Annotated in this window: 125 protein-coding genes and 2 pseudogenes (1 of these 127 only partly in view); 67 read left to right on the forward strand and 60 right to left on the reverse strand. The window is 35.5% G+C overall.

Annotated elements, in window-relative coordinates:
* Positions 1–20 precede the first annotated feature (20 nt).
* The 6 genes from JCM15579_RS00005 to rsfS form a co-directional block, all read right to left on the reverse strand.
* Positions 21–284, reverse strand: a complete 264-nt coding sequence (locus JCM15579_RS00005) for an SEC-C metal-binding domain-containing protein (RefSeq protein WP_054713903.1) — start codon at positions 282–284, stop codon at positions 21–23.
* An 80-nt stretch (positions 285–364) separates the two neighbouring features.
* The gene (locus JCM15579_RS00010; protein WP_054713906.1) at positions 365–1,141 is read right to left on the reverse strand and encodes an SDR family oxidoreductase; all 777 of its coding nucleotides are present in this window, start codon (positions 1,139–1,141) and stop codon (positions 365–367) included.
* 85 nt (positions 1,142–1,226) lie between these two features.
* Complete coding sequence (locus JCM15579_RS00015; RefSeq protein ID WP_172677339.1) at positions 1,227–2,051, reverse strand: phosphatidate cytidylyltransferase; 825 nt, start codon at positions 2,049–2,051, stop codon at positions 1,227–1,229.
* Between the two features lie 224 nt (positions 2,052–2,275).
* Complete coding sequence (locus tag JCM15579_RS21100; protein WP_262493462.1) at positions 2,276–3,334, reverse strand: ATP-dependent metallopeptidase FtsH/Yme1/Tma family protein; 1,059 nt, start codon at positions 3,332–3,334, stop codon at positions 2,276–2,278.
* Position 3,335: 1 nt separating this feature from the next.
* Complete coding sequence (locus tag JCM15579_RS21700) at positions 3,336–4,208, reverse strand: AAA family ATPase (protein ID WP_262493463.1); 873 nt, start codon at positions 4,206–4,208, stop codon at positions 3,336–3,338.
* A 105-nt stretch (positions 4,209–4,313) separates the two neighbouring features.
* Positions 4,314–4,697: a ribosome silencing factor gene (gene rsfS, locus JCM15579_RS00025; protein ID WP_054713913.1), complete on the reverse strand. Its 384-nt coding sequence runs from the start codon at positions 4,695–4,697 to the stop codon at positions 4,314–4,316.
* A gap of 214 nt (positions 4,698–4,911) precedes the next feature.
* On the opposite strand from rsfS, the gene JCM15579_RS00030 reads away from it, so the two are divergent.
* Positions 4,912–5,661, forward strand: a complete 750-nt coding sequence (locus JCM15579_RS00030) for a biotin--[acetyl-CoA-carboxylase] ligase (RefSeq protein WP_054713916.1) — start codon at positions 4,912–4,914, stop codon at positions 5,659–5,661.
* Between the two features lie 74 nt (positions 5,662–5,735).
* Here JCM15579_RS00030 and JCM15579_RS00035 read toward each other — a convergent pair whose 3' ends face one another.
* From JCM15579_RS00035 to pyrE, 4 genes are all read right to left on the reverse strand, one after another.
* The gene (locus tag JCM15579_RS00035; RefSeq protein WP_054713919.1) at positions 5,736–8,021 is read right to left on the reverse strand and encodes a TonB-dependent receptor; all 2,286 of its coding nucleotides are present in this window, start codon (positions 8,019–8,021) and stop codon (positions 5,736–5,738) included.
* A 107-nt stretch (positions 8,022–8,128) separates the two neighbouring features.
* Positions 8,129–8,455 (reverse strand): hypothetical protein, encoded by a 327-nt coding sequence (locus tag JCM15579_RS00040; RefSeq protein WP_054713923.1) that lies wholly within the window; start codon positions 8,453–8,455, stop codon positions 8,129–8,131.
* Between the two features lie 83 nt (positions 8,456–8,538).
* A complete protein-coding gene (locus JCM15579_RS00045; protein WP_054713925.1) occupies positions 8,539–9,036 on the reverse strand; it encodes a hypothetical protein in 498 nt (165 codons plus the stop codon).
* A gap of 85 nt (positions 9,037–9,121) precedes the next feature.
* Entirely contained in the window at positions 9,122–9,754 is a 633-nt protein-coding gene (gene pyrE / locus JCM15579_RS00050) for an orotate phosphoribosyltransferase (protein WP_054713928.1), read from the reverse strand.
* A 93-nt stretch (positions 9,755–9,847) separates the two neighbouring features.
* Here pyrE and JCM15579_RS00055 point away from each other — a divergent pair, with 93 nt between their 5' ends.
* On the forward strand, positions 9,848–10,441 hold the full coding sequence (locus JCM15579_RS00055; protein ID WP_054713931.1) for an NUDIX hydrolase: 594 nt from the start codon (positions 9,848–9,850) through the stop codon (positions 10,439–10,441).
* A gap of 17 nt (positions 10,442–10,458) precedes the next feature.
* Complete coding sequence (locus JCM15579_RS00060; RefSeq protein WP_054713934.1) at positions 10,459–10,944, forward strand: hypothetical protein; 486 nt, start codon at positions 10,459–10,461, stop codon at positions 10,942–10,944.
* A 103-nt stretch (positions 10,945–11,047) separates the two neighbouring features.
* On the opposite strand, the gene JCM15579_RS00065 is transcribed toward JCM15579_RS00060, so the two are convergent.
* Positions 11,048–11,746: a Crp/Fnr family transcriptional regulator gene (locus JCM15579_RS00065; protein ID WP_054713936.1), complete on the reverse strand. Its 699-nt coding sequence runs from the start codon at positions 11,744–11,746 to the stop codon at positions 11,048–11,050.
* Between the two features lie 135 nt (positions 11,747–11,881).
* Here JCM15579_RS00065 and JCM15579_RS00070 point away from each other — a divergent pair, with 135 nt between their 5' ends.
* Positions 11,882–12,337: an OsmC family protein gene (locus JCM15579_RS00070; protein ID WP_054713939.1), complete on the forward strand. Its 456-nt coding sequence runs from the start codon at positions 11,882–11,884 to the stop codon at positions 12,335–12,337.
* 36 nt (positions 12,338–12,373) lie between these two features.
* On the opposite strand, the gene JCM15579_RS00075 is transcribed toward JCM15579_RS00070, so the two are convergent.
* The 6 genes from JCM15579_RS00075 to JCM15579_RS00100 all read right to left on the reverse strand — a co-directional run bounded on the left by JCM15579_RS00075 (position 12,374) and on the right by JCM15579_RS00100 (position 19,678).
* On the reverse strand, positions 12,374–13,780 hold the full coding sequence (locus JCM15579_RS00075) for a peroxiredoxin family protein (protein WP_054713942.1): 1,407 nt from the start codon (positions 13,778–13,780) through the stop codon (positions 12,374–12,376).
* Between the two features lie 21 nt (positions 13,781–13,801).
* Entirely contained in the window at positions 13,802–14,938 is a 1,137-nt protein-coding gene (locus tag JCM15579_RS00080; RefSeq protein ID WP_054713945.1) for a serine hydrolase domain-containing protein, read from the reverse strand.
* Between the two features lie 3 nt (positions 14,939–14,941).
* A complete protein-coding gene (gene coaD / locus JCM15579_RS00085) occupies positions 14,942–15,421 on the reverse strand; it encodes a pantetheine-phosphate adenylyltransferase (RefSeq protein ID WP_054713948.1) in 480 nt (159 codons plus the stop codon).
* Positions 15,422–15,455: 34 nt separating this feature from the next.
* Positions 15,456–16,259 (reverse strand): ABC transporter substrate-binding protein, encoded by an 804-nt coding sequence (locus JCM15579_RS00090; protein WP_054713950.1) that lies wholly within the window; start codon positions 16,257–16,259, stop codon positions 15,456–15,458.
* A complete protein-coding gene (locus JCM15579_RS00095) occupies positions 16,259–18,481 on the reverse strand; it encodes an APC family permease (protein ID WP_054713953.1) in 2,223 nt (740 codons plus the stop codon). Before JCM15579_RS00095 ends, JCM15579_RS00090 begins: the two co-directional genes overlap by 1 nt.
* 66 nt (positions 18,482–18,547) lie before the next feature.
* Positions 18,548–19,678, reverse strand: coding sequence for a DUF4369 domain-containing protein (locus JCM15579_RS00100; protein WP_054713956.1), 1,131 nt, complete (start codon positions 19,676–19,678; stop codon positions 18,548–18,550).
* Positions 19,679–21,050: 1,372 nt separating this feature from the next.
* Between JCM15579_RS00100 and JCM15579_RS00115 the strand changes: the two genes are divergently transcribed.
* A complete protein-coding gene (locus tag JCM15579_RS00115; protein ID WP_054713965.1) occupies positions 21,051–22,178 on the forward strand; it encodes a saccharopine dehydrogenase family protein in 1,128 nt (375 codons plus the stop codon).
* A 415-nt stretch (positions 22,179–22,593) separates the two neighbouring features.
* Here the strand turns inward: JCM15579_RS00115 and hydF are convergent, their stop codons facing one another.
* From hydF to JCM15579_RS00155, 8 genes are all read right to left on the reverse strand, one after another.
* Positions 22,594–23,820: a [FeFe] hydrogenase H-cluster maturation GTPase HydF gene (gene hydF / locus JCM15579_RS00120; RefSeq protein WP_245625769.1), complete on the reverse strand. Its 1,227-nt coding sequence runs from the start codon at positions 23,818–23,820 to the stop codon at positions 22,594–22,596.
* Between the two features lie 51 nt (positions 23,821–23,871).
* Positions 23,872–25,320: a lyase family protein gene (locus tag JCM15579_RS00125; protein ID WP_054713968.1), complete on the reverse strand. Its 1,449-nt coding sequence runs from the start codon at positions 25,318–25,320 to the stop codon at positions 23,872–23,874.
* 2 nt (positions 25,321–25,322) lie between these two features.
* Positions 25,323–26,486 carry a sigma-54-dependent transcriptional regulator gene (locus tag JCM15579_RS00130; RefSeq protein ID WP_054713970.1) on the reverse strand — a complete coding sequence of 388 codons (1,164 nt, stop codon included), beginning with the start codon at positions 26,484–26,486 and terminating at the stop codon, positions 25,323–25,325.
* A gap of 31 nt (positions 26,487–26,517) precedes the next feature.
* Positions 26,518–27,459: a Ppx/GppA phosphatase family protein gene (locus tag JCM15579_RS00135; protein WP_054713973.1), complete on the reverse strand. Its 942-nt coding sequence runs from the start codon at positions 27,457–27,459 to the stop codon at positions 26,518–26,520.
* 223 nt (positions 27,460–27,682) lie between these two features.
* On the reverse strand, positions 27,683–29,023 hold the full coding sequence (locus JCM15579_RS00140) for an ABC transporter permease (RefSeq protein ID WP_054713975.1): 1,341 nt from the start codon (positions 29,021–29,023) through the stop codon (positions 27,683–27,685).
* 16 nt (positions 29,024–29,039) lie between these two features.
* Entirely contained in the window at positions 29,040–29,963 is a 924-nt protein-coding gene (locus JCM15579_RS00145; RefSeq protein WP_054713978.1) for an ABC transporter ATP-binding protein, read from the reverse strand.
* Between the two features lie 188 nt (positions 29,964–30,151).
* Entirely contained in the window at positions 30,152–31,300 is a 1,149-nt protein-coding gene (gene dnaJ / locus JCM15579_RS00150; protein ID WP_054713982.1) for a molecular chaperone DnaJ, read from the reverse strand.
* Positions 31,301–31,332: 32 nt separating this feature from the next.
* The gene (locus JCM15579_RS00155) at positions 31,333–31,935 is read right to left on the reverse strand and encodes a nucleotide exchange factor GrpE (RefSeq protein ID WP_054713985.1); all 603 of its coding nucleotides are present in this window, start codon (positions 31,933–31,935) and stop codon (positions 31,333–31,335) included.
* 347 nt (positions 31,936–32,282) lie between these two features.
* Here JCM15579_RS00155 and JCM15579_RS00160 point away from each other — a divergent pair, with 347 nt between their 5' ends.
* Entirely contained in the window at positions 32,283–32,726 is a 444-nt protein-coding gene (locus JCM15579_RS00160; RefSeq protein WP_157471244.1) for a hypothetical protein, read from the forward strand.
* A gap of 81 nt (positions 32,727–32,807) precedes the next feature.
* Here JCM15579_RS00160 and JCM15579_RS00165 read toward each other — a convergent pair whose 3' ends face one another.
* The 5 genes and pseudogenes from JCM15579_RS00165 to JCM15579_RS22165 all read right to left on the reverse strand — a co-directional run.
* A complete protein-coding gene (locus JCM15579_RS00165; RefSeq protein ID WP_054713991.1) occupies positions 32,808–33,335 on the reverse strand; it encodes a TlpA family protein disulfide reductase in 528 nt (175 codons plus the stop codon).
* A gap of 85 nt (positions 33,336–33,420) precedes the next feature.
* On the reverse strand, positions 33,421–34,731 hold the full coding sequence (gene murA, locus JCM15579_RS00170; RefSeq protein WP_054713993.1) for a UDP-N-acetylglucosamine 1-carboxyvinyltransferase: 1,311 nt from the start codon (positions 34,729–34,731) through the stop codon (positions 33,421–33,423).
* 116 nt (positions 34,732–34,847) lie between these two features.
* Positions 34,848–35,477, reverse strand: coding sequence for a DUF4290 domain-containing protein (locus JCM15579_RS00175; RefSeq protein ID WP_054713996.1), 630 nt, complete (start codon positions 35,475–35,477; stop codon positions 34,848–34,850).
* A 262-nt stretch (positions 35,478–35,739) separates the two neighbouring features.
* Entirely contained in the window at positions 35,740–36,165 is a 426-nt protein-coding gene (locus tag JCM15579_RS22160; protein WP_373280228.1) for a hypothetical protein, read from the reverse strand.
* 81 nt (positions 36,166–36,246) lie between these two features.
* A pseudogene (locus JCM15579_RS22165) lies at positions 36,247–38,057 on the reverse strand (ATP-dependent helicase); the annotation flags it as partial.
* 171 nt (positions 38,058–38,228) lie between these two features.
* On the opposite strand from JCM15579_RS22165, the gene JCM15579_RS00185 reads away from it, so the two are divergent.
* Entirely contained in the window at positions 38,229–39,587 is a 1,359-nt protein-coding gene (locus JCM15579_RS00185) for a T9SS type B sorting domain-containing protein (protein ID WP_054713998.1), read from the forward strand.
* A gap of 474 nt (positions 39,588–40,061) precedes the next feature.
* On the opposite strand, the gene fusA2 is transcribed toward JCM15579_RS00185, so the two are convergent.
* On the reverse strand, positions 40,062–42,218 hold the full coding sequence (gene fusA2, locus JCM15579_RS00190) for an elongation factor G2 (protein ID WP_054714001.1): 2,157 nt from the start codon (positions 42,216–42,218) through the stop codon (positions 40,062–40,064).
* 406 nt (positions 42,219–42,624) lie between these two features.
* Here fusA2 and rpsL point away from each other — a divergent pair, with 406 nt between their 5' ends.
* From rpsL to eno, 34 genes and pseudogenes are all read left to right on the forward strand, one after another.
* Positions 42,625–43,002, forward strand: coding sequence for a 30S ribosomal protein S12 (gene rpsL, locus JCM15579_RS00195; RefSeq protein ID WP_054714004.1), 378 nt, complete (start codon positions 42,625–42,627; stop codon positions 43,000–43,002).
* 126 nt (positions 43,003–43,128) lie between these two features.
* Positions 43,129–43,605 carry a 30S ribosomal protein S7 gene (gene rpsG, locus JCM15579_RS00200; RefSeq protein ID WP_054714007.1) on the forward strand — a complete coding sequence of 159 codons (477 nt, stop codon included), beginning with the start codon at positions 43,129–43,131 and terminating at the stop codon, positions 43,603–43,605.
* 31 nt (positions 43,606–43,636) lie between these two features.
* On the forward strand, positions 43,637–45,751 hold the full coding sequence (gene fusA, locus JCM15579_RS00205) for an elongation factor G (RefSeq protein ID WP_054714010.1): 2,115 nt from the start codon (positions 43,637–43,639) through the stop codon (positions 45,749–45,751).
* Positions 45,752–45,779: 28 nt separating this feature from the next.
* Positions 45,780–46,084, forward strand: a pseudogene (gene rpsJ / locus JCM15579_RS00210) (30S ribosomal protein S10).
* Positions 46,085–46,123: 39 nt separating this feature from the next.
* On the forward strand, positions 46,124–46,741 hold the full coding sequence (gene rplC, locus JCM15579_RS00215; RefSeq protein WP_054714013.1) for a 50S ribosomal protein L3: 618 nt from the start codon (positions 46,124–46,126) through the stop codon (positions 46,739–46,741).
* The gene (rplD, locus tag JCM15579_RS00220; RefSeq protein ID WP_054714017.1) at positions 46,741–47,373 is read left to right on the forward strand and encodes a 50S ribosomal protein L4; all 633 of its coding nucleotides are present in this window, start codon (positions 46,741–46,743) and stop codon (positions 47,371–47,373) included. Before rplC ends, rplD begins: the two co-directional genes overlap by 1 nt.
* Positions 47,374–47,383: 10 nt before the next feature.
* Positions 47,384–47,674 (forward strand): 50S ribosomal protein L23, encoded by a 291-nt coding sequence (gene rplW, locus JCM15579_RS00225; protein ID WP_054714020.1) that lies wholly within the window; start codon positions 47,384–47,386, stop codon positions 47,672–47,674.
* Between the two features lie 6 nt (positions 47,675–47,680).
* A complete protein-coding gene (rplB, locus tag JCM15579_RS00230; protein ID WP_054714023.1) occupies positions 47,681–48,505 on the forward strand; it encodes a 50S ribosomal protein L2 in 825 nt (274 codons plus the stop codon).
* 19 nt (positions 48,506–48,524) lie between these two features.
* Positions 48,525–48,794: a 30S ribosomal protein S19 gene (rpsS, locus tag JCM15579_RS00235; protein WP_054714025.1), complete on the forward strand. Its 270-nt coding sequence runs from the start codon at positions 48,525–48,527 to the stop codon at positions 48,792–48,794.
* Positions 48,795–48,831: 37 nt separating this feature from the next.
* Positions 48,832–49,245 carry a 50S ribosomal protein L22 gene (gene rplV / locus JCM15579_RS00240; RefSeq protein ID WP_054714028.1) on the forward strand — a complete coding sequence of 138 codons (414 nt, stop codon included), beginning with the start codon at positions 48,832–48,834 and terminating at the stop codon, positions 49,243–49,245.
* Positions 49,246–49,250: 5 nt separating this feature from the next.
* Entirely contained in the window at positions 49,251–49,961 is a 711-nt protein-coding gene (gene rpsC / locus JCM15579_RS00245; RefSeq protein ID WP_054714031.1) for a 30S ribosomal protein S3, read from the forward strand.
* Positions 49,962–49,987: 26 nt separating this feature from the next.
* Positions 49,988–50,419: a 50S ribosomal protein L16 gene (rplP, locus tag JCM15579_RS00250; protein ID WP_054714034.1), complete on the forward strand. Its 432-nt coding sequence runs from the start codon at positions 49,988–49,990 to the stop codon at positions 50,417–50,419.
* 2 nt (positions 50,420–50,421) lie between these two features.
* Positions 50,422–50,619, forward strand: coding sequence for a 50S ribosomal protein L29 (rpmC, locus tag JCM15579_RS00255; protein ID WP_054714037.1), 198 nt, complete (start codon positions 50,422–50,424; stop codon positions 50,617–50,619).
* A 7-nt stretch (positions 50,620–50,626) separates the two neighbouring features.
* Positions 50,627–50,881, forward strand: coding sequence for a 30S ribosomal protein S17 (rpsQ, locus tag JCM15579_RS00260; protein ID WP_054714042.1), 255 nt, complete (start codon positions 50,627–50,629; stop codon positions 50,879–50,881).
* A gap of 2 nt (positions 50,882–50,883) precedes the next feature.
* Entirely contained in the window at positions 50,884–51,249 is a 366-nt protein-coding gene (rplN, locus tag JCM15579_RS00265; RefSeq protein WP_054714045.1) for a 50S ribosomal protein L14, read from the forward strand.
* A gap of 19 nt (positions 51,250–51,268) precedes the next feature.
* A complete protein-coding gene (gene rplX / locus JCM15579_RS00270) occupies positions 51,269–51,586 on the forward strand; it encodes a 50S ribosomal protein L24 (RefSeq protein ID WP_054714048.1) in 318 nt (105 codons plus the stop codon).
* Positions 51,586–52,140, forward strand: a complete 555-nt coding sequence (rplE, locus tag JCM15579_RS00275; RefSeq protein ID WP_054714052.1) for a 50S ribosomal protein L5 — start codon at positions 51,586–51,588, stop codon at positions 52,138–52,140. The genes rplX and rplE overlap by 1 nt, the downstream gene beginning before the upstream one ends.
* 4 nt (positions 52,141–52,144) lie before the next feature.
* Positions 52,145–52,414: a 30S ribosomal protein S14 gene (gene rpsN / locus JCM15579_RS00280; RefSeq protein ID WP_054714054.1), complete on the forward strand. Its 270-nt coding sequence runs from the start codon at positions 52,145–52,147 to the stop codon at positions 52,412–52,414.
* A 72-nt stretch (positions 52,415–52,486) separates the two neighbouring features.
* Positions 52,487–52,882, forward strand: coding sequence for a 30S ribosomal protein S8 (gene rpsH / locus JCM15579_RS00285; RefSeq protein WP_054714057.1), 396 nt, complete (start codon positions 52,487–52,489; stop codon positions 52,880–52,882).
* Between the two features lie 16 nt (positions 52,883–52,898).
* Positions 52,899–53,453 carry a 50S ribosomal protein L6 gene (gene rplF, locus JCM15579_RS00290; protein ID WP_054714062.1) on the forward strand — a complete coding sequence of 185 codons (555 nt, stop codon included), beginning with the start codon at positions 52,899–52,901 and terminating at the stop codon, positions 53,451–53,453.
* 18 nt (positions 53,454–53,471) lie between these two features.
* Positions 53,472–53,828 (forward strand): 50S ribosomal protein L18, encoded by a 357-nt coding sequence (rplR, locus tag JCM15579_RS00295; RefSeq protein WP_054714065.1) that lies wholly within the window; start codon positions 53,472–53,474, stop codon positions 53,826–53,828.
* A 5-nt stretch (positions 53,829–53,833) separates the two neighbouring features.
* Complete coding sequence (gene rpsE / locus JCM15579_RS00300) at positions 53,834–54,346, forward strand: 30S ribosomal protein S5 (protein ID WP_054714068.1); 513 nt, start codon at positions 53,834–53,836, stop codon at positions 54,344–54,346.
* Between the two features lie 10 nt (positions 54,347–54,356).
* Positions 54,357–54,533: a 50S ribosomal protein L30 gene (gene rpmD, locus JCM15579_RS00305; protein WP_054714072.1), complete on the forward strand. Its 177-nt coding sequence runs from the start codon at positions 54,357–54,359 to the stop codon at positions 54,531–54,533.
* Positions 54,534–54,562: 29 nt separating this feature from the next.
* On the forward strand, positions 54,563–55,009 hold the full coding sequence (gene rplO, locus JCM15579_RS00310) for a 50S ribosomal protein L15 (RefSeq protein WP_054714075.1): 447 nt from the start codon (positions 54,563–54,565) through the stop codon (positions 55,007–55,009).
* Positions 55,010–55,017: 8 nt separating this feature from the next.
* On the forward strand, positions 55,018–56,361 hold the full coding sequence (gene secY / locus JCM15579_RS00315; protein WP_054714078.1) for a preprotein translocase subunit SecY: 1,344 nt from the start codon (positions 55,018–55,020) through the stop codon (positions 56,359–56,361).
* A gap of 21 nt (positions 56,362–56,382) precedes the next feature.
* Positions 56,383–57,144 (forward strand): type I methionyl aminopeptidase, encoded by a 762-nt coding sequence (map, locus tag JCM15579_RS00320; protein ID WP_054714081.1) that lies wholly within the window; start codon positions 56,383–56,385, stop codon positions 57,142–57,144.
* Positions 57,145–57,166: 22 nt separating this feature from the next.
* Entirely contained in the window at positions 57,167–57,388 is a 222-nt protein-coding gene (gene infA / locus JCM15579_RS00325) for a translation initiation factor IF-1 (RefSeq protein ID WP_054714084.1), read from the forward strand.
* Positions 57,389–57,399: 11 nt separating this feature from the next.
* Positions 57,400–57,516, forward strand: coding sequence for a type B 50S ribosomal protein L36 (gene ykgO, locus JCM15579_RS00330; RefSeq protein ID WP_054714088.1), 117 nt, complete (start codon positions 57,400–57,402; stop codon positions 57,514–57,516).
* Positions 57,517–57,552: 36 nt separating this feature from the next.
* Positions 57,553–57,930 (forward strand): 30S ribosomal protein S13, encoded by a 378-nt coding sequence (gene rpsM / locus JCM15579_RS00335; RefSeq protein WP_054714091.1) that lies wholly within the window; start codon positions 57,553–57,555, stop codon positions 57,928–57,930.
* Between the two features lie 10 nt (positions 57,931–57,940).
* Positions 57,941–58,327, forward strand: coding sequence for a 30S ribosomal protein S11 (gene rpsK / locus JCM15579_RS00340; protein ID WP_054714094.1), 387 nt, complete (start codon positions 57,941–57,943; stop codon positions 58,325–58,327).
* 145 nt (positions 58,328–58,472) lie between these two features.
* The gene (gene rpsD, locus JCM15579_RS00345) at positions 58,473–59,081 is read left to right on the forward strand and encodes a 30S ribosomal protein S4 (protein WP_054714097.1); all 609 of its coding nucleotides are present in this window, start codon (positions 58,473–58,475) and stop codon (positions 59,079–59,081) included.
* A gap of 21 nt (positions 59,082–59,102) precedes the next feature.
* Positions 59,103–60,095: a DNA-directed RNA polymerase subunit alpha gene (locus JCM15579_RS00350; protein WP_054714099.1), complete on the forward strand. Its 993-nt coding sequence runs from the start codon at positions 59,103–59,105 to the stop codon at positions 60,093–60,095.
* A gap of 6 nt (positions 60,096–60,101) precedes the next feature.
* Positions 60,102–60,608: a 50S ribosomal protein L17 gene (gene rplQ, locus JCM15579_RS00355; protein WP_054714102.1), complete on the forward strand. Its 507-nt coding sequence runs from the start codon at positions 60,102–60,104 to the stop codon at positions 60,606–60,608.
* 202 nt (positions 60,609–60,810) lie between these two features.
* Positions 60,811–62,094, forward strand: a complete 1,284-nt coding sequence (gene eno / locus JCM15579_RS00360) for a phosphopyruvate hydratase (protein ID WP_054714105.1) — start codon at positions 60,811–60,813, stop codon at positions 62,092–62,094.
* A 65-nt stretch (positions 62,095–62,159) separates the two neighbouring features.
* On the opposite strand, the gene JCM15579_RS00365 is transcribed toward eno, so the two are convergent.
* Entirely contained in the window at positions 62,160–62,675 is a 516-nt protein-coding gene (locus tag JCM15579_RS00365) for a response regulator (RefSeq protein WP_054714108.1), read from the reverse strand.
* Positions 62,676–62,884: 209 nt separating this feature from the next.
* Here JCM15579_RS00365 and JCM15579_RS22400 point away from each other — a divergent pair, with 209 nt between their 5' ends.
* From JCM15579_RS22400 to JCM15579_RS21125, 6 genes are all read left to right on the forward strand, one after another.
* Positions 62,885–63,877 carry an ATP-binding cassette domain-containing protein gene (locus JCM15579_RS22400; protein ID WP_245625773.1) on the forward strand — a complete coding sequence of 331 codons (993 nt, stop codon included), beginning with the start codon at positions 62,885–62,887 and terminating at the stop codon, positions 63,875–63,877.
* On the forward strand, positions 63,862–64,572 hold the full coding sequence (locus tag JCM15579_RS22405; protein ID WP_245625774.1) for an ATP-binding cassette domain-containing protein: 711 nt from the start codon (positions 63,862–63,864) through the stop codon (positions 64,570–64,572). Before JCM15579_RS22400 ends, JCM15579_RS22405 begins: the two co-directional genes overlap by 16 nt.
* Positions 64,573–64,652: 80 nt before the next feature.
* Complete coding sequence (locus tag JCM15579_RS00375; RefSeq protein ID WP_054714111.1) at positions 64,653–65,006, forward strand: DUF4870 domain-containing protein; 354 nt, start codon at positions 64,653–64,655, stop codon at positions 65,004–65,006.
* 4 nt (positions 65,007–65,010) lie between these two features.
* Positions 65,011–65,352, forward strand: a complete 342-nt coding sequence (locus JCM15579_RS00380; protein WP_054714114.1) for a hypothetical protein — start codon at positions 65,011–65,013, stop codon at positions 65,350–65,352.
* 524 nt (positions 65,353–65,876) lie between these two features.
* Positions 65,877–66,851: a histidine--tRNA ligase gene (gene hisS, locus JCM15579_RS00385; RefSeq protein ID WP_245625775.1), complete on the forward strand. Its 975-nt coding sequence runs from the start codon at positions 65,877–65,879 to the stop codon at positions 66,849–66,851.
* A gap of 23 nt (positions 66,852–66,874) precedes the next feature.
* Entirely contained in the window at positions 66,875–67,237 is a 363-nt protein-coding gene (locus tag JCM15579_RS21125) for a His/Gly/Thr/Pro-type tRNA ligase C-terminal domain-containing protein (RefSeq protein ID WP_245625789.1), read from the forward strand.
* 58 nt (positions 67,238–67,295) lie between these two features.
* Here the strand turns inward: JCM15579_RS21125 and JCM15579_RS00390 are convergent, their stop codons facing one another.
* The 6 genes from JCM15579_RS00390 to JCM15579_RS00415 form a co-directional block, all read right to left on the reverse strand.
* A complete protein-coding gene (locus JCM15579_RS00390; RefSeq protein ID WP_054714117.1) occupies positions 67,296–67,781 on the reverse strand; it encodes a hypothetical protein in 486 nt (161 codons plus the stop codon).
* Positions 67,782–67,791: 10 nt separating this feature from the next.
* The gene (locus JCM15579_RS00395; RefSeq protein ID WP_054714120.1) at positions 67,792–68,181 is read right to left on the reverse strand and encodes a hypothetical protein; all 390 of its coding nucleotides are present in this window, start codon (positions 68,179–68,181) and stop codon (positions 67,792–67,794) included.
* A 93-nt stretch (positions 68,182–68,274) separates the two neighbouring features.
* Complete coding sequence (locus tag JCM15579_RS00400) at positions 68,275–68,805, reverse strand: RNA polymerase sigma factor (protein WP_054714123.1); 531 nt, start codon at positions 68,803–68,805, stop codon at positions 68,275–68,277.
* Between the two features lie 206 nt (positions 68,806–69,011).
* Entirely contained in the window at positions 69,012–71,075 is a 2,064-nt protein-coding gene (locus tag JCM15579_RS00405; protein ID WP_245625776.1) for a transketolase family protein, read from the reverse strand.
* Positions 71,076–71,233: 158 nt separating this feature from the next.
* Positions 71,234–72,610, reverse strand: coding sequence for a vWA domain-containing protein (locus JCM15579_RS00410; protein WP_054714126.1), 1,377 nt, complete (start codon positions 72,608–72,610; stop codon positions 71,234–71,236).
* Positions 72,611–72,671: 61 nt separating this feature from the next.
* Entirely contained in the window at positions 72,672–73,715 is a 1,044-nt protein-coding gene (locus JCM15579_RS00415) for a transglutaminase domain-containing protein (protein ID WP_083464479.1), read from the reverse strand.
* A gap of 183 nt (positions 73,716–73,898) precedes the next feature.
* On the opposite strand from JCM15579_RS00415, the gene ychF reads away from it, so the two are divergent.
* The 4 genes from ychF (at position 73,899) to JCM15579_RS00435 (ending at position 77,659) form a co-directional block, all read left to right on the forward strand.
* The gene (gene ychF, locus JCM15579_RS00420; RefSeq protein WP_054714132.1) at positions 73,899–74,999 is read left to right on the forward strand and encodes a redox-regulated ATPase YchF; all 1,101 of its coding nucleotides are present in this window, start codon (positions 73,899–73,901) and stop codon (positions 74,997–74,999) included.
* Positions 75,000–75,159: 160 nt separating this feature from the next.
* Positions 75,160–75,537, forward strand: a complete 378-nt coding sequence (gene crcB / locus JCM15579_RS00425; RefSeq protein WP_054714135.1) for a fluoride efflux transporter CrcB — start codon at positions 75,160–75,162, stop codon at positions 75,535–75,537.
* A gap of 56 nt (positions 75,538–75,593) precedes the next feature.
* Positions 75,594–75,944 (forward strand): DUF190 domain-containing protein, encoded by a 351-nt coding sequence (locus tag JCM15579_RS00430; RefSeq protein ID WP_054714137.1) that lies wholly within the window; start codon positions 75,594–75,596, stop codon positions 75,942–75,944.
* An 89-nt stretch (positions 75,945–76,033) separates the two neighbouring features.
* Positions 76,034–77,659, forward strand: coding sequence for an alkaline phosphatase family protein (locus JCM15579_RS00435; protein WP_054714141.1), 1,626 nt, complete (start codon positions 76,034–76,036; stop codon positions 77,657–77,659).
* A 468-nt stretch (positions 77,660–78,127) separates the two neighbouring features.
* Here the strand turns inward: JCM15579_RS00435 and JCM15579_RS00440 are convergent, their stop codons facing one another.
* The 5 genes from JCM15579_RS00440 to mutY all read right to left on the reverse strand — a co-directional run bounded on the left by JCM15579_RS00440 (position 78,128) and on the right by mutY (position 82,299).
* On the reverse strand, positions 78,128–78,757 hold the full coding sequence (locus JCM15579_RS00440) for a 4'-phosphopantetheinyl transferase family protein (RefSeq protein WP_054714145.1): 630 nt from the start codon (positions 78,755–78,757) through the stop codon (positions 78,128–78,130).
* A gap of 13 nt (positions 78,758–78,770) precedes the next feature.
* Complete coding sequence (gldD, locus tag JCM15579_RS00445) at positions 78,771–79,355, reverse strand: gliding motility lipoprotein GldD (RefSeq protein ID WP_054714148.1); 585 nt, start codon at positions 79,353–79,355, stop codon at positions 78,771–78,773.
* Positions 79,356–79,383: 28 nt separating this feature from the next.
* On the reverse strand, positions 79,384–80,715 hold the full coding sequence (gene gldE, locus JCM15579_RS00450) for a gliding motility-associated protein GldE (RefSeq protein WP_054714152.1): 1,332 nt from the start codon (positions 80,713–80,715) through the stop codon (positions 79,384–79,386).
* A 32-nt stretch (positions 80,716–80,747) separates the two neighbouring features.
* A complete protein-coding gene (locus JCM15579_RS00455; protein WP_054714155.1) occupies positions 80,748–81,173 on the reverse strand; it encodes a single-stranded DNA-binding protein in 426 nt (141 codons plus the stop codon).
* 76 nt (positions 81,174–81,249) lie between these two features.
* The gene (gene mutY, locus JCM15579_RS00460; protein WP_054714160.1) at positions 81,250–82,299 is read right to left on the reverse strand and encodes an A/G-specific adenine glycosylase; all 1,050 of its coding nucleotides are present in this window, start codon (positions 82,297–82,299) and stop codon (positions 81,250–81,252) included.
* Between the two features lie 150 nt (positions 82,300–82,449).
* Here mutY and JCM15579_RS00465 point away from each other — a divergent pair, with 150 nt between their 5' ends.
* From JCM15579_RS00465 to JCM15579_RS00480, 4 genes are all read left to right on the forward strand, one after another.
* The gene (locus tag JCM15579_RS00465) at positions 82,450–82,734 is read left to right on the forward strand and encodes an HU family DNA-binding protein (protein ID WP_054714163.1); all 285 of its coding nucleotides are present in this window, start codon (positions 82,450–82,452) and stop codon (positions 82,732–82,734) included.
* Positions 82,735–82,982: 248 nt separating this feature from the next.
* Positions 82,983–84,533, forward strand: coding sequence for an Rne/Rng family ribonuclease (locus JCM15579_RS00470; RefSeq protein WP_054714166.1), 1,551 nt, complete (start codon positions 82,983–82,985; stop codon positions 84,531–84,533).
* 119 nt (positions 84,534–84,652) lie between these two features.
* Positions 84,653–86,650 (forward strand): protein-disulfide reductase DsbD family protein, encoded by a 1,998-nt coding sequence (locus JCM15579_RS00475; protein WP_054714169.1) that lies wholly within the window; start codon positions 84,653–84,655, stop codon positions 86,648–86,650.
* A 180-nt stretch (positions 86,651–86,830) separates the two neighbouring features.
* Positions 86,831–88,222: an NAD(P)/FAD-dependent oxidoreductase gene (locus tag JCM15579_RS00480; protein WP_054714172.1), complete on the forward strand. Its 1,392-nt coding sequence runs from the start codon at positions 86,831–86,833 to the stop codon at positions 88,220–88,222.
* A gap of 186 nt (positions 88,223–88,408) precedes the next feature.
* Here JCM15579_RS00480 and JCM15579_RS00485 read toward each other — a convergent pair whose 3' ends face one another.
* From JCM15579_RS00485 to JCM15579_RS00550, 14 genes are all read right to left on the reverse strand, one after another.
* Complete coding sequence (locus JCM15579_RS00485) at positions 88,409–88,720, reverse strand: two-CW domain-containing protein (protein ID WP_054714175.1); 312 nt, start codon at positions 88,718–88,720, stop codon at positions 88,409–88,411.
* A gap of 113 nt (positions 88,721–88,833) precedes the next feature.
* Positions 88,834–89,793: a DUF4269 domain-containing protein gene (locus tag JCM15579_RS00490; protein WP_054714177.1), complete on the reverse strand. Its 960-nt coding sequence runs from the start codon at positions 89,791–89,793 to the stop codon at positions 88,834–88,836.
* Between the two features lie 150 nt (positions 89,794–89,943).
* Positions 89,944–90,513: a hypothetical protein gene (locus JCM15579_RS00495; protein WP_054714180.1), complete on the reverse strand. Its 570-nt coding sequence runs from the start codon at positions 90,511–90,513 to the stop codon at positions 89,944–89,946.
* A 328-nt stretch (positions 90,514–90,841) separates the two neighbouring features.
* Positions 90,842–91,885: a hypothetical protein gene (locus tag JCM15579_RS00500; RefSeq protein ID WP_054714183.1), complete on the reverse strand. Its 1,044-nt coding sequence runs from the start codon at positions 91,883–91,885 to the stop codon at positions 90,842–90,844.
* Between the two features lie 48 nt (positions 91,886–91,933).
* Positions 91,934–93,457 (reverse strand): apolipoprotein N-acyltransferase, encoded by a 1,524-nt coding sequence (lnt, locus tag JCM15579_RS00505; RefSeq protein ID WP_054714186.1) that lies wholly within the window; start codon positions 93,455–93,457, stop codon positions 91,934–91,936.
* A 2-nt stretch (positions 93,458–93,459) separates the two neighbouring features.
* Positions 93,460–94,299: a DMT family transporter gene (locus tag JCM15579_RS00510; RefSeq protein WP_054714189.1), complete on the reverse strand. Its 840-nt coding sequence runs from the start codon at positions 94,297–94,299 to the stop codon at positions 93,460–93,462.
* Between the two features lie 46 nt (positions 94,300–94,345).
* On the reverse strand, positions 94,346–94,885 hold the full coding sequence (locus tag JCM15579_RS00515; protein ID WP_054714191.1) for a DUF4924 family protein: 540 nt from the start codon (positions 94,883–94,885) through the stop codon (positions 94,346–94,348).
* Positions 94,886–94,941: 56 nt separating this feature from the next.
* Complete coding sequence (locus tag JCM15579_RS00520) at positions 94,942–95,319, reverse strand: RNA-binding S4 domain-containing protein (protein ID WP_054714194.1); 378 nt, start codon at positions 95,317–95,319, stop codon at positions 94,942–94,944.
* A 10-nt stretch (positions 95,320–95,329) separates the two neighbouring features.
* Positions 95,330–95,905, reverse strand: coding sequence for an aminoacyl-tRNA hydrolase (gene pth / locus JCM15579_RS00525; RefSeq protein ID WP_054714920.1), 576 nt, complete (start codon positions 95,903–95,905; stop codon positions 95,330–95,332).
* A 192-nt stretch (positions 95,906–96,097) separates the two neighbouring features.
* Positions 96,098–96,676: a 50S ribosomal protein L25/general stress protein Ctc gene (locus JCM15579_RS00530; protein WP_054714195.1), complete on the reverse strand. Its 579-nt coding sequence runs from the start codon at positions 96,674–96,676 to the stop codon at positions 96,098–96,100.
* A gap of 115 nt (positions 96,677–96,791) precedes the next feature.
* On the reverse strand, positions 96,792–97,724 hold the full coding sequence (locus tag JCM15579_RS00535) for a ribose-phosphate pyrophosphokinase (RefSeq protein ID WP_054714198.1): 933 nt from the start codon (positions 97,722–97,724) through the stop codon (positions 96,792–96,794).
* 189 nt (positions 97,725–97,913) lie between these two features.
* Complete coding sequence (yihA, locus tag JCM15579_RS00540) at positions 97,914–98,516, reverse strand: ribosome biogenesis GTP-binding protein YihA/YsxC (protein ID WP_054714201.1); 603 nt, start codon at positions 98,514–98,516, stop codon at positions 97,914–97,916.
* A 130-nt stretch (positions 98,517–98,646) separates the two neighbouring features.
* A complete protein-coding gene (locus JCM15579_RS00545) occupies positions 98,647–99,627 on the reverse strand; it encodes a type I phosphomannose isomerase catalytic subunit (RefSeq protein WP_054714204.1) in 981 nt (326 codons plus the stop codon).
* A 50-nt stretch (positions 99,628–99,677) separates the two neighbouring features.
* Entirely contained in the window at positions 99,678–99,980 is a 303-nt protein-coding gene (locus JCM15579_RS00550) for a Dabb family protein (protein WP_054714205.1), read from the reverse strand.
* 88 nt (positions 99,981–100,068) lie between these two features.
* On the opposite strand from JCM15579_RS00550, the gene udk reads away from it, so the two are divergent.
* The 3 genes from udk (at position 100,069) to JCM15579_RS00565 (ending at position 102,691) form a co-directional block, all read left to right on the forward strand.
* Entirely contained in the window at positions 100,069–100,686 is a 618-nt protein-coding gene (gene udk / locus JCM15579_RS00555; RefSeq protein ID WP_054714207.1) for a uridine kinase, read from the forward strand.
* An 83-nt stretch (positions 100,687–100,769) separates the two neighbouring features.
* Complete coding sequence (locus JCM15579_RS00560) at positions 100,770–101,492, forward strand: 3'-5' exonuclease (RefSeq protein WP_054714210.1); 723 nt, start codon at positions 100,770–100,772, stop codon at positions 101,490–101,492.
* An 89-nt stretch (positions 101,493–101,581) separates the two neighbouring features.
* The gene (locus tag JCM15579_RS00565) at positions 101,582–102,691 is read left to right on the forward strand and encodes a hypothetical protein (RefSeq protein WP_054714214.1); all 1,110 of its coding nucleotides are present in this window, start codon (positions 101,582–101,584) and stop codon (positions 102,689–102,691) included.
* A gap of 356 nt (positions 102,692–103,047) precedes the next feature.
* Here the strand turns inward: JCM15579_RS00565 and JCM15579_RS00570 are convergent, their stop codons facing one another.
* On the reverse strand, positions 103,048–103,824 hold the full coding sequence (locus JCM15579_RS00570; protein WP_054714217.1) for an alpha/beta fold hydrolase: 777 nt from the start codon (positions 103,822–103,824) through the stop codon (positions 103,048–103,050).
* An 83-nt stretch (positions 103,825–103,907) separates the two neighbouring features.
* Entirely contained in the window at positions 103,908–104,621 is a 714-nt protein-coding gene (locus JCM15579_RS00575) for a pyridoxine 5'-phosphate synthase (protein WP_054714219.1), read from the reverse strand.
* A gap of 106 nt (positions 104,622–104,727) precedes the next feature.
* Here JCM15579_RS00575 and JCM15579_RS00580 point away from each other — a divergent pair, with 106 nt between their 5' ends.
* The 8 genes from JCM15579_RS00580 to murI all read left to right on the forward strand — a co-directional run bounded on the left by JCM15579_RS00580 (position 104,728) and on the right by murI (position 112,627).
* Complete coding sequence (locus JCM15579_RS00580) at positions 104,728–105,393, forward strand: CBS domain-containing protein (RefSeq protein ID WP_054714222.1); 666 nt, start codon at positions 104,728–104,730, stop codon at positions 105,391–105,393.
* A gap of 128 nt (positions 105,394–105,521) precedes the next feature.
* Complete coding sequence (locus JCM15579_RS00585) at positions 105,522–106,406, forward strand: NAD kinase (protein ID WP_054714225.1); 885 nt, start codon at positions 105,522–105,524, stop codon at positions 106,404–106,406.
* 187 nt (positions 106,407–106,593) lie between these two features.
* Positions 106,594–107,280, forward strand: a complete 687-nt coding sequence (gene porG, locus JCM15579_RS00590; RefSeq protein ID WP_172677340.1) for a type IX secretion system protein PorG — start codon at positions 106,594–106,596, stop codon at positions 107,278–107,280.
* Positions 107,281–107,283: 3 nt separating this feature from the next.
* Positions 107,284–108,030, forward strand: coding sequence for an undecaprenyl pyrophosphate synthase (uppS, locus tag JCM15579_RS00595; protein WP_054714231.1), 747 nt, complete (start codon positions 107,284–107,286; stop codon positions 108,028–108,030).
* A 24-nt stretch (positions 108,031–108,054) separates the two neighbouring features.
* Positions 108,055–110,568: an outer membrane protein assembly factor BamA gene (gene bamA / locus JCM15579_RS00600; RefSeq protein ID WP_054714232.1), complete on the forward strand. Its 2,514-nt coding sequence runs from the start codon at positions 108,055–108,057 to the stop codon at positions 110,566–110,568.
* A 75-nt stretch (positions 110,569–110,643) separates the two neighbouring features.
* Positions 110,644–111,165 (forward strand): OmpH/Skp family outer membrane protein, encoded by a 522-nt coding sequence (locus JCM15579_RS00605; protein ID WP_054714235.1) that lies wholly within the window; start codon positions 110,644–110,646, stop codon positions 111,163–111,165.
* Between the two features lie 29 nt (positions 111,166–111,194).
* Positions 111,195–111,710, forward strand: coding sequence for an OmpH/Skp family outer membrane protein (locus JCM15579_RS00610; protein ID WP_054714238.1), 516 nt, complete (start codon positions 111,195–111,197; stop codon positions 111,708–111,710).
* An 89-nt stretch (positions 111,711–111,799) separates the two neighbouring features.
* Positions 111,800–112,627, forward strand: coding sequence for a glutamate racemase (gene murI / locus JCM15579_RS00615; protein ID WP_054714241.1), 828 nt, complete (start codon positions 111,800–111,802; stop codon positions 112,625–112,627).
* Positions 112,628–112,677: 50 nt separating this feature from the next.
* Here the strand turns inward: murI and JCM15579_RS00620 are convergent, their stop codons facing one another.
* On the reverse strand, positions 112,678–113,211 hold the full coding sequence (locus JCM15579_RS00620; RefSeq protein ID WP_054714244.1) for a gamma carbonic anhydrase family protein: 534 nt from the start codon (positions 113,209–113,211) through the stop codon (positions 112,678–112,680).
* A gap of 449 nt (positions 113,212–113,660) precedes the next feature.
* Between JCM15579_RS00620 and JCM15579_RS00625 the strand changes: the two genes are divergently transcribed.
* Positions 113,661–114,831, forward strand: the 5' end (the start) of a protein-coding gene (locus JCM15579_RS00625; RefSeq protein WP_054714246.1) for a SusC/RagA family TonB-linked outer membrane protein. It continues 1,877 nt past the right edge of the window; 1,171 of the gene's 3,048 nt are visible here — the first part of the coding sequence; its start codon is at positions 113,661–113,663; the stop codon falls past the right edge of the window.

A 114,831-nucleotide genomic window follows, 5' to 3' on the forward strand; every position in this document is an offset into this window, starting at 1 on the left:
TTTTGGTAAAGACTTATGATTTAACCAATAGAGGTTCTTACTCTAAAATGTTCTTTTCTAAGTTTTTTTACCGATAAGATTTTAATTTCTTCTTCTCCTGTTTTTTCATTTATCTTTCGAACCGCAAGTTTGCTTCTTTTTTGATGATCCGGATAATGGCAAGACTTGTATTTTTTGCCACTATCGCAGTAACATTTTTCATTGCGTTCCATTTTTACGTAGTAAAATTCTTCCTCATCAGTTGAATTGAAGAAGTTTAAAATGTTGTCGAGTAAATTCTTCATTGTACAAGAGTTTTAGGATTACATTTTGGGTTCTATTAAGTTAATGTATATCCTAATTGGAAACAAATGAAATTATAAATTTATCCGTGTACGCTTAGTATTTGTCCACCATCAACGCTAATGGTTTGGCCTGAGATGTATCCCGAAGCAGGAGAAAGAAGCCATGCAGCCAATTGTCCTAAATCATCAGGATCTCCCATTCTTTTCATACGTATTCCTGATGCAATTTTGTTTTTGGCTTCCTGCACCGTGATATTTTCCTGTTCAGCTTTTTTGTCCAATAAACGATTGATGGCTGGAGTTTCATGATAACCAGGTCCAATAATATTTAAGGTAACTCTCGAATCAGCAATTTCTTGAGATAAGGTTTTTACAAATCCTACTACTGCAAGTCTTAAAGATGTGCTTAGAACCAAATTATCAATAGGTTGTTTTACTGACGAACTTTCAAGGAATACCACTCTTCCATACGATTCTTTAATCATTAATGGTACCAGAGCTTGGGTAAGTTCTACTTTCCAACGCAATAGCTGATGGTAGGCATTATCCCAATCTTCAATTTTCGTTTCTAAGGTTTTCATTGCCGGTGGACCACCGGCATTAACAAATACACCAGAAAGTTTCCTGTTATCAATTTTATCGAGTAAAAGTTGAATGTTTTCCGACGCAGTAATATCTGCACAAAAACTTTGAATTGAGTTGGGATAAGCTTTCTCTAATTCGATAAGTTTATTTCTGCCACGTGCTATTGCAATTACCTTGGCTCCATCTTGAACTAAGTATTTTAATACGGCAGCACCAAAACCAGAAGTTGCACCACAGACTACAAAAAGTTGATCTTTAATATTTAAATCCATATAGAAGTTATTTTAGTGTGAATTTCTACTAAAAATAACTTTTTCTTTTTGGATTTTATTCTTGAGTTTTAATATTAGGAGTTTTTTAACGGAAGAACTCGTTGATGATTTGAAGAAAAACGAAAATCATTGGTGAAACAAGTAATAGTGCGTCAAATCGATCTAACAATCCACCATGACCAGGTATTAAGCTTCCTGAATCTTTAATGTTGATGCTTCTTTTTAATAAGGATTCTACCAAGTCCCCCATTGAACCGAACACCACAACAATTGCACCCGTAATAATCCATTGTACGGAAGTTAATTCCTTTGAATATAGAGAAATTAAGTATGCAATGATAAGTGTAATTACAGCACCTCCAATACTTCCTTCCCATGATTTTTTAGGAGAAATTCTTTCGAATAAACGGTGTTTGCCAAAATTCACTCCAACCAAATATGCTCCAGTATCATTTGCCCAAATTAAAACGAAAATGCCCATTAAAATCTCCCAATGAAATTCATTATCTCCGAAAGGGAACACCATGAAATTCAAAAGAGAAAATGGCAAAGCTACATAAAGCAATCCCATAAATGTATAGGCAATATTTCCAAACGGATTTTCTTTTTTGCGGTACATTTCAAATATTGGGATAAGTACCAATAAAGGAATAAATAATGCAAATAATGAAGAGCTGTTGAAATAGGTATAAGCAAAGCATGAAGTGAACAAGAGTGCCGCACCAATTAATCCAGTAGTAATCTGTGGAACGCAATTGTTTTTTTGAATGAGTTTGTAAAATTCAAAGCTAGATAGAATTGTTATGCCCATAAATACTGCGAAAAATGCAATGGGATGGATAACTATTCCTGCTATTAGTACAATTACGAATATTGCTCCAAAGAATGTTCTTGTTAAAAAGTTCCCCACGTGAAATGAATTAATAGTTCCTTTGATGCAAGCATCAATTTGTTCCGTTAGTTTTCAGCTCTCAAAAGTAGTATTTTTTCACGACTTATTTGAGCTTAGATTTTCTGATATGAAGTTTTAACAGCACCTTGTCTAAAGTTTGTCATTATATTTCTACGATGTGTCAAAAAGAAAAGCTGGAATACCATCGGTCATCCAGCTTTTAAATATTCTATTAATGCAGTTTAAACGGCTTTACTTTCATTATCATTTTCAGTGGTTGGAGGAATTATTTTTTTTTCTTCTACCTCTGTTTCTTTGCCAAAATTTCTTTTTCCAAAAATTTCTTCAAGATCCTCACTAAAGATTACCTCACGTTCTAAAAGAAGTTCAGCCAATTTGTTGTGACCTTCTTCATTGTCACGAAGAACTTGCTTTGCTCTTTCATAGCTGCTTTCGATCAAAGTTTTTACTTCTTGATCAATTAACTCAGCTGTTTTCTCACTGTAAGGTTTTGAGAAAGAGTAATCAGATTGTCCTGAAGAATCGTAGTAACTTACATTACCCACCTTATCGCTCATACCAAAGATCGATACCATTGCAATTGCTTGCTTGGTTACTTTCTCCAAATCGTTTTGAGCTCCTGTTGATACCTTACCAAAAGTAATTTCTTCGGCAGCTCTACCTCCAAGGGTAGAACACATTTCGTCCAACATTTGCTCTTTGGTAGTAATACTTCTTTCCTCAGGAAGATACCAGGCTGCACCAAGTGCTTTACCACGAGGAACAATGGTGACTTTTACCAATGGATGTGCATGTTCAAGCAACCAAGAAATTGTTGCGTGACCAGCTTCGTGATAAGCAATTGTCTTTTTCTCTTCCACAGAAATTATCTTGTTTTTCTTCTCAAGACCTCCAATAATACGATCAATCGCGTCAAGGAAATCTTGTTTTTCAATAATATCTTTTTTCTTTCTTGCCGCTATCAATGCAGATTCGTTACAAACATTGGCAATATCTGCACCAGAGAAACCTGGTGTTTGCTTTGCAAGAAATTCCTGATCAATTTTTGGATCAAGTTTTAGTGGTTTTAAGTGAACATTAAAGATTTCTCTTCTTTCATTTAAATCAGGCAATTCAACATGAATTTGACGATCGAAACGACCAGCACGCATTAAAGCGCGGTCAAGAATGTCAGCACGGTTTGTTGCTGCTAAAATGATAACCCCTGAATTGGTATCGAAACCATCCATTTCGGTCAATAACTGGTTCAAGGTATTCTCACGTTCATCGTTAGATCCCATATTAGTTCTTACCACGAGCACGACCAATGGCATCAATCTCATCAATAAATACAATACAAGGTGCTTTTTCTTTGGCTTGCTTGAACAAATCGCGTACACGGCTTGCACCAACACCTACAAACATCTCAACAAAATCGGAACCCGACATGCTGAAGAAAGGCACATTTGCTTCACCAGCAACAGCTTTAGCTAATAAGGTTTTACCGGTTCCCGGAGGTCCTACAAGTAATGCACCCTTAGGAATTTTACCCCCTAGTTTTGTGTATCGTTGTGGATGCTTAAGGAATTCCACAATTTCTTCAACTTCTTGTTTAGCTTCGGCAAGACCTGCAACATCATTAAAATTAACATTGATATTTGATTCTTTGTCGAACACTTTAGCTTTCGATTTACCAACATTAAAGATGTTACCACCTCCGCCACCGCCACCGGCACCACGGCTCATTCTACGGAATACATAAAACCAGATCCCTATAATTAAAGCAAAAGGCAATATCCAACCAATAAAATTGCCAAAATAGTCTTCGTGAGTCGTATATTCAGGTTCAACCCTGTCGTATTCGGAAATTTTTTCCTGGGCTTTATTCAATTGCTCTGCAAACTGCTCAATGGAACCAATCGGGAATGTGTAATGAGGTCCCGCCTTAGAAGGAGCTTCAAAACTAGATTCAAAAAGATCAGGGTATTTATCTAAGCTTTCTTCTCTTAGGTAAACGTTAACTTCTAAAAGGTTTCTGATTACAACAATTCGTTCAACATCTTGGTTGCGGATCATTTCATTTTTCACCTTTTGCCAACTGGTTTCTTTTGGACTCTTTCCCAATCCTACCAAATTAAATGCAATAAGGGCTACTGCGATTAAACATAAATCCAATAAGCATTGAATTTAGGAGGTTTAATCATGTTGTTCCCATTTTTCCCTTTTGAAAAAGGAGATTTATTTTGATTATTATTTTCTGTCATTCTTAATAGTTAAAGGTTATTGATTAGGCTGAGCATCCTCAATTCTGGTTACCGGAGCATCTGCCCATAAACTTTCTAATTGGTAAAAATCTCTATATTCTTTTTGGAAAACATGAACTACAACATCTGCATAGTCTAAAAGGATCCATTGTGCATTTTGTAATCCTTCTTTTTTCCATACTTTTTCGTTAATTTCTTCTCGTACATAATCTTCAACGGAATCAGCTATACCTGTGACATGTGTGGAAGATGTTCCGTTGCAGATTATAAAATATTTACATACCGAGCTGTCGATATTTCTTAAATCTATTTTTACAATATCTTCTGCCTTCCTCTCTTGCAATCCTTCAATAATTGTCTCTACCAGCTCTTCTGATTTATACTCCTGCTTTTTTGTCATATTTTAATTTTACTTACAAAGATAATTTTTTTTTATTCTCAATAACTTCCTTTTCTACATTGCTTACCGAAAGTGTTATAATTTACCAATCTACAGTTTTGATAAGCTTAAAACGGTTATAATTGTTTAATCTTTCTTCTTATTTTTGTCGATCAGGAATATCTCAATTTTTAAAGATAGTAATTCCACAAATCATAAACCAACAAGCAATTACATGCAGCAAAGATTATTTACTCCCCAATTAATTGTACGCAAAAACGAAATAAATTCCACAAATAATTTTGCCTTGGAACTGATAAAATCCGCAAATCCTGCAGACGGAACTGTCGTTTTGACATTAAATCAGACAAAAGGCCGTGGACAGCAAACAAATTCTTGGGAAAGTGAAAGTGGCAAAAACCTTACCATTAGTATAATTTTCAGACCTGAATTTCTGCCAATTTCTCAGCAATTTAATATTTCGATGGTAATTTCTCTTGGTGTGTATGATTATTTGAAAGAATATTTGGGTGATGTATTTATTAAATGGCCAAATGATATTTATGTAGGAGATAAAAAAATTGCAGGAATCCTAATTGAGCACTCCATAATGGGGTCTGTATTGAGTACATCGATATGCGGGATTGGATTAAATATTAACCAAAGCAAGTTTGTATCGGATGCTCCAAATCCAATTTCTTTATCAAACTGCACAAATCACGAGTATGATTTAGAGGTAGAGCTTTCTAAATTGTTGGATAAAATTGAGAATAGATATTTCCAACTTAAGGATGGAGATAAAAAGCAGTTGGAAAAAGATTATTTGAATACACTTTACTGGATGAATGAAACACACACCTATAAGGATGAAAATGGAGTATTCAATGGTGAAATTGTAGGAATTACTGAATGGGGACAATTGAGAATTGTTGCAGAAGGAGAGGAGAGAATTTACAATTTTAAAGAGGTGAGTTTTATTGAATAACTATAAAGTTAGCTTTACAATCAAAATAAAAAACCTGACAGATATCTGTTATCTATCAGGTTTCTATATATTATCTATAGATTAAATGATAATTTCACATTCACATTTCGTCCCGGATTGTAAAACCCTAATGGTTTAATACTCGATAAATGATCAGTATAAGTTTTGTCGAACAAATTGCTTACACCAGCCAATAGTTTTGCGTTACAACTTCCAAGTTTAAAAGAAGTTCCTGTATGAATATTAAATAGGTGATAGGCTGCAGTTTTGGTTTCAAACTGAGCAGGGTGGTTTTGATCCAAAGCATATTTCCATTCAAATTTTATAAAAGGATTCTTAAATTGCTTTTTGCCTTTGCCAAATAATTCGATGCTTGTGTTCAGTTTGTGCTGTGGTATAAATGGCAACCTTCCGTTATCATCTTGCTTACCAATTACCATTGAATAGTCGGAATGAACTTTTAAGTAATCTACAGGCACTACATTAATAGCGATTTCACCTCCATACAATTTCGCATCTTGTTGATCGTAAGCATAAACAAATCCATCTCCTTCAGTTGCAGGTTCGTCAGTTGGTGCAAGGTAAATAAAATCATAAACCTTATTGTAGAAAAGTGAAAAATCGATATTGTGATTACTTGTATGATAATGCAGACCCAAATCGGTTTCAAAACTTTTTTGAGCATCAAGGTAGGCATTTCCTTCTTCGAATCTGTTACCATGAAGACCATGTTGCGAAAGTTCAGCCAAATTTGGTGCCCGGTATCCTGTAGCAAAGTTAGTTCTCATTAATAAGGATTCAGAAAGGTGAAATGTTGCGCCTAAGGAAGCATTCAGGTTATCAAACTTACGATTGATATGTACCATTTCTTCTTCATGTTCTCCTTCCTCTTCATGAAGCTCATTTTCGGGTTCTCCATGAGAATGTCCACCTGCTTCCTGTTCAGGAACGTAAAGAGATCTGTGATCATATCTAACTCCCAATTGAATATCGGCTTTTCCAAATTTCTTTTTCAGCAAAGAGAACAATGAAAAGTCATCAATTTTTGCATCAGGAATAATTCTATTCGGAGCTCCCTGATTTTTGTTTGATTGATGCATACCTTGAATTCCCATCAGAAACTCTGAGCTTTCTCCTGCTGGAAAATACAATTTACTGTCGTAGGTAAAAGTTTCTAAATCCATATCCACCAAACGGAAGTAGGTAGAATTAGGATTACCTTTTAATTGTCGGTTGTTGAATTGATAGGCAGCATTGACTTCCAGTTTGTAGTTTCCCAAAAATAATCGATTTCTTGACGAAACAAGATGCTGAGTTAAATCTTGAAACCAATAGTGATTTTTTCGGTTTCCTTCCCTTACTACCTCTATAGCCTCATCGTTTATCATACCCAACTTAGGCTGTAGATAGTCGTAATAAAGTTTAAAGCTGCCAAATTCTTTGATCAAACCTAATCCCAATTGTAAGCCTTCTGAATTGAAACGGGTATTTGGTGTAAAGTCACCCTTGCCATCTTTGTAATCGCGATGAGATTGTTTTGTTGCTCTTAGCATCCAAAACAAACTGTTCGAAGTTCCTTTTACACCAAAATTGTGATTCCATCCACTGGATACAGAATGAAATTCAGAAGAAACATCTGCTTGAACTGAATTAGCTGGAGCAGGTTTTTCGCGAAGAATATTAATCACACCTCCCATTGCATCCGATCCGTAAAGCAACGAGGCAGGGCCTTTAATTACCTCAATATGATCGGCTCCTTGTTCATTAGCCAAGAACGGATGATCGGTTGAGAATTGGAAATTCTCTAATCGAACTCCATTATTCAGAAAAATGATATTGTTTAAAGATAATCCTCTAATGACAGGTGTACTTACTGCCGGACTTCTTGAAATTACGTCAACACCTGGTATGCTGGATAGCTTTTCTCCCAGCGAAGGACTCACCAATTGCTCCAGTTTTTCTTTGTTAAGAACTGAAATTTTAATGGAGTTCTCATGCTGAGCCGAAGGAAAACCACCAGAAACAACAATATCTTGCGTGGTTACTGAGGTAAACTCTAAATCAACATTGAGTTGGGTGTTTTCGGATTGAATGTTAATTGTTTTGATAATTGATTCGTAACCAACAAAAGAAAACTGAACTGTTAACTTCCCTTGGGGTAAGTGTTCCAATACATAAGTACCATCAGAATTACTTACTGCACCTTTTTGTAATTCAGGCAAAAAGATACTTACTCCAGGTAGGGGAGTGCCATCTTTTTGATCTTTAACGATTCCACTTACTTTGTTGTTGCTTAGCTCTACAGATGAGAAAGCGTATAAAGGCAATAGTAATAATACTGCCAGAAAATATCTGATCATGATATGAAAAGAGTTTTATGATTTAGTAAAAATACATGTACAAGTCATTAAGTGATATTAATATAGATTCACTTTATGTATAAATTAAGACTTGTTTTTAAGGGCATTTATATTTCAAAAAACTCAGGAGGAGCACGCAAGCTAAAATCAAATCTCGGAGGAGTTTGAATTTTAAGGGTTTGTTTTGCTTTATGAGATATGAGTTCAATACTACTTATAGCAGGAATATGAACCATATCAGCAGAATCAAAATAGAAGTAATCGAAATTTTGAATAGCACAAATGTCAGCTACATCAGGAGCATGATTTGTACAAGAATGACAATGATGCTCGTGATTTGGGAACATCAAGTGCTGGGCTTTAATTACAATTGGCAGAACAAATGCCATTGCAAGTAAAAAACCAAGAATTCTATGTCTACTATTTAGATTCATTCAAAACAAAAATATTCAAAAAATTGAAAGGCACAAAAAAAGCCGTTGAGTTATTCAACAGCTTCTCTTGATCAAGTTTGATCTTATTCCATATTCTGAAGTGCACTGAAAGGAATTTGTGTCAATCCCTCAGCCAATTGATTGATGCCTTTTTCCAACTTCTTTTTCAGCATCATTTTCATCATGGCATTTAATTCAGCATGTACTGTAAGTCGCACTCTAGTGTCGTAAGGTCCCTTATCAATTAATTGAATCCATAAATAAAATTCGAATGGACTTCTTCCGTATCCAGTTAATTTTAAGGTTTTATTTTCTTCTTTTTCGACAAATTGTAATCCAGCTTCACCGAATCCTTTAATCACAAATGTACAGTTGTCTTCAGTTGCGTCCCAATGTTCGATGTGTTCTTTAATGTTCATCTTCTTTTTGGTTTGAGCTTCTATTTGCTCTTGCACCTGAGGATTTGCTGCAGCCAATTCAAAAACTTTGGCAATTTTTCTAAAATCTGATAAGAAACCATATACATCGCCTACCAAATGTGGAATCTTATGTACTTCACTTACAATTTTTGTTGTCGACATTAGCCTTCATATTAAGAATACAAAAGAGGGTACTCCATTGGAATACTCTCTTTTCTAAAATTATTTTTTTATCGGTAACAAGAGATTAAACTCCCCAGCTTGCCGGATCTTTTCTCCATTCTTTCAATTGGTCAACATCTTCAGCTTTAATGTATCCAATTTCTTGGGCACGATCGATCATGATGTTGTATTCACTTAAAGTATCAAGCTTACAGTTGTTTTCAGTAAAATTATCAACTGCTTTTTGGAAACCATAAGTAAAAATAGCTACCATACCCAATACTTCGCAACCAGCTTCTCTTAAAGCCTGAACCGCTTTTAAGCTACTACCGCCAGTTGAGATTAAATCTTCGATAACCACAACTTTTTGTCCTGGCTTAATTTCACCTTCAATTAAGTTGGTCATTCCGTGAGCTTTTGCCGATGAACGAATGTAAACCATTGGCTTGTTCATTTCTTCAGCAACCAAAGCTCCCTGAGCAATAGCACCTGTTGCTACACCTGCAATTACTTCAACTTCAGGATATTTTTCCATTACAACTTCAGCAAAAGCTTTCTTAATATAGGTTCTAACCTCTGGGTAAGAAAGGGTTTTACGATTGTCACAATAAATAGGAGATTTCCATCCCGACGCCCAAGTAAATGGGTTTGTTGGTTCTAGTTTAATTGCCTTAATTTGTAGCAAATATTCAGCGACTTGTTTAGCAGTATTTTGCATGCTTTCTCTGGATTTATGGATTGTTATACGAATTCAAAATACGGAAATTCAAAGCATTATGTTTTTCCGATGTATTTTAAAAATCTACCGCAAATGTATAAAGTATTTTTTAAAGATCGATTGATTTTTTTAGGTGATAAAAACGAAAGTGTGAATTTTGACGGAATGGTTTATGCATGGACGGAAGAAGAATCACTGGAAGGGTTAATTCTTCAGTTTGATGAGGAAGAGCACAGAGAGCAAATTTTTGTGGTTGCCGACGATCTTGAAGAACTTTTTGCCCACTTTAAATCTTGCTTTAAATACATTGAAGCTGCAGGCGGAAAGGTCTACAATTCTAACAATGAAATTTTGGCCATTTACAGACTAGACAAATGGGATTTGCCAAAAGGTAAAGTAGAGGAAGGTGAAGAAATTCCCGAAGCTGCCATTCGCGAAGTAGAGGAGGAGTGCGGAATATCCGGTGTTGAAATCGAAAAGGAACTTAACTCCACCTATCATACCTATTGGATGAAAGATAAGTTTGTTTTGAAACGCACTTACTGGTATCAAATGATTTATTTAGGATCTGAAGAATTGGTTCCTCAAACCGAGGAGGACATTCAGGAAGTAAAATGGTTGGCAGAAGATAATTTGCAGGAGTTTAAAGCCAATACTTATGCTTCTATAATTGAAGTGATCGGATAAGTTATAAAAATTGAAGAATGCTTAATTGGAGAAACAATCTCAATAAAAAGAGCAATAAGGAATTGCTTGATTTATTTCAGGAGTGCAAAAGAATTAATATCGATCCGCAGATATATGCAGGTAACTTATTATTCGAAAGGGGATACAATGCTGTTGAACTGGTGAGAATAAAGAATAAGCTTAAGGATACCATTAATGCTGCATTTTTGAAAAAGCATGGAAAAAATCATTCAGAGATCATTAAGGAAAATGTGATAAGAGAATTCTTTTATTGCACAATGTTGGCTGTTTTGCTCACATTTGGGTACAGCAGACAAGGCTTTATTAAGTTTGATGATTTATTTGATAGTAATATTCTAGTCTATGTCATTTTAGTTTGTATTTCTTTCCTTCGTATGCTTTTTATCAAGCGAAGTAATCAAAAAGCAATTCAGAAATTTAAAAAATCCTTACAGGAAAAGCAAGGATTAATTTCTAAGATTGATAGGGAGTTGAAGTTTTAATTCATGAATGATCCTATTCTATGTAAGTTAATTGCGTAGAAGATAATTGACTACAAAAAACTTTTGTAAGTACTAATCAGACATGAGAAAATGCTAAGCACACCTATCCATTCTTCACAATCAAATCCAGTAGATCAGGTTTTAGTATTGATACTTTTTTCTCTGCAATTTTAATAATACCATCGTTATGAAACCTGGTGAGTGAATTGATAACACTTTCTTTTGAGCAACCAGCCAATGATGCAAGTCCAATACGAGTTACTGGCAATGTGAAGCTTGGACTAGCATAAATATTGCTTAGTTCCTGAAGAATAAAAGCCAATGATCCTTCAACATTTTTCCCGGAAATTCGACAAGTTCGATGCAACATCGTACTTGTGCTTAAGGACATGTGGCGTACGAGTTTTAGCGCAAATTCTCCATTCTCCTTTAACAAGCTTTGAAACACATCCATATTTATCATTTGAATGCTTGCTTCCTCCAAGGCAACTGCTGAAAAATCAAAACTTTTACAAGCAAAGCTACAGGGTAAGCCTATAAAAGAACCACTTCCCAATATTCCGACTGTGAAAATTTTTGAATCGTTGGTTACATCAACTTTGGTGATGCCTTTTTCCAAAAAAAGGATGTGCGAAGCTACATATCCTTGTTTGATTATGGTCTCACCTTTGGCAAATTGAAGTAGTGTGGTGGAATTTTCCACCATCTTTTTTTGATCAGGAGTTAAAGCGTTAAAGCAGTCTTTTGCGCTAATTGACTCATGTTTATCTTGTTGCCCTTTGGTTAGATATTCAATATTCATTTTCTCAAGGAATTTACTGGCTAAAATTGATATTAAATTGCACCAAATATAGTGAAACTATACATGGGCTAATAATTTTCTGTATTGCAGAGATGGAGCATTTTTGAGGAACAATTTAAATAAGTATAGAATAAGATGTCAGATTTAAAATTTAGAGTTAATGCTCATAGTGAAAACCCTACCAAAACAGTTGTAAAAGCACGAGGGTTTGAGATTATTATTGATGAACCAGCAGAATTAGGTGGAACCAATGAGGGAGCCAATCCAGTGGAGTATATCCTGGCAGCTTTTTGTGGATGTATTAATGTAATGGCTCATGTTATTGCCAATGAAATGAACATTGAATTGCGTTCGGTGAAAATTAAAATGGCAGGAGAGCTAAATCCTAATCGATTATTTGGTACATCTTTTGAAGATAGAGCAGGCTATAAGGGAATAGAAGTGTCGATTGAGCCAGATTGTGATGCTAGTGAAGAAGAGTTGACAAAATGGATGGAAGCAATCGAGGACAGATGTCCAGTTTCAGATAATCTAAGAAATATAACTCCTGTTGAGTTGAAATTAAAAACCAAAAAGTTGGTTAAAGCTTAAAGGATATAAACCATCACTTTTTAAAGTGGTGGTTTTTTAATTCTTTTTTTGTGATTTTCTGGCAGCATCCCTGGCAATTTTAATGAACTCCAAATGGATGTATTCTTTTGGTGCCTGGGCTGGAGCTTTTACAATATTTCCTTTCGGATCGATTAGAATATAGCTTGGAAAAGCTTTCACTTTGTACTCATGAATTAATTGATGCTGATTACCAATAGGCACAAATTTCCAGGAATACTTGTTGTTTTTAGAGAATTCCATCCATTTTTTCACATCCCAATCGCAAACAATGCTTAAGAACTCAATCTGTTGTCCGAATTGTTGTTTTAGTTTTTCAATCTCTTTAAAATCTTGCAAGCAAGGGTAAGATTGTGTGTTGCAGAAATTCAGGTACAGGTATTTTCCTTTGTAATCGGCCAACTGAACTCCGCCCAGATTAAAATCGGGAGCAGGGTAGTTTTTCTGCAGATGAGTAATTTTAGCAATGAAGTTGTGGCAAAGGTTTTTGTTGTAATTGTTGTTCGATGCTTTGATGATCTCTTGTAGGATAGAAAGTGTTTTTTCTTTTCCAATAAATTTCCTGGTATAGGAATCAAAGGTGGATGTTGCAATGATCATATCCAGCAATTGAGTATTTGCATAGGCTGGGTATTTTTGCATTAATTTCTTGATTTCGCCATATGTGTTTTGAGCTTGGTAAGCATTGCCCAATGTCAGGCTTTCTTTCTGCTTAAAATATCCGTTAAAAAAATTCCCATACTGCTTTTTGTACAGACTCATATAGGCAGGATTGTTCAGCTGAATTTTTTGATTCTTGAAAAAATCATTCTCAATTTTTAGGAAGGTATTTGGGTTCGATAAGAACTCCAAAAATCCCAATCGGTATCTAAAATATTCAGTGAAAAATTCATTTTTTATGCTTCCAAACTCTTTTTTTAGCTGGTCTGAGAATTGAATCCCTTCCGATTTCTCTTTTTTTCTGTAAATCTTGTAAAAGTTCTGATTGATAAAGGAATCCATTTTGTCATCCAGTGTACGAATCATTCTATTCAATTCGTTTGAATTGGCGTTGGTAACTCCAAGCATTAACTCATCGGCTTCGAAAAAAGGATTTAGCTTTTGCGCTGGACTTAACTCTTGCTTAGGAGGTAAGCTTAGCTCATATTTTTTACCTGGCTCAACATACAAGAAACCTTTGTATACATCCAAAGGAAGATAAATTAGTTGAGTGTTATCTATATCAAACTCGACAGAATAATCACCATTTTCATCCACTTTAAAATCGGTAATTCTCTTGCTTGTATAAGTAAATGCATCAGTATGATACATGATACTAATAGTACTTCCTGCATAAGATTTTGCTGTTCCTGACAGAACTACTTTTTCGGCACTGGCAGTAAAGGAAATGATCAAGCAAAAGGCAATAAAAAACAGATTTTTCATAGTGAAACTTTCAGAGGTTTTCTATTTCAGAATTTTTAGAGCGATGTCGATATACTTTGGTATATCCATGGTAATTTGTCCTTGCTTAATTTCATCTTTTTCTTTACCAAAGCGAACTACAACTGCGTTTTTCTCTGCAATAGTGTAAATGTATTGTCCGAGATGACCACGCATGTATGGAATGTTCATGTTTTTGTAAGGAAGAATCCAATATTGATATCCATAGAAGTCTAGTGCTGCTGTTTTTTCTTCATTTAATAAATAATCGGCTGCACTAGTTGCATCGGTTATATATTGCTCTGATACCAATTGTTTTCCGTTCCAGGAACCTTTGTTCAATACCAATTGACCAAAACGAGCTGCATCGCGAGCATTGGTATTAAAACAACAGAACGATTTTTCGTCGCCATCTTTTTTATCCAAACTCCAAAGTGCAGTATTTACAGCATGCATTGGTTTCCATAGGGTATGCTCGGCGTATTTTGCAATGGTTTCGCCAGTTGCTTCTTCCACAATAAAAGCCAATAGCTGTGTATTTCCACTTTGATATCTGAAACGAACTCCTGGCTTTTCGATCAATTGCTGATCTGTACTAACCTTTCTTAGTTTCTTACCATAGTATGCCTTTGTGGTAACAGATGTAGGACTACTATAAGCTTCGTCCCAATCTAAACCTGAACTCATGGTAAGCAGGTCTTTAATGGTTATTTTACCACGTTCATCATTGGCAAATTCCTTCAGGTAATTCCCAATTGGTTCATCAACCGATTTGATTTTTCCTTCGTCAATGGCAATTCCGATCAAAAGACTTACGATACTTTTTGTAGCAGAAAAAATGTTGGAATGTGAATCGGCATCGTATCCATCCCAATATTCTTCGTATAAAACTTTACCGTCCTGTATGATCAAATAAGCAACTGTTTCGTGGTTTTCCAGATACTCTCTATCCGAACTGTCCAATTCATATTTATTGTATGCATCGGATTCTTTCCATTCTATGCCATCGGCAACATTAACGTCTTTATTTTCGAAAATCTTGTAATCATCGATATTGGCATACCAATAAATAAGACTTGTTCGCAAATAATTAGGAGCTAAAAGCATCCAAAGTGCCGTTAATAAAGCGAGAATTAAAACAGTTTTGCTTATTCTTGACATGGTTTATAGATTTAGTTTGTATGCATCAGGATCTGTTACTTCTGGTAAAAACTGAGAAGCATCGCCGCCATGACGAATAATATCGCGAACAATGGTTGATGTAATCATGGTATGTTCAGGAGTGGTTAACAAGAAGATCGATTCCAACTCGTAAACCATTTTTTTATTGATTTGAGCAATGGCACGCTCGTACTCAAAGTCGGCAGCGGTTCTCAAACCTCTTAAAATAAATTGTGCATTTTTCGATTTGCAATACTCAACGGTAAGTCCTTCGAAAGTTTCTACTTCAATTTTTGGATTGTTTTGAAAAGCTTCTTTAATCCATTGAATGCGTTTTTCGATTGGGAAAAACTGTCTCTTTTCAGAGTTATATCCTATTGCAATAATAATTTTATCGAATAGAGGTAATGCCCGGGTCACAATAGATTCGTGTCCGATAGTAAAAGGATCGAATGATCCGGGAAAAATAGCAATGCGTTCCATTTAGTTGTAATTTTTAAAGCAAAAATAGAAAGAATTATTCTGCTTTAATTTTTTTAATCAAGTTTATAAAATAATCTGCTGCTTGCAGCATGTGTGATTCATACCATGAGAACATCTCTCCATCTACCAATTCAATTGTGGCAAAGGGAAGAATGTCTCTTATTTCTTTAATGTTGGCTTCCTCGAATGGATATGGTTCTGAAGAAAGCAGTACCAATTCAGGATTTAGTTCTTTTATCTCTTCCGCTGTCAGGTTTGGATATCTTTCTTGTGGATCAGGTAGAATGTTCTCAAATCCACACATCTCCAGCATCGAATTAATGAACGAGTTTTTACCAACTCCCATGAAAGGATTTCTCCAAATCAGGTATAATACTTTTATTGGTTTAGTGCTTTTAGGAATTTTAGCAAAACCAGCTCGTATCTTATTTGTGATTTCGAAAGCTTTGGGTTCTACCCCTGTAATTTTTCCAGTATTCAGAATGTTTTGCAAAGCTTCTTGGTAGTTTCTAACCTTACTTACATATACAGGAAAATCTTCCATTAAAGCTTCAACCTGTGCTTTGTTGTTTTCTTCTTCGTTAACAAGAATCAAATCAGGATTCAGGAGGTTGATTTTATCGACAAACAAGTTTTTAGGGCCTCCGATGTTTGGCAGTTTTTCAATTTTTCCTTTCGGATATCTACAAAACTTAGTGCGTGAAATTACTTTACCTTCCAATCCCAAATCGAATAAAAATTCCGTTGTTGATGGAACTGCAGAAATGATTCTATTGGGAGGAAAGGGAATGTTTACCTCTCGACCCAAATCATCGGTAACTTTGATAAAATCAGTCATTACTTAATTTTAATTTCTTTGTATGAACTCACAAAAAGTATGTTACCCATATCTTCAAATCCAGTAAACAAATCAACTCCCTCTTCAACTACATCTTCATGGTTAAAACCAAGAATACTTAAATCAGCATCCATGGATTTCGACATGATTACCTGTTTTTTGTTGGCGTAGTTGGCATTAATCAACTGGATATTGCTAGGAGATATTGGTAATCGACCTGATTTGATCAAGGCCAGTAGTTTTTCCTTCTGATTTTCTAGCTGATCTTCCGGATAGATTGCAAAAATCTTAATGGTTCCTTTCTTCCAATCAGGATGTCCTTGAATGATATAGGCCAGAAGAATCATCAAGTTTGCATTTTCCAAATCGTTGGCACCAATCCAAACATGTATTTCTTTTTGGTAGCCAAATCCTTTATAGGAGGTATTCAAAATACAAACATCGAAATGAGTTGATTCCAGCAGTTTGTAATTGTCAATCACATAATTCAATCTTTCTGATTCTGTTCTCGAAAATTCGAACAGTATGGTGTTATAGCCATGTCCGGATATTCCAGACAACTGCATTACCTGGGCAATTGCCGAAGTCATGGATGGAGAAATAATCGTATCCAGATAAACCCTATTTTTACTTCCCGAAGCCAGGTTAATCAATTTGTTCATTACCTGTTTCGATTCTTCATTGGTTTTCTCATTTAAGAATCCTTCCAGGAAATGAATATAGGTTCCAAAACCATATTTGTAGGAAATCCATCTTAACAAATCGAATGCTGACCTGCGCTTAAAAGAATCTTGCGAAATACAAATGGCAAAAGGTCTCCAGCTTAGTTCACGATCCCCTTTTTCGGCTCGTTGTGCGAAAATTTGCAGGTGGCGACTTAGCTGGAAAACTACACCACGGAAGAGTTTCGCTAAACCTCTGTTTTCTTTTGTGCTTACATTTATTCCATAGTAGATACCGCCCATAATCATTAATGATAATATGGCATAAGTCATATTCATCTGGAACATGATCCAAACCGAAAGAACTGCTCCCATTAAGGATAAATACCACTTAGAACGGAAGGTAGGACGGTATGAAGGATCTGCTGCAAAATGTTCAAGGAAGGAGATGATACAAATGGCACCGTAGGTTACCATGAAGAACATGGAAATAATCTGAGCAACAAAATCAACGTCGCCAATAAAAACAAAAATGAATGCAATAGCTATGGAAATCACCGAAGCATTAATAGGTTCATTATTTTTTTTACTTTCTGATTTTAACCATTTGTTTAATCCTTTTTGAGGGAAAATATCATCTAAACCAATTGCCTGTAGGGTTCTTGGTGCAACCATTATTGAACCCAATGCCGAAGATAATGAAGCTGCAGCCAAACCAATAGGAATAATTGGACCCCAAATGGCAATCTTTCTCATGATCAATTGATCGCTAGCTAAGTCTTCAGGACTTGCAGATACTGTAAATTTGTACGCTGCCCAAATGTAAATCAATAATCCACCAACGGTCGCCCAGATGGTTCCTCTCGGGATCGATTTTCTGGGGTTTTTTAAATCTCCAGATAGACCTAAGCCAGCTGCTAAGCCTGTAAATGCCGGGAAAACAATGGTAAACACATAAAAGAAACCCTTTGGGTTTTCAATGGTGGCGTCTAAAACCATTTTTGTAGGCGCGTTTTCTGGAGTTCCGATAAAAAACATAAACAAAGAAAGACCTAGAGTTGCTACTACAACATACAAAGCCTTCATTCCCATGTTTGCTCCGCGATAAAGAAATAAACCGGCCAAAATGGACATAGTTGGAATACTAATGGCTCTTTTGTCGTAAATTAAAATGCCATAATTATCAGCAAGCCATTGAATTGCAGGATCAAAAGCTTCGGCAAAAGCAATGATATAGAAGGCTACCGAAATTGCCTGCGAAAGATAGAGTGTAATTCCAATTGCAGCACCAATATTTAAACCAAATGATCGGGAAATGATATAGTAGGCCCCTCCACCTAACACCTTTTGGTTGGTTGCAATCTCAGCAACTGCCATTGCTGTAGGAATGGTAATCAAATGACCTAAAATAATGATTCCAATTACTCCAATAAATCCAACATTACCAACAGCCCAACCAAAACGAAGGAACAAAATAGCTCCTAAAATGGTTGAAATGGCAGTTAGGAAAACTGGCATGGTGCCAAAATTGGCTTTGTTTTTCAGTAAATTATCGGGCATAGTTAAATTTCTTTAGTCTCTTTTATCAAAGTGCTAAATATAGTTAATCGAAATTGATAATAAATACTACAGGTTTGAAAGATGTTTGGAGATCTGAGATTTTAACACTTCAGTGTTCAGCTCATCTTGATGATATATGATTTTACCATCTTTATCAAGTAGGAATGCATGGAATCCTCTGTCTAAAAATCTTACAATTTCAACACTCTGATCTAGACTTTCTATTTCAATACAGTTCAATTCTGGTCTAGGTCCAGGGTGCCAGGTTTTGCCTTTATAAGTACCTGGAATTCTAATCATGTTATAGGAAGAATTTCTAATTAGACTTACAACTTCCAAAGATGGGAATGTGTTGGTTATATTCTGAATGTCATCATAATATTTTTGATTTTGTTCCTCCTTCCAAGCCCTCCAGATATAAAGCAATATAGGTTTCCCTTTATGCTTTGAGAGTTGGTATTCTTTACCATCCAGGGTCTTAGTCTTTATTTCAGGAAATTGTCCTTTGTTTTGAAGTGTTTCAATGATATTAACCCTTTTCTGTAAGTTGTTAACATACATTCCATTGGGATTAGCCAACTTTAAGGTTTTCAATTGCTCTTTTATATATTCCAGGCTTCGTTTTGCAGCAAAGTATTCCTGGTATATCAGGTAAGCAATAACAGGTGAAGACGCATATTTGTAGTAATATTCATCTTTGAATTGATTTAATCTGGCATATTCCTTCATGAATTGATTTTTTTTAATCGAATCCGATTGTATTTCAGGAATTTCCAGGTTTTCAGCAATTTTTAATTTTTGCTTATTGTTTTCGCTTAGTTTTGTTTGAAAATCTTCATATCTGTCTTGTGCTGGAGAACCTTTTAGTTTGCCAATCAAAAATTTGTGGTTCATATCCTTCTTGTGAACAAATAAGCTCATTTTCGTTGGAGACAGGAATGCTTTTCCAGCTTTTCGGCCTGCTACCATGAATTCAGCAACAAATGCTTGTTCACAGGGTGATTCAAATTTAAATTCTCCATTTTTGGTTTTAACAGAATCAATTAATTCTTTGGTTTCACCATCATGCTTGTAGAGGTAAATATATTCTTCCTGAAGCCCCCCAATCATTCCTTGAAGGGTGAAAGTTTTTTGCTGAGCATGTATAGGAATTGTTAAAGTGATAGAAAGCAGAAAAAGACAAATTACTTTGTTCATTGTATAAGTATTAAGATGTTAGAGATTCTTGTATAAATCCAGATATGATTAAAGTTAGATTTTTTTATGAAAATTTATAATCAAATATACCAATTTGAATTATGTAACGGTTTACAGCGAAGGAGAATATTCAGTTTTGATTGAAAATATTCAGTCTAATACTATGGAAGTTTAAGATTTAAATAGTGATTGGGTGCTGTAAATATTCAAGATTTTTATTCACCTATTCTAAAATCTTTGTAAATTATTATTGAAAAGTGTTATTGTAAAAGGAGATTAGGTGATGAATACAAGAAGAAATTATTTAAATGTGAAGAATACAATAATGGTTGTTTGTCTTGTAATATTAGTTTTATTGCGCATCTTTTCTCTTGAAATTGCTGAGGCATCCTTTTCTTTTGTAGAAGCAAATTTATCACCTGATGGTTATATACGCACCGGATTGTTGGGGTTGAATAATATAATTCAGGCATATTTAAATATTGGTTTTGGTTTATGGTTTAGTGTTTTTGTATTAATCTATACGAAATTAGGATCCAGGTTAGAATGTGTTTTTTTTCCCACAAGGATGAGGATTTTTTTTTCTGGGAGAGAATTATGAAAAAAATGGACTTGCAAAATACCATCGAAACTTAATAATAGCATCTGCAATTATTGGATTTCCATTGTTAATGATGACATATTTAGAGAAAAGCTATTTGGTTAATCTTTTGTTGGATGAAGATGGACTTTTTGAGTATTTTACTTTTTTTCTGCTATTTTTTTCCGGACTGATTCTTATTCTAGTCTTTTACCTAAGAAGAATCAAGTACAAGCTTCCAATAAAAGCTACTAATACTCTTTTTGCGGTCTTTTCTGTTTTAATTTTATTTATAGCATTTGAAGAAATAAGCTGGGGACAGAGGATTTTCAATGTTGAGACTCCAATGGCAATTAGAGAGGTAAACTATCAATCTGAATTGAATTTGCATAACATATTCAATCTTTATTTTCCTATAATTTATCCTTTATCTGCAATTGTATTATTCACATTGTGTTTATTTGGGTGGATTCCACGTCGTAGTTTTCGAACACCGAGATTCAAACTCATATTTCCATATCCAAGCCTTTTTCCATTTGTTTTTTTTCTCCTAATCTCTTCAATGTTTGGTGGCTTTGAAATTTTTGAAATCTTTTTTTCTCTATTTGTTTTTTTCTATAGCCTTACCTTATATCTCTCATATATTAATAATCTGGATCCTAAATCAGTATGAAAATGAAATAAACAATAATTGTATCATATGATATTGGTTTGTTTCCAGGTGTATTGGATGACATTGAACTTGTTAGACAATAACTTCATTAGTAATCATTATAATTAAATAATCATAGCATGAAAAAAATAACTGTATTAGGAGCTGGATTGGTTGGGAAACTAATTGCTATTGATTTAAGTGAATCTTTTGCTGTAACCACGGTTGATCATGATGCGAATGCATTGGAACAATTGGCCAGACATTCTAAAATTAAGACCAAGAAAGCTGATTTTTCGGTTGCTGGCACGGTTCGGAAGTTAGTGGCAGATTCTGATTTGGTAGTTGGTGCTGTTCCTGGAAATATGGGGTTTAATGTAGTTCGGGAAGTAATTGAGGCTGGAAAAAATATGGTGGATATCTCCTTTTTCGCCGAAGATGCTTTTGAATTGGATGACCTCGCCAAAAATAATGGCTGTTGCATTGTTACGGATTGTGGTGTTGCTCCTGGAATGGGTAACTTGATTTTAGGTTACCACAATGAAAAAATGAGAGTGCAAAGTTTTAGATGTCTGGTGGGCGGTTTACCATTTAAGAGAGAGTGGCCCTGGGAGTATCGGGCAGTTTTTTCTCCGATTGATGTGATTGAGGAATATACCAGGCCCGCTCGATATGTTCAAAATGGTGATATTGTTATACGGGAGGCTTTGTCGGATCCAGAATTGATCTATTTTGAAAATATAGGAACACTGGAGGCATGGAATTCTGACGGATTGCGCAGTTTGATTAAAACCATGAATGTTCCCAATATGATTGAAAAAACATTGCGTTATCCAGGAACCATCGAGTATTTGAGAGTATTGAGAGATACTGGCTATTTTTCTCATGAGAAGATAAATATTGATGGTGTGAAAATCAAGCCTATTGATTTGACTTCAAAGTTGCTATTTTCAAAATGGAAGTTAAAACCAGGCGAAAAAGAGTTTACGGTGATGAGGGTGGAGGTAGAAGGATTCCAAAATGGCTTAACTAAAACCATTGTATATGATTTGTTCGATCAGTTTGATGAAGAAAAAGGATTTACATCCATGGCGCGGACTACAGGATATACCTGTACTGCAGTTGCCAATATTTTGCTGAAAGGCAAATACTCTCGCAAAGGAATCAATCCTCCTGAATTTCTAGGGAAAGATCCTGATTGCTTTAATTTCGTATTTCAGTATTTGAAAGAAAGAGGAGTTGTTTATAAAATCAATATAAATGAGTGATTTTGAATTGCTCGACTGGAAATTTAGCATTGTAATTTTTTAATTGAACTTTTAATGTTGAATTCTGTCTGTTTAATGTTGCAGGTTGATATTTCAATGTGAAAAGTTCAGGTTTTAATATCGTAAGCTAAGCTTTCAGTGTTAAAATCTGAACTTGTAATGTTGATAGTTGAAGTTTTAACCTTAAAACTTCAACTTTTAATGAAAAATGATGTCCCGTCGAGATAAAATGGTAGCAAAAAACGTTGAAATCTCAACTTTCAATATCGAAACTTCATGTTTCAACATTAAAACATCAGCTGCCAATGTTGAAACCTCAAGTTTTAACGTTAAAACCTCAGCTTTTAATACTGAAACTTCATGTTAAGACGTGGAAAGCTTAACTTTTAATATTAAAAGTTGATGTTGAAACGGTTCAAATATTACAGATAATCCAATGAAGAATCTTCAATTTTGGCAAAAGGAGCAACTGCTCGGTTGTAGATTCCTTGCACATAGCAATAGCCATACCGTAGTTGGTAACCGGAATTCCGGCATCTATGGCAGCTTGCAAGCGGTTGCCCAATTGTTTAGGAGTAATCATACAACCACCACACTGAATTAACAATGCATAGTCCGATATCTCTCCTGGGATTTCATCCAAACCAGCTATCACAACAAATTCAAGTTGTTTACCCGTGTAATTCGAGATCCAGCGAGGAATCTTTACTCTTCCAATATCATCGCACGAAGTGTGGTGAGTACAACTTTCCAGAAGTAGGATTTTGTCACCATCTTTCAGCTCTGAAATTTTTGGTGTTCCTTGAAGGTAAGCAGAAAAATTGCCTTTGAAATGCGCCAGCATAATGCTAAAACTGGTCAGGGCAATATCAGAAGGGATAGAAGCTCCAGCTTTCAGGAATACCTGGCTATCGGTAACTACGAGTTTGGGTTTGATTCCGGTTTTTCGTAGAAATGCATCCACTTCACGTTCTTTCAAAACGATACAGATTGCATCGTTGTCCAGAATATCACGAATGGCTTGCACTTGAGGTAGAATCAATCTTCCCTCAGGCGCTTCGATATCAATAGGAGTGATCAGTAAAACAATATCACCATAGGAAATCAAATCGCCAAGAAGCGATGGTGTTGTAAATGCTGACTCGGGAATGGTTTTCTTGATGCTTTTTACTATAGGTTCAATGTCACCGTTAAGCGAATTAAAATGCAAAACCTCTTTAGCTCCTGCCTCAGTTAGTTGAGTCAAAGTTTCCTGATGCAATAGCTCTAAATCTTCTTTATTATGAACGGCAATAAAAGGAACATCTTGTTTCTTGAACTTTTCAATTAAACCTTCTTCAAAATCGCCAAACGTATTTTTGGTAATGACCAGAATGGCCAAATCGATGGTTTTTATGGTCTGGTTGGTTTTAAGGATTCGCTTTTTTCCCAATTCACCAGTATCATCAATCCCAGCTGTATCAATTAAAATAACAGGTCCGAAACCAGTAATTTCAAAAGATTTTTTAACTGGATCAGTGGTAGTTCCTGCTACATCAGAAACAATAGCAATATCCTGACCAGCAAGGAAGTTGATTAATGTACTTTTCCCGTTATTTCTTCTACCAAAAATTCCAATATGCGGACGACGTTCTCTTCCCATGTTTTAAAGTGATCAGTTATCAGTAAACAGTTACCAATGAACAGTTATCAGTTATTTAGTATTAATTGTTTCGCTTAAAATGAATCCTAATTTTAATAATTCTTCAGGAGTAATCAGCTCTTTTATTTTATCATTCGAAAGCATTTCAAGCTTGTTGTTGGCTTCTAGTATTGTACAAGAGTTTTTCTTCATCTCTTTAGCCAGTTTAGCAGCCTTGTGATATCCGATGTATGGAGAAAGTGCTGTGGCAACCGAAGGATTATAAAGCACATTTTCTTCAGTTAAATTTGACTGTATCTCTAGTTCTTTGAATAGATTCTGGGCAAGTGTATTGTTTGCAGCAATCAGTAATTTGATGCTATCTAATAAGGCATGACCAATAGAAGGCAAATACGCATTTAATTCCAGGCAGCCTTGTCCTGACAGATTGCTAATCATTACATCGTTAGAATACACCTTGTGGGCGGTGCTGATTACAAATTCGGGGATCACCGGATTTACTTTTCCAGGCATAATGGAACTACCCACTTGCTTTTGAGGCAGGTGAAGTTCTCTGTTGTGAAATAAATCGGAACCTAAAAGTCGGAGATCGGCAACCATTTTTTCCAAATTTACAGCATGTGCTTTCAGTGTTGCATGAACTTCAACAAATCCATCTTGATTGGCTGTTGCATCCGATAAGTTTTCTGAACGCGTAATTGGTAAACCAGTCAGCTTGCGCAGATTTGGCACCACTTCCATAATGAAAAATCGCGGGATAGATAAACCTGTTCCTATGGCACCACCACCAAGATTCACCTCCTTAATTCTTTCGAAACATTTGGAAACTCTCCACCAATCTCGCGACAAGGCATTGTTGTATGTGCTAAACAGTTTATCGTATGAGGATGGAACAGCAGCTTGCATTTGTGTGTATCCAATGCGTAATACGTTTCGGTAATTACTTTCTGTTTTTTCGACCTGTAAACGCAAGTTGTTTATCGACTCTTCCAGTTCCTGAAGCAAACGAATTGCTGCAACTTTTAGCGATGTTGGAATTACATCATTAGTAGATTGGAACACATTGGCATGCTCGAATGGATCCACTTTATCGTAATCGCCACAATTTTCACCAGCTTGTTGCAAAGTCCTGTTGGCGATAATTTCATTCACATTCATGTTGATGCTGGTTCCAGCACCACCTTGTATGGCAGGCACAATGAAATGATCAAAATGCTCACCCAGATTTATTTCATTTGCAACATCATTTAAGTTTTCAATCAGATTTTTATCTAACAACTGAAAAGGGAATTCCTGATTTGGAAACTTACGATCGATTCCCTTCAGAAAATCAAGGTAAGTTTTGTAACAGGCTTGTTTTACAACCCCAACAGCCATATACCATTCTTTATGAAATTGGGTGTTGTCCGGAAAATTCTCCTTTGCACGAAGAGAATGAATTCCCCAAAGTGAATCTTTGGGAATCTCTCGTTTACCAATAAAATCTGATTCAATTCTCATGATTAATTTGCTGATTTGGTATATGCTTTAACATCGTCAACACTAATGCTATCCTGTCCAAGAATAATTAATCGTTCGATAATGTTTCTAAACTCGCGAATATTTCCCGTGTAATTGATATTTTTTAGCTCTTCAATTGCAGCTTCATCAATTCCTTTAACAGGCAATCCCATTTCACCACAAATCATATCAATAAAATGATTTGCGAGCAGTGGAATGTCATCAATTCTGTCGTTCAAAGAAGGAACCTCAATCAAAATCACACTTAAGCGATGATACAAGTCTTCGCGGAAATTGTTGTTTTCGATTTCTTCTTTCAAATTTTTATTGGTTGCTGCAATTACACGAACATTTACTTTAATCTCTTTATCGCCACCAACACGGGTAATTCTATTTTCCTGCAAAGCTCTTAATACTTTTGCTTGTGCAGATAAACTCATATCGCCAATTTCATCAAGAAAAAGAGTTCCTCCATCGGCCAATTCGAACTTGCCTTTTCGCTGTTTAATTGCAGAAGTAAAAGATCCTTTTTCATGCCCAAACAATTCACTTTCGATCAGTTCAGAAGGAATAGCGGCACAATTTACTTCTATAAATGGACTTTTACAGCGATTACTTTGTTCGTGGATTCGATGTGCAACCAATTCTTTTCCGGTTCCATTTGGTCCTGTGATTAGAACACGCGCATCGGTTGGTGCTACCTTATCAATCATCTGATTTACATCCTGAATTGCATCAGCCTCACCAATCATTTCATATTTTTTACTGACTTTTCTTTTCAGAACTTTGGTTTCTGTAATCAGCTTTGATTTATCCATCGCATTGCGAATGGTAATCAGAATTCTATTTAGATCAAGAGGCTTTTCAATGAAATCGAAAGCTCCTTTCTTAATTGCTTCAACTGCAGTATCGATGTTTCCATGACCCGAAATCATGATGACTGGAGTGTCAATGGCCAATTCCTGTATTTTGTCCAGCACTTCAATACCATCCATCTGTGGCATTTTAATGTCGCATAAAATAACATCGAATTCATCATTTTTGGCCATTTCCAAACCAGCAATGCCATCTTCGGCAAGGCTGATGTCGTAGCTTTCATAACTTAGAATTTCTTTCAAAGTATTGCGAATACTTCTTTCGTCATCAATGATCAGAATTTTAGACATAGCTATTTTTTTGATTCTACAGCTGCAGCTGTTAATTAGTGTTTTTTTCAATGTGCTCAAACAAAGCACCTTCTTTTAAAGCATATGAAGATTGGTACAATTTACTAAAACCAGCTTCTTTTACCAGATGATTAATAAAAATACTTGCCATCACCATTAACTCAACTCGAACTGGATCCATACCTTTCATATTTTTTCTTTCTTCCAGGCTTGAGTTTAAAAAACTTTGATGCAAGCGGAAGAAATCTTTTAGCTTGATTTCGAATTGAGATTCTGGCAATCCATTTGTTGAATAGCCATCAGCCATAAGGATTTGTTTGAAAGTATCAAATGATCCAGATGAACCGATTAAGGTTTTTACGTTGTGAAGTTCAAGTGCTTCAAATAAGTCGGGCAATTGCTCTTTTAAGTACTCATCTACCTTGGCAATATCTCCTTTTGTCATAGGATCCGAAGGCGTAAACATTTCAAGCAATCGGGTCATTCCCAATGGATAGCTTTTTTTCCAGAATACTTTTTCGTTATTGGCAATAATAATTTCATTGCTACCACCTCCAATATCAAGAATAGCAACAGCTTCGTGATTTAATGCAACACCATTTTTTGTGCCTGAATAGATTAAATCAGCCTCGCGTTCTCCTGAAATGATTTCAATGTTTACTTGATAGTTTTCTTCTATTAATCGGACGAATTCTTCTCCATTTTCTGCTGACCGAATGGCTGAAGTGGCGAACGCAATTTTTTCGCTAGAATTATATTCTTCTGAAATGCGATTCATTTCTTCAAATGCATTTTTCGCTCTTTGAATCGCTTCGTCGGTTATTTTATTTTGATTAATTCCTCCCTTGCCAATTTTGGTAGGGTACTTCGAACGGTGTAGGATGTTAGGATGCTTCCCTTCGCTCCATTCTGCTACCAATAAATTAAATGTATTGGTTCCTAAATCAATTACAGAAATCCGTTTCTTTTGCATAAATTAAGGTTAAAGTTTTAAGTGAAAGCGATCTAACCTAGGTCTTAGGATTAGATTCATTATCGAAGATAGTAAAATCTTTGTTTAAGAATAATAACTTTTGTCAATGTCTAGTAAATACTGATAAAAGACACGATTCATCACCTTCAAAAATTGTGCCTAACTTCAAATTTATGAAAAATGCCTCAAAAGAGGCATTTTGCTATAATTAATAAAACATTTGTTAGTTGTGATATCTCAACCACTTCCAAATTTCTTTGTAAGAAACTTTCTTTCCATACATCAATATACCAGTTCGATATATTTTGGCGGCTATCCATGTGATTAATAGGAATGTTCCGATTAGTATTACCATGGATAGGAGTAATTCCCAAATAGGAACACCAAAAGGAATTCGTACCAACATTACTATTGGCGAAGTAAATGGAATAATAGAACCCCAAAAGGCCAAACTACTCTCCGGATTTTTTGCCACGGCAAAACCAATGTACAAAGCAAGAATCAATGGAATTGTAATAGGAAGCATAAACTGCTGCGTTTCGGTTTCATTATCAACAGCACTACCAACTGCTGCAAATAAGGCTGAATACAATAAATATCCACCCAAAAAGAAGAAAATAAATGCACCAATTATACCAGCAACATAGGCAAAGTCGAAAGTTCCTAGAATATCCTGAGCCATTTTTAACTGACCAGCATCTAAAGAAGCTGCACCTGCAGGTAATTCAGCTACCGTCTTTGCTTGTTGCAGGGCTTCCATGTCAACACCTGGCAGAACCAATGCAGAACCAACCGTAATAATGATGCCGGTTAATACAACCCACATAATGAATTGGGTCAATCCAACCATTGCAACGCCAACAATTTTCCCCATCATGAGTTGGAATGGCTTAACCGAGGATATAATTACCTCAACAATGCGATTGCTTTTTTCTTCGATAACACCTCTCATTACCTGTACTCCATACATGAAAATAAACATGTAAATAATGAAGCTGGCAGCGAAACCAATTCCCATGGCTATCTCGGTAGAACTTTGTTTAATTTCTCCATCTTCTCCGAACTTAATGGTTCGCATAGAGATAGGTGTTTTGGTTGCAGCTAATTTTTCTTCCAAATTGGGCATATTAGCTTCAGCGATAATTTTTGCTCGTTTCAGCTTTTCGATGTGTTGCCTGATTTGACTGCCAACATTTGACTTGACTTCGATAGTTACCTGTTTGTGAGAAAATAATTCAGCGGTTTTAGTTTGTAGAATGTTTTTAGGAATTACCAAAATGGCATAATATCCATTTTTCTCCATATTGCTTTTTACATCTTCGAAAGTAGTGTTTTGTAAGTAGCTGTATGTTGTAAATTCGCTGCTTTGAACAGGTTCAACCAATTCCGATTCGTTTAACACCGCAATAGTTCTCTTTTCAGTATCATCTTTCAACATCATCCAAATCATGAATGCATAAATTCCTGCAATCAACAATGGAGTAAGAAAGGTAAGAATCAGGAATGACCTTTTCTTTACGCGAGAAAGGTATTCTCTTTGTATAATGATAAATATCTTGTTCATTTTATAAATCTTGTGGTTAGATAGTTTTGCTTTCTTTTACTACTCTAATGAAAATATCATTCATGTTTGGAATGATTTCACGGAAGGAAACAATGTTCAAATAGGGCAGAATTTGTTCCAAGAGTTCATTGGAAGTAGATCCATTATTCAATTTGATCTTAAGTGTGTTGAACTCAATTCCTTTCTGCTGATCAATAATCTCGAAATCACTCTTTAGAACCTGATCCAACTTGTCGAATTCACCTATGTAATTAATCTCGTAGGTGTTGGTTCTGTATTTCTTTTTGATTTGCTCCACCGGACCATCAAGAATTTTTTCTGATTTGTTGATAAGTGCAATGTGATCGCAGATTTCTTCGACTGAACCCATATTATGAGTAGAAAATATGATAGTAGCGCCTTTATCTCTTAATTCAAGGATTTCTTTTTTCAACAAATTGGCATTAATCGGGTCAAAACCACTGAAAGGCTCATCAAAAATCAATAATTCAGGCTCATGAAGAATGGTAACAATAAACTGTACTTTTTGGGCCATCCCTTTTGAAAGCTCTTCTACTTTCTTATCCCACCAAGGTAAAATGTCAAACTTATCAAACCAGGCTTTTAATTTCTTGGTGGCTTCTTTTTGGCTCATGCCCTTTAACTGTGCAAGGTAAACAGCTTGCTCGCCAACTTTCATTTTCTTATATAAACCTCTTTCTTCAGGAAGGTAACCAATGCGTTTTACATCTTCAGGCTTTAAAGGCTGTCCGTTAAAAAACACCTGTCCTGCATCAGGACCCGTGATTTGATTAATAATACGAATCAGTGTTGTTTTACCCGCTCCATTCGGACCAAGTAAACCAAATATGCTGCCTTTCGGAACAGATATGCTTACCTTGTTAAGTGCTTTATGTCCTGCATATTGCTTAACAAGATCTTTTGCTTCGAAAAATGTCATGAATTATAGTTTTGGTTAGTGACACTCTATTAGAACTGAAATCTAAAATACACAATTTATAATGATGTCTAATAAAAAATCGATATAAAGAAGGTGGTACAAGTTTTAACTTGTTTTTTTATCGATGTAACTTTCGGATAAAAAGAAACCCCGACATTTCTGCCGGGGTTGATCATTATTTTTTACATCTATTCGAAGAAGTTTCTTACTTTCTTGAAGAAGCTTTTTTCTTGTGATGTTGGTTGTGGTTTGAATGATTCAGAGTTTTGAAGTTTCTCCAAAACCTTCTTCTCTTCCTTGCTTACATTGTTTGGAACCCAAACGTTAATCTTAACCAATAGATCACCTCTGCCATATCCATTTACATCAGGAAGACCTTTTCCTCTTAAACGTAAAATTTTACCAGGCTGAGTTCCACCATCAATCTTCACTTTTACCTTGTTTTCGATAGTAGGAATCTCAACTGCAGTTCCTAAAATCGAATCAGGAATGCTAATGAACAAGTTGTAAAGCAAGTCATTTTCATCGCGAACCAGCTCTGGATGCTCTTCTTCTTGGATCAGGATTAACAGGTCACCATTAATTCCACCACGACGGGCAGCATTACCTTTTCCACTAACCGAAAGTTGCATTCCTTCAGCAACACCAGCAGGAATGTTGATTGAGATAACTTCTTCATCACGAACAATACCTTCTCCGGCACAGCTAGTACATTTGTTAGTAATCATCTTACCTTCGCCGTTACATGAAGGACACGTAGATGAGGTTTGCATTTGTCCTAAAATGGTATTCTGTATTCTGGTAACTTGTCCTGAACCATTACAAGTTGAACAAGTTGAGAAAGAAGAACCATCTTTTGCTCCCGAGCCGTTACATGAGTTACACTCAACGTATTTTTTAACTTTAATTTTCTTCTCAACACCTTCGGCAATTTCCTTTAAAGTCAATTTTACTTTTACTCTAAGGTTGCTACCACGGTTTACTCGTCGCGAACTGCGGCCACCGCCACCAAATCCGCCACCAAAGAAAGATCCGCCACCGAAAATATCTCCAAAGTGCGAGAAAATATCCTCCATGTTCATTCCGCCACCGAAACCACCTCCGGCAGCTCCGCCCATTCCAGCATGGCCAAATTGATCGTAACGTTGACGTTTTTCAGGATTGCTTAAAACTTCATATGCTTCAGCAGCTTCCTTGAACTTTTCTTCAGCTTCCTTATTATCTGGATTTTTGTCAGGATGAAACTGAATCGCTTTTTTACGATATGCTTTTTTTAATTCGGCTTCCGAGGCAGATTTTGAAACCCCTAATACCTCATAATAATCTCTTTTAGACATCTTTTTTCAACTTAGAATTAGGATTCGGAGAACTATTCTCCTACAACAACTTTTGAGAAACGGATCACTTTTTCATTCAAAGTATATCCCTTTTCAACGCAATCAACAACTTTACCTTTCAAGTCTTCTGATGGTGCAGGAATTTTGGTGATTGCTTCGTGAATATCGGTGTCAAATTCTTTATTAATAGCTTCAATTTCTTTAACTCCATTTTGCGAAATGAAATCTTTGAAATTGTTGTAAATCAAATAAACACCTTCTTTTAAAGCTTCTACATCTTTTGCTTCATCAATAGATTGTAATGCTCTTTCGAAGTTATCCATTACAGGAAGAACGTTAACAAGGATTTTTTCGCCTGCCGATTTGGTAAGCTCCATTTTCTCTTTTAAGGTTCTTTTTCTATAATTGTCGAACTCAGCGGATAAACGCATGTACTTGTCGTTGATATCCTGAAGTTTTGCGCCAAGTTCTTCTATTTCGTCAGCCTTTTTCTCTTTAGCCGATTTCTTTTTTTCTTTCTTTTCAGCCTTTGGTTCTTCTTTTACCTCTTTCTCTTCAACAGGCTGTTCTACCTTAGTTTCCAAATCCTTTTCTTCCAATTCTTCTTTTTTTGATTTGCTTGTATCTTTTGTCATTTTTCAATGATTTTTAGCGTTCTAATTAAACACGGCAATAATAAACAAATAATCTGCCAATCTGTGTCTTTACGACAAATTGGCACAAAGATAGAATTTGAAACTGTAATAATTTCCTTTTTCATGTCTTTTCATGCAGATAATTATACAATTAGATGATATGAAAAAGGAAAAAATTCAACTTGCAGGGAAAAATAGTGCAGGGAAAGTGCATTTTTTCAGTTTGGACATTTAAAATGGAAATAAAATTTAGGACATAGGAGTCAGTCAATAGTAGAAGTTTAATTCATAATGGATTTTCATAAAAGATATCTTTTAATTATATTTAGTAGAGTTATTCTATGTGTATGGAAATTAAAATTGACACAAGCGACTTTTGTATTCGGTTACACAAGGATGTTGCATACTTGAAGGTGAAAGGAATGCAGGATCAGGAAGTCGTTGATTTTTTTATCAAAACCATTGATGAAATGCTTGAAGAGTATCCGCATGATCACTTTTCCTCAATTTGTGATCTTACGGAGTTAATTCTTTCTAGTCCAAAACTAGCCAGACAGGTAAATGAAGCCATAAAAAGAATTAGTAATTCACTTCATTACGAGTACAATGCAGTAATTATTCAGCCTAGATTTTTACAAATCGTTCAAGCCTATATATTTTCTTTTTATATGAATAACACCAATGTGCAAACGCAAGTGTTTAGAGACGTTCCTAAAGCTATTCGCTGGTTGGATGAGAAAGGATATCAAACTGATGAGTTAAAGGAATTTTTAATGATTCAATCGAATTAAACTTCGGTTTGAATTTAAGACAATAAAAAAGCCGATAATCAATTTGTGATTATCGGCTTTAGTTTATGTAGTTGTTGGTTATTATTTTTTCATGTATTGATGAAGAAAATGGTCCAAATTTTCTCCTCTAAGGTTTTTTGCAAGAATAATTCCATTACCATCAATTAAGAAATTGGCTGGGATTGAATTAATTCCAAACTGATTTGAAGTAGGAGAGTGCCAACCTTTTAATTCGCTAACGTGATATTTCCAATTCAATTGATCTTTTGAAATGGCTGCTTTCCAGCTCGCTAACTTTTTATCCAAAGAAAAGCTATAGATTTCGAATCCACTGCCATTTTTGAACTCAGCATTTTTAAATTGATTGTATGCATTTACAAGTGTTGGATTTTCCGCTCTACATGGAGGACACCATGATGCCCAAAAATCAACCAAGACAACTTTTCCTTTTAAATCACTTAATTTCAAATTCTTTCCATTAACTGATTTGGCAACAATATCAGGAAGCTTATCTCCAACATTAAAACCTTCTTTAGTTTTATTTCCTGCAAAGGCTGAAATTGAGAACAAAAATGCTAACAGTAGAAATGTATATTTAAACTTTTTCATATGCGTTTTAGTTAACTATTAATAATCTGTCTAATTTGTAAACCCAAAATAGATATATCCAATTATTTAAACTGTTAAGGAATAGTTAATTAACAATTCGTTTGATATTTGCACCTATGGCATTCAGTCTTAAATCAATGTTTTCGTAACCTCTATCAATCTGATCGATATTGTGAATTGTACTCTTTCCTTCGGCTGATAAAGCAGCAATTAGCAAGGCAACACCTGCACGAATGTCAGGCGAAACCATGACGGTTGGGCGCAATTGATTTTCTTGGTTTAAACCAATAACCGTTGCACGGTGAGGATCACAAAGAATAATTTGTGCACCCATATCAATTAACTTATCCGTAAAGAACAAACGACTTTCGAACATTTTTTGGTGAATCAATACGCTTCCTTTGGCTTGAGTAGCTACAACTAAAAATACACTCAATAAATCTGGGGTTAATCCTGGCCAAGGAGCATCAGCAATAGTTAATATTGAACCATCAATAAAAGTCTCAATTTCATAGTTTTCTTGTCTCGGAATGAAGATGTCATCGCCTCGAAGTTCCATTTTAATTCCCAATCTGCGAAATGCATCTGGAATCATACCTAATTCTTTATAGGCAACATTTTTAATGGTGATTTCAGATTTTGTCATGGCAGCCAATCCAATAAAACTACCAATTTCAATCATGTCTGGCAGAATTTTGTGTTCGCATCCACCTAGTTTTTCAACACCTTCAATTTCAAGAAGATTAGAGCCAACTCCTGTTATTTTTGCTCCCATGGAAATTAACATTCTACACAATTGTTGGATGTATGGCTCACAGGCTGCATTGTAAATTGTTGTGGTTCCTTCGGCCAACACCGCTGCCATAATAATATTTGCAGTTCCGGTAACCGAAGCTTCATCAAGAAGCATGTAAGTGCCTTTTAACCTTTTAGCTTCAACTCGGTAGAAGTTTTCTCCCTGATTGAAATTGAATTCTGCACCCAATTTTTGAAAACCAATAAAGTGGGTATCTAACCTTCTGCGCCCAATTTTATCTCCCCCAGGGCGAGGAATGTATCCTTTACCAAATCGAGCTAAAAGAGGACCGATAATCATGATGGAACCACGAAGAGAAGATCCTTTTTTTACAAATTCAGGCGAATTTAGATATTCTAGATTTACATTTTCGGCTTTAAAAGTATAACTGTTCTTTGATTCTTGAGATACCTGAACTCCTAAATCAGATAAAAGCTCTATTAATTTATTTACATCAAGAATATTAGGTATGTTATGAATTGTAACTTTTTCGTTGGTTAATAATGTCGCACAAAGAATTTGTAAAGCTTCATTCTTTGCTCCCTGTGGAGTTAGTTCACCTTTTAGTGGTTGACCTCCAACTATTTCAAAAGTGCTCATTTGGAATGTGTTTTGGTGTGAATGATAGCCTAAAGATAACCATAAAAGTGAAGGAAAAAATGGAAATATTAAGCATGTTGTATAAAAAAGCCGGTAAAAAAACCGGCTTTCTATAATTATCTATTTTTGTTGTGTTTGCGATGATCGTTTCGATGTCCGCCAGTATTTTTTTTGCGTGGCTTATTTTTCTGAGCGAAATCTTTATCTCTGGCTTCGCGCAATTTTAATTCTTCCGGAACAATAAGCTCTCCATTCGAAAGTTCCGCGATATCTTGAAAAATCTTATCATCAGGTACACTGTCCTTGTTCCAGTTGATGTAAGATTTTTTCATGTGGTTTGCAATCATTAAAATCAAAGCCTCTTTTTCTTTCTGATCTTCCATTTCGATTGCCTTAGCAATTAAGGATTCAATTGTTTTACCGTAGTGGCGATATTTAATTCGCTCATTTTTGTAAGGAACTTTTTCTGGTTTTTCAGACAATTTCTCTTTAGTTGGAGTTTCAAAAGGAGAATCAATATCCAAGTTAAAATCCGACATCAAGGCAAGGTGATCCCAAAGTTTGTGTCTGAAATCGCTAACATCTCTTAGGTGTGGATACATGTTACCCATAACAGCGATAATGCTTTTGGCTACTTTATTTCTTTCTTCTCTGTCTTCCACAGTTAGAGCAAAGTCAACCATTTTCTGAACGTTTCGCCCATATTCAGGAAGTACAAGGTGTTTCCTGTTTGAATTGTAATCCATTTATTCAGTTGTGTTAATTACGGTAATCAATTTTTTATTTATATCATGGATAAAATGTATTGGTTCAATACAATACATACCAAAATAAAATTGAAGTCTGTTTCTTAATAATTCGTAGTGACTATTTCTGATTTGCCGCTTATTTTAATGAAGTAAATAAGAATTTTAAATGTTTCGTTTTTGGTAATCGACAAACTTAGAAAGTCTTAGAACTCATTGCAAATGTATATGTTTTCTTTAATCATTACAAATTGTGAGTGAATTATCCTACAATTTTAAGTTTCGCAAATTTAAGTAGTAATTGCTTTTGTCCAACTGTTTTAAAAAATACAGTTGCTTTAATGTTTGGGTTGGTTCCCTCCATTTGCAACACTTTACCTTTTCCAAATCGCTGATGTTCAACTACCATTCCTGGTTGAATTGAATTGGGATCGGAAGGTGTAAAGTTTGGATCAACGCTCTGGTTATTACTTTGCTTGATGCGTGAAACTGTTTGATTTAGTTTGGGTTTAGCCGAAAAACTTCTTTTTTGTTGAAACCTACTTGGCGAACTAGGAACTTCGAATTCGGTTGTACTTTGGTAATTGTCGCGGCCATTTCCTGAAAATTCAGGTTCTTGTTCGTAAGTGTACTCCACGAATCTTTCGTCAATTTCACGTATAAACCTACTTGGACGGGGATAACTCATATTTCCCCATTTGTATCTCGATTTTGCGAACGAAAGAGTTGCCTTTTTCTCTGCACGGGTTAAGGCCACATAAAATAACCTTCGTTCTTCTTCAAGCTCTTGTTGGGTGCTTGTAGCCATTTGTGAAGGAAATAATTCCTCTTCTAAACCAACAATATACAAGTATGGGAACTCAAGACCTTTTGCCGAGTGAATGGTCATTAAGGTAACCTTATCGCGATCTTCATCTTTTTCATTATCCTGATCGGTTAGCAAGGCCACATCTTCCAAAAAGTTTGGCAAGTGTAATTCGCGTCCTTCTTCCAATGCATTTTGCGTAAATTCTTGTATACCATTTAGCAATTCCTGGATATTTTCATGTCTCGAAACTCCTTCCGGAGATCTGTCGTTGTACAATTCTTTAATAATACCAGTTGAGTTAGCGATATTGTTGGCCAAATCGAAAGCTGTTTCAGTTTCCAATTGAGCTTGAAAGTCTTTTATCAAATTGGTAAACTTTGAGATTTTGGAGATTGTACCAGCGTTTAATCCATAAGGACGCTCATGTAAACCGCAAATAATATCCCACATGCTAAGCATATTTTGAGCTGCTGCATCTTGCAGTTTTGTAATGGTAGTAGCGCCAATTCCGCGTTTTGGATAATTAATCACCCTTTTTATTGCCTCTTCATCTTGCGGATTTACAGCCATTCTACAGTAGGCCAAAAGGTCTTTAATCTCCTTGCGCTGATAGAAAGACAGTCCGCCATAAATTTTATAAGGAAGGTTCAGTTTTCGTAACGATTCCTCAAAAATTCTCGATTGAGCATTGGTGCGATACAAAATTGCAAAATCCTGATAAGCACAATGCGATCGCATTCTGGTTTCGAAAATATCATTCGTAATCAAGTAACCTTCTTCATGGTCGGTTAAGGCTTTTATAATTCTGATTTTATCACCTTCTTCATTATCCGAAAATGATTCCTTTTGAATCTGACCTTTGTTCTTATGGATAATGCTATTGGCAGCATTTACAATATTCTGAGTAGAACGGTAATTCTGTTCCAGTTTGTATAGCTGGTAGTTTGGATAATCGTTTCTAAAGTTTAGAATGTTTTCAATTTTGGCACCACGGAAAGAGTAAATACTCTGAGCATCGTCGCTACAACGCAAACATTTTTGTGTTGTTCTGCCAATTTTTTTACGATTAGATATTGCGCGTAGTTGGTATCCTGGTACTCATCGACCAAAACGTATTTGAACTTATCTTGATATTTGGCTAATATTTCTGGAAAATCTCTGAATAAAATGTTGGTTTGCAAGAGCAAATCATCAAAATCCATTGCATTGGCTTGTTTGCACCTTTGTGCATACCTACTGTATATTTCTGAGATTCGAGGTTTTCTTGCTTCGGCATCAGCTTTTTGAGCTTTAGCATTGTTAGCGTATGCTGCAGATGTAACCAAGTTATTTTTAGCTGATGAAATTCGATTCTGTACCTCATTAGGTTTGTATACTTTATCATCTAGCTGCATTTCTTTGATTATGGCACGATAAAGATTACGAGAATCTTGAGTGTCGTAAATGGTAAAGTTCGAATCGAACCCTAAATGTTCAGCTTCGTATCTTAAAATTTTAGAAAAAATAGAGTGGAATGTTCCCATCCATAAGCTTTGAGCCTGCTCCTGTCCAACAACATTGGCAATTCTGTCTTTCATTTCGCGAGCCGCCTTGTTGGTAAATGTTAAGGCCAAAATCGAATAAGGACGAACACCCTGATTCAACAAGTGAGCAATTCTATAGGTAAGTACTCTGGTCTTCCCTGATCCGGCACCAGCTATAACTAGCGATGGTCCGGTGTAATTTTCAACAGCTTCTTTCTGAACAGGATTTAACTCATTCAAATATTCCATTCTAACAATTCTTTATCTGTAAATTTCGAGTGTCAAAAATAACACTTGTGTATTAATATTGAATTCTTTTTGCAAATTAAGGCACAAGTTAATTCATTAATATGGAAAAAACGGCTTAATTTTTTTTAATATTGTAAATTAAGATATGAAAATTAAATGTCCCAGATAAAGATGATAATCAAATCCGATTTTAGATATTCCGTTAAGTTTCTTATTGCTTTTGTTGTAATGTTTTCTGCGATTTTTGCGGAGAATGTAAATGCTCAGATATCTGCCGAAAAGGCTAGTTACAGAACTCTAACTGAGTATAGCATTTCAGCAAACGATTCAATTTTTGTATTTTGTGATCCTGGTGATATAAAGGTTGGAGAATTAAAAGCATCATCTCCGGATGGAACAAATGGCTGGACTTTTGAGTGGACCAAGTGGGATATTAATACTTCTGATTTTACGATGCCTATTGTTACGGAAACGAATCAGAATGAGTCGTTTTTGACAATGAGAGAAGATGGTCTTTATAGAGTTGTTATTTCGAAAAGTGGGGAGTCTGATGTTTCTGATCAAGCTTGGGTTTTGAATAATGTCAATACTAGCAGTTTGAATTTAGATAAATTGGATTGTATTGGAGTATATTTTACGGCTTCTTTTTTACCTGTGAATTTACAATATACAGATATCGATAATGTGCCCAATAAGAAGAATGTGATTTCAAATTTGGTTGATGGAGGTGTAGAATTAAAGTTTTCTTTGATAAGAGATAATCAGGAATTATTAACTGCAGGTGAAGTTTTAAACACTTTACCTTTCAATAATGTTAATAAGAGTTTTATCGATGAGGAAGCAAATGAAGTGGATAAAACGTACCAGTTGCTTGTTACTGATCAATATGGATGTGATTTTACATCCAAGCCAATTGTATCTAAAACCTATAAAGTTAAAGCTGATTTTTCGGTTGTGCCAGAGAAGGGAGAGGCGCCACTAGAGGTGAAATTTACAAATAACTCTATTAATGCTACAGAATATGAGTGGTACTTGTATCAGGATGTTGAAAGAGTACCTGAGGAAGCAACTAAAGATGAAGATCGTTTGTTGACGGATGGTATTTTATTGGCAGATGATAAAGATCCGTTTGATTTTACCTATGAGCACCCAGGAAAGTATCTGGTAAAACTAATTGTTAAGTCGGATAAAGGGCCTGAGGTTTGTAAGGATAGTATGACGTTAAGTACCCCAATTGTGGTAGACACTTCTTTAGTTCAAGTTCCAAATGTATTTACACCAAATGGAGATGGTAGGAATGATGTTTGGAGGATTAAATCTCAATCTTTAGAGAGTTTTCATGCTATTGTTTTTAACCGTTGGGGAAGAGTTGTGTATGAATGGAGAAATCCTGAAGAAGGTTGGAATGGAAAAGTAAATGGCAAAATGGCTACACCTGGTACCTACTTTTATGTGATTACTGCAGTTGGAAGAGAGGAGAAAACCAAAAAGTATACCAAGAAAGGATCCTTTATGCTGATTAGGAAATAGAAAATACTTGAATTGTTGAATTAAAAGTCTAGACTTTCGATAAAAAAGGTCTAGACTTTATTTTTATCTGGTCTTGATGTTTTTCAAAAAGGTCTTGACTTTTTTGCTCTGTATGATTTGGAGTGGGTAGTTTATAAAGTTATATAGTCTAGAAGTTAAAAAATGCTTTCTGCTTTCTTCGAACGGGATTGGTGAGCATTGGAAGTACAAACCATTCACACTTACCTGTGAAGACCGCTCATACCTATTTGTGAAGACTGTTCACACTTACTTGTGAAGACCATCTCATATTATTTGGTAAGATTCTGAGCACATGTAGGATAATTGTGTTCATTAAATGTACTCACTATATTCCATATAGAATGATTTTTTTATAAGGTCAAAACCTTTTTCTGCCTGATAATGTATTGAATAATGGTCACAAAAAAACCGTCTCGAAAGTGAGACGGTTCTAGGTATATAATTAAAATACAATTATGCTTCAGCTATTTCTTCCTGGTAAGCAGCTAGTAATTCTTCTTGAACATCACCAGGAACTTTTTCGTATTTATCAAATTTCATGGTGAATTGGGCGCGACCACCAGTTAAAGAGCTCAACGAAGTTGAGTAACGGTTCATTTCCTTCAACGGAACCTTGGCCAAAATCTTCTGGAATCCTTTTTCAGCTTCCATACCCATAATCATAGCTCTACGAGTTTGAAGATCACTCATTACATCTCCCATTCTGTCTTCAGGAACCAATACTTCTACATCGTAAATAGGTTCAAGAATTTTAGGTCCGGCATTTTTAAATGCAGCACTAAATGCATGACGACCTGCCAATTTAAATGAAATTTCATTAGAGTCTACTGCATGCATTTTTCCATCGTAAACAATAACGCGTATATCACGTGCATATGAACCAGTTAATGGACCTTCATCCATTTTTTCCATTACACCTTTGAGAATAGCAGGAAGGAATCTGGTATCAATAGCACCACCTACAATACAATTACAGAATACTAATTTACCGCCCCAGGCTAGTTCATGTACTTCCGTACCTCTTAAATTCACTTTTAATTCCTTGCCATCCAAATTGTACATTACAGGATCAGGCATTCCTTCAGTGTAAGGTTCAATAATTATATGCACTTCGCCAAATTGTCCTGAACCACCCGATTGCTTTTTGTGACGATAATCTGCCTGAGCAATTTTAGTGATGGTTTCACGATAAGGAATTTTAGGATTAAGGAATTCAATTTCCATCTTGTCATTGTTCAGCAATCTCCATTTCAAAGTATTCATATGGAATTCTCCTTGTCCGTGAAGAATGATTTGCTTCAATTCCTTTGAATATTCAATAATAATGGTAGGATCTTCTTCGTGAATGCGATGCAGTAATTCACCTAATTTTTCTTCATCACCATCTTCAGCAGCCTTAACAGCAGTTCTATATTTTGGTTCAGGGAATTTAATTTCTTTATATGTGAAATCACAATCTTTACCATTTAGGGTATGATTGTTTTTAGTATTCTTCAATTTAACGGTTGCTCCAATATCTCCTGCCACAAGTTCAGAAACTCTTTCTCTGTTTCGTCCTGCTACCAGGTATAATTGCGATAATCTTTCTTTAGTGCCATTATTGATGTTGTTCAAATCATCACCTTCTTTAACACTACCAGAAATTACTTTAAAGTAACTTACTTCACCAATATGTGGTTCCATTGATGTTTTAAACACAAATAGCGAAGTAGGTGCATTAACGTCACATTTAGCTTCTCTTCCACTTATAGTTGGAATAGCAGGCATTTCTGTAACGAACGGAACGATATTGCCAATGAATTCCATTAAACGGCGCACGCCCATGTCTTTTTTAGCTGAAATACAGAATACCGGAAACAGATCACCAGCGATCATGCCTTTTTTCATCCCTTCGCGCATTTCATCTTCAGTAAGAGTTCCCTTATCGAAATACAATTCCATAAGAGCTTCCTCATTCTCTGCAGCCGATTCTACAAGTTCATTGTGTAGTTCGTCCGCTTTTTCTTTTTCCGAATCAGGAATATCTAAAATTTCAGGTTTTCCACCTTCAGGTCCCCATTGGTACATTTTCATTTTTAGCACATCAACAACGGCATTAAAATCTGCGCCAACGTTTACGGGATACTGTACAATTGAAACTTTGTTGCCAAAATTAGTCTTTAATGATTCTATCGATTGTTCAAAATTTGCTTTGTCATGATCCAGTTGATTCACTACGAAAATAAGAGGAGTGTTTAATGCTGCAGCTCTTCTACCAATAATTTCAGTACCAACTTCAACACCATGCTGTGCGTTGATAAGCATTAAACCTGTATCGGTTACATTTAAGGCAGAAATTACACCTCCGGAAAAATCGTCGGCACCCGGAGTATCAATAAAATTGATTTTTTTTCCTAACCATTCTGTATACAAAACTGTTGAAAATACGGAGTTGCCATATTCATGTTCTACAGGATTATAATCAGAAACGGTGTTATTATCTTCCACGTTTCCGCGTCTTGTAATAACACCGCCTTCAAACAACATAGATTCGGCAAGGGTAGTTTTACCCGAGCCGGCGTTGCCAATGAGGGCGATGTTCTTAATTTCGTTTGATTGATACACTTTCATAATCGTATTTTTTTGGGTTTATATAAAATAAGTATCAAAACCGGGGGTTAGGTTAGTGCCCGGCTTTAGGTTTTAAGGCTTACCAAATTAATTAACTTTTTAATAAGATGCAATATGCATTAGGTCTATTTGTGGAAAATAATTGACATGCAGGAATTTTGGTCGTATTTTTGTCTTTATCGCGCTATTTTTCTAAGATTGGCAGAGGTGAGTTGGAACTAATTTAAAATCAGTTGATTTTTTTATTTGATCACTATTTGACTTTTAAAAGGCTTTTCTTACCTTTGTGCGCTGATTTCAAGGGGATTTTGCAAAATCAACATAACGATTGTTGTTTTTAGTAAATAAATAATACCTTTGCAAACCAATTTGTTAAAATATATTTAATTAAAAAGTAATTGTTAATATGCCTACAATTCAACAGTTAGTTCGAAAAGGAAGAACCAAGCTTCAAGAGAAGAGCAAGGCTCCAGCGTTGGATTCTTGTCCTCAAAGAAGAGGGGTTTGCGTGCGTGTGTATACCACTACACCTAAGAAGCCTAACTCAGCAATGCGTAAAGTTGCTCGTGTTAGATTGACTAACGGAAAAGAAGTGAATGCTTACATTCCAGGAGAAGGACATAATTTGCAAGAGCACTCTATCGTATTGATTAGAGGTGGTCGTGTAAAGGATCTTCCAGGGGTAAGATATCACCTTGTTCGTGGTGCTCTTGATGCTTCAGGGGTAGAAGGTCGTATGCAGCGTCGTTCTAAGTATGGTACTAAGAGACCAAAGAAAAAGTAAAATCTAGTTTGTAACTGTAGGAGTTATAGTTTAGGTGTTGTTCCCACTTGGTTGAGTAAATAGTCGCGAGACTGTTGAAGACGCACTTGGGCAGCTGACATACGAATAACTCGTAAACTAAAAGAAATGAGAAAATCAAGACCTAAAAAAAGAATCTTGTTGCCAGATCCAAAATTTAATGATGTTTTGGTTACAAGATTTGTAAATGACTTGATGATGGACGGTAAGAAAAATCTTGCGTTCAAAATTTTCTACGATTCATTAGAGATCGTTAAGTCTAAAACTGAAAAGCTAGAAAAATCTCCACTTGAGATTTGGAAAAAAGCTTTGGAAAACATTACTCCAGCCGTAGAGGTTAAGTCTCGTCGTGTAGGTGGTGCAACCTTCCAGGTTCCAATGGAAATCCGTCCAGAAAGAAAAGTTTCTATTTCTATTAAGAATATGATTCTTTTCGCTCGTAAGAGATCTGGTAAGTCTATGGCTGAAAAATTGTCTGCAGAAATTGTTGCTGCTTACAATGAAGAAGGTGGTGCTTATAAGAAGAAAGAGGATACTCATAGAATGGCTGAAGCTAACCGTGCTTTTGCTCACTTTAGATTTTAATAATTGTATAAGCAATTAGAGGAAAAAGAAAATGGCTAAGAGAGATTTAAAATTTACCAGAAACATTGGTATTATGGCACACATCGACGCCGGTAAAACAACAACTACCGAGCGTATTCTGTATTATACAGGTGTTTCTCACAAGATTGGTGAGGTTCACGATGGTGCTGCTACAATGGACTGGATGGAGCAAGAGCAGGAAAGAGGTATTACAATTACTTCTGCTGCTACTACTTGTTACTGGAACTACAATAGCGATAAGTATCAGATCAATATTATTGATACCCCAGGTCACGTTGACTTTACTGTAGAGGTAGAGCGTTCTTTGCGTGTTCTTGATGGTGCTGTTGCATGTTTCTGTGCAGTAGGTGGTGTTGAGGCACAATCTGAAACAGTTTGGAGACAAGCTGATAAGTATAAAGTACCTCGTATGGGTTTTGTAAACAAGATGGACCGTTCAGGTGCTGACTTCTTCAAAGCTGTACGTGAGGTAAAAGAAAAGTTAGGAGCTAATCCTATTCCAATTCAGATTCCAATCGGATCAGAAGACAGCTTTAAGGGTGTGATCGACTTGATCGCTATGAAAGCTATTGTATGGTACGATGATGAGAATGGAACAAACTATACTCTAGAAGAAATTCCAGATCACTTGGTTGCTGATGCTAATGAGTGGAGAGAGAAGTTGGTAGAAGCGGTAGCAGAGCAAGATGAAGATTTGATGGAGCGTTTCTTCGAAGATCCAGATTCAATTACTGAAGAAGAGATGTTGGCGGTTATCCGTAAAGCAACTATTGCTATGGAAATCGTTCCTATGCTTTGTGGATCTGCATTTAAAAACAAAGGTGTTCAGCGTTTATTGGATGCAATTATCTCATTTATGCCATCACCACTTGATATCGATGCTATCGTAGGTACTGTTCCAGGTACTGACGAAGAAGTAACACGTAAACCAGATGTTGATGAACCATTGGCAGCTTTAGCATTTAAGATTGCTACTGACCCATTCGTAGGTCGTTTGGCATTTACTCGTGTATACTCAGGTTTTATTGATGCTGGTTCATACGTATATAATTCTCGTTCAGGTAATAAAGAGCGTATTTCTCGTATTTACCAAATGCACTCAAATAAGCAAAATGCTATCGATCGTGTAGAAGCTGGTGATATTTGTGCTTGTGTAGGTTTTAAAGATGTTCGTACTGGAGATACACTTTGTCAAAAGGAAACTCCAATCGAGCTTGAATCTATGGATTTCCCAGATCCAGTAATCGGTATCGCTGTTGAGCCATTGACTCAAAAAGATATTGATAAATTGGGTATGGCTCTTGGTAAATTAGCTGAAGAGGATCCAACATTCCAGGTTAAAACTGACGAAGATTCAGGTCAAACTGTAATCTCAGGTATGGGTGAGCTTCACTTGGATATTATTATCGACCGTTTGAAACGTGAGTTTAAGGTAGAGTGTAACCAAGGTGCACCTCAGGTTGCTTACAAAGAGGCTATTACTGCAACTGTTGAACACCGTGAGGTATTCAAAAAGCAGTCTGGTGGACGTGGTAAATTTGCTGATATTCAATTCCGCATTGGACCAGTGGATGCAGATTTCGAAGGTGAAGGATTGCAGTTTGTTGACGAAATCAAAGGTGGTAACATTCCTAAAGAATACGTTCCATCTGTACAAAAAGGTTTCCAAGAAGCTATGAAAAATGGTGTGTTGGCAGGTTACACTGTTGATACTTTGAAAGTAACATTGTTTGATGGATCTTTCCACCCTGTTGACTCGGATCAATTGTCTTTCGAGATGGCTGCTAAGATGGGATTCAAGGCTGCTTGTGCTAAAGCATCTCCAGTGTTGCTTGAGCCAATCATGAAACTTGAAGTTATTACTCCAGAAGAATACATGGGTGATATCATCGGTGACTTGAACAAGCGTCGTGGTCAGGTTGAAGGAATGGAATCTAAGCATGGTGCTCGTGTTGTAAATGCTAAAGTACCTTTGGCAGAGCAATTCGGTTATGTAACTGTGTTAAGAACATTGTCTTCAGGTCGTGCAAACTCTTCTATGGAATTCGCTCACTTCGCGGAAGTACCTAAAGGTATTGCTAAAGAAGTTGTAGAGAATGCAAAGGGTAAAGTTGAATTATTATAATTATATCATCGTATAATATCTAAATAAGATGAGCCAAAAAATTAGAATTAAACTGAAATCTTACGATCACAATTTGGTTGACAAGTCGGCTGAGAAAATCGTAAAGACAGTTAAGGCTACAGGTGCGGTTGTAAGTGGTCCAATTCCACTCCAACACACAAAAGAATTTTTACTGTTCTTCGTTCTACTTTCGTGAACAAGAAATCAAGAGAACAGTTTCAACTTTCTTCTTTCAAGCGTTTGATTGATATTTACAGTTCAACTGCAAATACAATTGATGCTTTGATGAAGCTAGAGTTGCCTAGCGGTGTAGAAGTTGAAATTAAAGTTTGATAATCTAGTAAGATTTATTTTTTAAAAAAGTAAAGAGAAATGCCAGGATTAATTGGAAAAAAAATCGGAATGACTTCCGTTTACAGTGCCGAGGGAAAAAGTATTCCATGCACTGTCATTGAGGCAGGTCCATGTGTTGTAACCCAGATCAAAACAGTTGAGACTGATGGTTACGAAGCACTTCAGTTGGCTTTTGATGAAAAGAAAGAAAAGCGAACAACTAAGGCGCTAGATGGGCACTTTAAAAAGGCAAACACAACTCCTAAGAAAAAACTAGTTGAGTTTTCAGATTTTGAAAACGAATACAAGTTAGGAGACATTATCGATGTTGATTTATTCGAAGATACTCCTTATGTGGATGTTACGGGTATTTCAAAAGGTAAAGGTTTCCAGGGTGTTGTAAAACGTCATGGTTTTGGCGGAGTAGGTGGACAAACACACGGTCAGCATAACCGTTTACGTGCGCCTGGTTCTATTGGTGCTGCATCTTACCCAGCTCGCGTATTTAAAGGCATGAGAATGGCTGGACGCGACGGTAACAAAACTGTGAAGGTAGAAAACCTTCAAGTTCTTAAGGTTATCAAAGAGAATAACCTATTGTTAGTTAAAGGATCTCTTCCAGGGTCTAAAGGTTCATACGTAATTATTGAGAAGTAATGGAATTAGCGATTTTAAACACAGCTGGAGAAGATACTGGTAGAAAAATTGAATTAAATGATTCAGTTTTTGGCATCGAACCAAATGAGCATGCTATTTACCTAGACGTTAAACAATTTTTGGCGAACCAACGTCAGGGAACTCACAAATCGAAAGAGAGAGCTGAGATTTCTGGTAGTACTGCCAAACTAAAGAAACAAAAAGGTACTGGTACAGCACGTGCTGGTAGTATCAAGTCACCTGTCTTCAGAGGAGGTGGACGCGTATTCGGTCCTCGTCCAAGAAACTACGGTTTCAAATTGAATAAAAAACTGAAGCAATTGGCTCGTAAATCTGCTTTAACGATCAAAGCTCAAAACGATGCTTTAATGGTAGTTGAAGACTTCAATTTCGAAGCTCCAAAGACAAAAGAATTTGTTAATATTCAGAATAGCTTGAAAGTAGCTGATAAAAAAGTACTTTTAGTTTTATCTGAAGATAATAAAAACATATATTTGTCTTCTCGTAATTTGAAGAATGTTAACGTTGTTCGTGTTTCTGACCTTGCAACTTACGACATTATGAAAGCTTCAACTTTGGTGTTTGTAGAAAGTTCTGTAAAAGGACTTGATGAAATGTTTAAACTAAACTAAGTTTAAAAAAATGGATATTTTAATTAAGCCAATCGTTACTGAGAAAATGACTGATCAAAGCGAAAAATTCAATCGCTTTGGTTTTGTTGTGGATCGTAGAGCGACAAAGATCGAAATTAAGGCAGCAGTTGAATCAATGTACAATGTAAAAGTTGCGGCTGTAAATACCATGAATTATCAAGGTAAGAAGAAGAGCCGTTACACTAAAGCAGGTGTAATTGCAGGAAGAACTGCGTCTTTCAAAAAGGCGATCGTTACTTTAGTTGAAGGTGATAATATAGATTTTTATAGCAATATTTAATAGAAAATGGCTGTACGTAAATTAAAACCTGTAACTCCTGGTCAAAGAAATAAGATCTTAAATACCTTTGAGCAGGTAACTACAGACAAACCTGAGAAATCATTGTTAAGACCAATGAAGAAAACTGGTGGTAGAAATAACACTGGTAAGATGACAATGAGATATATAGGTGGTGGTCACAAGAGAAGATATAGAGTTATTGATTTCAAAAGAGACAAGGACAATGTTCCAGCAAAAGTTGTTTCGATTGAGTACGACCCAAACCGTACTGCACGCATCGCATTGCTTGTGTATGCTGACGGTGAGAAACGTTACATCATCGCTCCAAACGGACTTGAAGTTGGACAAACTTTGCTTTCTGGCGAAAAGGTAGCTCCAGAAATCGGAAACTCAATGCCATTATCTGATATCCCATTAGGTACAATAATTCATAATATTGAATTAAGACCCTCTCAAGGTGCTGTGATGGCTCGTAGCGCTGGCGCATATGCTCAACTTGTTTCAAGAGAAGGCAAATATGCAATGATCAAATTACCTTCTGGAGAAGTTAGAATGATCCTAGTAACTTGTAAAGCAACTATCGGAACTGTTTCTAATACTGACCATGCGTTGGAAAGAAGCGGTAAAGCTGGTCGTACTCGTTGGTTAGGAAGAAGACCTCGTGTTCGTGGTGTAGTAATGAACCCGGTTGATCACCCAATGGGTGGTGGTGAAGGTAAATCTTCAGGTGGACACCCACGTTCTAGAACAGGTCTATTAGCTAAGGGTTACAAAACTCGTGCTAAGAAGAAAGCTTCTAATAAGTATATTGTTGAAAGAAGGAAAAAGTAATTTGATTAATTAGATTGTTATGAGTCGTTCATTAAAAAAAGGCCCTTTTATCGATTTCAAATTGGAGAAACGTGTATTGGAGCAAAACGAATCAGGTAAAAAATCTGTGATTAAAACCTGGTCACGTCGTTCTATGATCTCTCCAGATTTCGTAGGTCACACGATTGCCGTTCACAACGGAAACAAATTCATTCCTGTTTATGTTACTGAAAACATGGTAGGTCATAAATTAGGTGAATTTGCCCCAACTCGTACTTTTAGAGGACACGCTGATAAGAAGAAAAAATAAGCGGGTCGTTTTAATTTAACATTTTGAATTTGTAAAAATGGGTGCAAGAAAAAGAATAAGAGCAAACCAAATAAAGGAGGAAAAAAAGAGCAAAGCATTTGCTAGCTTGAAAAATGTTCCTACTTCGCCTCGAAAAATGAGACTTGTTGCCGATATGGTAAGAGGTATGGAGGTGAACCGAGCTTTAGATGTACTTCGTTTCAGTCCGAAAGAAGCATCGATTCGCGTAGAAAAACTATTGCTTTCTGCGATTGCTAACTGGCAAGCAAAGAACGAAGGTCAAAGAATTGAGGAAAATGAATTATACATCAAAGAAATTTGTGTTGATTCAGCAAGAATCCTTAAACGTCTAAGACCAGCTCCTCAAGGGAGAGCACATAGAATTAGAAAAAGATCAAATCATGTAACTATATTATTGGGTAGCAAAACTGCCGATAATACAAAAGAATAGTTAGAATGGGACAAAAAGTAAATCCAATAGGAAATAGACTAGGAATCATCAGAGGATGGGATTCTAACTGGTTTGGCGGAAAAAACTACGGCGATAAGCTTGTTGAAGATACCAAAATTAGAAAGTACCTAAATGCTCGTTTAGCTAAAGCAAGTATTTCTAAAATCATTATCGAAAGAACTCTTAAATTAATCACTATCACTATCAACACTGCTCGTCCAGGTATCATTATCGGGAAAGGTGGTCAAGAAGTTGACAAGTTGAAAGAAGAGTTGAAGAAGATTACAGATAAGGAAGTACAAATTAATATCTTCGAGATTAAACGTCCAGAAATGGATGCTGTAATCGTTGCTAATAATATTGCTCGTCAGATTGAAGGCCGTATCGCCTACAGAAGAGCAATTAAGATGGCTATTGCTTCTACTATGAGAATGGGTGCTGAAGGAATCAAAGTTCAGATTTCTGGCCGTTTGAATGGAGCGGAAATGGCACGTGCTGAAATGTATAAAGAAGGACGTACCCCACTTCATACCTTAAGAGCTGATATCGATTACTGTCAAGCTGAAGCTTTGACTACTTACGGTTTGATCGGTATCAAAGTTTGGATCTGTAAAGGTGAAGTTTACGGAAAACGTGATCTTACACCAAATGCTGGCATGAAAGACAGCCGTGGTCCAAAAGGAAAAGGTGGTTTTAATAGAAGAAAAAAGAAGTAGTCTTTAAATTTTAAAGAATTAGTACGATGTTACAACCAAAAAGGACAAAATTTAGAAGACAACAAAAGGGAAGAATGAAAGGTAACGCTAATCGCGGTACTGAGTTAGCATTTGGATCTTTTGGGATCAAGTCACTTGAAGAAAAGTGGATTACTGGTCGTCAAATTGAAGCTGCTCGTGTGGCAGTAACCCGATATATGCAGAGACAAGGTCAAATCTGGATTCGTATTTTCCCAGATAAGCCGATCACTAAGAAGCCTGCAGAGGTACGTATGGGTAAGGGTAAGGGTTCTCCAGAAGGATTCGTTGCTCCTGTTTCACCAGGAAGAATGTTATTCGAATGTGAGGGTGTTCCTTACGAAGTAGCTAAAGAGGCATTGCGTCTTGCAGCTCAAAAATTACCTGTTACTACAAAGTTTGTCGTAAGACGTGATTATGTTGAAAGTTCAAATGATTAATCATGAAGAATTCAGAAATTAAAGAGTTAACAACACAGGAAATAGTAGAAAAGTTGGATGCTGAAAGAGCATCATTAACTCGCTTCAGACTAAATCACGCTATTTCACCTTTGGAAAATCCTTTGCAAATTAAGGAAACGAGACGCAACATTGCCAAATTAATGACAGAGTTACGTCAGAGACAATTAACTGAAAAGTAAAAAAGTGATGGAAAGAAATCTTAGAAAAGAGCGTATCGGGGTTGTGGTTAGCAACAAAATGGAAAAATCCATTACTGTTGCAGTTCACACAAAGGAAAAACACCCGATTTACGGTAAATTTGTGAACAAAACCAAAAAATTCACTGCTCACGATGAGGAAAACACCTGTAACGAAGGTGATACCGTAAAAATCATGGAAACCCGACCTTTAAGTAAAAATAAGAGTTGGAGATTAGTGGAAATTATTGAAAGAGCTAAGTAATCATGATACAAACAGAAAGTAGACTATTAGTAGCTGATAACAGTGGAGCAAAGGAAGTACTTTGTATCCGCGTGTTAGGCGGTACCAAAAAACGTTATGCTTCAATTGGAGATAAAATTGTGGTTACCGTGAAGAACGCTATCGCCGGTTCCGATATGAAAAAAGGAACAGTAACAAAAGCAGTTGTTGTTCGCACCAAAAAAGAGATTAGAAGACAAGACGGATCTTATATTCGCTTCGATGATAACGCATGTGTTTTGTTGAACACTGCTGGTGAAATGAGAGGAACCCGTATTTTTGGACCTGTTGCAAGAGAGTTACGTGAAACTAACATGAAGATCGTTTCTTTAGCACCAGAAGTTTTATAATCTTTGTAAACCTAGAACAATGAAGTTACATATTAAAAAGGGTGATACCGTTATTGTAAACGCTGGGGAATCAAAAGGACAGGAAGGTAAAGTATTAGAGGTTCTTGTTGACAAGCAACGTGCGATCGTTGAAGGTGTTAACATGATTTCTAAACACACCAAGCCAAACGCTGAGAATCCTCAAGGTGGTATCGTTAAAAAAGAAGCTCCAATTCACATTTCTAATTTAAATGTGAAAGATCCTTCAACAGGAAAAGCTACCCGTATCGGTAGAAAAATGGGCGACAACAATAAATTAGTTAGATACTCTAAAAAGTCAGGGGAGGAGATTAAGTAATGAGCTATATACCGACTCTTAAAAAACAGTATGCAGAAGAGATAGTTCCTGCTTTAATGAAGGAATTCGATTACAAAACTGTAATGCAAGCACCTAAATTAACGAAGATAGTAATTAACCAAGGTGTTGGTCAGGCAATTGCTGATAAAAAATTACTTGAATTCTCTGTAAACGAATTGACTGCCATTACAGGTCAGAAAGCAGTTCAGACTATCTCATCAAAGGATATTTCGAACTTTAAGCTTCGTAAAGGTATGCCAATTGGTACTACAGTTACTCTTCGTCGTGAGCGTATGTACGAATTTCTTGAAAAATTAGTTCGTGTTGCTTTACCACGTATTCGTGACTTTAGAGGTATCAAGAGCAAATTAGACGGTAGAGGTAATTATACTTTAGGTATTGAAGAACAAATCATTTTCCCTGAGATTGTTTTGGATAGCATTAACAAAATCATGGGTATGAACATTACTTTCGTTACTACTGCTAATACCGACGAAGAAGCTTATGCTCTATTGAGAGAATTTGGATTACCATTTAAAAATCTAAAAAAATAAGACGATGGCTAAAGAATCAATGAAAGCTCGCGAAGTTAAGCGTCAGAAATTAGTTGAAAAATACGCAGCTAAAAGAGCTAAACTTAAAGAGGAAGGCGATTACATCGCTCTTAGTCGTTTGCCAAAAAACTCTTCACCTGTTCGTTTACACAACAGATGTAAGTTAACCGGACGTCCGAAAGGTTACATGAGACAATTCGGAATAAGTCGTATCACTTTCCGTGAAATGGCTTCATCTGGTTTGATCCCAGGAGTAAAAAAGGCAAGTTGGTAATCAAAAATTGCTTATCAGAATATTGTTAAATATTGTCCCGAGCAATCGGGATCAATTTAATTTTTTATTATAATGACAGATCCAATAGCAGATTTTCTTACACGTTTAAGAAATGCGATCATGGCAAACCACAAAGTGGTTGAAGTGCCAGCATCGAACGTGAAAAAAGAAATGACAAAGATTCTTAAGGATAAAGGTTATATCCTTAACTACAAATTTGTAGACGATGGACTTCAAGGAGTAATTAAAATTGCTTTGAAATACCATCCTGAAACCAAAATTCCAGCAATCAAAGATCTTAAGCGTGTATCAAAACCAGGTTTGAGAAAATATTGTGGAGCTTTAGAATTACCTCGCGTACTTAACGGTTTAGGAATTGCGATTCTTTCTACTTCTCAGGGAGTTATGACCGACAAGGAAGCTCGTCAGAAGCATGTTGGTGGTGAAATATTGTGTTACGTTTATTAATTAAGGAGGATTAGAAATGTCACGAATTGGAAAATTACCTATCAATTTGCCTGCCGGAGTAAGCGTAACGGTAAATAAAGATAATTCAGTAGTTGTTAAAGGACCTAAAGGTGAATTAACACAACAAATTAATGCCGAAATCAAAGTTTCTGTAGAAGAAAATACTATCGTTCTTGAACGTCCTTCTGAAGAGAAAAGACACAAAGCAATGCACGGTTTGTACCGTTCATTAGTGAGCAACATGGTTGTCGGTGTAACTGAAGGTTATAAAATTGAGCAAGAACTAGTGGGTGTTGGTTACCGTGCAACTTCAAATGGTCAGATTTTGGAATTGGCTCTTGGTTACTCTCACTTAATCCACATGGAAATTGCTCCTGAGGTTAAAGTAACTGCTGTAACTGAAAAGCGTGCTAATCCAATTATCACTCTTGAGAGTTGCGATAAGCAATTAGTAGGACAAGTAGCTGCTAAAATCAGATCATTCAGAAAACCTGAGCCATATAAAGGTAAAGGTATTAAATTTGTTGGAGAACAGCTTAGAAGAAAAGCTGGTAAATCTGCAGGTAAATAATTTCTAAAACAGTAAATTATGGCTTTAACTAAGCAAGAAAGAAGACTAAGAATTAAAAGAAGAATTCGTAAGTCTGTTTCTGGAACTGCTGAAAGACCAAGAATGTCAGTTTTTCGTTCAAATAAGCAGATTTCAGTACAATTGATCGATGATCTTTCAGGTAAAACTTTATTAGCGACTAGCTCACTTATTAAAGAAATCGCTGAAAAATCAGTAAATAAAATTGAACAAGCTGAACTAGTAGGACAAGCAATTGCTGAAAAAGCAACTGCAGCAGGTATCTCTAGTGTTGTTTTCGATAGAAATGGTTATCTATACCATGGTAGAGTTAAATCATTAGCGGACGCTGCTCGTAAAGGTGGCCTTAAATTTTAATAATTATGGCAGATATCAAAAACGTTAAGACCAGCGACGCAGAATTGAAAGACAGACTGGTTGCTATTAATCGTGTTACTAAAGTAACAAAAGGTGGTAGAACTTTTAGTTTCTCTGCAATTGTTGTTGTAGGAAACGAGAATGGATTAGTAGGATGGGGACTTGGTAAAGCAAACGAGGTTACCACTGCTATTGCAAAAGGAGTAGAGGCTGCTAAGAAAAATTTGATTAAAGTACCTGTTTACAAAGGAACTATTCCTCACGAACAATTATCAAGATATGGTGGAGCACAGGTTTTCATTAAGCCTGCTTCTCACGGTACCGGGGTTAAAGCCGGTGGTGCGATGCGTGCCGTATTAGAGAGTGTTGGGGTAACCGACGTACTTGCTAAATCAAAAGGTTCATCAAACCCTCACAACCTTGTAAAGGCTACTTTCAATGCACTTGCTGAATTGAGAGATGCTCATACAGTTGCTGAGCACAGAGGTGTTTCATTAGATAAAGTGTTTAACGGATAATTTAAGGAAAATGGCTAAGATTAAAATTACTCAAATCAAGAGCAAAATCGGTAGTACCGATCGCCAGAAAAAAACCTTGGAAGCATTAGGTTTGAATAAAATCAATGCTACTGTTGAACATGAAGCTACACCTCAAATTAAAGGTATGGTGGCTAAAGTACAACACTTGGTTTCCGTAGAAGAATAATCATTGTAAATATTTAGTAATAAATAGATATGGACTTAAGTAACTTAAAACCCGCTGCAGGATCGACTAAATCTAGAAAGAGAATCGGTCGTGGTCAAGGATCAGGTAAAGGCGGTACCTCAACAAGAGGACATAAAGGTGCGAAGTCAAGATCTGGATACTCTAAAAAAGTTGGTTTCGAAGGGGGTCAAATGCCTTTGCAACGTAGAGTTCCTAAGTTTGGATTTAAGAACATCAACAGAAAAGAATACAAAGCTATTAATGTTGAAGTTTTACAAGCCTTGGCAGAAAAGAATAACATTACTGTTATCGACGTAGAAGTTTTAGTAAATGCTGGTTTAGCATCAAAGAACGATAATGTTAAGATTTTAGGTAATGGAACAGTTACTGCTAAGTTAGAAGTAAAAGCTCATGCATTCTCGAAATCTGCTCAAGCAGCGATTGAAGCAGTAGAAGGAACAGTTGTTAAATTGTAAGATTAAATATGAAAGGTTTAATAGAAACATTGAAGAACATCTGGAAGATTGAAGATTTAAGATCTCGTATCTTAACTACAATTGGTCTTCTTTTAGTGTACCGTTTAGGTGCTAAGGTGGTTTTGCCAGGTATTGACCCGGCACATTTAGACGCGTTAAAATCTCAAACAGCGGATGGGGTTTTAGGATTGTTGAACATGTTTTCGGGAGGTGCGTTTGCTAACGCCTCTATTTTTGCTCTCGGTATCATGCCATACATTTCTGCCTCAATTGTAATTCAGTTAATGGGAATTGCGGTTCCTTATTTCCAAAAATTACAGCGTGAAGGAGAAAGTGGACGTAGAAAAATCAATCAGATCACACGTTACCTAACCGTTATTATCCTTGTTCTTCAAGCACCAGGATATTTATTAAACTTACATACAACTTTGCCTGAAGCTGCCTTTATTTTAAAAGGTACATTCTTTACGGTATCTTCTGTGGTAATTCTTGCGGCAGGATCAATGTTCATTATGTGGTTGGGTGAAAAAATTACTGATAAAGGAATCGGTAATGGTATCTCAATCATCATCATGATCGGTATTATTGCAAGATTACCATTCTCGTTCATTGCGGAATTAGGATCAAGAATTGAAGGACATGGCGGTGGTTTAATCGTTTTGGTTCTGGAAATTGTTGTTCTATTCATCATTTTTGCACTAACAATTTTGTTGGTACAAGGAACAAGAAAGATACCTGTACAATATGCTAAAAGAATCGTAGGGAACAAACAATATGGTGGAGTTCGTCAGTATATTCCTTTAAAAGTGAATGCTGCTGGTGTTATGCCAATCATTTTTGCTCAAGCAATTATGTTCTTGCCAATGGCGTTTGTTAACTATGCTAGTTCCGATGCATTAACAGGAGTAGCCGCAGCCTTATCTAACTTTACCGGATTTTGGTACAATGCACTGTTTTTTGTAATGATTGTGTTATTCACATATTTCTATACAGCAATTACAGTAAATCCAACGCAAATGGCTGAGGATATGAAGAAAAATGGTGGTTTTATCCCAGGTATTAAACCAGGAAAGAAAACTATCGATTTCCTTGATACTGTGATGTCACGTATTACTTTACCAGGATCAATTTTCTTAGGTTTGGTAGCTATCTTACCAGCTTTTGCAATGATTGCTGGAGTGAATAATCAGTTTGCACAATTTTACGGTGGTACTTCATTGTTGATTTTGGTTGGTGTAGTGCTTGATACATTACAGCAAATTGAGTCTCATTTATTAATGCGTCATTACGACGGATTGATGAAGTCGGGTAGAATAAAAGGTAAAACTCCGGGAGGAGCTGCTGCTTATTAAAATATTTTTGCTTTCTTTGCAGTGATTTTTTATAAGACAGAGGAAGAAATAGACTTAATGTCGAAAAGTAATAATCTGGTGGCTAGGACCTTAGGTGAAATATCTAAGGCCATAGCTCCAGGTATTTCAACCTTGTACTTAGATAAAATTGCAGAGGAGTACATAAGAGACAATGGTGCGAAACCTGCGTTTCTTGGTTACGATGGATTCCCAAATACCCTGTGTATTTCAGTTAATAATCAGGTGGTTCATGGAGTTCCATCTTCCTATGAGTTGAAAGAAGGCGATATTGTATCCTGTGATTGTGGTGTTTTGTTGAATGGCTTTTATGGCGATTCGGCATACACTTTTTCTGTTGGAACAGTTAAACCGGAAATTCAACGGTTATTGAAGGTTACCAAAGAAGCTCTTTATAAAGGAATAGAAAAAGCTGTCGAAGGTAATCATCTAAGAGATATCGGTTTTGCCATTCAAAAGCATGCTGAGAAGAATGATTACTCGGTTGTTCGAGAAATGGTGGGGCACGGAATAGGAAAAAGTCTTCATGAAGATCCTCTCGTTCCGAATTTCGGACGACCAGGACGGGGATTAAAATTGAGAGACGGATTAGTACTTGCAATCGAACCCATGATAAATCTTGGTAAGAAAGATATCTACCAAGAAAATGATGGATGGACGATTGTAACGGCCGATGGACAAGCATCCGCGCATTTTGAACATACAATTGTTGTTCGTAAGGGAAAGGCTCAAATCCTGTCCGGTTTTGAATTTATTGAAGAATAAACTAATAAAATAAAAAGAGCTTATGGCTAAACAGCCTTCAATAGAACAAGACGGTACTATTACCGAAGCATTATCAAATGCTATGTTTCGTGTAGAACTTGAAAACGGTCATGTGATAACAGCTCACATTTCCGGTAAAATGAGAATGCACTACATTAAGATCTTACCTGGTGATAAGGTTAAAGTAGAAATGTCACCTTATGATCTTACTAAAGGGCGCATTACTTTTAGATACAAAAATTAAACTCGATAAAAATGAAAGTAAGAGCATCTGTAAAGAAACGTTCTGAGGATTGTAAAATCGTAAGAAGAAAAGGACGTTTGTATGTGATTAATAAAAAGAATCCTAAGTTCAAGCAACGTCAGGGATAATTTGATTAATTTTATAATAAGATAAATATTTAATTTATGGCTAGAATTGTTGGAGTTGATCTGCCTCAAAATAAGAGAGGTGTAATTAGCTTGACTTATATCTTCGGTATCGGTCGTAGCGCTGCTCGTCAGATTTTGGACGAAGCTGGTGTTTCGCATGATGCTAAGGTAAAAGATTGGACAGATGATGAATCTGCTAAGATTCGTCAGGCGATTAATGCAAACTTTAAAGTTGAAGGGGAGTTGCGTTCTTTAACTCAATTGAATATTAAGCGTTTGATGGATATTGGTTGTTATCGTGGTGTTCGTCACCGTATTGGTCTTCCATTACGTGGACAAAAAACCAAAAACAACTCACGTACCAGAAAAGGTAAGAGAAAAACAGTTGCAAATAAAAAGAAAGCAGGTAAATAATAATTGAGTTATGGCAAAGAAGTCAACAGTAAAGAAAAAAGTTGTTAAGATTGAGGCTGTAGGACAGGCTCATATCCACTCGTCTTTTAACAATATTATTATCTCCTTAACCAATAACAACGGACAAGTTATTTCTTGGTCGTCAGCTGGTAAAATGGGCTTTAGAGGTTCTAAAAAGAACACTCCTTACGCTGCTCAGCAAGCTGCTACAGACTGTGGAAAGGTAGCTCACGATTTGGGGTTGAGAAAAGTAAAAGTATTTGTTAAAGGTCCAGGTAACGGACGTGAATCTGCAATTCGTGCAATCAATGCATGTGGAATCGATATTTCTGAAATTGTAGATGTTACTCCACTTCCACACAACGGATGTCGTCCTCCAAAGAGACGTAGAGTTTAATAAGTATAAGGTTTAATAAAAAATGTTAACTTAGGTATCTGAATTATTTTTTTTTGAATCCTCTCAAAAAAATCGCGGCATTTTTGTAGTTCAATACCGAGTAAACAAAGTTTCTATTATTAGAAAAATTTAAATTTTAAATAACATGGCTAGATATATAGGACCAAAGTCAAAAATTGCTAGAAAATTTGGTGAGCCAATTTTTGGACCTGATAAAGCATTTGAAAATAAAAATTACCCTCCAGGACAGCACGGTAACAGCCGTCGTAGAAAAAAGATGTCTGAATATGGGGTTCAATTGAAAGAAAAGCAAAAAGCGAAATACACTTACGGTGTATTGGAGAAACAATTCTCGAACTTATTTAAAAAGGCCGCAAGAAGTAAGGGTATTACCGGTGAAGTTTTGTTACAACTTCTTGAATGTCGTTTAGATAATGTAGTTTACAGATTAGGTGTTGCTCCAACAAGATCAGCTGCACGTCAGTTGGTTAGCCATAAACACGTAACTGTAAACGGACAGATCTGTAACATTCCTTCGTACACGGTAAAAACCGGAGATATTATTGGAATTCGTGAAAAATCGAAATCTTTAGAAGTTATTACCGATTCTTTATCAACTGCCAGATATAACCAAGCATCTTGGTTGGAATGGGATCAAACCTCTCTTAGCGGTAAGTTTCTTAACGTACCTGAAAGAACAGAAATTCCTGAAAATATCAAGGAACAGTTAATCGTTGAATTGTATTCTAAGTAATAAATAGTTAATAAGTAATTTATGGCAATTTTAGCTTTCCAAAAACCGGACAAAGTTATCATGCTCGACGCAGACGATAAATTCGGAAAATTCGAATTTCGTCCATTAGAGCCTGGATATGGTATTACAATAGGTAACGCATTAAGAAGAATTCTTCTTTCTTCATTAGAGGGTTTCGCTATTACAACTATCAAGATTCAGGGAGTTGACCATGAGTTTTCAACTATTCCAGGAGTTATCGAAGATGTAACTGAGATGATCCTGAACTTGAAACAGGTACGGTTTAAACAAAGAGTTGAGGAAGTGGACAATGAATTGGTGACTGTTACCATTTCAGATCAGGAAACTTTTACAGCAGGCGATATTAACAAGTTCCTTACCGGTTTCGAAGTGTTAAATCCGGAGCTTGTAATTTGCAGAATGGATAGCTCTGCTAAATTGCAGTTAGATTTAACTATTAATAAAGGTCGAGGTTACGTACCTTCTGTTGAGAACAAACCTGTTGATGCTGAATTTGGTGTTATTCCAATCGACTCTATTTACACTCCTATTAAGAATGTAAAATACGAAGTTGAAAACTATCGCGTAGAACAGAAAACAGATTACGAAAAGTTAATTTTCGAAATTACTACTGATGGTTCTATTCACCCAAAGGATGCATTGAAAGAAGCTGCTAAAATTCTTATTTATCACTTTATGCTATTCTCTGATGAAAAGATCACTCTTGATTCTGATGAGAAATTTGCGAATGAAGAATTTGATGAAGAAGTATTACACATGCGTCAGTTGTTGAAAACCAAATTGGTTGACATGGATCTTTCAGTTCGAGCTTTGAACTGTTTGAAAGCTGCCGATGTTGATACTTTAGGAGACTTAGTACAGTACAACAGAAACGATCTTCTTAAATTTAGAAACTTTGGTAAGAAATCTCTAACCGAATTAGATGATCTATTAGTATCATTGAATCTTACTTTCGGTATGGATATTTCTAAGTACAAATTAGATAAGGAATAAGGTAAAATGAGACATAGAAAGAAATTTAATCACTTAGGAAGAAAGACAGCTCATAGAAAAGCTATGCTTGCAAATATGGCTTCTTCCTTGATTTTGCATAAAAGAATCTCAACTACTACTGCTAAAGCTAAAGCTTTAAAAATGTATGTTGAGCCATTAATCACCAAAAGTAAAAATGATACTACTCACTCAAGACGTATTGTATTTAGCTACTTAAAACAAAAAGAAGCTGTTACTGAATTGTTCAGAGAAGTATCTCCAAAAATTACTAATAGAAACGGTGGTTATACTAGAATCTTAAAAACTGGTAACCGTTTAGGCGACAACGCTGAGATGTGTATTGTAGAGTTGGTTGATTTCAACGAAACTTACACAACTGAGAACAAAGCAGAGGCTAAAAAGTCAACCAGAAGAAGACGTGGTGGTAAAGCTACTGCTAAAGCTGAGGAATCTGCTGTTGAAGCTAAGGCTGAAGAAGCTACTGAAACAAAAGAAGAAAAGGGAGAAGAATAGTCTACCTTTAAATAATACTAAAGGGATAAAGTTTGGCTTTATCCCTTTTTTAATGCCCTAAAAATTTTTGTAACGTTTGCGTAGATTCTTGATGGGTTTTATATGCAAAAAGCATTATAATTTGCTTGAAAATGTCGAAATTTAGGGTTGAAAATTAAGAAGTTAAAATTATTTGCTATTATAATTATTTAATACGTAAGTTATGTCTGAAATTGTAAAGATTCACGGTCGTGAGATTCTAGACTCACGTGGAAACCCAACTATCGAAGTTGAAGTAACATTAGCAAGCGGTGTAATGGGACGCGCAGCAGTTCCATCAGGAGCTTCTACTGGTGAAAATGAAGCATTGGAGCTTCGTGATGGTGACAAAGCTCGTTACCTAGGTAAAGGTGTGCTTAAAGCTGTTGAAAACGTAAATACTGTTATTGCTGAAGCTTTAGTTGGTATGGACGCTACTGATCAGGTTGCTGTTGATACTAAAATGTTAGAGCTTGATGGTACTAAAACTAAGTCGAACTTAGGTGCTAACGCTATGTTAGGTGTTTCTTTGGCAACTGCAAAAGCTGCTGCTGATTACTCAGGTATGCCATTATATCGTTACATTGGTGGTACTAACGCTAATGTACTTCCTGTTCCAATGATGAACATCATCAACGGTGGTTCTCACTCTGATGCTACTATTGCATTCCAGGAGTTCATGATTCGTCCAGTTGGTGCTCCTTCATTCCGTGAAGCATTAAGAATGGGTGCTGAAGTATTCCACGCTCTAGCAAAAGTATTGAAAGGTAAAGGTCTTTCTACTGCAGTTGGTGATGAAGGTGGTTTCGCTCCAATGCTAGGCGGTACTGAAGAGGCTATCGAGTGTATCTTAACTGCTATCGAAAACGCTGGTTACAAGCCAGGTCGTAAAGAAGATGGTGGTGATGTTTCTATCGCTATGGACTGTGCTTCATCTGAGTTCTACAAAGATGGAGTATATGATTACAGTATTTTCGAGCCAAACGGAGTTAAGAGAAATTCTGAAGAGCAAGCTGCTTACCTTGCTGAATTGATCGAAAAATACCCAATCGATTCTATCGAGGATGGTATGGACGAAGGTGACTGGAACGGTTGGGTTGCTTTGAATGCTAAGATCGGTGATAAGTGTCAGTTAGTAGGTGACGATTTATTCGTAACTAACGTTGAGTACTTGTCAAAAGGTATCGAGTTGAAAGCTGCTAACTCAATTTTGATTAAAGTAAACCAAATTGGTACTTTAACTGAGACATTGAATGCTATTGAAATGGCGCACCGTGCAGGTTATACTTCAGTAACTTCTCACCGTTCAGGTGAAACTGAAGATGCTACTATTGCTGATATCGCAGTAGCAACTAACTCTGGTCAGATCAAAACTGGTTCTTTGAGCCGTTCAGATCGTATGGCTAAGTACAACCAATTACTTCGTATTGAAGAAGAATTGGGAGCTAACGCTAAATTCGGATGCTAATCCAATTAAGTATATAAAAGAAAAGGGATCCAATTGGATCCCTTTTTTATTGAAATATTTAGAGTTTAAACATACTCTTGAATTAGCTCGTAAATAGTTTTGCACTGGAATGGTTTCGACAAATATACATCCATTCCTATTTCTATCGAGATATCTTTATCGGCAGAATAATAATTGGCAGTAAACGCAATTATAGGAGTTGGTCTTTCAACCCCTCTATCTTCCTCAATTTTTCGGATTCTTAAAGATGCTTCAATACCACCCATAATTGGCATCTGTAAATCCATTAGAATAATGTCGTATTCTTCTTTTTGAAACTTTTCTACAGCCTGTTTTCCATTTTCTGCAATGTCAATTCTACCAACCTTGTTTTTCAGATACACCTCAAGGGTTTTTCTGTTGCTTGGTTGATCTTCAACCAATAAAACTTTTACGTCTCTAATGTCTTTATCGGTTTTGTTTGGATGAGTTTTAACAATTTGAATCGATTCGATAGTTTCTTCCCAATATATCTTTCTTTTAGTCTCAATGCCTATTTCTTCCAGCAATGCAGCTAGTCTTTCATTTACCGTTTTTTGCATATCTGATACCCCAATGATTAATATTTAAAAATAGAAAAATTAATGTACAATTAAAAAAATGTTCTTGTAAATTAATCAACATAAAACACTTTTATTCCTCACAATAATTCTTAATGTATTACATGCTAATCAATTTTAATCATGATGAACTATAAGCAAATTTTCTATTTTTGCAGTAATTGAGTTAGATAAATTAAAAACATACAATAATGTCAGACGATAAGAAGATTATATTTTCGATGATGGGGGTGAGTAAAATTTTTCCTCCTCAGAAAAAAGTATTGAATAACATTAACCTATCTTTCTTTTATGGTGCTAAAATTGGGATCATTGGTTTGAATGGTTCTGGTAAATCTACCCTTCTAAAAATTATAGCAGGATTAGAAAAATCATTCGATGGACATGTGGTTTGGCCTAAGGGACATACCATTGGATATTTGGAACAGGAACCTCAGTTGGATGATACCAAGACGGTAAAAGAAATTGTACAGGAAGGTGTTCAGGAAATCGTGCAGGTTTTGGCCGACTATGAAGCGGTAAATTTAAAATTTGCAGATCCGGAAGTGTTGGAAGATCCTGATAAGATGCAAGCCGTTATGGATGAGCAAGCTGAACTTCAGGAAAAAATTGACCGATTTGATGCCTGGAATTTGGATACAAAATTGGAAAGAGCAATGGATGCACTTCGTTGTCCTGATGGTGAAGCGCTTGTGAAGCATCTATCGGGAGGTGAACGCAGACGTGTAGCATTGTGTCGTTTGTTGCTTCAGGAACCAGATATCTTGTTGTTGGATGAGCCTACCAACCACTTGGATGCTGAATCAGTACAGTGGTTAGAGCAACACCTTCACCAGTATAGCGGTACTGTAATTTGTATCACTCACGACCGTTACTTCCTGGATAATGTTGCTGGATGGATTCTTGAGTTGGATAGGGGTGAAGGAATTCCTTGGAAAGGCAACTATACTTCATGGTTGGATCAGAAATCTAAACGATTGGCTCAGGAAGAAAAAGTGGCAAGCAAGAGAAGAAAAACTCTTGAGCGTGAGTTGGAATGGGTGAACATGGCTCCTAAAGCCCGTCAGGCGAAAAATAAGGCTCGTTTGAAAGCGTACGATACTTTGATGAACCAGGATGTGAAACAAAAGGAAGAGAAACTGGAGATTTTCATTCCGAATGGACACGATTGGGAAATAAAGTGATTCAAGCTAGAGAGGTTTCGAAAGGGTTCGAAAACAAATTGTTATTCGAAAATCTGGAGTTTGAGTTGCCACCTGCAGGAATTGTTGGTGTTATTGGACCTAATGGTGCAGGTAAAACTACCTTGTTTCGTATGATTATGGGATTGGAACAAGCAAACAAAGGAACTTTCGAAGTTGGTGAAACCGTAAAAGTTGGATATGTAGATCAGCAACATGCCGATATCGATCCTGAGAAAACCGTTTACGAAGTAATTTCGGGTGGTGGAGACTTGATTTCTGTTGGAGGAAGACAGTTAAATGCTCGTGCTTACGTGAGTCGATTCAATTTTTCAGGTGCAGATCAGGAAAAGAAATGCGGAGTGCTTTCAGGTGGTGAAAGAAATCGCTTGCATTTGGCATTAACTTTAAAGGAAGAAGCCAATGTGCTATTGCTTGATGAGCCTACCAATGATATAGACGTAAACACACTTCGTGCATTGGAGGAAGGTTTAGAGAACTTTGCAGGTTGTGCGGTAGTTATTTCTCACGACCGTTGGTTCCTTGATCGTGTTGCAACTCATATTTTGGCATTCGAAGGAAATTCGGAGGTACACTATTTCGAAGGAGGTTATTCCGATTATGAAATCAATCGCAAAAAACGTTTGGGCGATGAAGGACCTAAGCGTATCAGATATAAAAAATTAATCGCGGATTAAGGCAAAAGAGGGAAGGTTTTAAAAAGAATCTTCCCTTATTTTTTGTAACTTAAGCTAATATTATTCTTAATAAAAATATCATGAACGAATTTGCAACACCTAGCGATGAGAGAAATTGGGCAATGTTTTGCCACCTATCTGCGTTTTCTGGTTTAATTATACCTTTCGGAAATATTATCGGACCACTTATTCTTTGGTCGATGAAAAAAGAGCATTCAGCCTTGGTAGATCGAGAAGGAAAAAAAGCATTGAATTTTCAAATATCCATGAGTATCTATCTTTTTGTTTCTGCTTTCTTAATTATAATTGGTGTCGGGATATTGCTACTAATTGCACTTGGATTAATAAATCTTATTTTTGTGGTGATGGCGGTGGTAAAAACACTCAATGGTGAGGATTACCAATATCCGCTCAGTATAAAAATATTAAATTGATGAAATGAAATCTTTCTCATTATATAAGACAATCTACTTTTTAGGGATTGTCTTAATTTTTGTTGGTGGTTACCGATTATTTAAGAATCTTTCGTACGGCGATCTGTTGTTTTCTGCAGGTATTCTTTGCTATTCTGGTGTTCAAGTATTCTTGTTATTCTTCAAATCATTATCTGATTGGAAACTTTTTGAATACCTTAAACTTGCTGTGAATGTATTGTTTTTGATATCAATCATTCTATTGTTGATATTGAATTTACAAGAGTGGTATTATCCATTTATATTAGGTCTGTTGATTGATTTCTTCTCCAATATTTTAAAAAGAATAAGCAAACAACCTGTTTAAGTTTTGATCAAACTTGGTTTAATAGACGCTGTTCGTGTTCCCAAAGCCTGAAAAAAATATTTTCAAGCCTCTCATTTTGTGATAAGGCTCAAAAAGATATTTTCAAGCTTTCCCATTTTGTGAGAAGCTTCAAAAAGATATTTCCAAGCTTTTCCAATTTGTGAGAAGTCTCAAAAAGGTATTTTCAAGTTTCTCATTTTGTGAGAAGTCTCAAAAAGATATTTTCAAGCTATCTTATTTTGTGAGAAACCTCAAAAAGATTTTTTGAAGCTTTCCTATTTTGTGAAAAGCTTCAAAAGGATATTTTCAAGCTTTCCCATTTTAAGAGAAGTCTCGAAAAAATTTTTTCAAGCTTCTCATTTTGTGAGAAGCCTCACAAAGATATTTCGAGCATTCCGATTTTGAGCGAAGCTTCAAAAAGATTTTTTCACATATCATACTCTACTTAAGCCACAAACTGTGCTACTATCGAAATATTGTATATTTTTGTAGATCTGATAAAAAACCAAAATAAAGAATAAGAAATGGCTCAAAAACCGTCTATTCCTAAAGGAACGAGAGATTTTTCACCAGTTGAAATGGTGAAGAGAAATTACATTTTCGATACCATTAAAGAGGTTTTTCAATTGTATGGATTTATGCCGATTGAAACACCATCAATGGAAAATCTTTCTACTCTAATGGGAAAATATGGAGAAGAAGGGGATAAACTACTTTTTAAAGTGTTGAATTCGGGAGATTTTATCTCGAAAGTGCGCGATGAACAATTACAGGAACGTAATTCAGCTAAACTTACAACCAAGATTAGTGAAAAAGGTCTGCGTTACGACCTTACCGTACCATTTGCGCGTTACGTTGTGCAGCATCGTAACGATATTAACTTCCCTTTTAAGAGATACCAAATTCAGCCGGTGTGGAGAGCGGATCGTCCACAAAAAGGACGTTACCGCGAGTTTTATCAGTGTGATGTTGATGTAATTGGAAGCAATTCACTTTTAAACGAAGTTGAATTGATTCAGATTGTTGATGAAGTATATCGCCGATTACAATTGAATGTGGTTGTGAAGCTAAACAATCGTAAGATTTTGGCTGGTATTGCAGAGATTATTGGTGAAGCGGAAAAAATTATCGATATCACTGTTGCAATTGATAAGCTGGACAAAATTGGTTTGGATAACGTAAACAAAGAGTTGGAAGAAAAAGGAGTATCTGCGAAAGCAATTGAAACTTTGCAGCCAATTATTTTGTTATCGGGAACCAATGCTGAAAAAGCAGCAAAATTAAAAGAGCTTTTGGCTGATTCGGAAGTTGGAATGAAGGGTATTGAGGAATTGGAAACTGTATTCAATTATCTGGATAAACTTGATGTGAAAACAGAAGTTGAATTGGATTTAACTCTTGCCAGAGGTTTGAACTATTACACTGGAGCCATTTTCGAGGTAAAATCGAAGGATATGGAGTTTGGTAGTATTACAGGAGGTGGTCGTTACGAGATTTAACTGGTATTTTCGGTTTGAAAGACGTGTCGGGTGTTGGTATTTCTTTTGGTGCCGATCGCATTTACGATGTATTGGAGCAAATGGATAAATTTCCTGAAGAAACTGCTGCAACTACTAAGGTGCTATTTATCAATTTTGGTGAAAAAGAGGAGTTGTTCTGTTTGCCAATATTATCCCAATTGCGTGCTAATGGGATAAATGCTGAGATTTATCCTGCATCGCATAAAATGAAGAAACAGATGACTTATGCCAACAATAAGAATATCCCTTATGTGATTATGGTTGGAGAAAGTGAAATGGAAGAAGGAGTTGTAAGCTTGAAGAACATGGAAACCGGCGATCAGGAAAAATTAACTCCAGAACAATTGATTGAAAAATTAGCCTAAGCTAAAATGGTTGAAAATATATAAGGGCTGTCGATTGACAGCCCTTTTTTGTATTTTTTTAATTTCTCTCTCGTCGTTCCATATAACGGCCTTTTTCTTTAATTTTTCGAAGTAACATGCCTTGGAATTTTTTCTCGGTATGATAAAGTTCCAAGACCTTTTTTATAGGAAGTACCTTTTTAAACTTCTCATGATATTCCTTAATCAATTGCGCATCTTTAATTCGATACTCAATCATCTTATCACTAATTTGAACCAGCTCTTTATCGGGAATGCTATCTAAGCCATTTCTAATTTTGCGAAACAATACTCTACCTTCCTTTCTTAGTTGTTCTTTCTTGCTTTCCAATTCATTGTAAACAGGCCAGAATAATTGTGCTTCCTCAGGAGTTAAAGCCAATCTTTGAGTTATGAATGATATTTTCTGTGCTTGAATTTCTTTGTGCATTTTGGCATGGCCTTCACCTTTTCTATTTCCATGTTGTGCACTTGCCGACAAACAAAATGCCAGTAATATAGATATTGATAGGATTATTCGGTTCATATTTCAATAATTATAAGTTCGCCAATAATTCATCGGTTTCGATATCGTAATCCGAAAGATATTCAATAATTTCATCCGATGTAGTTTCTGACATGCTGTCAAAGAAAAAGTCAGATTCTACATTTTCAGTATTAACAGTACTGCTGTCTTCTATTTGTGAAACTTGTTGATTTTGGAAATCAGTAGGCACAGCAGTAGTCAAAATAAGTTTGGCTACAAACACAAATACAAGAACACTAGCAGCCATCCACATATAGGGTTTCAGAATTTGAACCCAATTCTTTTCCTTTGGATTCTCTTCCTGTTCTATTCTTTCACTAATTCGATCACTTAGGTTCTCGAAGTAATTTTCAGGAACTTTAAATGGTTGATCTTTTTTCATATCCGACAGATTATTCATGATTCGTATATTTCTTAGACTGTCAAAGTTCTGTTTGGTTTAATCAATTAATTTTTAGATTGATATTGCTAACATTCCAATTTTAGCAGAGATTCAATTTTTTTTTACAGCATGATGATAGGAGGCTTTTAAAGCTCCAACCGAGGTTTCAAGAATTTCAGACATATCTTCGTACTTCATTTCATCAAAATACTTCATATTAAATACCAATCGTTGCTTTTCTGGCAATTGTAATATTGCTTTTTGAAACTCTATTTGTGCCTGATTTCCATCAAAATATTCATCAGCTTCCATATTTGCAATCAGCATGTCTTCAACCTCTTTATTGGCAAAGGCAATACTTCTTCTTTGCTTGTCTTTCAGAAATGTTAACGATTCGTTGGTTGCAATTCGATACATCCAGGTAAAAAGCTTTGCATCGTATCTAAAGTTAAGCAAGCCTTTCCAAATTTTCACGAAAGTGTTCTGCAAAACATCATCGGCATCATCGTGCGATAATACAATTTTCCTGATTTGCCAGTACAATCTTTCCTGATATTTCTTTACCAAAAGGGAAAATGCTTCACTTTGAGTTTTCTTATCCTGAAAAAGTTGTAAAATTTCTTCGTCAGTTTTTTGATTCATCAATTCTGATTCTGTTTTTTATACCATTAAATATTGCTCGGTATTAATCAAAGCACATTGGCTTTAATGCGATAAATGCATGATAAAAGTAACGATTTGCAACTGTATCACGAAAGGTAAGACTCAATTCTTTTGAAAAGGTTTAATAGCAAGACAAAAAAAATCCGGAATCAATTTGATTCCGGATTCATATCTTGAATTGTGAGTTATTTTTGAAGAAGAGCTTCAACTTCTTTCACAACATTTTCAGCAGTATAACCAAATTTTTCATCAAGAACTCCAGCAGGAGCTGAGTAACCAAAATGATCTAAACCAACAGATTTTCCGTTAGCGCCAACTAATCCTTGAAGAGTAACAGGCAAACCAGCAGTTAAACCAAGCACAGGAATTCCAGCAGGAATTACTTCGTTTTGGTATTCTGTAGATTGTTGTCTGAATAAACCTTCAGAAGGAACTGAAACAATTTGTACTTTCAAACCTTTGTCAGCCTTCAAAATTTCAGCACCAGCAACCAAAGTAGAAACCTCAGAACCACTAGCCAATAGAATTACATCAGGAGTAGATTCTGGTTTTTCAACAATGTAAGCACCTTTTTCAGCAGCCAAAGCTTCTTGATATCTGTTTCCGCTTGCAGCAGGAAGATCTGTAATGTTTTGACGAGATAAAATCAATGCAGTTGGAGTTTTAGTGTTCTCCATAGCCATTTTCCATGCAACAGTAGTTTCATCAACATCCGCAGGACGAAGAGCCAATAAGCTCATTTCTCCTGAGTGATTTTTCAATTGCTCCAATAAACGAATTTGAGCTTCTTGTTCAATTGGCTGGTGAGTTGGTCCATCTTCACCTACACGGAAAGCATCGTGAGTCCAAATGTACTTCACAGGAACTTCCATTAAGGCAGATAAACGCACAGCAGGCTTCATATAATCAGAGAATACGAAGAATGTACCACATGCAGCAGTAACACCACCATGTAATGCAATACCATTACAAATTGCAGCCATTGTTAACTCAGCAACACCAGCTTGCAAGAATGCACCAGAGAAATCACCTCTAACAATTGCTTTTGTCTGCTTTAAGAATCCGTCAGTTTTATCTGAGTTACTCAAGTCGGCAGATGAAACAATCATGTTGTCAACATTCTTTGCCAACTCAGCCAATACAGCAGAAGAAGCAGCGCGAGTTGCACCTCCTGATTTCTGTACAATTGCAGCATAATCGATTTCTGGAGCATTACCGCTAAAGAATTTTTCCAATTTAGCAGCTAGTTCAGGATTTGCTTTTGCCCATTCAGCTTGTTCAGCTTTTTTAGCAGCAGCATATTCTTGTTTCTTTTTAAGAACTTCGTTGTAGTATTCTTCAACTTCAGGGAAAATCTGGAATGGATTCTCAGGATTACCACCTAAGTTTTCGATGGTTTTATCTAGAGAAGCACCAGCAGCACCTAATGGCTGACCGTGAGTTGATACCATATTTTCAAAGCTAGCGCCTTCAGCATCCACAGCACCTTTTCCCATTAAGGTTTCACCAATAATAAGAGTAGGACGTTCTGTTTCGTTGTTAGCAGCAAGCAAAGCTACGCGAATTTCTGAAGCGTTGTTACCATCAATGGTAATTACGTTCCATCCCCAAGCTTCGTATTTTTTAGCTGTATCTTCAGTTGTAACTTCTTCAACTTTTGTAGATAGCTGAATGTTGTTTGAATCGTAGAACATGATAAGGTTACTTAAACCAAGAGTTCCTGCAATTCTACCAGCACCTTGTGCAATTTCTTCCTGAATACCTCCATCAGAAATAAAAGCATAAGTTTTGTGAGACATCCAATCGCCAAAACGAGCTGCTAAGAAGCGCTCAGCAATTGCAGCACCTACAGCCATTGTATGACCTTGTCCTAATGGACCAGAAGTATTTTCAACACCTCTTTCGAAATCTACTTCAGGGTGACCTGGAGTTGGAGAACCCCATTGTCTGAAGTTTTTCAGATCATCCATGCTATAATTTCCTACTAATGCAAGAATAGAATATAACATTGGAGACATATGACCCGGATCAAGGAAAAATCTATCACGATTAATCCAAAGTTTATCGGTTGGGTCGAAGTTTAAAAATTCGGAGTAAAGTACGTTTACAAAATCAGCACCGCCCATGGCACCTCCAGGGTGACCTGATTTTGCTTTTTCTACCATAGCAGCTGCAAGAATACGGATATTATCCGACGCCTTATCAGTTACTGTAAGATCCACTTGGTTGTTCATTTCTTTTAGATCCATTTGAAATTAAATGAGATTTTAATGATAAAAACTTGGTAAGGTTTTATTTAATGGATGCAAAGATATACAAAAATGTTTTCCTACATGAGCGAATCTGATCTAAATAATAGATACTTAGAGAAAAGTAAGACTTTTTATAAAACTGTAGATCAATACATTTAGAATCTTACAGATCTTGACTTTCCCGGAAATATCTCAAAGCTTGTTTTTCTAGAGTTTTGAGATAGTGAAGCATTCTTGTTCCTGTAGATTACATGATAAACACCCGGTTGCAAGGTTAGGGTTTCCCTTAACTTTTTATCATCAATGTCATAAATCCATTCCAGTTTACCCTTGCGTTGTACAAAAAGACTGCATGGCCCGCTCGATGGTTTAAAAATGGTAGCCAAGCCAGGTTGAGGAATTTTAATACTGGTTGTAGCACTTTGGGCAATCTTTATATTCGGAATTGTAATTCTTGGAAGGGTAAGAATTTCTAAGTTATACTTACCTGTTATGTATTTAATACTTTGATTTACTTTTTGTGTATTGATAATCTGCGTATCGATTTTAACAAGAGTTTCTAAATCCTTATACATATTTGATCTGTTCGACTCTATTTTTAGAAATCCTTGTGGTGCATCAAATCCAATTTTGTTATGTTTTCCCGGTTGAATGGTAACACTATCCCTGTGAAGTTCTGGAATGGTGTGGATGGTAATGTTGTAGGTTAAAAGAGGATCAATATATAAGGTGTCCGGATTTCCTTTTGCATTAAGAGTGTGCATAAATTGATAGCGAACCTTTCCTGAAACTTTGTTGTAGAAGGTCATTGCAACATCAGTTTCTGTTGGAGAACCATTGGCATCTATCAAATTTACCTGGGCAGATGTTTTATTTAAAACTTGAGACATTACATATTCTAATGTGCCGCCAAATTTTTCTTCATGTTCAACTTGCAAATAGTTTCCAATACATTCAAAACTACTTTTGAAATTTACATCTAGTCCAATCCCAATAATAAAAGGTTTTAGAATGATGCCAGCTTTTTGCAGTTTGTCGGATACCAGACATGGATCACCGTCACAAGCTTCTACGCCATCGGTAATTAAAATTACAACATTGCGAATTCCATCTTCGGTAACCGGAAAGTCATTGGCTGCCAATTCCAATGAATGCGCTATTGGAGTGGTTCCTTTGGGAATAAGGTATCGTAAAGTTTGTCTGATTTTTCCAGTATTATTGGGAGAGAATGGAACTTCAAGCTTGGTGTCGTTACAATCCTGAGGTGGAACCGGACTTTGATGGCCGTATACCCTTAATGCCATTTCCACATTATTTTCGCATTCCAGGCTGTCTACCATTCTGATTAGAAACTTTCTGGCAATATCTATTTTCTTTGATTTTTCCCAATAGCCATTCATACTTTGCGAGGCATCGAAAATGAAAAGAATTCTTGTTTTTTCTTCAGCTTGGGAAACTTGGTTTTGCGCAAATAATTTACTGGCAAAAATTATAGATAACAGGGCGATGATAATGTGGGTATATCGTTTCAAAACAAAATATTAATAATTTACCTGACAAAAATACGAAACCATTTATTATTAAATAGCTTAATCAATCCAAAAAGATAAAGTTTTCACTTTCCTGCTCTATAATCCGCTCTACAATTCTCAAATTATCAATACTCTGCAACCTCATAATTTTAGAAGAAATATCGGTTGAAGCACTAAATAATTCAATAGCTTTTGTTAGTTTTTTTCTTGCTTTGATGAAGTAATAATACTGTAATGCGTCAATATCTCCTTCGTAGTTTAAAATAATTCTTGCAAATCGATAATATTCCATTGCCAAATTGAATTTGTTAGCTGGATTTACACGATAAATTTCATCTGCAGTTTTTAATCTTCGTTTGGCATTCGTTAGTTTGTTATACTCCAAAATACTGTCAGTAAAATTATAGTTTTCAGGTGCTTCATTCAAATGTTTGATGATAGCTACTTCACCAGCATTGAATACCTCCAAAGGGACAGGATTTTTTAAAAATTGCCACATTGGTATTAATGGCAAATGCGTATTAATAAATTCTTCTGGCATAGCCATAAAAAATTCATTGGCTTGGCTTTTTATTCCTGTATACTCTAAAATCGCATTGGCCCAACTTAAATCGAAACAAAACCAAACTCCATCAACTTTTGCCACGTTCCATGCATGTGTGGCACGATCCTGCAATGCTCCATTTTTAGTAATATATCCACTAATTGAATAACATTCGATTCCCGACTGATCACAGAAATATTGAAATAAACGAGAAAATCCTTCACACACAGCTTTTCTTCGCTTTAAAACACAAACTGGAGATGAACAATTGTTTGAACCAATATAGAATAACACTTTGGGATCATACAATAGCTCAATTTGATTTCTGTATTTGATGTTTTTAATAATCCAAAAATAGAAGGCTCTAACAGCTTCGGTTTGATTGGTGGTAGGTTCGATTAAATAATTGTGGAGATTAATAATGTTATTGGCAACACTATCAGGTGTTTTTCTAACATGCCTGTCGATATGACTGAATTTAATATTTCGAGACTCCTGAGCATTTATCAATGCAAAAGGAATAAAGGACAGGAGTAATATGACTATTAATTTTCGATTCATACTTGTGATATAAAACTAGTAAAATATAAGTTAAATAGTTCATATCGTAAGATTCTTTTTAAACGATTAACATTTTTTTAGGAGATCATAAGGAAAATTGGCACATCGGAAATTTAAATGTACTTTTGCACAGATTTTTAAAAAAATAGAATAAAAAGCAAATCAAATTAATATAGAATTGCCATGGCATTACAGTGCGGAATTGTAGGATTACCAAACGTTGGTAAATCGACTTTGTTTAATTGTTTATCAAATGCAAAAGCTCAATCGGCTAACTTTCCATTTTGTACAATTGAACCAAATGTGGGAGTAATTACAGTACCTGATGATAGATTGATTAAACTTTCAGATTTGGTTAATCCTGAAAGAGTGCAGCCAGCAACCGTTGAGATTGTTGATATTGCAGGTTTGGTAAAAGGTGCGAGCAAAGGTGAAGGTTTGGGAAATAAATTCCTTTCCAACATTCGTGAAACTGATGCTATTATTCATGTATTACGTTGTTTCGATAACGATAATATTACACACGTAGATGGTAATATTGATCCGGTTCGCGATAAAGAAACAATCGATACGGAGTTGCAATTGAAGGATTTGGAAACAGTTGAAGCACGTCTTCAGAAATCTGCAAAAATTGCTCAAACTGGTAAAGATCCTAAAGCTAAAAAATTAGTAGAGGTGTTAAACCGTTACAAAGAAGCTTTGGAACAAGGTAAATCAGCAAGAACAGTTGAGCTGACTGAATCGGAAGAAGAAGTAACAAAAGATCTTTATTTGCTAACAACCAAGCCAATTCTTTACGTATGTAATGTTGATGAAGCTGCAGTAAAAGAAGGTAACAAGCATGTTGATGCAGTAAAAGAAGCTGTAAAAGATGAGAGTGCCGAGATTTTGTTGATTGGTGCTGCAATTGAAGCGGATATCGCAGAATTAGAAACTTATGAAGAGAAACAAATGTTTCTTGAAGATTTAGGTCTTGAAGAACCAGGAGTGAACAAGTTGATTAAAACTGCATACAAATTATTGAACTTGGAAACTTACTTTACCGCTGGTGTAAAAGAAGTTCGTGCATGGACTTATCCTAAAGGTGCAAAAGCTCCTCAAGCTGCAGGTGTTATTCACACTGATTTTGAGAAAGGTTTCATTAGAGCAGAGGTAATTAAATACAGCGACTACATAGAACTTGGTTCTGAAAATGCTTGTAAAGAAGCTGGAAAAATGAATGTTGAAGGTAAAGAATACGTTGTACAGGATGGTGATATCATGCACTTCCGTTTTAATGTATAAAAACCAAAGCAAAAATATAGATGATGGCCATTCAGTTTTGAGTGGCCATTTTTTTGCATACTTACGAAGTATAAATAATTTCAAACAATAACAGTATCTTTGCCACTGACAATGAATTTATCTGATTCATTGCTAATTATTCATTATTAATTGATTTAAGATGTTACGTACACTATTGCTAATCGGCATGGGAGGTTTTTTGGGAAGTATTTCCCGATTTTTAGTTGGTCAGGCATTGCACCGCTTTTTCGATACCGTTTTTCCTATTGGTACCATGACTGTTAATATTGTAGGTAGTTTTATCATCGGAGTTGTATACTCGCTTGCCGAACGCGATAATTTAATTAGCCCTGAAATCAGGATGTTTCTTGCCGTAGGTTTTTGTGGCGGCTTTACCACATTCTCATCCTTTGCATTCGATAAACTGAATCTTTTAAAAGACAGTGGATTTTTGTATCTTTCTTTATATCTGGGAGGAAGCGTTTTTCTTGGTTTATTGGCAGTATATTTAGGTACCCAGATTTATAAATTGTTTTAGTTAAGATTTTAGAATGAGAGTTTCAGTTCTACGATCTGACATTTCAATCTGAAGCGATGAAATTAAAGGGCAAGGCAAAATTACTTCGAGTATTTATTGGTGAAGCTGATAGGGTGTACCAGCGTCCTTTGTATGAATCCATTGTTTATGGAGCAAAAAAATACGGCATGGCTGGCGTTACAGTTCATCGTGGAATCATGTCTTTTGGAGCCAGTTCAAGAATTCATACTTCTAAAATATTTGCGCTTGCCGATGATTTGCCAATAATTGTTGAGATTGTTGACTCCACCGAAAAAGTAGAAGGTTTCCTTCATATCCTGGAACTGTTAATCGAGAAATCGGGTGGTGGAGGACTGATTACCATGGAGCAGGTTGATGTGATCCGTTATCAGGCCCAATCTAAATAATATTGCAATACTGCACAACAGTTCCAGAAATCAGAGTGAATCCATTATATTTGTTGCGGACAATTTTTTAACGCGAACATTTTTTAAGGATGAACAAACGAATCGGATTTATATTACTGATATTTTTTATTGCCAACCTATCATTAGCTCACGCACAACGAACTCGCAAAATTCCTTCTGAACAACCTAAACTGGTTGTAGGAATCGTAGTAGATCATTTGCGTCCTGATTATTATTTCCGATTTTCAAACCTGATTGGAGAAAAAGGGTTTAAGCGTTTAATGAATCAGGGAACCTACTGTAAAAATGCGAAGTTTAGCTATTTGTATTCACAAACAGGTCCCGATCATGCAACCATATTTACCGGAACGCCGCCATCTTATCATGGAGTAATTTCGCATGGTTGGTACGATAGATTATCAGGTGAACTAAACTTGGCCAAAGATGATAGGGATGCAAAAATTGTTGGTATTGAAACCAAAGAAAAAGGCAAATCCCCAAAAAACTTATTGGCACCAACCGTTGGCGATGAAATTAAACTATTCAATCATCACTCCAGGGTAATTGGAGTTGGTTTAAATGCCGAATCTGCATTATTTTCTGCAGGTCATGGAGCTGATGGAGCTTACTGGATGGATGATTTATCAGGAAAGTTTGTTACATCTTCACACTATCAGGATACTCTTTACAATTGGGTAAGTGAGTTCAATAATAAGAATTTTGCCGATTTCTATATGGATCGTATCTGGACGCCATTCGATGGACAAGACAAACCAGGAATTTCAGAAAAAATTTTGGGTAAAGTTGGACTATCTTCAGATTTCTATTACGATTTGAATAAGGAGAAGAGAACCTACGGATATAAAGCCATCAAGGCAACTCCATTTGGAAACATGCTGGTAAAAGATTTTGCCATTTCTGCCATAATAAATGAAAATTTAGGGCGCGATGACGATACCGATTTTCTAGCCATAACCTTTTCATGCTTGGATTACAAACACAGGGAACTTTCTCCTTTTTCTGCCGAAATGATTGATAACTTTATCAGATTGGATAGAGAAATAGAACACTTTCTGAATTTCCTTGATGAGCAGATCGGCTTGGAAAATGTGCTTGTGTTCCTAACTGCAGATCAATCGGCAAACTACACGCCTGAAAATTTAAAAGCACAAAATATTCCTAACGGATATTTTAGCTCCTACAACGCAATGGCATTACTAAAATCATACTTGAATGTTTTGTATGGGAGTGGTGATTGGATTTTAGGATACGATTCTCAACAGGTTTATTTAAATCATCAGTTGATTGAAGATTCGAAACTATCCTTGGAGGAGATGCAGTTAAAAGCTGCCAACTTCTTGATTCAGTTTACAGGTGTGGCCAGTACAATTCCAGCCAGCAGTTTAATTACTGCAAACTATACGCATGGGGTGATGCAGAAAGTGCAGCGTTCGTTCAATCAAAAACGATCAGGAGATGTACTGATTACCCTTGAACCAGGCTGGATGCACAAGACGAAGGATGAGAGAGATGAAATTGCTCAATACAGTTACACAAATCAGGTTCCACTGTTTTGGTATGGATGGAAAATCAAACGCGGTACAGTATCTCGCACGGTTTATGTAGAAGATATCGTTCCAACAATTTCTAATTTCTTGAACATTTCGATTCCCGCAGGTTGCGACGGTAATCCTATTGAGGAGTTAACGCAGTAATCAAGATTTTTTGAAGGAACAGATTTGATTAGGCTTATACTCCAATAAATTTTTAAGGAAGTACATAAGATTATACTGCCAAAGCAATGTTTTTTTTAAAATACATATGTAATGGTGGCTATACCTCAATTAATTTTTATAGAAGCATGCTTTATCATGCTGATAAATCATTTGTTTTTTTAGGATTCCATTTGCATATTGGTTTTGTTACTTTCTACTTTGGTAGAAGGGCATAAAATGTATTTGGCGAGGTAATTGCTTTTTTGAGATTAGTATTTAGCTATAATTTTATACTCTTCTTTTTTTTCAGAAAGGGGGATAATGATACTAGGAGGTCTATTGTTTTTTTTATATGGAGCTTTTACGATGATTTTATAGCCTTCTAATTTGGCAGAGAGATCTAAAATGATGATGAAAGGCTAATTATTTTTTTAAAACCTGTGTTTCTTGATCATTTTTTATGCTGATTTATTTTAAAGAATAAACCAACAAATATTCATCAAACTGGATGTATTGGAAAGTATAAGATTCAGAAAAATCATCACGGCAAACTTCCCCTGTGAATGTATCCTGATCCGGTGAAAAATGATGAATCTTCAACTCATCAATTAAATGCACATCCTTTTTGCCATAGAATTTAATTAGACATTCTTTTGCACACCAGTGTTGGTATAGGTGGAAAGTTCGATCTTGATCTGAAATATTTTCCAGCTCCGATTCAGAAAGAAATCGCTTTGCAATTCTATGAACCCTATCTGATAAGTATTCCATATCTAAGGCAGGAATGGATTGCTTGCATACAAATATGGCAGCAAAATTTTTAGTATGGCTGATGCTAATATTTAAATCGGAACCAACTAAAAATGGTTTCCCATGTTCGTTGTTCTCAATTCTTAAATCAGAAGAAATGTATTGCTGAACCAGCAATCGGGTAGCTAAATACTCTTTTTTCCTCGATTCACTGCCAAAACCATTGTATTTTTCAAGCTCTTTATCGTCTAATTTAACTTGATTTTTGAGGTAATCTATCTCTTCATCAATTTTCCAGATGTATAGATTACAGTCCTCGCTAATATGTAGGTGTTTAAATAGAGGCATTCGTTTCAGAATATTATTTTGACCACTCTAAGCTTTCTATCAACTTTACCACATCTTTATCGATATACTGAATTACCGGAGCCAATGAATCTTGGTTTGGATGTTCTTTAAAGTAAAGTGCACCACGCAAAAAATGCTTGGTACTGTCGGTTGCAACAAATTGCACCGATGAGGCAGCATTTCCTTTGATTCGATAAATTAGTGCATATACATTTTTATCCTGATTTAAGAATGCCTGCTCACCAATAGCATCAGCTTTAATACTGTGTTTGTATGCCATTTTTCGCGAATCTTCAAGGTACTCCTCCACATTTCCATTTACACTTTTATAGCTTAAATGAATTGTAGCCTTATAATCGGGATACTGAATGTTTAACCAATATTTTTCGGCCCCTTTACTCTTGTCAACGCTCACATTGGCAATCGACAATCTATCGAAACTATATGGGTAATTATTGCTCCAGTTTTCATACTGTTTTTCTGGCAAATCAATACGAAAATAGCCTTTAGGTTTTGGTGTGTATTTCTCTTTACAGGATATAAAACCAAGTGCAAGAAAGGCAATAAGAGTGTATGAAACGAACTGAGTTAACTTCATTTTGTACTGTATTCAGATGTAATGTGTTTTATTTGGCTAATTTCGCTTTAGGAGGCAGAAAACGAATTTTTTTGATTCGTCTATTGTCAACAGCTTCTACAATAAATTTAAAATTCTGGTGCGAGAATTCTTCCTTCTTCTGAGGAATTTCACCTTTCATTTCCAGTAAAAGACCCGCCAAAGTATCGGCGTCACCTTTTATATCTTCAAATATATCAGAATCTACGTCAGTTATTTTAAAGAAGTCGTTTAGTAGAGTTTTTCCTTCGAACAGGTAAGTGCCATCTTTTTCAAGCGTATAAGTTTCCTTTTCTTCATCCGACTCATCGGTAATGTCTCCAATAATTTCTTCCAGGATATCTTCCATGGTAATAATTCCGGATGTACCCCCATATTCATCAACAACAATGGCCATATGGTTTTTCTGAGTCTGAAACTCTTCCAACAAATCGTTGATCTTTTTGGTTTCAGGCACATAAAATGGCGGCCTGATTATAGATTGCCAACGAAAAGTGTTTGGTTTATGGTGATGAGGCAACAGGTCTTTCACATACAAAATACCTCGCACGTTGTCGAAAGTCCCATCGTACACCGGAATTCTGGAATAACCCGAATCGATTAGAATCGATTTTAGTTTCCCAAAACCAGTTCTTACATCAATGGCAACCACATCCACTCGCGATTTCATAATTTCCACCACATTAATATTTCCAAAATTTACAATTCCTTCCAGAATTTCCATTTCCTCACTGATTTCATCGGCAGTTAATTCAAGCGCCTGCGATAAATCACCCATGGAAATATTTTGCTTTTTGGAAATTCGTTTGTTAACAATCGAAGTGGATTTAATTAGAATTACCGACATGGGTCTGAAAATCTTTTCCATATAGAACAAAGGAAAAGCCATGAATTTTGAAAATCTAACTACAGTTTGCGTGGCATAAACTTTTGGAATGATTTCACCAAAAAGCAATAACAGGAAAGTAATAATTACCACCTGAACCAAAAATCCAATGGTTGGTGCATTTGAGAAATCTACTATCGAATTGGTAATAAAGCTGGAAAGAATAACGATTCCAACATTTACAAAGTTGTTCCCAATTAGAATAGTTGCCAGTAGTTCCTCAGGCATTCTTAAAAGTTTTAACAACTTTCTGTTTTTGTGATTTTCTTCTGCCTCGATATCACTTATTTGCTGTGGGGATAACGAAAATAAAGCAACTTCAGAACCTGAAATCAAAGCGGAGCAAAATAAAAGAAGTACCATTACAAGTAAACTTATAATGGTACTTATATCTAAAGTGTGAAAAACAATATCAGAATTGTTTAAAAATAGTGTTGAAAAACTGTCTGTTTCCAATTTTTTCTCAAGTTAGTTAACACTCGTGTAATTTAGAATGGAAGATCATCAGTTTCTTCCTCCATAGAACTATCAGCAGCAGCTGTTGGTTGAGCCATTTCAGGACTTGCTTGTGGAACATTTTCATTATCACCTTTTCTACCCAACATTTGCATGTTCGAAGCCATAACTTCTGTGATGTATTTTTTATTTCCATCCTGATCTTCCCAAGATCTGGTTCTTAAGCTACCTTCAATATACAATTGCATGCCTTTTTTTACGTAGTTTTCAGCAACCTTTGCCAATCCGCGCCAAAGAACAATGTTATGCCATTCGGTTTGAGTAACTTTTTCACCATTTTTGGTATAGGTTTCACTTGTAGCAAGAGGAAAATTACAAACACTGACATCATTGTCGAAGTATTTTACTTCAGGATCTTTTCCTACATTACCTACTAGAATTACTTTGTTTACTGACATATGTTTAAATTTTTAGTTAGCAATACTTTAAAGTTACAAACTTTTATGTTGTATCATAATATATTTAAGGCTTATTTTAAAAATCAGCATTTAAAATGTGATTGTTAATTAATTTAGGAAATGGATATTTTTCCGATTCCATTTTATTTACAAAAATAAACCTTTTGAAAATTTTGATTTCCTTAGCACCAATATCAATATGGATGAACTTGGTATTGATATTCTGATGCGTTAATTTGTGCACGATATTATCACTAATTGATTGTATTACCAAATTGGAAGAATCAAAAATCTCTTTCCATTGATCTGATTGTAACAATTGCTCAGTTGAAAGTTCAGTATTACTCTCAATAAGGGGATATTGATACATATTTTTCCAAATATCTTTTCCCTCTCTTTTTTCAATGGCAAAACGACCCGAACAAGATAGGAACAAATAGTAAAAATATCGATTCTTCGGCTTAATTTGTTTGCTCTTTACAGGCAATTGATCTACCATATTTGAATTGTAAGCAAAACAATTAGAATTTAAAGGACAATTGCTACAGTTGGGCGACTTAGGAGTGCATTGTAATGCACCAAATTCGATCATTGCCTGATTGTAAATTTCAGGTCTTGCATTGCCCATAGTTTCAGTAGCAATATTTTGAAATAATTTTTTCCCTTCAGTACTATCAATGGGGGTTTCTATACCAAACAATCTGGCAAGTACTCTATAAACATTACCATCTATTGCCGCATAAGGTAAATTGAATGCAAAAGATGAGATTGCAGCAGCAGTGTATGTGCCTACGCCTTTTAAAGCAAGAATTTCTTTATAAGTGTTCGGAAATACACCTTTATATATGGTATAAATTGTTTTTGCCGCATGATGAAGGTTCCTGGCTCTGGAATAATATCCCAGACCTTGCCATAAATTCAAAACTTCTTGCTCATCTGCTAAAGCTAAATCTATTACAGTTGGAAACCTTTTTGTAAATTTGTAATAATAGTCAATTGCTGTGACAACTCTGGTTTGTTGTAACATGATTTCAGAAATCCATATTAGATATGGATCCCTTGTATTTCGCCAAGGAAGGTCGCGTTTGTTCTCGCAATACCAGTTTATGATTTGGTTATTAAGCATCTCGAAAAAAAATGTATGATTCAATTTTTTTCAAAAATGCGTAAAAATATTTGTTTTCGATTTCGTTAATAACTGGAAATCTTATATATTTGCAATCTGATTTGAGGAAATGATGTTGTAAATAATTGATAATTAAAGATTTTTTAAGAGATGACTAAAGCAGATATTGTTAACGAGATTTCTAAAAACACAGGAATTGAGAAAATTACAGTTCAGAAAACTGTAGAAGCTTTCATGGATACAATTAAAGGTTCATTAGTAAAAGGAAAGAATGTGTATTTGAGAGGTTTCGGAAGTTTTATCGTTAAGAAAAGAGCAGAGAAAACTGCAAGAAACATTTCTAAAAACACTACAATTATAATCCCTGAACACTTTATTCCAGCTTTCAAGCCTGCGAAAACTTTCGTAAGTAAAGTGAAGACTAACGTAAAGTAGTTTTAGATTTTTAAATTCATTAAATAATTCGAAGTTATGCCTAGCGGAAAGAAAAGAAAAAGACATAAGATGGCTACGCACAAGCGTAAGAAAAGACTAAGAAAAAATCGTCATAAGAAGAAGAAATAGTTTTCTTATAGCTTGTTTGTAAGAACAAAATAAATAAACCTAAAGAACTTTTTAGTACTTTAGGTTTATCTATTTGTAAGAACTGATTACCTTTAATAAAAATAAGAAGAATTTAAATAGTGAGTAACGAGCTTGTAATTGATGTAAACCCTAATGAAATTGTAATTGCTCTGCTTAGCAACAAACAATTGGTTGAACTAACCAGAGAAAAAAGTAATCTTCAGTTTGCGGTAGGAGATATATATTTGGGAAAAGTAAAGAAGATTATGCCCGGGTTGAATGCTGCATTCATTGATGTTGGGTATGAGAAAGATGCTTTTTTGCATTATCTGGATCTGGGACATCAATTCCGTTCACTAAATAAATTCTTACAACAGGCCTTGGCAAGGAAAGGTCGTAATCTGTCCATCTCGAAAATGAGATTGGAACAGGACATTGATAAGAATGGTAAAATGTCCGATGTTCTTAAGTCGGGACAATACATTCTGGTGCAGGTTGCCAAGGAACCAATTTCTACAAAAGGACCGAGACTTTGCTCGGAGATATCCATTGCAGGACGAAATATTGTTCTGATTCCTTTTTCGGATAAAGTATCTATTTCTCAGAAAATCAAGTCAACCGAAGAGAAAAGCCGTTTGCGTCAGCTGCTTCAAAGCATAAGGCCTAAAAATTACGGGATTATTGTAAGAACTGTTGCTGAGGGGAAACGCGTTGCTGAATTGGATCAAGAACTTCGATCTTTGGTAGAAAAATGGGAAGGAAGTTTCCAACATATCAGAGATATGCATCCTCCAAAATTGATTTTGGGTGAAATGGATAGAACCACTGCTATTTTGCGTGATATTTTGAATTCATCATTCGAAAATATCTATGTAAATGATGCAAGTGCTGCCAAGGATATTAAAAACTACATTGCAGGGATCGCTCCTGAAAAATCAAAAATTGTAAAGCATGTTACTGGTGATATGCCAATTTTTGACCAGTTGGGTGTTGATAAACAAATTAAATCTTCATTTGGTAAAACTGTTTCTTTTAAAAACGGAGCCTACCTTATCATTGAACATACCGAAGCCTTCCATGTTATTGACGTGAATAGTGGAAACCGTTCGAAAGCAGGAAACGATCAGGAAACAAATGCCGTTGAGGTGAATCTTGCAGCAGCAGATGAAATTGCTCGTCAGCTTCGCCTGCGCGATATGGGTGGAATTATTGTTGTTGATTTTATCGATATGCATTCAGCAGAGAATCGCCAGAAGGTTTTTGAACGTATGAAAGAGGTGATGGGATTGGATAGAACCAAACACAATATCTTGCCTTTAAGTAAGTTTGGTTTGATGCAAATTACTCGCCAGCGCGTTCGCCCTGAAATGAACATCGAGATACAGGAAACTTGTCCTACTTGTCTTGGTTCAGGAAAAATATCACCAGCAGTTTTATTAACTGATCAAATTGAAGAAAAGTTAAAGTCGGTTGCAGATAGTGGTGAAAAGAAGCTAACACTAAAAGTTCATCCATTTGTAGCTGCATATATCAATAAAGGTTTCTGGAAGACATTACGTCGTGAATGGCAATCAAAGCTTGGAATTAAATTGGCGGTAATTGAAATTCCTTCATACGATTTATTGGGATTTAAGATTTTCGATGACAACAATCAGGAAATCGAACTATAATCATTCTGTAAATACATATGGTAAAATCCTCTTAAATAACTGTTAAGAGGATAATATGGTTTGGTGTAATTTGCTTATAATGCTAATTTTATATGCATTATAGTAAAAAACTAAACCATATGAAGCAAAAAATTCTCACCTTACTTCTGGGAATACTCCTTACAAGTTTCTTAAGCACACAAGCACAAATTTTAGAAACTGTTTCCTGGGAATTTACTACTGAAAAATTAAGTGATACGGAATTTAATCTTGTCTTTAAAGCACAAATAGATCAAGATTGGCATCTGTATTCACAACATTTCGAAGATGGAGGACCGGTTCGTTTGACTTTTACTTTTGAAGAATCGGATAATTATGAACGCATTGGAGAAGTACAAGAAATTACCAAAGCCAAAAAATCTTTCGACGAAATATTTGAAATGAATATCGAATATTTTGAGCATGAAGCAATCTTAAAGCAAAAAATCAAAGTCCTATCCAATGCAGCATTTACCATTACAGGCGAGATGGAATATCAAACTTGTAGAGAAGGGGAGTGTGTGTTGTTTACTCCTGACTTCGAGTTTGCTATTAATGAGGGTAGTACAGTATCAAGTCGAGTTGATGGAACACCTGTAAAAGCAGAAAAGGAAAAAATTAATGCAATGAAAAATCCAAGAAAGGAATACTCTTCCTTGTGGTCATTGTTTTTTATTGCTTTTACTTTTGGTTTGATAGCCTTGCTTACTCCTTGTGTGTTTCCAATGATCCCAATGACCGTTTCATTCTTTATGCACAGTTCAGAGAACAGAAAAAAAGCCATTTTCAATGCTGTGTTTTATGGAGTTTCGATCATTGGTATTTATACCATTATTGGAACCATTGTAGCCATTACTTTGGGGGCTGATTTTGCCAATTGGTTGAGTACACATTGGATTCCTAATGTCATTTTCTTTGCCATTTTCTTCGTGTTTGCTTTTTCATTCTTTGGAATGTTTGAAATTACTATGCCATCATGGTTGGTGAACAAATCTGTTGCAAAAGAGGATCAGGGAGGATTGGCTGGGTCTTTCTTCATGGCATTTACACTTGTATTGGTTTCATTTTCTTGTACAGGGCCAATTGTAGGTTCTATTTTGGTGCAATCGGCAGGAGGAGAGGTTTTGGAGCCAATTGTTGGGATGTTTGGATTCTCATTGGCATTTGCATTGCCTTTTACACTTTTTGCCATTTTCCCTTCATGGTTGAATAACCTTCCAAAATCTGGTGGGTGGTTGAATTCGGTTAAGGTAGTTTTAGGCTTTTTAGAACTTGCTTTAGGTCTGAAATTTTTAAGTATTGCCGATCAAACTTACCATTGGGGAATTTTGGATAGAGAAGTTTATCTGGGAATCTGGATTGTAATATTCACTTTAATGGGATTCTACCTGCTTGGTAAATTAAAGTTCAGTCACGATAGTGATTTAAAATACATATCGGTACCAAGATTAATGCTAGCAATTTGTTCATTTTCATTTGTAGTATACATGGTTCCGGGAATGTTCGGAGCTCCTTTAAAGGCCATTTCAGGTTATTTGCCACCACAAACCACACAAGATTTTGATATCTCTGCCATAGTGCGTGATCAATCTGGAGCCAGTTTTAAAGATGGCAAAAATGAGATTTGTGGAACACCAAAATACGCAGATAAATTGCATTTGCCACATGGCTTAAAAGGGTATTTCGATTTTGAGCAAGGATTGGCTTGTGCAAAGGAGCAAAATAAGCCTATTTTTATCGATTTTACTGGACACGGTTGTGTGAACTGTCGTGAAATGGAAGCCAATGTTTGGTCGGATGCCCGAGTGCAAAAAGTACTAAGGGAGGATTATGTAATTATTGCATTATATGTGGATGACAAACAGAAATTACCGGAGGAAGATTGGGCAACTTCCACCTATGATGGAAAAGTTAAAAAGACATTGGGAAAGAAATATGCCGATTTTCAGATTACAAGATTCGGTGTAAATGCACAACCTTATTATGTGCTTTTAGATCATGATGAAAATACGCTGGTAGAGCCACGAGCATACGACCTGAATGCAGACAAATTCCTTGAGTTCCTAGAGAACGGGAAAAAAGAGTTTACCAAAAGATAAAATAAGAATTGAATGATAAAGAACCGGAGCATCAATATGTTCCGGTTTTTATTTGCCTGATATTTATACTCATTATAAGTTTAAACCATTCTCTCATTTAAAAAGAATTCCTATTTTTGAAAGTTTGCCTTTCGAAAAAAATGGTAAGCCGCTTTAATCTTTTAAAAATTTAAATAACGTATGGAAAAATACGATGTGATTATTGTCGGAGCCGGTCCAGCCGGTATTTTTTGTGCTTACGAATTAGTAAAAAATCGAGACGACTTAAAAATCTTAATCCTTGAAAAGGGTAGGGGAATGGACAAAAGATCTTGTCCGAAACACACCAATGGTGGAACCTGTGTGCACTGTAAACCTTGTAGCATTACTACTGGTTGGGCAGGTGCAGGTGCATTCTCTGATGGGAAATTGTCTTTATCGCACGAAGTAGGTGGAACTCTTCCTGATTATTTGGGAGTTGAAGAAACCATTGATTTGATTGCTTATACCGATAAGATTTATCTGGAATTTGGTGCAGCAACTGATATTCATGGTGAAAAATTAACTCCTGCTATGGAGAATATTCGTCGCAAGGCCATTGAGTCGAATTTGAAATTGGTTCACTGTCCGGTTCGTCACTTGGGAACCGAAAAAGCACAGGATTTGTACAAGCGTTTGTATGAGTATGTAACATCAAAGGGAGTTGAGGTACAGTTTAATTGTGCTGTGGAAAGCTTAATTTTAGAAGGAGATAAAATTCAGGGAGTTAAGAATGGAAAAGGAAGCTATTATGGCGATTTGGTAATGGTTTCGGTTGGTAGAGATGGTGCGGATTGGCTAATGAAAGAGTGTAGCAAAGAAAGTATTTCTACCGAGGTGGGGGTTGTTGATATAGGTGTGCGTGTTGAGTGCAGAAACGAAATCATGCAGGATATTAATGAGAACTTTTACGAGGCAAAATTAATTCACTATACTCAAACTTTTGATGACAAGGTGAGAACTTTCTGTAGTAATCCCGGAGGATTTGTTTCTTCGGAGTATTACGATGGTGATTTGGCAGTTGTAAATGGACATAGTTACAAGGACCTGAAGAGTGATAATACCAACTTTGCCTTATTGGTATCGCAAAAGTTTACCGAGCCTTTTAAAGCACCCATTGAGTATGGTAAGCACATTGCCAGGTTGGCCAACATGCTAACCAATAACCAAATTTTAGTACAACGATTTGGTGACTTGGTTCGCGGACGCAGAACGACCTCCAATAGATTGTATCGAAATAACATTATTCCAACTTTGAAAGATGCAGTGCCAGGTGATTTGAGTTTGGTGTTGCCACATCGTATCCTAAAGGATATCGAGGAAATGATTTACGCTTTGGATAAAGTAACGCCTGGCTTGGCTTCTGATGAAACTTTACTGTATGGTGTAGAAGTAAAATTTTATAGCAATATCACGAAAGTGGACGAAAGCTTTCAATCAACATCGGTGAAGAATCTATACTTAGGTGGTGATGGAGCAGGTATTACACGAGGTTTAATGCAAGCTTCGGTTAATGGAGTTGTAATTGCAAGAGAGTTGCTTAAAAAGCTCTAAATCGAATATAGTATAATGCAAAAAGCTTGGCTACTAATATGTAGCCAAGCTTTTTTATGCTTTTTAGAAAGTCCTAAACCAAGTCCTTCAATTGATTTTTAAAGATTATTTGGATTGGAAAATATGAGTTGTATTTAGTGCAGCATAGTAATCTAACAAGGTTCTTGAAAAATTACGCAACAAAACTTAAACATTCCTTTTACTTTTTTTAATAAGTTCCTTATTTAATAAAACAAAAGCACGACTTTCTTCATTGTCAACCATCTTAAAAAAGCTACAATTGATGCATCCTAAAAGCTTTTCTTCAATTTCGCCTTGAATGCTTTTATTGCATAAAGTTCCTTCCACTGTCCAGCAGCTTCTTCCTGCTTTTAATCCGTTATTAACTCCAGTGTTTTCAAATTTTATACTTGCAGGACAAATACCTAATTCATTGGTATTAACACCTCCAATTTCTCTCCCACACTTAAAATATTCCCAACAATTTAATTTTGTCATTTTCTACAGTTCTCCCGACCAAAAATAAATATCCTTGCATTAACTCGGATATCGATTTGATAAAGGATACTTATTTTAGGGTAAACCAATCTCTGGTTTAAGAATTTGAATTTTTACTTCCAAAGTTTTTTGATTTCTCGATCACTATAGGATTCAAGCTTCAATAGCTCATTAAAAGGATCACCTTCCAGATTTAGCAAATCAGCAAAAGCAGGTTCTGTTTTAACACCTGTTTCTTTCAATTTTACCACTTCTTTATTAAAATCTTCACCTAAAAGTTTTAAAATACGATCTTCAATCAACATGTGTCGATACGAATTCTGCGCTACTACAGGATATGCAGAACCATAAATTTCGATATCGAAACCCTCATATTTAAAATTTGCAACTACCACCCAATAACCAGCTTTTTCTTTTTGCTCGATTTTAAAATCTTTCTGCTTTCCGTAAATGGATTCCACAACACGTTCAAAGCGGTCGGCATCAAAAAATCTACAAGCAATATCCAAATCGCTTTCTTTTACAGATATGCCAATTGGAATAGTACCGGTTAAAGTTGGATTATATTCTGCCAAAGAATCTAAAATTCCTAGCTTGGTAAGGCAGTTATATGCTTTTACCTGCACTGGCGATCCATCCTTTAAGTAATTGATATTTCTCCAGTCTTTATTGATATCGCGAAATTGTTCAGCTAGTATTTGTTTGGTATCCTCAATTTTTGAATATTCGAAACTTTTTACCTGAGAGCAACCTGCTATCATTGCTGAAACCTGTTTTTTGCCATCTTTTCGATACAAACAGATAATTGGTTTATTGAATTCGGCTGCGCGACCAATTTCGTAACCGACACCAAGCGAAGGAGTAGTTACCTCAGCTACTACAACATCTGCTTCCATGACCCATTTTAAATCTCGGTCGTGAATTTCTTCATCAGATAAATTGGTATCTTGAACCTTTGAGCCAATATGCTCTGTTAGCACATTGCCATATTTTTTTAATTCATCAATAATCTGTTTGTAGATTTCAGCGTCCTCTTGGCCACCTCGGATCGATCCTGAGAAGTATATTTTCATAGTGTGTTTTTAGATTGTTCTTGTATTTCTTTCGTGTAATTCTAATATAATTGAAATCTGTATATATTCCAATAGTTCAATATTTATTAAAGTATGATTTCTGCAGGATAAATCTCCTTTAAAATGATTTATCGGGATGAGGTAAGAATCTTACCTCAACTGCCTCTTCACATGTTCTGGAATCAAATTTTGTAATCCTTTAGCTTGTGGCGAATTGATATCGATGTATTTCCAATCGCTGGATTTTTTATTGGCAATGGCAACCATTGATCGATGAGCCTGTATGGTAAAAGAATTGCTTTCCTCGTTATACTTCACATTCTCTTTACCAAACTCTTGTTCAAATTTAGGTTGAACAAGCGAAGAACCCTGCGACATTAATCCTGAGAGTTTTACTTTTACAATGCCATAGTAATGGATTTTACAGTATTTCTGGGTGCCCGATTCAACTACATTTGAAATTCTATCGATGGATTTAAAATCGGTAGTCATTTTAACGCCCATATTGTCCATTCCTTGCATGACCATGATCATATTGTCCTTGCTCATCATCTCAAAAATGCGAGGATACATCATTTCAGTTACAACGTCCCATTGTTTGTTGTTAAAAGCAGTGGTATAACTGATTAAATCTTTTTCGAAAGTACTCTTTAGGTTTTTCTGTGCAAATGCACTGGTTAAAAGCAGACATAGTATTGTTATTGCGAGTATTCTTTTCATATAGTAATGTTTTTAATTCGCTTGAATATAATAAAAAGGAACTTGCAGAGGACTTAAAAGATGTTAAAATGCTAATTTAGAAGAGAAAGCTTCGTCAATATAGATATACTAGTTGAGCTTTGGTCAGTAGAATTTTTGCCATTCATATGAACGGATTGACACAAAATCCGATGCATTCATTTAAGCTACAAATCGTTTCCCTTTTGCTATAAAAGTGTTTACAAGTTGCGAGTTTTTGTAGTCTATTGCTATCTGGGGCAGTAAAAAGCATAAAAAAACGACCAATCCCAGCAGTAATTGGTCGTTTTTATATATCCTTTTGAGGAGTTTATTCTAATCTCATCTTACAATTGTTAGCGCGAATATTCAATTTCGAGATTGATTTCTTCGAACCAATTTTACCTTTGGCTACATAGGTGTTTTTATCGGCTGTTTCTTCATTCTTTAAAGTAAAATCATTCGAGTTATCGAATTTCACTGATTTGTGATTGATTTCGTAATTGATGTTGCAACCTTCCATAAAGCTTAAGCCAATGTGGCCATATTTAGAATCAAGCTTAATGAATGAGAACATGTTGTTGATGTTGAAAACATTGATGTGACCGAATTTTAATTCATAGTCTATTTCATCACCCAATTGTGCAATTTCAAATTTGGTAAAGTTCGAAGTTCCGTACAGTGTTTCAATCTCTTTTATATCGAATTTATCGCGTGCCGATTTAATGTTTAGGTTGTCGATTACCTGAATGGTGTATTCAGAATCACGGCTTTCTCCTGATATTTTATTGGCATTCTCAATTTTAAATTCAGAACCAGCAGCATCCAATTCTGTGTTTGCAAGTTGATTGATTTTTACATTTACATTGGAAAGCTTTAAGTTGTTGTTGCCATTTAAGCTATTGGCGGTGAAGTTTCCACTGTTTTGATCCAAGCTAAACTTGGCATTGTGATCATCCAGGAACACATCACCATTTCTCTGAATAATTTCAAGATTTACAGAAGCAGGCATTTGCACTGTGTACGAAATCTTAATTTTACCCTTGTTGAACAAAGAGTTAGTCAGTTTCTTAAGGGAAAAGAAATCTCCCAAAACCGTTTGAGCTACCAGCTGTTGACCTCCCTCAGTAAAATCGATATTGATGTTTTCAACCATGGTTTCGTTCTTGTCTTCGTTTGATCCGTCAACCGTGATTAAAATTTCGAAATGAATTTCATCTTTATCCCAATTTTTAACCTGAACTTTTCCGTAATGGGCATCTATTTTCAGATTTTCAATTGATTTGAATGTCTTGTCAATTTTCTTGTTTTTTGCTGCGCTAAGAGTTCCGCTTATCATGCAAACAGTTAGTAAGGCAAGTAATAATCGATACATATTGTGTGTAATTTTAGTTTTAAAATAGTTCCGTCAAAATTAATGGAATTAAAACTTTCTTCCTGATAATCGAAGTGTATAAGTGCGAATTTTAACAAAGATTAAGAGAAGCAAGGCAAAGAACAGGCAAGTTCGGCCAATGTAATCTCCATGCTCAGAATAAAAAGTTCTTCCACTTAATAAACTCAGATTTCCACTAAGTTTTGTTTTGTTCCACCAACTTGTTTTAGCAATTATCGTGCCTTTGGAGTTGATATGAGCAGAAATTCCATTATTGGCTACACGAATATAATCGCGACGAGTTTCAATGGCTCTAATACGGCTAAAGTTAAAATGATGCATATAGCCAGGAGTGTTTTTCCACCAGCCATCATTGGTTATCATGCATATAAATCCATTCGATTCAGGAATACGCTTTGCGCAGTAATCACCAAAAATAGATTCAAAGCAAACCACGGGAACAATTGCAGTTGAATCGGCCATAAAGTAATTGGTTTCATTTCTACTGCTGTAGGTTCCGTTGTATCCTCCTATTTCGAGCGAATATTTATTCAGAAATCCCAAATATTTGTCGAAAGGTATTCGTTCGAACATGGGAACTAATTTGGTTTTGTGATAGAACTGAGGAACAGAATCGCTGATTAAAAGTGCCGAATTAAAGGATTTATCATCAATCTTACTGTGCACTCCAATTAGAAAATTGGTTTTAGGATATTTTTCCTTCAAGGCGGACAGTTGTTGGCAGTATTCCGAGGTATTCGGATTTTTTTCGTCTATTGATTGAAGGATTAAAGTTTCAGGACCAAATAAGAAATCTGGAGCATCTACATTACAAATAGAATCAGCCGACCTGATGAAATCATTAAAATATTTTTTCTCATTTTCAGGGACAAACTTTTCGGTATAAGGATCGAGATTGGGTTGAATTAATGCAAATGTGCGATTGGCTGAAGTGTTTTCGGGCTTGATATCATTTCCGACGGAAGAATAAAGAAGAGGAATTCCAAACAAGACCAATAAAATGAATACTTGCGAATAGCTAAAATCCTTTTCTCGTCGGATGATTTCAAAAATGCTATAGTTGATGAGGATGATCCACAAACTACCACCTCTGGTTCCGGTGAATTCATACCATTGTATCCAGGAAGGAGCAGAGGCAAATGCATTGCCCAGATTTAACCATGGCCAGGCTAAATCCCACTGTGTGTGAAAATATTCAAAGCCTAACCAAATAATTATAAATGGAAGAAGTATGGAAATGTGCAAGCTTTGTCTGGCTTTACTGATCAACCAAAATATCAGTGCCAGCAACATAGAATTTATTGAAATGATTAGAATTACTCCTAAAATATGTGCTTGTGCTACCCACCAATAAGCCATTACATTCCAGACTGTAAAACTTAGAAATGTGTAGTTGAAAAGTAAATATGGATTGTGATGACCTTTAAGTTTTTCTTCCAGAAACAGCAATGGAATCCATGCAAATAGTATCAGGAAAAAGAGTGAAGGAATACAAAAAGGAATTCCAAGAAGGATTCCTGAACTTAAGGCAAGCAGAATGTTTTTATTCACAATTATCGGTGTGTTAGATTAACTCCCACTAAGATAATGATAATTGATGCGATTTGTGCCAATGTAATTTGATCTCCTCCGATTACAATTCCCCAGAAAATTGCCACTATTGGAATAAGATAGGCAATGGAAGCTGCAAAAACGTGCGACGACTGTTTGATGAGGCGATTGTAGAATATCACTCCAGCAAAAGTTAGTAAAGCCAACAGGGTAAGCATTAAAGCACTATTGGTGAAATTTTCGGCCGCTAATGGTGCACTAAGATCCGTAAATGCCAAATAAGAACCTGCCATAGGTCCAACAAAAAGAAATGCTAAAGATGCAATTTCAGTACCTGTTAATTTTGGTAAGGCAAAGCTAATAATGTTAATACTGGTAGCAACCGAAACCATGGCCATAAAAACATAGAAAATTCCAAACAAATGCGTAGTTCCATGAGACTCACCAGAAAAGATGATGATTAATGTTCCTGCGAAACCAAGTAAAATACCTCCGATTATTTTTATGTTGGTTTTGTTCTTAAATAATAGGATTGCCATTAATAAAGTGATTGTTGGTAGCATGGCAGTTAGCATACCAGCAATTGAGGAACTGATTAAGGTTTGAGCTTTGGCAAAAAAGTAGGAGGGACCAATATTACCAGTCAATCCTGATAATATTAATGGAATAATATTATCCTTGCCAAGCTTTTTAAAATTCTTAAATATTAATGGAAGAAAGAGTAAAAAAGACAGAAAAACCTGAAAGGCAGCAACCTGATCGTGGCTAAAACTTTTTAAGGCAATTTCCCTTAAAATATATGGCTGCCCCAAATGAATGATACCAATAAGAGTAAAAACCAATTGCTGTTTTTGTTTGATCCTTCCATAGATATTTAAGAGCTTGATGTTATTCTTTTTCTTCCTCGAAAGCTTTGTATTTAGCAGTTAAATCTGAAATTAACTGGCTAAAAGTTGTAACAGCAGCAATTGTTTCTTTCGAGATTTCTTTTTGTTGAAGCTTTAGCATTAAAATGCCATACAAAGCAGTTAGGCAAACTTCAATGTCGTTGTTTTCTTCCTTAGCTTGCGATTTTTGGCGAAATTCGGCAATGTTACCTGCAGCTTTTTCGAATAGACTTATGTAAGCAGCGTCCTTTTTGTTGTTCAAAAGATGCAAATGAAAATCGAATAGTTCATTTACATTGTTTTTTAGAATTTGCAAATGCCCACGTTCTTCCACTTTTTCAATTTTCATCATCTCAATCAAGTTTTCGTACCAGGCTTTGATTTCCTGATGCTTTTCATCATCTTGTTTGAACTGAGAAATGATGTTTTTATCTACAGCTTCAATATCGAATTTATAAGCTCTTAATATATCTTCAACTTGCCACATGTATAAAATGTACTCGGCCAAATTGGTTTTTCTTTTTTCCTGTGCTATTATCATGATACGATTATCAGTTAACAATTAACAGTTATTACTGCTCACTGTTCGTTGTATTATTATCCTTTTTTCAGCTTGTCTATCAAGCGACGTTCTAGTTTTGTAGGACGACCGGTTCCTCTTTGGCGTTGTTCAAAGCCAAAATTTTTGGTTGCATTTAGTAAATCCAGCTGTTCTTGTGCTGTAATGTCCTCTACAAAATCAACTGCTAGTTTAGCCGACATTCTTTTGCCAGATATTGCTTTAACACGATAACTTCGGATAATGGGAGGAACGCGAATATCGATTTTTTCGTTCAATTTTACTTCTCTCGAAGGCTTAATTGTAACCCCATCTATGGTCACCTTTCCTTTTTTACAAGCTTCGGCGGCCATGCTGCGAGTTTTGAAAATTCGAACTGCCCACATCCATTTGTCAACTCTTACCTTATCGTCCATATCTTGGGGTCTATTTACCGTTTTTCTTGGTATTATAAGCTGTCATGGTTCTTTGAATCCCAATTGTACTCATTCCTTTAATCATGTTGATACAGATTTTGTACAACTCAGGTAATTTTTCAGATTCTTCTTCGGTCCATTTTCCCAAAACATAGTCTACTTGCTGACCTTTGTGAAAATCATCGCCAATGCCAAAGCGAAGGCGAGCATAGTTTTGATGTCCTAATGTTTCATTAATGTGCTTCAAGCCGTTATGTCCAGCATCGCTGCCTTTTGGTCTCAAACGCAAAGTTCCAAATGGCAAAGCAAGATCATCTACTAATATCATCATGTTTTCAACAGGAATTTTCTCCTTCTGTAACCAGTAATTAACAGCTTTCCCACTAAGATTCATATAAGTGCTTGGTTTTACAAGAACATATGTTCTGCCCTTAAATTTATATTCGCACATCGCTCCGTAACGAGCATCTTTAAATTCAATCTTTGCAGTTTCTGCAAGTGCATCTAAAATGCTAAAACCAATATTGTGTCGGGTATTGTGATATTCTGTACCAATATTTCCTAAACCCACAACCAGATATTTCATTGGATCAAATTTTTTATCACTATCAGAGGAAGATATTTTTCCCCATATATTTTTAAGGAACTGTATCATAACAAATCCAAAGTTAGAATAATTGTTTAAAACTAAGGATGTGTTTTTGATATCAGAATATTTGGTATTAAAAAACCTCCCAAGCCAATAGCCGGGAGGTTATATTTTTTACTAAACAAGCAATTAAGCCTGAGCAGCAGCCTGAGCAGCAGCACGAGCAGCTCTTGTAAGCTTAACTTGTACAACTACGGCATTTTTAGCATTCAATAGTTCAAGGTTATCGAAAGCAAGTTCTCTAATCTGAGTGCTCTTACCAAGACCTAATTCAGTTACATTGATAGGTAAGAATTCAGGAAGATCTTTCATTAAACCTTTAACTTTAAGTTTTCTCAAGTTAACTGCCAATTTACCACCGGCTTGAACACCTTTCGCAAATCCTTCAACTTTAATTGGAATCTGAACTTCGAAAGCTTTGTCTTCAAATACTTCGAAAAAGTCAGCGTGAAGAGCTTTATCAGAAGTAGCGTGGAATTGAACTTCTCTCATAACTGCAGAAAACTTTTTACCTTCAATATCGAATTTTACGATGAAAGTTTCTGGAGTATAAAGCAATTTGTTCAAGTCTTTCTCGCTAACTGCAAAGTGGATGTTTTCTTCACCACCGTACAATTCACAAGGAACTAATTCTTCTCTACGTAAAGCTTTAGTAGCTTTTTTTCCTAAGTCAGTTCTTAAAGAACCTTTTAATTCTAATGTTCTCATTTCAAATTAATTTTGTGCTACTCAATAACAATATCTTCACCCGGTAAAAAGGTTCAATTGATATCCCATCACACGTTTATAATAATTTTACCTAAAATCGGCGCAAAGATAATAATTATAAAATAAAATTGGAACTGATTGATTCGCAATTGTAAACATTCAAGATTGTTTTTGCGAAAATATCAGCAATACTTAATGATTTAATCTTGCTAGATTCTTCTTTTAGTGGAATTGAGTTGGTGAAAATCACCTCTTCCAATGAAGAATTTTCAATTCTTTCGTAAGCAGGACCTGAAAGAACAGCATGAGAAGCAATTGCTCTAACACTTTTTGCTCCTTTTTCTTTCAACATGTCAGCGGCTTTGGTAATGGTTCCAGCTGTATCGATCATATCATCAACAATCACAACATTTTTACCATCAACTTCACCAATAGCTGTCATTTCACCTACAACATTTGCTTTTTCTCTTCTTTTGTGACAGATTGCCATATCAGCATGCAGGTATTTTGCATATGCATGTGCTCTCTTACTACCCCCCATATCAGGAGAAGCAACCACAAGATTATCAAGCTTTAATTCTTCAACGTAAGGAAGAAGAACCGAAGAACCATAAAGGTGATCCACTGGAACATCAAAGAATCCCTGAATTTGATCTGCATGTAAATCCATTGTCATCACACGATCAACACCTGCAGCCATTAATAGGTTTGCCACCAATTTAGCTCCAATTGCTACTCTTGGGCGATCTTTTCTATCCTGACGAGCAAAACCAAAGTAAGGAATAACTGCACATACTTTATAAGCCGAAGCTCTTTTTGCAGCATCAATCATCAATAGAAGTTCCATCAAATTATCTGTAGGAGGATAAGTTGATTGAACGATAAAAACATGAGCTCCACGAACTGTTTCTTCGTAAGCAGTTTCAAATTCTCCATCACTGAATCTAATAATGCTAGACTCTCCAACACTTAAACCAGCAGCTTCTGCAATTTTAGCAGCTAGGTGTTCGCTGTTCGAGCCAGCAAAGATTTTAATCGGGGCTTTCATTAAAGTATTATTTGTTTATAAATCAGATATGTTTTATTGTGCAAATTTAAAAATTATTGCCGCAAAAAAATGAATTAAATCCTTTAACAGCAAATATTTTGACCAATTGATTTCTATAGGGTTTACACCTATCTAAAATAAAAAGAAGATATCTTTAGCAGAGATCTTCCTTGAATTTATTTTACGGTATTAATCCCGTGTCATCTTGATTGTTTCTTCGATATAATTTAAAATTTCATCTTTACCTAAACCATTAGATGATGAACTAATAAAATATGGAGGCATTTCTTCCCATGATTCAAGCATCACTTTCTTATAAGTTTCAATGCTTTCACCAAGTTTTCGTTTTGTTAGTTTATCGGCTTTGGTAAAAATGATTGAAAAAGGAATTCCGTTAATACCCAACCATTCCATGAATTCAGTATCCTTTGTCTGAGGTTCGTGACGTGAATCAACCAGCACAAAAAGGTTTACCAAATTTGGTCTGCTCTCGATGTATTTAAATATTAATCTTGAAAAACGCTGTTTAGTGTTTTTTGCAACTTTTGCGAATCCATATCCTGGTAAATCTACCAAATACCACTCCTTATTTATTAAGAAATGATTTACTAACTGTGTTTTACCTGGTTTCGAAGATGTTTTTGCCAGATTTTTATTGTTGGTAATCATATTGATTAATGATGATTTTCCAACATTCGAGCGCCCGATAAAGGCATACTCTGGCTTATCTGGTTTCGGACATTTTTTAACATCCGAGTTAGACATTACGAATTCTGCTGCAGTAATATTCATTGGTTCTCCGTTTTCGTGCGCAAAGGTATACAGATTCTTAAATTTTCCGAAATAAATTTATTCTTGTTTCAATGAAAATAAAAAACCTCTTCTCAATCAGCGGAGAAGAGGCAATTTTATTTTATGAGTTTTATTTGATATAAACTTCAAGAATTTCAGTTTTCCCCTTAGGGAATAGGATAACATTTTCAAGTGCCGCAGGAATTAAAATAGTTTCACCTTTGGTAACTTCAGTAGTAATTCCATCTTCACTTTCAATAGTAAAATTACCATCCAAACACATGTAAATTACAAAAGAATCCAACTGAGAGTAATCTTTCTCAATTTGTTTATCGAACTCAAGAGTATTGGTTGTAAAATACGGACAACGAACCAATTCTGTAGTCTTGTTGATTTCTGTTTCGTAATCAGTTCTGTATTTTTTCTCAAAGCTATAATCTATAGCATCAACAGCCAATTCAGTATGCAATTCTCTTGGATTTCCCTGATCATCGGTTCTGTTCCAATCGTACATGCGATAGGTTACATCAGATGTTTGTTGGATTTCGGCCAATAGAATTCCTTTTCCAATGGCATGAACTCTACCTGCAGGAATAAAGAAACAACTTCCTTTTTTAACTGGCTCGTTGTTCAGAATTTCCTCTAGTTTGCCTTCTTCCAGTTTGGCAACATACTTTGCCTTGTCAACTTCCTGATTGAAACCTACGATTAATTCAGATCCTTTATCGGCTTCAATCACATACCACATTTCGGTTTTTCCAAAGGCATTGTGTCTCTCTTTTGAAAGCTCATCATCCGGGTGCACCTGAATTGATAGTACATCATTGGCATCGATAAATTTAATCAACAATGGAAATTCCATTCCAAATTGATCGTATACTTTATCTCCCACCAGGTCGCCCATGTAAATTTCAATAAGCTCTTCAAGATTATTGCCAGTAAGATTACCATTACTAACAACAGAGATATCTCCTTCAACTCCAGATATTTCCCAGCTTTCTCCAGCATTTGGCAGTGGAGCGAAATCTTTGTTTAAAACTGTTTTTAATTTGTTGCCTCCCCAAATTTTATCTTTTAGGATTGGCTGAAATTTTAAAGGATACAAACTCATTTTTGTACAATTAAATAATTTGATTGATGTTTATGTGGCTTTTGGGACTACTAAAATTCGTAATCAATAACTTTTCGGTCAATTGCCATTTCTTTAACCACTTCAGCTGCTTTAACATGATCTGGATGTTGAGCATATACCGATAAGGCGTCCAGATTTTCAATGTCAACATTAACAATAAAATCATAAGAAGCATCTGATTTTAATTGATCGAAGCCGATTTGTAGAAATTTGATTTCGGGAATTTTATTCTCTAAACCGTCAAAGGCATTTACTAATCTTTCCTGATAAATTTTCTCCTTCTCCTTAGACTCGAAAGCCTTGAACTTAAACATTGCAATGTGTTTGATCATTTCAGTTCTTTTTAAATAATTAGTAATTTGCTTGCCGAATTATTGCAAAAGTATCAATTTTGCAGCAAACATCTAAATATCATACAACATGTTGATTATTGGAATTGCAGGAGGTACCGGATCAGGTAAAACTACAGTTGTCAGAAAAATAATAGAGAAATTGCCACAAGGCGAAGTGGCTGTGTTGCCACAGGATTCTTACTATAGAGATAATGCTCACATGCCATTGGAAGAGCGTCAGGAAATAAATTTTGATCATCCACGATCAGTTGAATTTGAGTTATTGGTAGAGCATATTAAAAAACTTAGGAATGGAGAAGCGATTGACCAACCGATTTATTCTTACCTAACTTGTTTACGTTCTGATGAAACCATTAAGGTAGAACCTAAAGAAGTTGTGATTATTGAAGGAATTTTGGCTTTAACACAACCGGAACTTCGCGATTTAATGGATTTGAAAATATTTGTTGATTGCGATGCTGATGATCGATTAAATCGTGTGATCAAAAGAGATATTATTGAACGTGGAAGATCGGTAAATAAAGTGTTGGATCGTTATGAAAAAACGGTAAAACCAATGCACTTGCAATTTATCGAACCATCAAAACGATATGCCGATATTATTGTTCCTCAGGGTGGGAATAATATAGTTGCCATTAATATTCTTACCCATTTTATTGAGAAGAATTTGATAGTAAAACTATAATTGTTAATAATATATTGAAAGGAGGCTTTGTTTGAGTCTCCTTTTTTTATAACTTTTCACTTTGTTTATGATAAGCCATTGCCATGCTTAATAAAATTAAAGCCGACAGTTTACTTTTTATTGATATTGAAACTGTTTCAGGAACTGAAGATTTTGAACAATTATCTCCAAAACTTCAGGATTTATGGGAGAAGAAATCCAACTATTTTAGAAAAGAAGATGAATCAGCTGCTGATGTTTATCAGCGTGCTGGAATATATGCAGAATTTGGTAAAATTGTATGCATATCAACAGGGATGATCACTTACAAAGAAGGCGGACGCAAATTTGTGGCCAAGTCTTTTTATGGAGATAATGAACGATTGTTGCTTGAAGAATTTGCAGATATGCTCACTCGATTTTGCAGTAAACCTTACAGAAATCTTTGTGCTCACAACGGGAAAGAATTCGATTTTCCATATATCGCCCGACGGATGCTAATTAATGGAATAGTCTTGCCAGATATTTTGGATATAGCTGGAAAAAAGCCTTGGGAAGTGCAGTTTATTGACACTATGGAACTGTGGAAATTTGGTGATTACAAACATTACACTTCACTGGCTTTACTTTGCGAGGTATTTAATATTCCAACTCCAAAAGATGATATTGATGGATCGATGGTGGGAGAAGTGTATTGGAAGGATGGAGATTTGGAGCGAATTGCAGTTTATTGTGAGAAGGATATTCTGGCAACTGCCCAACTGTTTTTGCGATATCAAGGAGAAGATTTGATTCCGGAAGAAAATTTTGAAAGAGTATTGTTGTAATAATCTTTGTTATTGTACAATAATTTAACTTTTTTCGTGTTTAACAATTCTAGAGTAGTAATAATTTAAACCTGAAAAATATTAATAGAATGAATCATTCAATTTATAAAAAACTATCATTTGCCTTTGCTCTATTTGGGGTTATTTCATTGTGTTCATGCGGAGGAAGCAATGGTGGCGATGAGGAAGAATTTGAATTCAAACCATCTGACCTGACCAATAAATATTGGTATGCTAATCCTTTTTTATCGGGAGACTATAAGCGTGATGATGCGCTGATCGTTTACAGATTTGAAGGTGGGAATGTTTTGAAGAAACAGGAATTTAGCGGGCGTCGTGATAAAGTGGTAGGAGAATGGTCGCTAGTAAATAATCAATTGATAATTGAAGATGAATCAATCGATCCAAATAATCGTCAGGAATGGTTCATTCAATCAAACTCAAAAAGTAATTATTTAAAACTTAACAGTTCAAATGGTTCTAGAGAGTTTTATACGGATATTGATGCGATTAATGATATTACTGCTGACGCCTATGTGGTGAATGAGTTAAGATTGGTTAATGGATCATATGAATCTGATTATAAAATGGAGTATGCCGTTTATGGTGGTCAATTAAGCCAAGCAAAGGTTTTGCTTGATGAATCAACAAGTTTCGATTTGGAAGCATTTACAGACTTTAAAGGAGAGAAGGTTTATTACCTTAAAGAATCGGATCGTGAAGCTTATCTTGAGAATTTTACGGGAAATCAAACTGTGAAATTTGTGGTTAAGGCTGGTGGAGAGAATTATAAATTGGAAGATCAGCTTTACGAATCAGGAATTAAAGCTTTGAATAATTTTTCCACTACAGCAACTCATGCAAGTCAAAGTGGTACTGTAACGATCAACTGGAAAGCAATTGATGAGGATAACATTTACTACTATGTTGAAATCTTGGACAAGAATAAAAATGAATATCTGCCAAAATTTAGAAGTACCAGACAAACTGCAAGTGCAGGTGAGGAGAAGGAAATTGTAATTGATGCTACAACTGCCAACGAATTACAAGCTTTGTCTGAATTGGAAGTTGGCGAAGATTACTACATTAAAATTTCTGGATTTAAATATGAAGATGATATTCATCCAGATAATAGCTCGAATAAAGAGATAAATATTCAGGCGGTTACCAGATACGTGTTCAAGGCAGGTGTTTGGTAGAATAAAAAAGACTTTAGATATGAAGCCTTCGCTATTAGTGGAGGTTTCTATTTTTGGGTTTTTATACTTCTTTGGCAAATAAATTCTTCCGCCAGCGTTCGGACTCATCGAAAAAATAATTTACGTGTTCCGCCAAAGGAAGAGATCATCAAAAAACTAAAGGATGTGTTCCGCAGGCGTGAGAGCTTGTAAAAAAAATAAATGATCATTTCCGCCAGCGTAAGAGGTCTTCAAAAAATAAAATAAGCTCTCCCATTAACGGAAGAGCTTATTTTATGTCTGACTATCATTGATTAATAGTATATTTTATCTTTTTGTGGAAAATTAATCCAATACAAAATACTCAATTGTTTTTACTAGTAATTTAGGTTGTTCGGCATGAACCAGTGACCAGCCTTAGGAATTGAGGTGATTTCAGCATAGGGAAATATGGTTCGAATCAGCTGATGATCGTCATCGGTAATGTAATTGGAGTTGTCACCTTTTATAAAGAGAACCGGAAAGCCTGTAATCCCTTTTCCTTTCTGAAATTTCTCCTTATCCATACCATCCATAATCTGCGGCAAATATTCACTAATAGTTTTGATGTTTAGTTTCCAAACAAACTCTTTGTTATCGTTTCGCTTTAAATTTTTGAGAAGAAATTGTCGTACCCGTTCGCTGGAAATACTTTCAGCTAATTTTTGATCGATTTCCGTTCTGCTATTATAATTGGATAAATCGAAGTTCAACATTGCCGAAACAATATTTTCATGATCGATTGTTTGTGGAGCATAATCAGAAATCTTCGTGTAGTTTTTTGGTGCAATATCTACTACGATTAAATTGTTTACTCTTTCAGGATAATCTGCAGCAAAAAACATTACGGTTTTTCCACCCATTGAATGACCTAAAAGGCTAGCCTTTTCAATTTTGTGATCATCCATAAATTCCAATAAATCTTCTTTAAGATTTTCGTAGGTATGAGAATCGGAATGAGGCGATGCACCATGATTTCTTTGATCTAAAATAAATACTTCGAAATTGTCGCTTAACTCTTTGGCAACACTCAACCAGTTATCCGAGGAGCCATATAATCCGTGAACAATGATTAATGGATAACCTTTCCCGATTTTTCTATAATTCAACTTCATAAAGTAAAGATATAACAGATCTTTAAATTGCAAAAAGAAAGGGTGCCATGTTGGCACCCTTCTAAAGATATATCCTTGAAATATTATTTAAGACATTTTTTATACATCTGTACTGTGTTTTCTAATCCAAAGTATAAAGCATCAGAAATTAGAGCATGACCAATTGAAACTTCGGCCAAATTTGGAATTTCCTGATAGAAATACTGAAGATTTTCCAAACTTAAATCGTGACCGGCATTAATTTCAAGCCCCAATTCGTTAGCTCTTTTTGCTGCTGTAACGAATGGTCGAATAGCTGCTTCTTTATCTTCAGTATATTCGGTAGCATAAGGCTCTGTGTATAATTCAATACGATCGGTTCCTGTAGCCACGGCACCTTCAATATTATCTAAATTGGTATCAACAAAAATAGAGGTTCTGATTCCTGCAGATTTAAATTGAGAAATAATATCAATTAAAAGATCCTTGTTCTTTACTGTATCCCAGCCAGCGTTTGAAGTAATGGCTTCTGGTGGATCAGGAACCAAGGTTACCTGCTCTGGTTTAACCTCAAGAACTAAATCTATAAAATCTTGCGAAGGATATCCTTCAATATTAAATTCGGTAGTTACCAATGGTTTTAAATCTCTAACATCTTGATAGCGAATATGTCTCTCGTCTGGACGAGGATGAACAGTAATTCCTTCAGCACCAAAACGTTCGCAGTTAATTGCTGCTTCACAAACATTAGGAGTATTGCCACCGCGGGCATTTCGTAATGTCGCAATTTTGTTTATATTTACACTAAGTCTAGTCATTTTAATAGAATCTTAAATTGATTAAAATGTAAGGTAAGCGCAGTTTAAAAATCGTAACTCATTTACCTATCGGCAAAAATAAAAGTAATTCCTAGAAAAACTATTTATGATCGCAAAAGATTTAATTTCTGATGTAGTTCCTGTTTTAAGGGAAACGGATACTGGAATTCAGGCACTAAACTGGATGGAGATTTTTCGAGTATCTCATTTGCCAATTGTGAAAGGAGATGAGTTTTTGGGCTTAATTTCGGATAATGATATCTACGATCTAAATCAGGCTGAGGAGTCAATAGGAAAACAGAAACTGTCTTTGTTTAGTCCATATGTAATGGAAAATCACCATATATATGATGTTATTGAAATTATATCTCGACTTAAACTTACTGTAATTCCAGTTTTAGAAGACGAAAAAACATATGTAGGACTAATTACTCTTAATGATTTAATGCAGTATATCGAAAGGATTTTTTCAGTGAGAGAACCAGGAGGAATTATTGTGTTGGAGCTTAATTCTATTGATTATTCTCTTAGTGAGATTTCAAGAATTGTTGAGAGTAATGATGCTAAAATATTAAGTTTGTATGTAAAGTCTGCGACTGATTCCAGAAAAATAGAACTTACCATAAAAATAAATCGTAGCAATTTAACCTCAATAATTCAAACATTTTTGCGTTACGATTATACGATAAAAACTACTTATGTGCGTGAAGATGATATGAAGGACATGTTGGAAGATCGTTACAATTCTTTCATGCGATTTCTGAACATCTAATTAAATCTTCAAATCTTTATTGATTTGAGTTTACCGAATAAGAGAAACTTTTATATTTGCTTTTACAGATATTGAATATTTTATGTGTGCAATTATCTGTGAAAATCAACAAAACAAACACAAACTAGATGAAAATAGCTCTTTTTGGTCGACTCTTTAATGAAAGTTTCACCGATAGCTTTAAACTCATGTTCGACGAGTTTGCCAAACGCAATGTGGAGGTAGATATATACGAACCATTTTACGATTTTTTAATTCGTGAAATCAATTTTAAACCACCGGTTAATGGATATTACAAAGGGTGTGATGATTTGAATAAAGATGTAGATTTTGTTTTCTCTATTGGAGGAGATGGAACTTTTCTAGAAGCTGTAACCATTGTTCGGGATTCAGGAATTCCAATTGTGGGGATCAACAGTGGTAGATTGGGATTTATGGCAGATATTGCACAGGATGAAATTCCGCAGGCCTTGTCAGATATTTTTGAGGGGAATTATACCATCGAAGAAAGGAGCTTGCTTCAATTAGAAACCTCAAAAAATGGTTTATTCCCAGAATTCAATTATGCACTTAACGAGTTTACTGTGCATAAAACGGATACAGCTTCAATGATTACCATTCATACCTACCTGAATAATGAGTATTTGAACTCTTATTGGGCTGATGGTTTAATTATTGCTACCCCAACAGGTTCGACAGCATATTCATTAAGCGTAGGAGGACCAATACTTATACCTAATACTCAGAATTTTATTATTTCTCCGATTTCCCCTCATAACTTAACGGTTCGTCCTATCGTAGTTCCAAATTATCATGAAATTACTTTAAAGGTAGAGGGGAGAAGTGATAGCTATTTAGCTTCCTTGGATTCTCGCTCATGTACATTTGATTCTTCAATTGAACTTAAAATAAAAAAATCAAATTTTAAAATTCGAGTTTTAAAATTGAAAACTCATAGCTTTTACGGAACCTTGCGTAATAAGCTTATGTGGGGTGTTGATAAACGTAATTAATAATCTAAGTAGTACTGTTTTTCATTTTAACAAAATTTAACTCGATAGGCATTATATTTTACCCCTGAAATAAGGATTTTTAAGATTATATGTTACTTTTGTAGCTTGTGAATGAAATTTGGGAGAATACATCCTGTTTCAACAGGGCATTAAAGCGATGTGTGACGCTCTCAAATTAAATTTACAGGTGAAAAACAAATTTGTTTTTATGCGCAGACTGATTTTTGGTATACTTTTTTTTGTCGCTTGTAATTCGGCATTTTCGCAAACCAAAGCAGAATTAGGTTTTTTTGGAGGAGCAGCCTATTACATGGGGGATATTAATCATACCTATCATTTTTATTCAAGTTCTGTTGCTATTGGGGGAATATATCGGTATAACTTTAATCCCAGATATTCTTTAAGAGCAAGTATGTTGTTTTCCGGATTAAAAGGAGAGGATAGTGATTTTAAGAATCAATATCAGCGTAATAGAGGAGCTTCTTTTGATACTGATGTGGTTGATTTGTCTTTGCAAGGAGAATTTAATTTTCAACCATTTTGGGCACCGGGAAAATCGAGAACCAAAAAGTTGGTTCCCTATGTAACGGCAGGTATCGGGTATATTGCGCCAAGTAGTACCGAATCATCTTTTACTATTCCTATGGGAGCAGGATTTAAATATAACCTGGGAGGAAGATGGACTGCGGCCTTAGAGTGGAGTTTTAGGAAAACATTTACCGATAATTTGGATCATTTAGATGATCCCCATAGTTTAAATGAAAGCAATTTAATGCACAATAACGATTGGGCATCCTTCTTTGGAATCATGTTTAGTTACAAACTATTTCCAGATAATGAAGAGTGTCATTCATACGGTCGATTTGTTAAGTAATATATGTCATTCAAAGAAAAGATTATAAAAGAAAAGTTGCCTTCTCATTTGGCAATAATAATGGATGGTAATGGTCGCTGGGCAAAAATGCGTGGTGAACATAGAATTGTAGGCCATCAGAATGGCGTTGAAGCGGTAAGACAAACTGTCGAAGGAGCCGCAGAATTAGGAATTTCATACCTAACCCTTTATGCATTTTCAACTGAAAATTGGAATCGTCCACAAGATGAAGTTCTTGGCTTAATGTCTTTATTGGTAGAGGCTATCGAAAATGAGACTCCAACTTTAATGAAAAACAATGTTCGATTAAAGGCCATTGGGAATCTAGATAGTTTGCCAGAAGAGGTAAGAGAAAAATTGAATGGAACCATCAATACAACATCTGTAAATACTGGATTAACTTTAGTTTTGGCCTTAAGTTACAGCGCGAGATGGGAAATTGTGAACGCGGTTAAGTTGATTGCAAATAAAGTGTCTGATGGGAAAATGTCTGCCGATGATATAGATGATTCAATTTTTGAAAATCACTTGACAACTGCAGGTATTCCTGATCCAGAGTTAATGATTAGAACCAGTGGAGAAACGAGAATCAGTAATTTCTTGTTATGGCAATTGGCTTATGCCGAATTGTATTTTACTGAATTGTTTTGGCCTGATTTTGATAAAGAGGAATTGTATAAAGCCTTGTATAATTATCAAAACAGAGAACGCAGGTTTGGTAAAACGAGTGAACAGTTAACAGATAATTAAGAATTAACCATTATAAGCTAAGTAATGATTAAACGATTAACTTTTATTTTAACCCTTTTTATAAGTTTTACTGCGATAGCGCAGGAAACCGATACGATTTACAATCCAGCTCTTTATTACACTTCCCCTAAAACTTACGAATTGGGTGGAGTAACAGTTTCAGGAGTAAAACATCTGGAAACTAATGTGCTGATACAAATATCAGGATTGCGTGTTGGATCTCAGCTAGAAGTGCCAGGAGATAAGGTTACTAAGGCAGTTAATAAGCTGTATAAACAAGGTTTGTTTTCTGATATTCAGATTACAGCAACAAAGTTAATTGATAAGAAGATTTATTTAAATATTCATCTGCAAGAGAGACCTAGATTATCTGAGGTAAATTACATTGGTACTTCTAAAAGCGAGACCAATAAACTTAAGGAAAAGTTAAAGCTTCAAAAAGGAACTCAGGTAACAGATTATATGATATCAAACATTAATATTGTTGTTGAGAACTATTTCAAAGAAAAAGGATTTTACAATGTTGATGTTAATGTGTTGCAAAGAGATGATCCAAATGAACCAAATAGTGTGATTTTGGATATCAATATGGATAGAAACAATAAAATTAAAATCAAGAATATCTTTATTGAAGGGAATAGTGCTCTTACGGATAAAAAAGTAAAGAAGGCTATTAAGGGATCCAAAGAAAAACGCTTAAGAAACTTCTTTAAATCATCTAAGTACATCGAAGAAAAGTGGTACGAGGATAAGATTGGTTTGATTACAAAATATAACGAAGAAGGTTATAGAGATGCGATTATCATTTCTGATAGTATTGAGCAGGTTTCTGATGACAGAGTTAACTTGTATTTAAAACTAAAAGAAGGAAATCAGTATTTCTTTAATGATATTACTTGGGTTGGGAATACTGTTTATACTAGTTATGATCTAGATAGAGTTCTAAAGCTTAAGCAAGGTGATGTGTACAATCAGACCTACTTGAATGAACGATTAAGAGAAGATGATGATGCTGTAAGTAATTTGTATTTAGATAATGGATATCTATTTTTTAATGTAAATCCTGTTGAAAAGGTAATTGGAAAGGATTCGATTAATATCGAAATGCGAATGGTTGAAGGTAAGCAGGCTACGATTGATCGCGTTAACATTGTAGGTAATACAAAGACTCACGAACATGTGGCTCGAAGAGAGTTATATACTTATCCAGGTGAATTGTTTAGTAAATCTGATATTATTCGTTCTGTGCGAGAGTTGGCCCAACTTGGGCACTTCGATCCTGAAGCAATAAATCCGGATATAAAGCCACATCCTGAAAGTGGAACTGTAGATATTACATATGAGTTGGCAGAAAAAGCAAATGACCAAATTGAGCTTTCTGGAGGTTGGGGAGCTGGTATGATTATCGGTACTGTCGGATTACGATTCTCGAACTTCTCTATTCGTAATATTTTTAACAAGGAGGCTTGGAGTCCACTTCCTACTGGTGATGGTCAAACCTTAAGTATTCGTGCTCAAACAAATGGTTCTTATTATAACTCATATAGTTTGTCGTTTACGGAGCCTTGGCTGGGAGGAAAAAAACCTACCTCATTAAGTACGTCGATTTATTACTCGCAACAGACAGGATTTAATCGTAATGCATATTATTACACGCAAGGTTCTGATCGTTATGATACAGGACAAAGTCAAAAGATTTTTGGTGCTAGTGTTGGATTGGCTCGTCGTTTAAAATGGCCTGATGATTATTTTTCTTTGTATAATGAGGTAAGTTATCAGAATTTTAGATTGAAGAACTGGGCTTACTATTTAATATCGGATGGAACTTCAAATAACTTTAGTTTCACCACTACATTATCAAGAAGTTCTATAGATAATCCATTGTATACGCGTAGAGGTTCTTCTTTCTCTTTAAGTTTGAAATTTACACCTCCTTACTCTCTATTTGAGGATTTGGACTATGAGAGAGCGGATGACGATGAAAAGTACAAATGGATTGAATATCACAAGTGGGTATTTAAAGGTAAAATGTATAATGGTTTACTTCCTAAAAATGATAAATTAGTACTTTATACAGGTGCAGAATTTGGTTATTTAGGGTATTACGACAAACACAAAAGATCTCCTTTTGAAGGATTCGAAGTTGGTGGTGATGGAATGTCAGGTTATAGCATGTATGGTAGTGATAATATTGGGGTCAGAGGTTATGAAAATGGATCTTTAACACCAATTCAAAATAATGGTAGACGTTTAGGTGGTAATGTTTATTCTAAGCTTACAGCTGAGGTTAGATACCCATTATCTTTAAGTCAATCAGCTACAATTTATGCATTGGCATTTGCTGAGGCGGGTAACTCTTGGTATGATTTTGAAGATTTTCAGCCATTCAATTTAAAACGATCTGCCGGTGTCGGATTAAGAATATTCTTACCAATGTTTGGTCTTTTGGGAATTGATTGGGCTTATGGTTTCGATGAAGCTAATCTACCTGGACAAAACGGTAGTCAGTTCCATTTTGTGATTGGTCAACAATTTTAACATATTTTAAGAATTGAGTATTGACTACTCGTTTAATTTAGCTTAATTTAGAGTTTGTTTGTAAAAGGTTTAAATATGAAAAGAATAATCTTATTGATAATAGTATTAGTCGTTGGTTTAGGAGATGTATACTCTCAACAGCGCTATGGATTTGTCGATACAGAATATATTTTGAATAAGATACCTGATTATAAGAATGCACAGGAGCAATTGGATCAATTTTCAACGCAATGGCAAAATGAAATTGAAAGTGTTGCGACTGAAATTAAAGAATTACATGCAAAGTTTAGGGCAGATGAGGTTTTTCTGTCATCAGAAATGCGAACAAAGAGAGAGAAGGAAATTCATGATAAAGAAGTATTAGCTCAAAAATTGCAGCAAAAATACTTTGGTCGAAATGGAGAGCTCTATAAAAAAAGACAAGAATTAATGAAGCCTATTCAGGATGATATCTATGAGGCAATCAAGGAGATAGCAAAGTCTGGGAGTTATGGTATGATTATTGATCGTGCTAATGGGCCAACAATCATATACAGCAATGAAAAATTTGATTTAAGTGATAAGGTGCTGTATAAATTGGGTATAAGAACTAAATAAATATCAAATAAAAACTAACTGAGTATACTATGAGACAATTTTTAAAAGTAACATTAGTAGCCACTTTCCTTCTTACAGGAGCTAACTTATTTGCACAAACTGTAAAATTAGGACATATTAATTCAAATGAATTATTGTCTATAATGCCAGAAAAAGAGCAAGCTCAAAAGCAAATTCAAGCAAAAGCTGAAGAATACGATAAGCAAATTCAGGAAATGAAAGCTGAGTATCAAAAATTAGCTCAAGCATATATTGCAGATAGAGAAACTTTAACTGACGCAGTTAGAGCAATCAAAGAAAAGGAAATTCAAGAACTTCAAAATCGTATGCAAACTTTTGATGGTTTTGCACAACAAGAACTGCAAAAAACGCAGAATGAACTATTGAAACCTATTTTTGACAAAGCATCTAAAGCAATTAAAGATGTTGGAGCTGAAAATGGTTTTACTTATATTTTGGATATCAGTACTGGTGTAATCTTGTTTAATTCAGACAATAGTATTGATGTTATGCCATTGGTAAAAGCTAAATTAGGTCTACAATAGATATTCTTTTAAGATATTATAGATAAAGGTGGTATTTTAATACCACCTTTTTTATTTTTACCAATTGTGATGTAGTAAAAATTAATTGCATGAATGATAATAGGCAAGCAATAGGTGTATTTGATTCTGGATATGGAGGTTTAAGTATTTTAAATGAATTTTTAAAAGAATTGCCCGAGTATGATTTTATCTATTTAGGAGATAATGCACGAAGCCCTTATGGGACCAGATCGTATGATGTGGTATACGACTATACATTGCAGGCGGTTGAACAGTTATTCTCTATGGGTTGTGAATTGGTGATACTTGCGTGTAATACAGCCTCAGCAAAGGCACTTCGAACAATTCAGCAGTGTGACCTGCCAAAAATTAATTCCAACAAACGTGTATTGGGTGTTATTAGGCCAAGTGTAGAAGAGATTGGCTTGCGAACTAAGTCGAAGCATGTAGGAGTTTTTGGAACTGTAGGCACCGTGCGTTCGAATTCATATCCTTTAGAAATTAAAAAGTTATATCCAGAAATTAAGGTAATTCAGGAAGCCTGTCCAATGTGGGTTCCTTTGGTTGAAAATAATGAGTTTCAAACCGAAGGTGGTCGATTTTTTATTCAAAAGAATGTTGATAGTCTTTTAAAAAAAGACCCTCAGATTGATACGATAATTTTAGGCTGCACACATTACCCATTATTAAAGGAGGAAATCCATAAATTTCTTCCTGATAATATAAAACTAATTTCTCAGGGGGAAATTGTAGCGAATAGTTTGAAAGATTATTTGGTGAGGCACCCAGAAATGGATGTTAGGTGCTCAAAAAACTCGGAAATAGAATTTTTCACTACAGAGTTTGTTGATAGTTTTGAGGAAAAGGCAAGTAGATTTTTAAATCTTAGCTTAAAAGCAAAACATATATCCTATTAAAAAATAGCCTTCATTAATACGAAGGCTATTTTTATTGAAAGAAAATTATTCTATTCAATTGTTTCTTCGTCAGTTTGATACCAACTTGCGTACATAGCATAACTGTTGGCTATCCTATTGATTTCACCCTCAAGAAGTTCAGGGCTAATCTCTTTTATTTTTTTTGCAGGTGAACCCGCATAAACACTACCTGATTCTACGTGAGTTCCTTTTGTAACAACTGAGCCTGCAGCGATAATGGAGTTACTATCAATTACTGCGTCATCTAATACAACCGCTCCCATGCCAATTAATACATTGTCTTTAATGGTACAGCCGTGTACAACTGCATTGTGCGCAATAGAAACGTTGTTTCCAATATTGGTTGGTGACTTTTTATATGTAGCATGTATGGTAGCATTGTCTTGAACATTTACATTGTTGCCAAGTTTAATGTAATGAACATCTCCGCGAAGAACGGCACTATACCAAATACTACAATCGTCTCCCATTTCTACGTTTCCTATGATAGCTGCATTTTCGGCTAGGAAGCAGTTTTCACCAAACTTTGGTGATTTTCCGTTTAAATCTCTAATAATAGCCATTCTTATTTAGTTTGATTATAAATACAAAGATAATCAAAATAAAATCTGATACTTAAAGCAAGAGTATGTTGTAAAAAAAAGTTATGCAAACGATAGCATAACTATGTAGATTATCAGTGTAATAAGAATCTTGTTAATTAAAACAAACTTAAACAACAAATAAATAAATGTTATTGTTTATTCTTAATTAAATTAATAAAAAATGAATTTATGAAAATTAAGTTTGAAAATTTAACATTTTTTCACAACTTTGGTATCGACTAATTAATAGGGGTATTAATAAAAATATGGTGAAAATTATCGTAGGGGTGCAATAAAATCATCTATTTAGTCAAAAAAAACAATTCAAAGGGGTATGTATTCTATCTATAGCTTAACTAGGGATTAAGCTTAGAATTCATATATGAATAATTATTTAATAAATTAATTAATCCACTAACTAAAAATTTATGAAAAAAAGTTTAGTTTCGACGCTAATCCTAATGTTTATTGGATTGCAGGGGCTTTTAGCTCAAAGTCGAGAAGTTTCGGGGATTGTTACATCGGCTGAAGATGGACTATCAATACCTGGAGTTTCCGTAATTGTAAAAGGTACTACCATCGGTACCTCCACTGACTTTGATGGAAAATACTCAATTAATGTTCCAGACGGACAGAGTGTTCTTATTTTTTCTTTCGTGGGTATGACTACTCAAGAAGTAGCAGTTAAAGGATCTACAATGAATGTTGTAATGCAATCTGCTTCAGTTGATGTTGATGAAGTAATGGTTGTAGCTTATGGTACTGCTAAAAAGGAATCATTTACTGGATCCGCATCTGTGGTGAAGAAGGATGATATCGTAAAAGTTTCTGGTGGTATTGGTAAAGTAATTCAAGGTAAAGTTGCTGGTGTTACCGTTATGGGTGATGATATTCGTATCCGTGGATTCGGTTCGTTTTCAGCTTCATCTTCTCCTCTTTATGTTGTAGATGGTGTTGTTGGTGCCCCTAAGCCAAATGATGAAGATATCGAAAACTTTACAGTGTTAAAAGATGCGGCATCAACTGCATTGTATGGATCGCGTGGTGCTAATGGTGTAATTATTATTACTTCTAAAAAGGGTAAAAAAGATAAAAAACCTACATTTGAAGTTAAGTACCAGCATTCTGTAGAAAAAATGATTGAGCCAGAATGGGAGTTAATGAATGCTGCAGAATACTATCAGCACCAATTTAAAGGAATGGTTAATTATGTAGGAGAGAACAGAGCTTATACCTACTTTAACTATTACATGAACAATAAAAATCCATATAATATGGCTGAGCCATTCAATTTAGATGGTTCACTTAAAGACGGAGCTAAGTTGTTATATGATACAAATTGGAAAGACGAAGCTCTTGAAAATGCCTCTATGGATGAAATATATGTTGCTGCAAGTGGTGGATCAGAAAATTCTAATTACCATTGGTCAGCGCGTGTATATGATTACGAAGGGTTTGTACGCACTTCAAAGAGCAAAGGGGGAAATACTCGCTTTAATTATTCTGTAGACTTACGTGATAATTTAAAAGTGAATATCAACTCAATGATTTCTTACTATGAAGGTTCGGGTACTTATACAACTAAGGCTAATGAAAATA

The organism is Marinifilum fragile JCM 15579 (genome assembly GCF_001310955.1).
Classification (GTDB): Bacteria; Bacteroidota; Bacteroidia; order Bacteroidales; family Marinifilaceae; genus Marinifilum; species Marinifilum fragile.

Coding starts and splice junctions, on each gene's coding strand:
- JCM15579_RS00065 (WP_054713936.1), bottom strand. CDS start 11,746: ATGAATATTGAATATCTAACCAAAGGGCAACAAGATAAACATGAGTCA.
- JCM15579_RS00100 (WP_054713956.1), bottom strand. CDS start 19,678: ATGAACAAAGTAATTTGTCTTTTTCTGCTTTCTATCACTTTAACAATT.
- JCM15579_RS00455 (WP_054714155.1), bottom strand. CDS start 81,173: ATGTCAGTAAACAAAGTAATTCTAGTAGGTAATGTAGGAAAAGATCCT.
- rplD (WP_054714017.1), top strand. CDS start 46,741: ATGGAATTAGCGATTTTAAACACAGCTGGAGAAGATACTGGTAGAAAA.
- JCM15579_RS00500 (WP_054714183.1), bottom strand. CDS start 91,885: ATGTATCGATTATTACTTGCCTTACTAACTGTTTGCATGATAAGCGGA.
- JCM15579_RS00605 (WP_054714235.1), top strand. CDS start 110,644: ATGAAAAGAATAATCTTATTGATAATAGTATTAGTCGTTGGTTTAGGA.
- pth (WP_054714920.1), bottom strand. CDS start 95,905: ATGAAATATCTGGTTGTGGGTTTAGGAAATATTGGTACAGAATATCAC.
- JCM15579_RS00565 (WP_054714214.1), top strand. CDS start 101,582: ATGAATCATTCAATTTATAAAAAACTATCATTTGCCTTTGCTCTATTT.
- JCM15579_RS22400 (WP_245625773.1), top strand. CDS start 62,885: ATGTCAGACGATAAGAAGATTATATTTTCGATGATGGGGGTGAGTAAA.
- JCM15579_RS00400 (WP_054714123.1), bottom strand. CDS start 68,805: ATGAATCAAAAAACTGACGAAGAAATTTTACAACTTTTTCAGGATAAG.
- JCM15579_RS00475 (WP_054714169.1), top strand. CDS start 84,653: ATGAAGCAAAAAATTCTCACCTTACTTCTGGGAATACTCCTTACAAGT.
- JCM15579_RS00580 (WP_054714222.1), top strand. CDS start 104,728: ATGATCGCAAAAGATTTAATTTCTGATGTAGTTCCTGTTTTAAGGGAA.
- rpmC (WP_054714037.1), top strand. CDS start 50,422: ATGAAGAATTCAGAAATTAAAGAGTTAACAACACAGGAAATAGTAGAA.
- JCM15579_RS00055 (WP_054713931.1), top strand. CDS start 9,848: ATGTATAAAGTATTTTTTAAAGATCGATTGATTTTTTTAGGTGATAAA.
- JCM15579_RS00390 (WP_054714117.1), bottom strand. CDS start 67,781: ATGAACCGAATAATCCTATCAATATCTATATTACTGGCATTTTGTTTG.
- rplQ (WP_054714102.1), top strand. CDS start 60,102: ATGAGACATAGAAAGAAATTTAATCACTTAGGAAGAAAGACAGCTCAT.
- rplR (WP_054714065.1), top strand. CDS start 53,472: ATGGCTTTAACTAAGCAAGAAAGAAGACTAAGAATTAAAAGAAGAATT.
- JCM15579_RS00520 (WP_054714194.1), bottom strand. CDS start 95,319: ATGGACGATAAGGTAAGAGTTGACAAATGGATGTGGGCAGTTCGAATT.
- JCM15579_RS00160 (WP_157471244.1), top strand. CDS start 32,283: ATGGAAATTAAAATTGACACAAGCGACTTTTGTATTCGGTTACACAAG.
- infA (WP_054714084.1), top strand. CDS start 57,167: ATGGCTAAACAGCCTTCAATAGAACAAGACGGTACTATTACCGAAGCA.
- JCM15579_RS00485 (WP_054714175.1), bottom strand. CDS start 88,720: ATGACAAAATTAAATTGTTGGGAATATTTTAAGTGTGGGAGAGAAATT.
- rpsQ (WP_054714042.1), top strand. CDS start 50,627: ATGGAAAGAAATCTTAGAAAAGAGCGTATCGGGGTTGTGGTTAGCAAC.
- JCM15579_RS00030 (WP_054713916.1), top strand. CDS start 4,912: ATGCAGCAAAGATTATTTACTCCCCAATTAATTGTACGCAAAAACGAA.
- JCM15579_RS00570 (WP_054714217.1), bottom strand. CDS start 103,824: ATGAAGTTGAATTATAGAAAAATCGGGAAAGGTTATCCATTAATCATT.
- JCM15579_RS00545 (WP_054714204.1), bottom strand. CDS start 99,627: ATGAGTTTGTATCCTTTAAAATTTCAGCCAATCCTAAAAGATAAAATT.
- rsfS (WP_054713913.1), bottom strand. CDS start 4,697: ATGACAAAAAAGCAGGAGTATAAATCAGAAGAGCTGGTAGAGACAATT.
- JCM15579_RS00365 (WP_054714108.1), bottom strand. CDS start 62,675: ATGCAAAAAACGGTAAATGAAAGACTAGCTGCATTGCTGGAAGAAATA.
- rpmD (WP_054714072.1), top strand. CDS start 54,357: ATGGCTAAGATTAAAATTACTCAAATCAAGAGCAAAATCGGTAGTACC.
- JCM15579_RS00115 (WP_054713965.1), top strand. CDS start 21,051: ATGAAAAAAATAACTGTATTAGGAGCTGGATTGGTTGGGAAACTAATT.
- JCM15579_RS00405 (WP_245625776.1), bottom strand. CDS start 71,075: ATGGATCTAAAAGAAATGAACAACCAAGTGGATCTTACAGTAACTGAT.
- dnaJ (WP_054713982.1), bottom strand. CDS start 31,300: ATGTCTAAAAGAGATTATTATGAGGTATTAGGGGTTTCAAAATCTGCC.
- rpsH (WP_054714057.1), top strand. CDS start 52,487: ATGACAGATCCAATAGCAGATTTTCTTACACGTTTAAGAAATGCGATC.
- JCM15579_RS21100 (WP_262493462.1), bottom strand. CDS start 3,334: ATGGGATCTAACGATGAACGTGAGAATACCTTGAACCAGTTATTGACC.
- eno (WP_054714105.1), top strand. CDS start 60,811: ATGTCTGAAATTGTAAAGATTCACGGTCGTGAGATTCTAGACTCACGT.
- rpsN (WP_054714054.1), top strand. CDS start 52,145: ATGGCTAAAGAATCAATGAAAGCTCGCGAAGTTAAGCGTCAGAAATTA.
- JCM15579_RS00495 (WP_054714180.1), bottom strand. CDS start 90,513: ATGAAAAGAATACTCGCAATAACAATACTATGTCTGCTTTTAACCAGT.
- JCM15579_RS00140 (WP_054713975.1), bottom strand. CDS start 29,023: ATGAACAAGATATTTATCATTATACAAAGAGAATACCTTTCTCGCGTA.
- rplW (WP_054714020.1), top strand. CDS start 47,384: ATGGATATTTTAATTAAGCCAATCGTTACTGAGAAAATGACTGATCAA.
- JCM15579_RS00090 (WP_054713950.1), bottom strand. CDS start 16,259: ATGACTGATTTTATCAAAGTTACCGATGATTTGGGTCGAGAGGTAAAC.
- JCM15579_RS00005 (WP_054713903.1), bottom strand. CDS start 284: ATGAAGAATTTACTCGACAACATTTTAAACTTCTTCAATTCAACTGAT.
- JCM15579_RS00490 (WP_054714177.1), bottom strand. CDS start 89,793: ATGAAAATATACTTCTCAGGATCGATCCGAGGTGGCCAAGAGGACGCT.
- murA (WP_054713993.1), bottom strand. CDS start 34,731: ATGAGCACTTTTGAAATAGTTGGAGGTCAACCACTAAAAGGTGAACTA.
- rplE (WP_054714052.1), top strand. CDS start 51,586: ATGAGCTATATACCGACTCTTAAAAAACAGTATGCAGAAGAGATAGTT.
- hisS (WP_245625775.1), top strand. CDS start 65,877: ATGGCTCAAAAACCGTCTATTCCTAAAGGAACGAGAGATTTTTCACCA.
- rplX (WP_054714048.1), top strand. CDS start 51,269: ATGAAGTTACATATTAAAAAGGGTGATACCGTTATTGTAAACGCTGGG.
- rpsG (WP_054714007.1), top strand. CDS start 43,129: ATGAGAAAATCAAGACCTAAAAAAAGAATCTTGTTGCCAGATCCAAAA.
- rplB (WP_054714023.1), top strand. CDS start 47,681: ATGGCTGTACGTAAATTAAAACCTGTAACTCCTGGTCAAAGAAATAAG.
- JCM15579_RS00155 (WP_054713985.1), bottom strand. CDS start 31,935: ATGACAAAAGATACAAGCAAATCAAAAAAAGAAGAATTGGAAGAAAAG.
- JCM15579_RS00095 (WP_054713953.1), bottom strand. CDS start 18,481: ATGCCCGATAATTTACTGAAAAACAAAGCCAATTTTGGCACCATGCCA.
- crcB (WP_054714135.1), top strand. CDS start 75,160: ATGTTACGTACACTATTGCTAATCGGCATGGGAGGTTTTTTGGGAAGT.
- JCM15579_RS00070 (WP_054713939.1), top strand. CDS start 11,882: ATGTCAGATTTAAAATTTAGAGTTAATGCTCATAGTGAAAACCCTACC.
- gldD (WP_054714148.1), bottom strand. CDS start 79,355: ATGAAGTTAACTCAGTTCGTTTCATACACTCTTATTGCCTTTCTTGCA.
- JCM15579_RS00125 (WP_054713968.1), bottom strand. CDS start 25,320: ATGAGAATTGAATCAGATTTTATTGGTAAACGAGAGATTCCCAAAGAT.
- rplV (WP_054714028.1), top strand. CDS start 48,832: ATGGGTGCAAGAAAAAGAATAAGAGCAAACCAAATAAAGGAGGAAAAA.
- rplF (WP_054714062.1), top strand. CDS start 52,899: ATGTCACGAATTGGAAAATTACCTATCAATTTGCCTGCCGGAGTAAGC.
- hydF (WP_245625769.1), bottom strand. CDS start 23,820: ATGGGAAGAGAACGTCGTCCGCATATTGGAATTTTTGGTAGAAGAAAT.
- JCM15579_RS00375 (WP_054714111.1), top strand. CDS start 64,653: ATGAACGAATTTGCAACACCTAGCGATGAGAGAAATTGGGCAATGTTT.
- JCM15579_RS00060 (WP_054713934.1), top strand. CDS start 10,459: ATGCTTAATTGGAGAAACAATCTCAATAAAAAGAGCAATAAGGAATTG.
- JCM15579_RS00575 (WP_054714219.1), bottom strand. CDS start 104,621: ATGACTAGACTTAGTGTAAATATAAACAAAATTGCGACATTACGAAAT.
- JCM15579_RS00185 (WP_054713998.1), top strand. CDS start 38,229: ATGATAATCAAATCCGATTTTAGATATTCCGTTAAGTTTCTTATTGCT.
- JCM15579_RS00010 (WP_054713906.1), bottom strand. CDS start 1,141: ATGGATTTAAATATTAAAGATCAACTTTTTGTAGTCTGTGGTGCAACT.
- rplP (WP_054714034.1), top strand. CDS start 49,988: ATGTTACAACCAAAAAGGACAAAATTTAGAAGACAACAAAAGGGAAGA.
- JCM15579_RS00610 (WP_054714238.1), top strand. CDS start 111,195: ATGAGACAATTTTTAAAAGTAACATTAGTAGCCACTTTCCTTCTTACA.
- rpsL (WP_054714004.1), top strand. CDS start 42,625: ATGCCTACAATTCAACAGTTAGTTCGAAAAGGAAGAACCAAGCTTCAA.
- rpsS (WP_054714025.1), top strand. CDS start 48,525: ATGAGTCGTTCATTAAAAAAAGGCCCTTTTATCGATTTCAAATTGGAG.
- rpsC (WP_054714031.1), top strand. CDS start 49,251: ATGGGACAAAAAGTAAATCCAATAGGAAATAGACTAGGAATCATCAGA.
- JCM15579_RS00530 (WP_054714195.1), bottom strand. CDS start 96,676: ATGAGAACATTAGAATTAAAAGGTTCTTTAAGAACTGACTTAGGAAAA.
- JCM15579_RS00585 (WP_054714225.1), top strand. CDS start 105,522: ATGAAAATAGCTCTTTTTGGTCGACTCTTTAATGAAAGTTTCACCGAT.
- JCM15579_RS00045 (WP_054713925.1), bottom strand. CDS start 9,036: ATGTCGACAACAAAAATTGTAAGTGAAGTACATAAGATTCCACATTTG.
- rplO (WP_054714075.1), top strand. CDS start 54,563: ATGGACTTAAGTAACTTAAAACCCGCTGCAGGATCGACTAAATCTAGA.
- JCM15579_RS00075 (WP_054713942.1), bottom strand. CDS start 13,780: ATGAAAAATCTGTTTTTTATTGCCTTTTGCTTGATCATTTCCTTTACT.
- JCM15579_RS00440 (WP_054714145.1), bottom strand. CDS start 78,757: ATGCCTCTATTTAAACACCTACATATTAGCGAGGACTGTAATCTATAC.
- JCM15579_RS00175 (WP_054713996.1), bottom strand. CDS start 35,477: ATGGATTACAATTCAAACAGGAAACACCTTGTACTTCCTGAATATGGG.
- JCM15579_RS00395 (WP_054714120.1), bottom strand. CDS start 68,181: ATGAATAATCTGTCGGATATGAAAAAAGATCAACCATTTAAAGTTCCT.
- JCM15579_RS00535 (WP_054714198.1), bottom strand. CDS start 97,724: ATGAAAGCCCCGATTAAAATCTTTGCTGGCTCGAACAGCGAACACCTA.
- rpsM (WP_054714091.1), top strand. CDS start 57,553: ATGGCTAGAATTGTTGGAGTTGATCTGCCTCAAAATAAGAGAGGTGTA.
- JCM15579_RS00480 (WP_054714172.1), top strand. CDS start 86,831: ATGGAAAAATACGATGTGATTATTGTCGGAGCCGGTCCAGCCGGTATT.
- JCM15579_RS00435 (WP_054714141.1), top strand. CDS start 76,034: ATGAACAAACGAATCGGATTTATATTACTGATATTTTTTATTGCCAAC.
- ykgO (WP_054714088.1), top strand. CDS start 57,400: ATGAAAGTAAGAGCATCTGTAAAGAAACGTTCTGAGGATTGTAAAATC.
- JCM15579_RS00380 (WP_054714114.1), top strand. CDS start 65,011: ATGAAATCTTTCTCATTATATAAGACAATCTACTTTTTAGGGATTGTC.
- murI (WP_054714241.1), top strand. CDS start 111,800: ATGAATGATAATAGGCAAGCAATAGGTGTATTTGATTCTGGATATGGA.
- rplN (WP_054714045.1), top strand. CDS start 50,884: ATGATACAAACAGAAAGTAGACTATTAGTAGCTGATAACAGTGGAGCA.
- ychF (WP_054714132.1), top strand. CDS start 73,899: ATGGCATTACAGTGCGGAATTGTAGGATTACCAAACGTTGGTAAATCG.
- secY (WP_054714078.1), top strand. CDS start 55,018: ATGAAAGGTTTAATAGAAACATTGAAGAACATCTGGAAGATTGAAGAT.
- JCM15579_RS00145 (WP_054713978.1), bottom strand. CDS start 29,963: ATGACATTTTTCGAAGCAAAAGATCTTGTTAAGCAATATGCAGGACAT.
- JCM15579_RS00550 (WP_054714205.1), bottom strand. CDS start 99,980: ATGATCAAACACATTGCAATGTTTAAGTTCAAGGCTTTCGAGTCTAAG.
- fusA (WP_054714010.1), top strand. CDS start 43,637: ATGGCTAAGAGAGATTTAAAATTTACCAGAAACATTGGTATTATGGCA.
- JCM15579_RS00165 (WP_054713991.1), bottom strand. CDS start 33,335: ATGAAAAAGTTTAAATATACATTTCTACTGTTAGCATTTTTGTTCTCA.
- udk (WP_054714207.1), top strand. CDS start 100,069: ATGTTGATTATTGGAATTGCAGGAGGTACCGGATCAGGTAAAACTACA.
- JCM15579_RS22160 (WP_373280228.1), bottom strand. CDS start 36,165: ATGAGTTATCCCCGTCCAAGTAGGTTTATACGTGAAATTGACGAAAGA.
- JCM15579_RS00135 (WP_054713973.1), bottom strand. CDS start 27,459: ATGCAAAAGAAACGGATTTCTGTAATTGATTTAGGAACCAATACATTT.
- JCM15579_RS00560 (WP_054714210.1), top strand. CDS start 100,770: ATGCTTAATAAAATTAAAGCCGACAGTTTACTTTTTATTGATATTGAA.
- JCM15579_RS00130 (WP_054713970.1), bottom strand. CDS start 26,486: ATGTCTAAAATTCTGATCATTGATGACGAAAGAAGTATTCGCAATACT.
- uppS (WP_054714231.1), top strand. CDS start 107,284: ATGTCATTCAAAGAAAAGATTATAAAAGAAAAGTTGCCTTCTCATTTG.
- JCM15579_RS00040 (WP_054713923.1), bottom strand. CDS start 8,455: ATGAATCTAAATAGTAGACATAGAATTCTTGGTTTTTTACTTGCAATG.
- JCM15579_RS00430 (WP_054714137.1), top strand. CDS start 75,594: ATGAAATTAAAGGGCAAGGCAAAATTACTTCGAGTATTTATTGGTGAA.
- rplC (WP_054714013.1), top strand. CDS start 46,124: ATGCCAGGATTAATTGGAAAAAAAATCGGAATGACTTCCGTTTACAGT.
- mutY (WP_054714160.1), bottom strand. CDS start 82,299: ATGCTTAATAACCAAATCATAAACTGGTATTGCGAGAACAAACGCGAC.
- bamA (WP_054714232.1), top strand. CDS start 108,055: ATGATTAAACGATTAACTTTTATTTTAACCCTTTTTATAAGTTTTACT.
- pyrE (WP_054713928.1), bottom strand. CDS start 9,754: ATGCAAAATACTGCTAAACAAGTCGCTGAATATTTGCTACAAATTAAG.
- JCM15579_RS00415 (WP_083464479.1), bottom strand. CDS start 73,715: ATGAATCGAAAATTAATAGTCATATTACTCCTGTCCTTTATTCCTTTT.
- rpsK (WP_054714094.1), top strand. CDS start 57,941: ATGGCAAAGAAGTCAACAGTAAAGAAAAAAGTTGTTAAGATTGAGGCT.
- fusA2 (WP_054714001.1), bottom strand. CDS start 42,218: ATGAAAGTGTATCAATCAAACGAAATTAAGAACATCGCCCTCATTGGC.
- JCM15579_RS00465 (WP_054714163.1), top strand. CDS start 82,450: ATGACTAAAGCAGATATTGTTAACGAGATTTCTAAAAACACAGGAATT.
- rpsE (WP_054714068.1), top strand. CDS start 53,834: ATGGCAGATATCAAAAACGTTAAGACCAGCGACGCAGAATTGAAAGAC.
- JCM15579_RS00350 (WP_054714099.1), top strand. CDS start 59,103: ATGGCAATTTTAGCTTTCCAAAAACCGGACAAAGTTATCATGCTCGAC.
- JCM15579_RS00080 (WP_054713945.1), bottom strand. CDS start 14,938: ATGTCAAGAATAAGCAAAACTGTTTTAATTCTCGCTTTATTAACGGCA.
- coaD (WP_054713948.1), bottom strand. CDS start 15,421: ATGGAACGCATTGCTATTTTTCCCGGATCATTCGATCCTTTTACTATC.
- JCM15579_RS00620 (WP_054714244.1), bottom strand. CDS start 113,211: ATGGCTATTATTAGAGATTTAAACGGAAAATCACCAAAGTTTGGTGAA.
- JCM15579_RS00515 (WP_054714191.1), bottom strand. CDS start 94,885: ATGATAATAGCACAGGAAAAAAGAAAAACCAATTTGGCCGAGTACATT.
- rpsD (WP_054714097.1), top strand. CDS start 58,473: ATGGCTAGATATATAGGACCAAAGTCAAAAATTGCTAGAAAATTTGGT.
- yihA (WP_054714201.1), bottom strand. CDS start 98,516: ATGAATATTACTGCAGCAGAATTCGTAATGTCTAACTCGGATGTTAAA.
- JCM15579_RS00035 (WP_054713919.1), bottom strand. CDS start 8,021: ATGATCAGATATTTTCTGGCAGTATTATTACTATTGCCTTTATACGCT.